General features: G+C 58.3%; 120 protein-coding genes (1 of these 120 running past the window's edge). 56 read left to right on the top strand and 64 right to left on the bottom strand.

The window, feature by feature from the left end:
- Nucleotides 1-306: 306 nt before the first annotated feature.
- The 5 genes from AC2FJ5_RS13160 to AC2FJ5_RS13180 are packed head-to-tail and all read left to right on the top strand — an operon-like array spanning nt 307 to nt 4,081.
- Nucleotides 307-957, top strand: coding sequence for a histidine phosphatase family protein (locus AC2FJ5_RS13160; RefSeq protein ID WP_142640087.1), 651 nt, complete (start codon nt 307-309; stop codon nt 955-957).
- A 21-nt stretch (nt 958-978) separates the two neighbouring features.
- A complete protein-coding gene (locus tag AC2FJ5_RS13165) occupies nt 979-1,593 on the top strand; it encodes a glutathione S-transferase family protein (RefSeq protein WP_496793621.1) in 615 nt (204 codons plus the stop codon).
- 15 nt (nt 1,594-1,608) lie between these two features.
- Complete coding sequence (locus AC2FJ5_RS13170) at nt 1,609-2,655, top strand: saccharopine dehydrogenase (protein ID WP_496793622.1); 1,047 nt, start codon at nt 1,609-1,611, stop codon at nt 2,653-2,655.
- A 12-nt stretch (nt 2,656-2,667) separates the two neighbouring features.
- The gene (locus AC2FJ5_RS13175) at nt 2,668-2,916 is read left to right on the top strand and encodes a SemiSWEET family sugar transporter (protein ID WP_496793623.1); all 249 of its coding nucleotides are present in this window, start codon (nt 2,668-2,670) and stop codon (nt 2,914-2,916) included.
- Between the two features lie 22 nt (nt 2,917-2,938).
- On the top strand, nt 2,939-4,081 hold the full coding sequence (locus AC2FJ5_RS13180) for a saccharopine dehydrogenase family protein (RefSeq protein ID WP_496793625.1): 1,143 nt from the start codon (nt 2,939-2,941) through the stop codon (nt 4,079-4,081).
- A 41-nt stretch (nt 4,082-4,122) separates the two neighbouring features.
- Here the strand turns inward: AC2FJ5_RS13180 and AC2FJ5_RS13185 are convergent, their stop codons facing one another.
- The 3 genes from AC2FJ5_RS13185 to AC2FJ5_RS13195 all read right to left on the bottom strand — a co-directional run bounded on the left by AC2FJ5_RS13185 (nt 4,123) and on the right by AC2FJ5_RS13195 (nt 6,501).
- On the bottom strand, nt 4,123-5,070 hold the full coding sequence (locus tag AC2FJ5_RS13185) for a tetratricopeptide repeat protein (RefSeq protein ID WP_496793626.1): 948 nt from the start codon (nt 5,068-5,070) through the stop codon (nt 4,123-4,125).
- 257 nt (nt 5,071-5,327) lie between these two features.
- On the bottom strand, nt 5,328-5,645 hold the full coding sequence (locus tag AC2FJ5_RS13190) for a DUF3775 domain-containing protein (RefSeq protein WP_142640076.1): 318 nt from the start codon (nt 5,643-5,645) through the stop codon (nt 5,328-5,330).
- Between the two features lie 79 nt (nt 5,646-5,724).
- On the bottom strand, nt 5,725-6,501 hold the full coding sequence (locus AC2FJ5_RS13195; protein WP_496793628.1) for a DUF1365 domain-containing protein: 777 nt from the start codon (nt 6,499-6,501) through the stop codon (nt 5,725-5,727).
- 147 nt (nt 6,502-6,648) lie between these two features.
- Between AC2FJ5_RS13195 and AC2FJ5_RS13200 the strand changes: the two genes are divergently transcribed.
- On the top strand, nt 6,649-7,305 hold the full coding sequence (locus AC2FJ5_RS13200) for a sigma-70 family RNA polymerase sigma factor (RefSeq protein ID WP_496697722.1): 657 nt from the start codon (nt 6,649-6,651) through the stop codon (nt 7,303-7,305).
- A 10-nt stretch (nt 7,306-7,315) separates the two neighbouring features.
- Nucleotides 7,316-7,966: a ChrR family anti-sigma-E factor gene (locus AC2FJ5_RS13205; protein WP_496793629.1), complete on the top strand. Its 651-nt coding sequence runs from the start codon at nt 7,316-7,318 to the stop codon at nt 7,964-7,966.
- A 60-nt stretch (nt 7,967-8,026) separates the two neighbouring features.
- On the opposite strand, the gene AC2FJ5_RS13210 is transcribed toward AC2FJ5_RS13205, so the two are convergent.
- The 6 genes from AC2FJ5_RS13210 to AC2FJ5_RS13235 form a co-directional block, all read right to left on the bottom strand.
- A complete protein-coding gene (locus AC2FJ5_RS13210; RefSeq protein WP_142640068.1) occupies nt 8,027-9,256 on the bottom strand; it encodes a DNA recombination protein RmuC in 1,230 nt (409 codons plus the stop codon).
- Between the two features lie 52 nt (nt 9,257-9,308).
- On the bottom strand, nt 9,309-11,159 hold the full coding sequence (mutL, locus tag AC2FJ5_RS13215; RefSeq protein WP_496793631.1) for a DNA mismatch repair endonuclease MutL: 1,851 nt from the start codon (nt 11,157-11,159) through the stop codon (nt 9,309-9,311).
- 282 nt (nt 11,160-11,441) lie between these two features.
- A complete protein-coding gene (locus tag AC2FJ5_RS13220; RefSeq protein ID WP_496793632.1) occupies nt 11,442-12,371 on the bottom strand; it encodes a metal ABC transporter permease in 930 nt (309 codons plus the stop codon).
- On the bottom strand, nt 12,368-13,573 hold the full coding sequence (locus tag AC2FJ5_RS13225; protein ID WP_142640062.1) for a metal ABC transporter permease: 1,206 nt from the start codon (nt 13,571-13,573) through the stop codon (nt 12,368-12,370). Before AC2FJ5_RS13225 ends, AC2FJ5_RS13220 begins: the two co-directional genes overlap by 4 nt.
- Before the next feature lie 3 nt (nt 13,574-13,576).
- Nucleotides 13,577-14,380, bottom strand: coding sequence for a metal ABC transporter ATP-binding protein (locus tag AC2FJ5_RS13230; protein ID WP_496793633.1), 804 nt, complete (start codon nt 14,378-14,380; stop codon nt 13,577-13,579).
- A gap of 3 nt (nt 14,381-14,383) precedes the next feature.
- Nucleotides 14,384-15,337: a metal ABC transporter solute-binding protein, Zn/Mn family gene (locus AC2FJ5_RS13235; RefSeq protein ID WP_271952144.1), complete on the bottom strand. Its 954-nt coding sequence runs from the start codon at nt 15,335-15,337 to the stop codon at nt 14,384-14,386.
- 198 nt (nt 15,338-15,535) lie between these two features.
- Here AC2FJ5_RS13235 and deoC point away from each other — a divergent pair, with 198 nt between their 5' ends.
- From deoC to AC2FJ5_RS13250, 3 genes are all read left to right on the top strand, one after another.
- A complete protein-coding gene (deoC, locus tag AC2FJ5_RS13240) occupies nt 15,536-16,534 on the top strand; it encodes a deoxyribose-phosphate aldolase (protein ID WP_496787010.1) in 999 nt (332 codons plus the stop codon).
- A gap of 11 nt (nt 16,535-16,545) precedes the next feature.
- Nucleotides 16,546-18,879 carry an aldehyde dehydrogenase family protein gene (locus tag AC2FJ5_RS13245; RefSeq protein ID WP_496793635.1) on the top strand — a complete coding sequence of 778 codons (2,334 nt, stop codon included), beginning with the start codon at nt 16,546-16,548 and terminating at the stop codon, nt 18,877-18,879.
- Between the two features lie 176 nt (nt 18,880-19,055).
- Nucleotides 19,056-19,787, top strand: a complete 732-nt coding sequence (locus tag AC2FJ5_RS13250) for a Crp/Fnr family transcriptional regulator (protein WP_281996041.1) — start codon at nt 19,056-19,058, stop codon at nt 19,785-19,787.
- A gap of 3 nt (nt 19,788-19,790) precedes the next feature.
- Here AC2FJ5_RS13250 and AC2FJ5_RS13255 read toward each other — a convergent pair whose 3' ends face one another.
- The 7 genes from AC2FJ5_RS13255 to AC2FJ5_RS13285 form a co-directional block, all read right to left on the bottom strand.
- Nucleotides 19,791-21,095 (bottom strand): M16 family metallopeptidase, encoded by a 1,305-nt coding sequence (locus AC2FJ5_RS13255; protein WP_271952138.1) that lies wholly within the window; start codon nt 21,093-21,095, stop codon nt 19,791-19,793.
- Nucleotides 21,092-22,432, bottom strand: a complete 1,341-nt coding sequence (locus tag AC2FJ5_RS13260; protein WP_142640049.1) for a M16 family metallopeptidase — start codon at nt 22,430-22,432, stop codon at nt 21,092-21,094. Before AC2FJ5_RS13260 ends, AC2FJ5_RS13255 begins: the two co-directional genes overlap by 4 nt.
- A gap of 81 nt (nt 22,433-22,513) precedes the next feature.
- On the bottom strand, nt 22,514-23,032 hold the full coding sequence (locus tag AC2FJ5_RS13265; RefSeq protein ID WP_271952136.1) for a DUF3035 domain-containing protein: 519 nt from the start codon (nt 23,030-23,032) through the stop codon (nt 22,514-22,516).
- Between the two features lie 50 nt (nt 23,033-23,082).
- Nucleotides 23,083-23,553: a signal peptidase II gene (gene lspA / locus AC2FJ5_RS13270; RefSeq protein WP_496729587.1), complete on the bottom strand. Its 471-nt coding sequence runs from the start codon at nt 23,551-23,553 to the stop codon at nt 23,083-23,085.
- Nucleotides 23,553-25,142: a bifunctional phosphoribosylaminoimidazolecarboxamide formyltransferase/IMP cyclohydrolase gene (gene purH, locus AC2FJ5_RS13275; protein WP_496693041.1), complete on the bottom strand. Its 1,590-nt coding sequence runs from the start codon at nt 25,140-25,142 to the stop codon at nt 23,553-23,555. The genes lspA and purH overlap by 1 nt, the downstream gene beginning before the upstream one ends.
- Before the next feature lie 22 nt (nt 25,143-25,164).
- Nucleotides 25,165-26,904 carry a heparinase II/III family protein gene (locus AC2FJ5_RS13280; protein ID WP_496793636.1) on the bottom strand — a complete coding sequence of 580 codons (1,740 nt, stop codon included), beginning with the start codon at nt 26,902-26,904 and terminating at the stop codon, nt 25,165-25,167.
- Nucleotides 26,905-26,994: 90 nt separating this feature from the next.
- Nucleotides 26,995-28,251: an RsmB/NOP family class I SAM-dependent RNA methyltransferase gene (locus AC2FJ5_RS13285; protein ID WP_496793637.1), complete on the bottom strand. Its 1,257-nt coding sequence runs from the start codon at nt 28,249-28,251 to the stop codon at nt 26,995-26,997.
- A gap of 89 nt (nt 28,252-28,340) precedes the next feature.
- Here AC2FJ5_RS13285 and AC2FJ5_RS13290 point away from each other — a divergent pair, with 89 nt between their 5' ends.
- Nucleotides 28,341-28,523, top strand: a complete 183-nt coding sequence (locus AC2FJ5_RS13290) for a DUF1674 domain-containing protein (protein ID WP_271952127.1) — start codon at nt 28,341-28,343, stop codon at nt 28,521-28,523.
- Here AC2FJ5_RS13290 and AC2FJ5_RS13295 read toward each other — a convergent pair whose 3' ends face one another.
- Nucleotides 28,524-29,381, bottom strand: a complete 858-nt coding sequence (locus AC2FJ5_RS13295) for a LysR family transcriptional regulator (protein WP_496793638.1) — start codon at nt 29,379-29,381, stop codon at nt 28,524-28,526.
- A 98-nt stretch (nt 29,382-29,479) separates the two neighbouring features.
- On the opposite strand from AC2FJ5_RS13295, the gene tmpA reads away from it, so the two are divergent.
- From tmpA to AC2FJ5_RS13310, 3 genes are read left to right on the top strand one after another with little or no spacing between them, the layout of a single operon-like run.
- Nucleotides 29,480-30,616, top strand: a complete 1,137-nt coding sequence (gene tmpA, locus AC2FJ5_RS13300; protein ID WP_496793640.1) for a 2-trimethylaminoethylphosphonate dioxygenase — start codon at nt 29,480-29,482, stop codon at nt 30,614-30,616.
- Complete coding sequence (tmpB, locus tag AC2FJ5_RS13305; protein WP_142640030.1) at nt 30,613-31,203, top strand: (R)-1-hydroxy-2-trimethylaminoethylphosphonate oxygenase; 591 nt, start codon at nt 30,613-30,615, stop codon at nt 31,201-31,203. The genes tmpA and tmpB overlap by 4 nt, the downstream gene beginning before the upstream one ends.
- Nucleotides 31,200-31,868, top strand: a complete 669-nt coding sequence (locus AC2FJ5_RS13310; RefSeq protein ID WP_496793641.1) for an ureidoglycolate lyase — start codon at nt 31,200-31,202, stop codon at nt 31,866-31,868. The genes tmpB and AC2FJ5_RS13310 overlap by 4 nt, the downstream gene beginning before the upstream one ends.
- A gap of 25 nt (nt 31,869-31,893) precedes the next feature.
- Here AC2FJ5_RS13310 and dapB read toward each other — a convergent pair whose 3' ends face one another.
- Nucleotides 31,894-32,703, bottom strand: a complete 810-nt coding sequence (gene dapB / locus AC2FJ5_RS13315; RefSeq protein WP_496693047.1) for a 4-hydroxy-tetrahydrodipicolinate reductase — start codon at nt 32,701-32,703, stop codon at nt 31,894-31,896.
- Between the two features lie 91 nt (nt 32,704-32,794).
- On the opposite strand from dapB, the gene rbfA reads away from it, so the two are divergent.
- The 14 genes from rbfA (at nt 32,795) to AC2FJ5_RS13385 (ending at nt 43,442) form a co-directional block, all read left to right on the top strand.
- A complete protein-coding gene (gene rbfA / locus AC2FJ5_RS13320) occupies nt 32,795-33,190 on the top strand; it encodes a 30S ribosome-binding factor RbfA (protein WP_142640024.1) in 396 nt (131 codons plus the stop codon).
- Nucleotides 33,187-33,924, top strand: a complete 738-nt coding sequence (locus AC2FJ5_RS13325; RefSeq protein ID WP_496793642.1) for a phosphodiester glycosidase family protein — start codon at nt 33,187-33,189, stop codon at nt 33,922-33,924. Before rbfA ends, AC2FJ5_RS13325 begins: the two co-directional genes overlap by 4 nt.
- Nucleotides 33,925-33,984: 60 nt before the next feature.
- Nucleotides 33,985-34,890 carry a tRNA pseudouridine(55) synthase TruB gene (truB, locus tag AC2FJ5_RS13330; RefSeq protein ID WP_496693049.1) on the top strand — a complete coding sequence of 302 codons (906 nt, stop codon included), beginning with the start codon at nt 33,985-33,987 and terminating at the stop codon, nt 34,888-34,890.
- Nucleotides 34,891-34,911: 21 nt separating this feature from the next.
- Entirely contained in the window at nt 34,912-35,415 is a 504-nt protein-coding gene (locus tag AC2FJ5_RS13335) for a DUF1643 domain-containing protein (protein WP_496793644.1), read from the top strand.
- Between the two features lie 94 nt (nt 35,416-35,509).
- Nucleotides 35,510-36,523: a calcium-binding protein gene (locus tag AC2FJ5_RS13340; RefSeq protein ID WP_496793646.1), complete on the top strand. Its 1,014-nt coding sequence runs from the start codon at nt 35,510-35,512 to the stop codon at nt 36,521-36,523.
- Nucleotides 36,524-36,668: 145 nt separating this feature from the next.
- Nucleotides 36,669-36,938: a 30S ribosomal protein S15 gene (rpsO, locus tag AC2FJ5_RS13345; protein ID WP_142640015.1), complete on the top strand. Its 270-nt coding sequence runs from the start codon at nt 36,669-36,671 to the stop codon at nt 36,936-36,938.
- 689 nt (nt 36,939-37,627) lie between these two features.
- Nucleotides 37,628-37,837 carry a hypothetical protein gene (locus tag AC2FJ5_RS13350; protein WP_496793647.1) on the top strand — a complete coding sequence of 70 codons (210 nt, stop codon included), beginning with the start codon at nt 37,628-37,630 and terminating at the stop codon, nt 37,835-37,837.
- Between the two features lie 316 nt (nt 37,838-38,153).
- A complete protein-coding gene (locus AC2FJ5_RS13355; protein WP_142640011.1) occupies nt 38,154-38,507 on the top strand; it encodes an ArsR/SmtB family transcription factor in 354 nt (117 codons plus the stop codon).
- A complete protein-coding gene (locus tag AC2FJ5_RS13360; RefSeq protein WP_496793648.1) occupies nt 38,488-38,910 on the top strand; it encodes an SRPBCC family protein in 423 nt (140 codons plus the stop codon). Before AC2FJ5_RS13355 ends, AC2FJ5_RS13360 begins: the two co-directional genes overlap by 20 nt.
- Nucleotides 38,907-39,275 (top strand): DUF1761 family protein, encoded by a 369-nt coding sequence (locus AC2FJ5_RS13365; RefSeq protein WP_496709469.1) that lies wholly within the window; start codon nt 38,907-38,909, stop codon nt 39,273-39,275. Before AC2FJ5_RS13360 ends, AC2FJ5_RS13365 begins: the two co-directional genes overlap by 4 nt.
- A 236-nt stretch (nt 39,276-39,511) precedes the next feature.
- Nucleotides 39,512-41,662, top strand: a complete 2,151-nt coding sequence (pnp, locus tag AC2FJ5_RS13370; RefSeq protein WP_496697763.1) for a polyribonucleotide nucleotidyltransferase — start codon at nt 39,512-39,514, stop codon at nt 41,660-41,662.
- A gap of 173 nt (nt 41,663-41,835) precedes the next feature.
- Nucleotides 41,836-42,108 (top strand): PepSY domain-containing protein, encoded by a 273-nt coding sequence (locus AC2FJ5_RS13375; RefSeq protein ID WP_142640003.1) that lies wholly within the window; start codon nt 41,836-41,838, stop codon nt 42,106-42,108.
- 23 nt (nt 42,109-42,131) lie between these two features.
- Complete coding sequence (locus tag AC2FJ5_RS13380) at nt 42,132-42,662, top strand: helix-turn-helix transcriptional regulator (RefSeq protein WP_496729595.1); 531 nt, start codon at nt 42,132-42,134, stop codon at nt 42,660-42,662.
- Between the two features lie 48 nt (nt 42,663-42,710).
- Nucleotides 42,711-43,442, top strand: coding sequence for a glycosyltransferase family 25 protein (locus tag AC2FJ5_RS13385; protein WP_142640000.1), 732 nt, complete (start codon nt 42,711-42,713; stop codon nt 43,440-43,442).
- Between the two features lie 71 nt (nt 43,443-43,513).
- Here AC2FJ5_RS13385 and AC2FJ5_RS13390 read toward each other — a convergent pair whose 3' ends face one another.
- A complete protein-coding gene (locus AC2FJ5_RS13390) occupies nt 43,514-44,164 on the bottom strand; it encodes a peroxiredoxin (protein ID WP_142639998.1) in 651 nt (216 codons plus the stop codon).
- A 207-nt stretch (nt 44,165-44,371) separates the two neighbouring features.
- Between AC2FJ5_RS13390 and AC2FJ5_RS13395 the strand changes: the two genes are divergently transcribed.
- A complete protein-coding gene (locus AC2FJ5_RS13395; protein ID WP_496793650.1) occupies nt 44,372-45,811 on the top strand; it encodes an aldehyde dehydrogenase family protein in 1,440 nt (479 codons plus the stop codon).
- Between the two features lie 12 nt (nt 45,812-45,823).
- Here the strand turns inward: AC2FJ5_RS13395 and AC2FJ5_RS13400 are convergent, their stop codons facing one another.
- The 3 genes from AC2FJ5_RS13400 to AC2FJ5_RS13410 form a co-directional block, all read right to left on the bottom strand.
- Complete coding sequence (locus tag AC2FJ5_RS13400; RefSeq protein ID WP_496793651.1) at nt 45,824-46,723, bottom strand: cation diffusion facilitator family transporter; 900 nt, start codon at nt 46,721-46,723, stop codon at nt 45,824-45,826.
- A 76-nt stretch (nt 46,724-46,799) separates the two neighbouring features.
- On the bottom strand, nt 46,800-47,651 hold the full coding sequence (locus AC2FJ5_RS13405) for a bifunctional helix-turn-helix domain-containing protein/methylated-DNA--[protein]-cysteine S-methyltransferase (protein ID WP_281973788.1): 852 nt from the start codon (nt 47,649-47,651) through the stop codon (nt 46,800-46,802).
- A 77-nt stretch (nt 47,652-47,728) separates the two neighbouring features.
- Nucleotides 47,729-48,772: a heme-binding protein gene (locus AC2FJ5_RS13410; RefSeq protein WP_496793653.1), complete on the bottom strand. Its 1,044-nt coding sequence runs from the start codon at nt 48,770-48,772 to the stop codon at nt 47,729-47,731.
- A 210-nt stretch (nt 48,773-48,982) separates the two neighbouring features.
- On the opposite strand from AC2FJ5_RS13410, the gene nth reads away from it, so the two are divergent.
- Nucleotides 48,983-49,627: an endonuclease III gene (nth, locus tag AC2FJ5_RS13415; RefSeq protein ID WP_271952085.1), complete on the top strand. Its 645-nt coding sequence runs from the start codon at nt 48,983-48,985 to the stop codon at nt 49,625-49,627.
- Nucleotides 49,624-50,613, top strand: a complete 990-nt coding sequence (locus AC2FJ5_RS13420; RefSeq protein ID WP_496709465.1) for an adenosine kinase — start codon at nt 49,624-49,626, stop codon at nt 50,611-50,613. Before nth ends, AC2FJ5_RS13420 begins: the two co-directional genes overlap by 4 nt.
- A 55-nt stretch (nt 50,614-50,668) precedes the next feature.
- Here the strand turns inward: AC2FJ5_RS13420 and trhA are convergent, their stop codons facing one another.
- Both trhA and AC2FJ5_RS13430 read right to left on the bottom strand, forming a co-directional pair.
- A complete protein-coding gene (trhA, locus tag AC2FJ5_RS13425; RefSeq protein ID WP_496697780.1) occupies nt 50,669-51,316 on the bottom strand; it encodes a PAQR family membrane homeostasis protein TrhA in 648 nt (215 codons plus the stop codon).
- 1 nt (nt 51,317) lies between these two features.
- Nucleotides 51,318-51,803, bottom strand: coding sequence for an RNA pyrophosphohydrolase (locus tag AC2FJ5_RS13430; protein ID WP_496709464.1), 486 nt, complete (start codon nt 51,801-51,803; stop codon nt 51,318-51,320).
- Between the two features lie 138 nt (nt 51,804-51,941).
- On the opposite strand from AC2FJ5_RS13430, the gene AC2FJ5_RS13435 reads away from it, so the two are divergent.
- On the top strand, nt 51,942-53,969 hold the full coding sequence (locus AC2FJ5_RS13435; protein ID WP_496793654.1) for an FAD-dependent oxidoreductase: 2,028 nt from the start codon (nt 51,942-51,944) through the stop codon (nt 53,967-53,969).
- Nucleotides 53,970-54,020: 51 nt separating this feature from the next.
- Here the strand turns inward: AC2FJ5_RS13435 and AC2FJ5_RS13440 are convergent, their stop codons facing one another.
- Together AC2FJ5_RS13440 and AC2FJ5_RS13445 are read right to left on the bottom strand one after the other, a co-directional pair.
- Nucleotides 54,021-54,629, bottom strand: a complete 609-nt coding sequence (locus AC2FJ5_RS13440) for a LysE family translocator (protein ID WP_496697784.1) — start codon at nt 54,627-54,629, stop codon at nt 54,021-54,023.
- Between the two features lie 127 nt (nt 54,630-54,756).
- Entirely contained in the window at nt 54,757-55,197 is a 441-nt protein-coding gene (locus AC2FJ5_RS13445; protein WP_281973795.1) for a DUF4399 domain-containing protein, read from the bottom strand.
- A 228-nt stretch (nt 55,198-55,425) separates the two neighbouring features.
- Between AC2FJ5_RS13445 and AC2FJ5_RS13450 the strand changes: the two genes are divergently transcribed.
- Nucleotides 55,426-56,331, top strand: coding sequence for a LysR family transcriptional regulator (locus tag AC2FJ5_RS13450; protein ID WP_271952071.1), 906 nt, complete (start codon nt 55,426-55,428; stop codon nt 56,329-56,331).
- Between the two features lie 57 nt (nt 56,332-56,388).
- Here AC2FJ5_RS13450 and AC2FJ5_RS13455 read toward each other — a convergent pair whose 3' ends face one another.
- Complete coding sequence (locus tag AC2FJ5_RS13455) at nt 56,389-57,306, bottom strand: hydrogen peroxide-inducible genes activator (RefSeq protein WP_496679081.1); 918 nt, start codon at nt 57,304-57,306, stop codon at nt 56,389-56,391.
- 96 nt (nt 57,307-57,402) lie between these two features.
- Between AC2FJ5_RS13455 and AC2FJ5_RS13460 the strand changes: the two genes are divergently transcribed.
- Complete coding sequence (locus AC2FJ5_RS13460; RefSeq protein ID WP_496679078.1) at nt 57,403-58,365, top strand: sodium-dependent bicarbonate transport family permease; 963 nt, start codon at nt 57,403-57,405, stop codon at nt 58,363-58,365.
- A gap of 3 nt (nt 58,366-58,368) precedes the next feature.
- Here the strand turns inward: AC2FJ5_RS13460 and AC2FJ5_RS13465 are convergent, their stop codons facing one another.
- Genes AC2FJ5_RS13465 through AC2FJ5_RS13480 form a run of 4 tightly spaced genes read right to left on the bottom strand, consistent with a single transcriptional unit; the run spans nt 58,369 to nt 61,284 of the window.
- Complete coding sequence (locus AC2FJ5_RS13465) at nt 58,369-59,271, bottom strand: OmpA family protein (protein WP_496793655.1); 903 nt, start codon at nt 59,269-59,271, stop codon at nt 58,369-58,371.
- Nucleotides 59,268-59,840 (bottom strand): peroxidase-related enzyme, encoded by a 573-nt coding sequence (locus AC2FJ5_RS13470; RefSeq protein WP_496709462.1) that lies wholly within the window; start codon nt 59,838-59,840, stop codon nt 59,268-59,270. The genes AC2FJ5_RS13465 and AC2FJ5_RS13470 overlap by 4 nt, the downstream gene beginning before the upstream one ends.
- On the bottom strand, nt 59,837-60,565 hold the full coding sequence (locus AC2FJ5_RS13475; protein ID WP_496709461.1) for a GNAT family N-acetyltransferase: 729 nt from the start codon (nt 60,563-60,565) through the stop codon (nt 59,837-59,839). The genes AC2FJ5_RS13470 and AC2FJ5_RS13475 overlap by 4 nt, the downstream gene beginning before the upstream one ends.
- Nucleotides 60,562-61,284, bottom strand: coding sequence for a competence/damage-inducible protein A (locus AC2FJ5_RS13480; protein WP_496793657.1), 723 nt, complete (start codon nt 61,282-61,284; stop codon nt 60,562-60,564). Before AC2FJ5_RS13480 ends, AC2FJ5_RS13475 begins: the two co-directional genes overlap by 4 nt.
- A gap of 49 nt (nt 61,285-61,333) precedes the next feature.
- Between AC2FJ5_RS13480 and sfsA the strand changes: the two genes are divergently transcribed.
- The gene (sfsA, locus tag AC2FJ5_RS13485) at nt 61,334-62,050 is read left to right on the top strand and encodes a DNA/RNA nuclease SfsA (RefSeq protein WP_496707023.1); all 717 of its coding nucleotides are present in this window, start codon (nt 61,334-61,336) and stop codon (nt 62,048-62,050) included.
- Between the two features lie 291 nt (nt 62,051-62,341).
- On the opposite strand, the gene AC2FJ5_RS13490 is transcribed toward sfsA, so the two are convergent.
- Genes AC2FJ5_RS13490 through AC2FJ5_RS13500 form a run of 3 tightly spaced genes read right to left on the bottom strand, consistent with a single transcriptional unit; the run spans nt 62,342 to nt 63,839 of the window.
- Nucleotides 62,342-62,878: a GNAT family N-acetyltransferase gene (locus tag AC2FJ5_RS13490; protein ID WP_496793658.1), complete on the bottom strand. Its 537-nt coding sequence runs from the start codon at nt 62,876-62,878 to the stop codon at nt 62,342-62,344.
- Nucleotides 62,875-63,282 carry a DUF6632 domain-containing protein gene (locus tag AC2FJ5_RS13495; protein ID WP_496793659.1) on the bottom strand — a complete coding sequence of 136 codons (408 nt, stop codon included), beginning with the start codon at nt 63,280-63,282 and terminating at the stop codon, nt 62,875-62,877. The genes AC2FJ5_RS13490 and AC2FJ5_RS13495 overlap by 4 nt, the downstream gene beginning before the upstream one ends.
- The gene (locus AC2FJ5_RS13500) at nt 63,279-63,839 is read right to left on the bottom strand and encodes a carboxymuconolactone decarboxylase family protein (RefSeq protein ID WP_496793660.1); all 561 of its coding nucleotides are present in this window, start codon (nt 63,837-63,839) and stop codon (nt 63,279-63,281) included. Before AC2FJ5_RS13500 ends, AC2FJ5_RS13495 begins: the two co-directional genes overlap by 4 nt.
- Nucleotides 63,840-63,984: 145 nt before the next feature.
- On the opposite strand from AC2FJ5_RS13500, the gene AC2FJ5_RS13505 reads away from it, so the two are divergent.
- On the top strand, nt 63,985-64,686 hold the full coding sequence (locus AC2FJ5_RS13505; protein WP_496703513.1) for a winged helix-turn-helix transcriptional regulator: 702 nt from the start codon (nt 63,985-63,987) through the stop codon (nt 64,684-64,686).
- Here the strand turns inward: AC2FJ5_RS13505 and AC2FJ5_RS13510 are convergent.
- The 4 genes from AC2FJ5_RS13510 to AC2FJ5_RS13525 form a co-directional block, all read right to left on the bottom strand.
- On the bottom strand, nt 64,683-65,690 hold the full coding sequence (locus AC2FJ5_RS13510) for an NAD(P)H-dependent flavin oxidoreductase (RefSeq protein ID WP_496789827.1): 1,008 nt from the start codon (nt 65,688-65,690) through the stop codon (nt 64,683-64,685). The genes AC2FJ5_RS13505 and AC2FJ5_RS13510 overlap by 4 nt on opposite strands.
- 12 nt (nt 65,691-65,702) lie before the next feature.
- Nucleotides 65,703-66,938, bottom strand: coding sequence for an NAD(P)-binding domain-containing protein (locus tag AC2FJ5_RS13515; RefSeq protein ID WP_496793661.1), 1,236 nt, complete (start codon nt 66,936-66,938; stop codon nt 65,703-65,705).
- A gap of 27 nt (nt 66,939-66,965) precedes the next feature.
- Nucleotides 66,966-67,532, bottom strand: coding sequence for an OsmC family protein (locus tag AC2FJ5_RS13520; protein ID WP_496793662.1), 567 nt, complete (start codon nt 67,530-67,532; stop codon nt 66,966-66,968).
- A 946-nt stretch (nt 67,533-68,478) separates the two neighbouring features.
- Nucleotides 68,479-69,411, bottom strand: coding sequence for a tetratricopeptide repeat protein (locus AC2FJ5_RS13525; RefSeq protein WP_496793663.1), 933 nt, complete (start codon nt 69,409-69,411; stop codon nt 68,479-68,481).
- Nucleotides 69,412-69,435: 24 nt separating this feature from the next.
- Between AC2FJ5_RS13525 and AC2FJ5_RS13530 the strand changes: the two genes are divergently transcribed.
- Nucleotides 69,436-69,585 carry a hypothetical protein gene (locus tag AC2FJ5_RS13530; RefSeq protein ID WP_496793664.1) on the top strand — a complete coding sequence of 50 codons (150 nt, stop codon included), beginning with the start codon at nt 69,436-69,438 and terminating at the stop codon, nt 69,583-69,585.
- Nucleotides 69,586-70,103: 518 nt separating this feature from the next.
- Nucleotides 70,104-70,916 (top strand): type I methionyl aminopeptidase, encoded by an 813-nt coding sequence (map, locus tag AC2FJ5_RS13535; protein WP_496793666.1) that lies wholly within the window; start codon nt 70,104-70,106, stop codon nt 70,914-70,916.
- Here map and AC2FJ5_RS13540 read toward each other — a convergent pair.
- The 4 genes from AC2FJ5_RS13540 to AC2FJ5_RS13555 are packed head-to-tail and all read right to left on the bottom strand — an operon-like array spanning nt 70,904 to nt 73,504.
- On the bottom strand, nt 70,904-71,083 hold the full coding sequence (locus tag AC2FJ5_RS13540; RefSeq protein WP_496793667.1) for a hypothetical protein: 180 nt from the start codon (nt 71,081-71,083) through the stop codon (nt 70,904-70,906). The two genes, map and AC2FJ5_RS13540, sit on opposite strands and share 13 nt — an antisense overlap.
- A 24-nt stretch (nt 71,084-71,107) precedes the next feature.
- A complete protein-coding gene (locus AC2FJ5_RS13545; protein WP_496793668.1) occupies nt 71,108-71,755 on the bottom strand; it encodes an HAD family hydrolase in 648 nt (215 codons plus the stop codon).
- Entirely contained in the window at nt 71,736-72,296 is a 561-nt protein-coding gene (gene rsmD / locus AC2FJ5_RS13550) for a 16S rRNA (guanine(966)-N(2))-methyltransferase RsmD (protein WP_496793669.1), read from the bottom strand. Before rsmD ends, AC2FJ5_RS13545 begins: the two co-directional genes overlap by 20 nt.
- Nucleotides 72,293-73,504: an NAD(P)/FAD-dependent oxidoreductase gene (locus AC2FJ5_RS13555; protein WP_496793671.1), complete on the bottom strand. Its 1,212-nt coding sequence runs from the start codon at nt 73,502-73,504 to the stop codon at nt 72,293-72,295. Before AC2FJ5_RS13555 ends, rsmD begins: the two co-directional genes overlap by 4 nt.
- Before the next feature lie 99 nt (nt 73,505-73,603).
- On the opposite strand from AC2FJ5_RS13555, the gene AC2FJ5_RS13560 reads away from it, so the two are divergent.
- The 4 genes from AC2FJ5_RS13560 (at nt 73,604) to AC2FJ5_RS13575 (ending at nt 75,138) form a co-directional block, all read left to right on the top strand.
- On the top strand, nt 73,604-74,089 hold the full coding sequence (locus tag AC2FJ5_RS13560) for a peroxiredoxin (RefSeq protein WP_142638675.1): 486 nt from the start codon (nt 73,604-73,606) through the stop codon (nt 74,087-74,089).
- A gap of 102 nt (nt 74,090-74,191) precedes the next feature.
- A complete protein-coding gene (locus AC2FJ5_RS13565; RefSeq protein WP_271952399.1) occupies nt 74,192-74,437 on the top strand; it encodes a glycine zipper 2TM domain-containing protein in 246 nt (81 codons plus the stop codon).
- A gap of 11 nt (nt 74,438-74,448) precedes the next feature.
- Nucleotides 74,449-74,793 carry an EF-hand domain-containing protein gene (locus AC2FJ5_RS13570; RefSeq protein WP_142638671.1) on the top strand — a complete coding sequence of 115 codons (345 nt, stop codon included), beginning with the start codon at nt 74,449-74,451 and terminating at the stop codon, nt 74,791-74,793.
- Nucleotides 74,794-74,826: 33 nt separating this feature from the next.
- Complete coding sequence (locus AC2FJ5_RS13575) at nt 74,827-75,138, top strand: hypothetical protein (RefSeq protein ID WP_281973287.1); 312 nt, start codon at nt 74,827-74,829, stop codon at nt 75,136-75,138.
- On the opposite strand, the gene AC2FJ5_RS13580 is transcribed toward AC2FJ5_RS13575, so the two are convergent.
- From AC2FJ5_RS13580 to AC2FJ5_RS13595, 4 genes are read right to left on the bottom strand one after another with little or no spacing between them, the layout of a single operon-like run.
- On the bottom strand, nt 75,135-75,428 hold the full coding sequence (locus AC2FJ5_RS13580; RefSeq protein WP_142638667.1) for a 4a-hydroxytetrahydrobiopterin dehydratase: 294 nt from the start codon (nt 75,426-75,428) through the stop codon (nt 75,135-75,137). The two genes, AC2FJ5_RS13575 and AC2FJ5_RS13580, sit on opposite strands and share 4 nt — an antisense overlap.
- Nucleotides 75,425-76,612, bottom strand: coding sequence for a GNAT family N-acetyltransferase (locus AC2FJ5_RS13585; RefSeq protein ID WP_496793672.1), 1,188 nt, complete (start codon nt 76,610-76,612; stop codon nt 75,425-75,427). The genes AC2FJ5_RS13580 and AC2FJ5_RS13585 overlap by 4 nt, the downstream gene beginning before the upstream one ends.
- 45 nt (nt 76,613-76,657) lie before the next feature.
- Nucleotides 76,658-77,425, bottom strand: coding sequence for a glycerophosphodiester phosphodiesterase family protein (locus AC2FJ5_RS13590; protein WP_496793673.1), 768 nt, complete (start codon nt 77,423-77,425; stop codon nt 76,658-76,660).
- Nucleotides 77,422-77,877, bottom strand: a complete 456-nt coding sequence (locus AC2FJ5_RS13595; RefSeq protein WP_496793674.1) for a RidA family protein — start codon at nt 77,875-77,877, stop codon at nt 77,422-77,424. Before AC2FJ5_RS13595 ends, AC2FJ5_RS13590 begins: the two co-directional genes overlap by 4 nt.
- Before the next feature lie 345 nt (nt 77,878-78,222).
- Here AC2FJ5_RS13595 and AC2FJ5_RS13600 point away from each other — a divergent pair, with 345 nt between their 5' ends.
- Both AC2FJ5_RS13600 and AC2FJ5_RS13605 read left to right on the top strand, forming a co-directional pair.
- The gene (locus AC2FJ5_RS13600; protein ID WP_142638706.1) at nt 78,223-78,993 is read left to right on the top strand and encodes an MlaA family lipoprotein; all 771 of its coding nucleotides are present in this window, start codon (nt 78,223-78,225) and stop codon (nt 78,991-78,993) included.
- Entirely contained in the window at nt 78,983-79,588 is a 606-nt protein-coding gene (locus AC2FJ5_RS13605; RefSeq protein ID WP_496793676.1) for an MlaC/ttg2D family ABC transporter substrate-binding protein, read from the top strand. The genes AC2FJ5_RS13600 and AC2FJ5_RS13605 overlap by 11 nt, the downstream gene beginning before the upstream one ends.
- Nucleotides 79,589-79,643: 55 nt before the next feature.
- On the opposite strand, the gene AC2FJ5_RS13610 is transcribed toward AC2FJ5_RS13605, so the two are convergent.
- From AC2FJ5_RS13610 to AC2FJ5_RS13625, 4 genes are read right to left on the bottom strand one after another with little or no spacing between them, the layout of a single operon-like run.
- Nucleotides 79,644-80,741 (bottom strand): ABC transporter ATP-binding protein, encoded by a 1,098-nt coding sequence (locus AC2FJ5_RS13610; protein WP_496703496.1) that lies wholly within the window; start codon nt 80,739-80,741, stop codon nt 79,644-79,646.
- 4 nt (nt 80,742-80,745) lie between these two features.
- The gene (locus AC2FJ5_RS13615; RefSeq protein ID WP_271952391.1) at nt 80,746-81,645 is read right to left on the bottom strand and encodes a carbohydrate ABC transporter permease; all 900 of its coding nucleotides are present in this window, start codon (nt 81,643-81,645) and stop codon (nt 80,746-80,748) included.
- Nucleotides 81,638-82,510 (bottom strand): carbohydrate ABC transporter permease, encoded by an 873-nt coding sequence (locus AC2FJ5_RS13620; protein ID WP_142638652.1) that lies wholly within the window; start codon nt 82,508-82,510, stop codon nt 81,638-81,640. Before AC2FJ5_RS13620 ends, AC2FJ5_RS13615 begins: the two co-directional genes overlap by 8 nt.
- A 57-nt stretch (nt 82,511-82,567) precedes the next feature.
- Nucleotides 82,568-83,812 (bottom strand): ABC transporter substrate-binding protein, encoded by a 1,245-nt coding sequence (locus AC2FJ5_RS13625; RefSeq protein WP_282022100.1) that lies wholly within the window; start codon nt 83,810-83,812, stop codon nt 82,568-82,570.
- Between the two features lie 214 nt (nt 83,813-84,026).
- Between AC2FJ5_RS13625 and AC2FJ5_RS13630 the strand changes: the two genes are divergently transcribed.
- Complete coding sequence (locus tag AC2FJ5_RS13630; RefSeq protein ID WP_496692768.1) at nt 84,027-84,764, top strand: response regulator transcription factor; 738 nt, start codon at nt 84,027-84,029, stop codon at nt 84,762-84,764.
- Nucleotides 84,761-86,212 (top strand): sensor histidine kinase, encoded by a 1,452-nt coding sequence (locus AC2FJ5_RS13635; protein ID WP_496793678.1) that lies wholly within the window; start codon nt 84,761-84,763, stop codon nt 86,210-86,212. Before AC2FJ5_RS13630 ends, AC2FJ5_RS13635 begins: the two co-directional genes overlap by 4 nt.
- Before the next feature lie 4 nt (nt 86,213-86,216).
- Here AC2FJ5_RS13635 and fliP read toward each other — a convergent pair whose 3' ends face one another.
- Genes fliP through fliF form a run of 4 tightly spaced genes read right to left on the bottom strand, consistent with a single transcriptional unit; the run spans nt 86,217 to nt 89,407 of the window.
- Nucleotides 86,217-86,945, bottom strand: a complete 729-nt coding sequence (fliP, locus tag AC2FJ5_RS13640) for a flagellar type III secretion system pore protein FliP (protein WP_496793679.1) — start codon at nt 86,943-86,945, stop codon at nt 86,217-86,219.
- On the bottom strand, nt 86,945-87,232 hold the full coding sequence (locus tag AC2FJ5_RS13645) for a FliM/FliN family flagellar motor switch protein (protein WP_271952383.1): 288 nt from the start codon (nt 87,230-87,232) through the stop codon (nt 86,945-86,947). Before AC2FJ5_RS13645 ends, fliP begins: the two co-directional genes overlap by 1 nt.
- Entirely contained in the window at nt 87,225-87,821 is a 597-nt protein-coding gene (locus AC2FJ5_RS13650; RefSeq protein ID WP_496692771.1) for a FliH/SctL family protein, read from the bottom strand. Before AC2FJ5_RS13650 ends, AC2FJ5_RS13645 begins: the two co-directional genes overlap by 8 nt.
- Entirely contained in the window at nt 87,821-89,407 is a 1,587-nt protein-coding gene (gene fliF, locus AC2FJ5_RS13655; RefSeq protein WP_496793680.1) for a flagellar basal-body MS-ring/collar protein FliF, read from the bottom strand. Before fliF ends, AC2FJ5_RS13650 begins: the two co-directional genes overlap by 1 nt.
- Nucleotides 89,408-89,526: 119 nt before the next feature.
- On the opposite strand from fliF, the gene AC2FJ5_RS13660 reads away from it, so the two are divergent.
- The 5 genes from AC2FJ5_RS13660 to AC2FJ5_RS13680 are packed head-to-tail and all read left to right on the top strand — an operon-like array spanning nt 89,527 to nt 94,160.
- The gene (locus AC2FJ5_RS13660) at nt 89,527-90,024 is read left to right on the top strand and encodes a flagellar basal body-associated FliL family protein (protein WP_496793681.1); all 498 of its coding nucleotides are present in this window, start codon (nt 89,527-89,529) and stop codon (nt 90,022-90,024) included.
- A gap of 9 nt (nt 90,025-90,033) precedes the next feature.
- Nucleotides 90,034-90,540 carry a hypothetical protein gene (locus tag AC2FJ5_RS13665; RefSeq protein WP_496793683.1) on the top strand — a complete coding sequence of 169 codons (507 nt, stop codon included), beginning with the start codon at nt 90,034-90,036 and terminating at the stop codon, nt 90,538-90,540.
- Nucleotides 90,537-91,112: a MotE family protein gene (locus AC2FJ5_RS13670; RefSeq protein WP_271952374.1), complete on the top strand. Its 576-nt coding sequence runs from the start codon at nt 90,537-90,539 to the stop codon at nt 91,110-91,112. The genes AC2FJ5_RS13665 and AC2FJ5_RS13670 overlap by 4 nt, the downstream gene beginning before the upstream one ends.
- A 46-nt stretch (nt 91,113-91,158) precedes the next feature.
- The gene (gene motA, locus AC2FJ5_RS13675) at nt 91,159-92,028 is read left to right on the top strand and encodes a flagellar motor stator protein MotA (protein WP_496678419.1); all 870 of its coding nucleotides are present in this window, start codon (nt 91,159-91,161) and stop codon (nt 92,026-92,028) included.
- Entirely contained in the window at nt 92,025-94,160 is a 2,136-nt protein-coding gene (locus AC2FJ5_RS13680) for a hypothetical protein (protein WP_496793684.1), read from the top strand. Before motA ends, AC2FJ5_RS13680 begins: the two co-directional genes overlap by 4 nt.
- Before the next feature lie 122 nt (nt 94,161-94,282).
- On the opposite strand, the gene betB is transcribed toward AC2FJ5_RS13680, so the two are convergent.
- Complete coding sequence (betB, locus tag AC2FJ5_RS13685; protein ID WP_496793685.1) at nt 94,283-95,737, bottom strand: betaine-aldehyde dehydrogenase; 1,455 nt, start codon at nt 95,735-95,737, stop codon at nt 94,283-94,285.
- 166 nt (nt 95,738-95,903) lie between these two features.
- On the opposite strand from betB, the gene AC2FJ5_RS13690 reads away from it, so the two are divergent.
- Nucleotides 95,904-96,233, top strand: coding sequence for a hypothetical protein (locus AC2FJ5_RS13690; protein WP_142638625.1), 330 nt, complete (start codon nt 95,904-95,906; stop codon nt 96,231-96,233).
- Between the two features lie 13 nt (nt 96,234-96,246).
- Here AC2FJ5_RS13690 and AC2FJ5_RS13695 read toward each other — a convergent pair whose 3' ends face one another.
- Both AC2FJ5_RS13695 and trhO read right to left on the bottom strand, forming a co-directional pair.
- Entirely contained in the window at nt 96,247-96,750 is a 504-nt protein-coding gene (locus AC2FJ5_RS13695) for a potassium channel family protein (protein WP_281973307.1), read from the bottom strand.
- Between the two features lie 73 nt (nt 96,751-96,823).
- A complete protein-coding gene (trhO, locus tag AC2FJ5_RS13700) occupies nt 96,824-97,729 on the bottom strand; it encodes an oxygen-dependent tRNA uridine(34) hydroxylase TrhO (protein ID WP_496793686.1) in 906 nt (301 codons plus the stop codon).
- A gap of 96 nt (nt 97,730-97,825) precedes the next feature.
- Here trhO and pncA point away from each other — a divergent pair, with 96 nt between their 5' ends.
- Nucleotides 97,826-98,419, top strand: a complete 594-nt coding sequence (gene pncA, locus AC2FJ5_RS13705; protein ID WP_496793688.1) for a bifunctional nicotinamidase/pyrazinamidase — start codon at nt 97,826-97,828, stop codon at nt 98,417-98,419.
- On the opposite strand, the gene AC2FJ5_RS13710 is transcribed toward pncA, so the two are convergent.
- On the bottom strand, nt 98,416-98,949 hold the full coding sequence (locus tag AC2FJ5_RS13710) for a hypothetical protein (RefSeq protein WP_496692779.1): 534 nt from the start codon (nt 98,947-98,949) through the stop codon (nt 98,416-98,418). The genes pncA and AC2FJ5_RS13710 overlap by 4 nt on opposite strands.
- Nucleotides 98,950-99,114: 165 nt before the next feature.
- Between AC2FJ5_RS13710 and pncB the strand changes: the two genes are divergently transcribed.
- Entirely contained in the window at nt 99,115-100,407 is a 1,293-nt protein-coding gene (pncB, locus tag AC2FJ5_RS13715) for a nicotinate phosphoribosyltransferase (protein ID WP_496793690.1), read from the top strand.
- 3 nt (nt 100,408-100,410) lie between these two features.
- On the opposite strand, the gene AC2FJ5_RS13720 is transcribed toward pncB, so the two are convergent.
- From AC2FJ5_RS13720 to AC2FJ5_RS13745, 6 genes are read right to left on the bottom strand one after another with little or no spacing between them, the layout of a single operon-like run.
- On the bottom strand, nt 100,411-101,862 hold the full coding sequence (locus AC2FJ5_RS13720; protein WP_496793692.1) for an aldehyde dehydrogenase family protein: 1,452 nt from the start codon (nt 101,860-101,862) through the stop codon (nt 100,411-100,413).
- A gap of 32 nt (nt 101,863-101,894) precedes the next feature.
- Complete coding sequence (locus AC2FJ5_RS13725; RefSeq protein WP_496793693.1) at nt 101,895-103,493, bottom strand: ABC transporter ATP-binding protein; 1,599 nt, start codon at nt 103,491-103,493, stop codon at nt 101,895-101,897.
- Nucleotides 103,490-104,305, bottom strand: coding sequence for an ABC transporter permease (locus tag AC2FJ5_RS13730; protein WP_496793694.1), 816 nt, complete (start codon nt 104,303-104,305; stop codon nt 103,490-103,492). The genes AC2FJ5_RS13725 and AC2FJ5_RS13730 overlap by 4 nt, the downstream gene beginning before the upstream one ends.
- Entirely contained in the window at nt 104,302-105,249 is a 948-nt protein-coding gene (locus AC2FJ5_RS13735; RefSeq protein WP_496793695.1) for an ABC transporter permease, read from the bottom strand. The genes AC2FJ5_RS13730 and AC2FJ5_RS13735 overlap by 4 nt, the downstream gene beginning before the upstream one ends.
- 40 nt (nt 105,250-105,289) lie before the next feature.
- Nucleotides 105,290-106,309 carry a hypothetical protein gene (locus tag AC2FJ5_RS13740; RefSeq protein WP_496793697.1) on the bottom strand — a complete coding sequence of 340 codons (1,020 nt, stop codon included), beginning with the start codon at nt 106,307-106,309 and terminating at the stop codon, nt 105,290-105,292.
- A gap of 27 nt (nt 106,310-106,336) precedes the next feature.
- Nucleotides 106,337-107,824, bottom strand: coding sequence for an ABC transporter substrate-binding protein (locus tag AC2FJ5_RS13745; protein ID WP_281995708.1), 1,488 nt, complete (start codon nt 107,822-107,824; stop codon nt 106,337-106,339).
- A 170-nt stretch (nt 107,825-107,994) separates the two neighbouring features.
- Between AC2FJ5_RS13745 and panB the strand changes: the two genes are divergently transcribed.
- Together panB and panC are read left to right on the top strand one after the other, a co-directional pair.
- The gene (panB, locus tag AC2FJ5_RS13750) at nt 107,995-108,834 is read left to right on the top strand and encodes a 3-methyl-2-oxobutanoate hydroxymethyltransferase (protein ID WP_496793698.1); all 840 of its coding nucleotides are present in this window, start codon (nt 107,995-107,997) and stop codon (nt 108,832-108,834) included.
- Nucleotides 108,831-109,343: the 5' portion of a pantoate--beta-alanine ligase gene (gene panC, locus AC2FJ5_RS13755; protein WP_496793699.1), read on the top strand. It continues 330 nt past the right edge of the window; the window shows 513 of its 843 coding nt (coding positions 1-513); the start codon lies at nt 108,831-108,833; the stop codon falls past the right edge of the window. The genes panB and panC overlap by 4 nt, the downstream gene beginning before the upstream one ends.

The raw sequence follows: 109,343 nt of genomic DNA on the forward strand, positions 1-109,343 counted from the left end.
CAGCCCGCAAAATCAACCAACTTCCCACCCAACTCAACATGCAAACCATGCAAAGGCGTGCGCTTAATATCCGTCATAAATAAACCCTTTCCCAAGCCAGTTTTCCGAGGTCATCGAATAGCTTGCAACGATGAATTTGCAGGACAGTCTGATATCACCAAGGTTCCTGTGGACGGTCTTGCGAGTCAACAACAATACCGCCCGGCCAGATTCGGGGGTGAGCGAGAATAATTTCCAAACCGCAACGAACAGCTCTGGCCCCGGACCTAGACCTGTCCTAAGACTTGCCACGCAAGAGGGACCGACATGTCACATATCACACTGGTGCGTCACGGGCAGGCCAACACTACCGCGCGCGACGAAAAGAACTATGACAAGCTCAGCGATCTGGGGCATCAGCAGGCCCGCTGGCTGGGGGCGCATCTGCAGGACACACGCAGCCATTTTCCCCGAGTCTATTGCGGCACCCTGATCCGCCACGCCGAGACCACCGCCAGCATGGGGCTGACTGATCCGATCCGCGATCCGCGGCTGAACGAGATCGAGTATTTCACCATCGCGCAGCTGTTCGAGGAACAGCACGGAGTGAAAGTGCCCACTGATCGCGAAGGTTTTGTCGAGCATCTGCCCCGCACCTTTGCCGCCTGGGCCGATGGCGCCATCAAAAACACACCGGAAACCTTCGAGGAATTCGAAACCCGGGTGCGCGACGCGCTGACCGATATCGGAACCGAAGGCGGCCCTGCCATTGTTGTGACCTCGGGCGGGTTGATTTCGATGGTTGTCCGCCAGGCGATGGGCCTGGATATCCCGGCCATGGCGCGGGTGGCTCTTGCCATCATGAACACGTCAATGCACCGTTTATACCCGATAGGTACTCAGCTCAGCCCGGTTCTGTTCAATGCCGTTCCGCATCTGGAAGCACCAGACCGGCAGTTTGCACAGACCCACCTGTAACCCCAAACCAGAGGCTTTGTGATGCAACTTTACTATGCCCCTCGCACGATTTCGGTCGCCGTTGCGATTGCACTGGAAGAGGCCGGGCTGGACTATGAAGCGATCCAACTGGACTTTGCCGGTGGAGAGCAAACCAAATCCGCCTACAAGCAGATCAACCCAAAAGGCCGGGTTCCGGCGTTGGTGGTAGACGGTGGGATTTTGACCGAAACCGGGGCACTTTTGGAGTTCATCGCAGCAATGGCTCCGAAGGCCGGGCTGGTGCCTGCGGACCCGATCATGGCCGCCCGGATGCGCGAGGTGATGTATTACCTTGCCTCGACCATGCATGTGAACCACGCCCATAAGCTGCGCGGCGCACGGTGGGCCGACAAGAAATCCAGCTGGAAGGATATGACGGCAAAAGTCGCGCAGACCATGGCAGCGTCCTGCCACTATATCTGTTCGAACGGTCTGCGTGGACCGTTTGTGCTGGGCGAGGCGTTCTCGCTGGCCGATGCCTATTTGTATGTGGTTTGCAGTTGGTTGGAAGGCGACGGCGTCGACGTTGCAACCTATCCCAAGATCGTCGCCTTTCGTGAGGCGGCAGAGGCGCGCGCTTCGCTGAAAGCCGTGCGTGCCGCCGGAATGCTCTGATAAAGGGGACAAAATATGACGCATCTATGGGTCCGGGCCGAACAGCGCCCGAACGAAGAACGGGTCGGGCTGACCCCTGAAGGCGCTTTGGCTCTGATCGCTGCTGGCATCCGCGTAACGGTCGAGGAAAGCCATGTTCGCGCCATCCCCATCGACGGTTACAAGGCTGCTGGCTGCGAGATCGCGCCCGAGAATTCCTGGCCAGATGCACCTAAGGACGCGATCATCTTCGGCCTCAAGGAACTGCCCGAGGATGGCACGCCCCTGCCCCACCGCCACATCATGTTCGGCCATGCCTATAAGGGTCAGCATTCCGGCCGGGCGCTGCTAGAACGGTTCAAGGCCGGGGGCGGAACGCTGTATGATCTGGAATATCTTGTCGACGAAAACGGCCGCCGAGTCGCCGCCTTTGGCTATTGGGCCGGCTATGCCGGGGCTGCGATGACACTCAAGACTTGGGCCGCGCAGCAGCGGGGCGCGGAATGCCCTCCGGTTGGTGTCTATCCCAGCAAGGACGCTTTGAATTCCGAGCTTCTGGCTGAACTAGATGCCATCGAGGCCAATAGACCAAGGGCCATCGTCATCGGTGCTCTTGGCCGCGTGGGTACCGGCGCCAGCGACCTTTGCACGGCGATGGGTGTCAGTGTCACCAAGTGGGACATGGCCGAAACCGCCAGCGGCGGGCCGTTCCCTGAAATCCTCGACCACGACCTGTTCCTGAACTGTATCTTCGCGCGCCCAGGTACGCCGATTTTTGTCCCGCATAAGGCACTGGCCGCTGACCGCAAGCTGACCGCCATCGGCGATGTCGCCTGTGACCCTGACAGCGATTATAACCCTGTTCCGGTTTATGACCGAGCAACCACTTGGGACGCACCTGCCCTGCGCGTGGCGACCAATCCGGTTCTTGATGTAGTTGCAATCGACAATCTGCCGTCGATGCTACCGGTCGAAAGCTCGGAAGATTATGCAGCACAGCTTCTGCCTTCTCTGTTGACCCTGACCGACTTGGACAGCGGCGTCTGGGGCCGGGCCCGTGATACGTTCGACAACCATGTCTAGGAGTAGCCACGCATGGAACACCTGATCGGGGGCGCGGCTGCGGTGCTGGGCACTGTATGTTGGCTTCCTCAAACCCTAAAGACCTGGCGCTCCCGCGAGACCAAGGATCTGTCTATGCCGGCGAACCTGTTGATTCTGGCCACGTTGACCCTGTGGCTGATTTACGGAGTGATGATTGCGGCATGGCCGCTGATATTGGGTAATGTGATATCGATCCTGCTTGTCAGCGCGATCGTGATTGCAAAACTGAGGTTTGGCTGAACAGCCGTAAAGGAGTTTTCACATGACGATTCACTGGTGTGGCACCGGCCTGTCGGCCATTCCCGGCTTACGCCGCCTGATCGAAGGCGGGCAAAAGGTCACAGTCTGGAACCGGACAATCGAAAAGGCCAAGGCCGAAGTTGGCGATCTGACCAGCGATATCCGCGTTTTTGATATCGACGCCTTGGCGGCGGTGCTGGAACAGGGCGATGTCATCGTTTCGATGTTGCCCGGCGATTGGCACGTGCCCTTGGCCGAGCTTGCAATCGCGAAACAGGCGAATTTCGTCTCATCCTCCTATATCGCCCCCGAGATGCGCGCGTTGGACGGCGCGGCCCGCGAAGCCGGGGTGGCGCTGGTCAACGAGGTCGGGCTGGACCCGGGCATCGATCACCTGATGGCTCATGCACTGATCGACGACTATCGCGCTTCAGACGTGTTCGACCCGCAGAACCACCTGAGTTTCATCTCTTATTGCGGTGGTATCCCCAAGTATCCGAACCCGTTCCGGTACAAGTTCAGCTGGTCACCGCTGGGTGTGCTCAAGGCGTTGCGTTCACCATCGAAATCAATTCGCAATTATGCTCCGCTGGACGTGGCGCGCCCATGGGATGCGATTACCAGCTATATCGCACCCCTGCCCACACCCGAAAGCTTTGAGGTCTACCCGAACCGCGACTCGATCCCGTTCATGGCGCAGTACCATTTCGAGGATCACTGGCCAGTCAAGGAATTCGTCCGCGGTACGCTGCGTCTGAATGGCTGGGCCGATGCGTGGTCGGATGTGTTTGCCGAAATCGAAACCCTGTCCGGGCCCGAAGGCGATGCACGCCTGAAGGAGATGTCGGACCAGTTCTGGGCCGAAAACGCCTATGACGAGGGCGAGCCGGACCGTGTGGTTCTGTGTGTGGGCCTGAAGGCGGAAAAAGACGGCGTTCCGGTCTGGCACAAAACCTATGTGATGGATGCCTGGGGCGACGACCGCGGCACGGCAATGGCGCGGCTGGTCTCGGTCCCCGTTTCACTGGCTGTCGAAGCCGTCTTGAACCGCGCTATCCCGGCAGGCGTTCATGCGGCCCCCAATGATCCAAAGCTGGTGCAGAGTTGGATGGCTGAAATTGACCGGCTGGCGCAGCATCTGCAGGTGGTGGATCACGCGGGCTGAAAACTAAGCCCGCACCAACCTGGATTGGCCGGGTTGGTACATCAATTCAGATGCGTATACGCGAGATCGACAAGGTTTCTACGCAATTCCGGTCCAAACAAGTGTTCAGCTGCATAGCGGTGTTCTTCGGAGCCCTTATCCGAGCCCGAAAAGTAATATTCGCCACCCGAAACACACTCAAACATGGCGCTGTCTACTATCAACCTATTTGCATATTCTTTTGACGCAGTCTGCTCGAATCCGATTGCTGTGCCGAGGTAAACAACCTGCACCAGGACCTTTGCACGCCAATCACCTTGGTCGATCAGGTCATACGGCGTATCAAAACCAGCTCCGCTGTGAAAACCTGGATATTGCTCTGCAAACTGCAATGCAATGTCTTCGCAGCTAAGCTCAGCATAGCTCGCGCGTTTTTCAGGAAACAGAGGCGGGCAATCTGGGCCAGCAAGTCGGCAGGCCTCAAGGAACTTGCGGCGATCATATGCATTGTGTGGATCGGCATGTAACGCTTCGGAAAAGGCCAAAGCCGAGGGTCTATACTCCTTTGCCCGCAATCTGAAATAGCCAGCATAGCTCCAGGCCCACGGGCCCACTTTATGGTTGGCTATGGCGTCTTCAACCAGAGGCTCAACCTCTGACAACCGATCCATCCGGCGCAAGAGTTTGGCTTTTGTCTCTAGCGAATAGTCATTACCCGGGGCAATCTCCAGCGCTGCCTCAATTGCCTCCATCGCCGCTGGGTATTCTTCGGCGCGGGCGTGGGCCAGCGCCTTCCACTGCCACGGCACGCGGCTTTCAGGGTCTTCTGCAATAGCCAGATCAGCCTCGCTTTGGGCAGCCTCCCAGTCTCTATTCCACATATGTGCCCGCATCTTGTGTCGATGGATCAGCGACCGGGTTGACGGGTTATATGCCGCCCATATCAACAACGTATCACAGGCGGCCAACTTGTCTTCCAAGTCAGCCTTACTAAAGTTGCAGGTAGCCATCAGCTTTTTACGTTCTTGGCCTAGCACCAAAACCCCAGCGATTGCGATCAAGACAATACCCGTTAGAACACGGGCGAGCTTCGATTTTCTGTGTCGCAAAGAAGCTGGGGTATCGGATGTCATTCATTCAACCAAAAGTAGTTCACCCGAACCTAAATCAAACCTGGCTGAAATTGTCCACGACCATCCCTTTATCCGATTAAACCGCCAGACAAGAAGGTGTGGAAAACTCTGTCCTCGATCGGTTGCGCAATCGCCTACATCAGATCGTTTTCCACATCTTCCGCCGATACCCCCAGCGCATCCAAACCATTTTCCAGATGATCTGACATGTGCGGCGTGCCGATCAGGTAATCAGCGCAGGGGGTTGAGGCTTCGGCCCTTGCGGTGGCGATGGCTTCGACCAGATCCTCGGCGAAGAAGCTTTCACGCCCGATCCACATGATAGCCACCAGTTCGGCCTGTTCGTCCTCGCTCATGTGATCAATGAACGCGCGCAACTCGCCCTCGGCCCGATTCAGCTCGCGCCCCATCAGCGCAACCTGAGCAACTTTTCTTGCTGAAATTTCCAACATGACCCGACTCCTGTGTTCGCGGCTTTCGAATGAAACAACCACTAGGCAGAGCCCGAGTCTTTGATCTTGAACAAACGCGTTAGCGCAGGCGCACACGCGAAACCGGCTGATCCGGCACCGGTGCGGTTCTGAACGGGCGAAAGGTGGCTTTTTTCACCCAAAGTTTAAGTGCCTGCCAGATGATCAGCGCAAAGGTCCGCCGCGCACCAAATGGGCGGCGCAGCAGCGACCACAGGATCACCCGGTTGGTCAGCGGACGGCGTGTCCCGGTTAACGTCGCGATCAAACCGCCCTCGGGGCGGGTATAGTCGATCCACACGCCGACACGCTCGGGGCGGTAATCGAACCGGAAGGTGTAACTTCCTTCGATCTTCTGGAAGGGCGAGACATGCAGCAGTTTGTCAGCCACCATCCTGTCGGTTGCCTTGATGGGTGAAAAGCCGGGATTGTGGCACAGATAGCTGTGGCGCGTGCCATAGGTATTGGTCACCTCGGCCACAACCGCATAGAGCGCACCCTGCCCATCGAAACAGAACCAGAAGCTGACCGGGTTGAAGACATGACCCAAAACCCGGGGCTGGGTCAGCAACATCAGGCGCGCCGGTTGCGCCACCTGCATCTGATCGAACTGGGTGCGCAGCCATACGGCAGCGCCGCCTTGGCCCGGCGCCCCCCCGTGGTCCTGCGACCGCCAGTTGGCAAGATTGGCCCGGTTCACCGAAAATAGCGCCGGAGTGGTCAGATCGCTTTCAGGGTTCAGAAGAATGTAGTCGACCGAATAGCGGAAGGCGTTTTCGATCGCCCCCTTTCGCCCGTGAAAGGTATGGCCCGCAACATGATCAACGGTCTGTGTCATTCGATATGGTCCGACCCGCTTGTAACCGCCCGGAGGGGCGTGGTTTTCTGAAGGTTTCTGTTACTTAGAATACGGCATCCAGCCAGGATTGGATCAAAAATATCGCTTCAGAGTGATCCGGCTTGGGACACCAACCGTATTGTGGTTATGTTTACCGAGATAGACACCGTGACCTTGGACGAGCCGGCGGCTACACCCGCCGTGCTCAAGCCATGGCGCGCAAGAAAACGCATCAAGGGTAAACAGGTGAACGGAACACAAAGCAGTTGCGACACCAGGATTGAGTGGGTGGACCATGTCAGGCGCATTCGGGATGCGCAGGATCAGGCGGCTTTTGCCGAGCTGTTCCAGCATTTTGCGCCGCGGATCAAGGCGTTCCTGATGAAGTCGGGCTCGGACGCGACCATGTCTGAGGAATGTGCGCAAGAGGTGATGGCAACCTTGTGGCACAAGGCCCATCTGTTCGATCCGACCCGGGCAACGGTGGCCACATGGGTGTTCACCATCGCACGGAACAAACGCATCGACGCCCTGCGCAAGCAACGGCGCCCCGAACCGGAAGAACTGGGCTGGGGCCCCGAGTCCGAACCTGATCAGGACGACGTGATCGTCTTGCAACAAGAAACCGCGCAGCTGCGCACTGCCTTGAAGGCGTTGCCTGACGCGCAAAGAGACTTGATCGAAAAGGCCTATTTCGGAGACCTGAGTCACCGGGAAATTGCATCTCAGACTGGGTTGCCTCTGGGAACGATCAAATCAAGAATTAGGCTGGCGCTGGATCGCCTGCGCCACGCAATGAACTGAGACAGAGACGATGAGCAAACAGATTAAGCATCACCTGACGGAAGATCTGCTGATGGCATATGCCGCCGGCAGCCTGCCCGAAGCGTTCGATCTGATGGTCGCGACCCATCTGTCGCTGTGTGACCATTGCCGCGCGCAGGCTGAAAGCTTTGATGCGGTGGGCGGACAGATACTGGACACGCTGCCCTATCCTGCCCAAATGAGCGACAGCGCGCTGGCTGCGACTATGGCGCTGATCGCCCAAGGCGCACCGACCCCCAAGCCCGTGAACAAGGGCTGCGCCGTCCTACCTGCCCCCCTGCAGGACTACGTCGGTGGCACTGTCAATGACATCCGATGGCGGCCCATCGGAATGGGCGTCAGACAAGCTATCTTGCCGACGAGCGGCGACGCTTCGGCACGTCTGCTGTTCATTCCGGCCGGAACCGCAGTTCCGGATCACAGCCATAACGGTATGGAATTGACCATGGTTCTGCAGGGTGCGTTCTCGGATGAGGTTGATCACTTTGCACGCGGCGATGTCGAGATTGCCGATGAAGATCTGCATCACACCCCGACCGCAGACATTACCGCAGATTGCATCTGTCTGGCCGTTACCGACGCGCCGCTGAAATTCACCAAGCTCATGCCCCGCTTGTTCCAGCCCTTCCTGCGTATCTGATCTCTGGGACCTGACGCGGTGCGCTGGCCAATTCCGGCCAATGTCGCATCGAACGGCTTGTCAGATTTCGTGCCGCGCCAGCGGTACAACGCCCGGTGTGTCGTCAGGTGCGATCTCTTCGAAATCGAAATTGTCCAGCCGCTGCGCCCGGCGCCCTGCCTTTTCAGCGCTGATCTTGATTTCCGAGATATCCTTGGCCGCCTGCCCGAAATGACGGTCCAGATTGGAAACCCGATCGCCCAGGCGATCTACATCCTTGTGCAGCAGACCCAGCTCTTTGCGGATAGCACCCGCCTGTTCCCGCATCCTTGCGTCCTTCAGGATCGCGCGCATCGTGTTCAGCGTTGCCATGCAGGTGGTGGGCGAGACGATCCAAACGCGTTTGGTAAAGCTCTCCTGCACCAATTCGGGAAACTTGGCGTGCAACTCGGCATAAACCGCTTCGGAAGGTAGGAACATCAACGCGCCATCGGCGGTTTCCCCGTCCAGAATGTACTTCTCGGAGATGTCGTTGATATGCTTGCGCACAGTTGTTCGGAACATCTGCACCGCCGCTTTCAGCTCCGTATCATTGGTCGACCCGATCAGCGCCTCATACGCTTCCAACGGGAATTTGCTGTCGATCACAATGGGGCCAGGTGGGTTGGGCAGGTGGATCAAGCAATCCGCCCGACGCCCGTTCGACAAGGTCGCCTGCAGCTTGAAACTGTCCGAGGGCAACGCCTTGGAGACGATATCGTTCAACTGAATCTCTCCGAACGCACCGCGCGTCTGTTTGTTCGACAGAATATCCTGAAGCGACAGCACATCGCCCGACAGTTTGGTGATGTTATCCTGCGCCTTGTCGATGGCCGCCAGGCGCTCCTGCAACTGGGTCAGTGACGTCGCCGTCTGTTTCGACGAGCCGTGCAGCGATTCCTTCATCCGCTCCTGCATCTCGGCCAGCGCACGTGCGGATTTCATCGCATTATCTGCCAGCCGATCGTTCATCTGCTGCTGCACCGAAGACAGGCGGGATTCAACCGTCTGGATCACCTGCAGCTGCGCATTGGCCTGCGTGTCCGAGACATGCTGCAGACCACCGCGCAGCTGCTCTTGTCCTTGTCCCAACTGCTGAACATGCTGACCCAGATGCGCCATTTGCCGCGACAGTGGCTCGGCCATCCTGGCTGACCGGTTGGCCGCTCGCAAAGACAGGAACAGCAGCAACAGGATCAATGCCACCACCCCGCCAACGATCAGAATCACGGGGTCGTTCAATGCAAATTGGGTTCCTGCAATCTCGATCATATCGCCTCGGGTGTTCTTGTTTTATTCTTCATAGCCCGCGCACCCCGCGGGATCAACTGCGTCCGAACAATCGTTCGATATCGGCCAGTTTCAGTTCCACGTAGGTTGGCCGCCCGTGGTTGCACTGGCCGGAATGGGGTGTCGCCTCCATCTCGCGCAGCAGGGCGTTCATCTCTTCGGCCCGCATTCGGCGGCCCGAGCGGATCGAACCGTGACAGGCGACACGGCTGAGGATCGCCTCAATCCGCGCCTGCACCATCTGGCTTTCACCCTGATCGGACAGCTCATCCAGAATATCCAGAATCATTGCGCGGGCGTTGACCTCACCCAGAATGGCCGGGGTTTCACGCACGGCAACCGCACCGCCGCCGAAGGGCTCGAGCGTCAGGCCAAAGCGCGAAAGGTCATCTGCCACCGCCATAAGTCGCGCGCAGTCGCCTTCAGACAACTCTACGATCTCGGGGATCAGCAGCGCCTGCGCCGCCACGCCGTTCGCCGCCATCTGGGTTTTGAGCTTTTCATAGACCAACCGCTCATGCGCGGCGTGCTGATCGACGATCACCATGCCATCAGCGGTCTGGGCGATGATGTAGTTTTCATGCACCTGCCCGCGCGCGGCTCCCAAAGGCAGGTCTTCGGTCGGCGCCTCGGAAGCGGGCTCCGCGACCGGCTCGACCACGCTGCCGCTGTAATCGCGGGTCAGTTCAGCAAAGCCCGGCGCCTGCGCCTGATAAGCCATCTGGCGCGCGGCGGGTGAGGGGCGATCCATCTGATACACCCGCGCCGGGGTGGAGTGAGACGGCTCGGGTCGCATCGCGCCAAGCGTCGCGTTTGCGACGGTCGAGGACGCCCGGTGCCCCGCTTCGGCCAGTGCGTGCCGCAGGGCCGAGACGATCAGCCCGCGTGCGACGCCGGGATCGCAGAACCGGACCTCGGATTTCGCGGGGTGCACGTTCACATCCACCAGCGTCGGATCACAGTCGATGAACAGAGCCGCCGCCGGATGCCGATCACGGCTGAGAAAGTCGAAATAGGCCGCCCGCAATGCACCGGTCAGCATCTTGTCACGCACAGGCCGTCCATTGACGAACAGGTACTGCGCCACCGCTGCGCCCCGAGAATAGGTCGGCAGAGCGGCATAGCCATACAGCCGGATACCCTCACGCGTGGCGTCAATTTGCAACGCGTTCTCGGCAAACTCGCGCCCGATCACGCGGGCCAGTCGGGCATGCAACGCGTTAAACAGATCACCATTCTCGCGGTCAGCACGGAAGGTTACGCGCCCCTCGCCGCCGCCCGAGACATCGCGCAGGGAAAAGGTGACCGAGGGCTCGGCCATGGCCAGACGTTTGACCGTATCGGCGATGGCCTGTGTCTCGGCGCGGTCGGTACGCATGAATTTCAGACGCGCAGGCGTGGCAAAGAACAGATCGCGCAACTCGACCACGGTACCCGCGCGCAGAGCCGCGGGTTTCACCGCGGACATTGTGCCACCAGCGACCTGAATCTGCGCCGCATCCGCCCCCGGAACACGACTGGTTATGGTCAAACGCCCGACCGCGCCCAGCGACGGCAACGCCTCACCGCGAAAGCCGAAAGTATGAATGTTCAGCAGATCCGACCCGTCGATTTTCGAGGTTGCGTGGCGGGACAAAGCCAACGGCAAGTCCGTCGCCGCAATACCACAGCCGTCATCGGTGACGCGAATCAGCGTCTTGCCCCCATCGGCGATCTCTATCGCAACCCGCGTGGCACCTGCATCAATGGCGTTCTCGATCAATTCCTTGACCGCAGAGGCCGGTCGCTCGACCACTTCGCCGGCTGCGATCCGGTTGATTGCAGCATCGTCCAACTGCCGAATTACCGGTCGAAACTCGCTGATATTGGGGTTTGCCTGCTCCATACCCCTAGACCTAGCACATGCGCACACGATTCTGCCACCGCTATGGTATTCAGATTTTGTGCAAGAGGGGGGCGTTCGGACAATCGCGCCATGTCGGCCTGCAAGGCGACGACCTTGATCACGATTGCCCGAACAAGCCGGGGTGAGTGGTGGTCAGTTGCTTAACAATACAACAATTTTAGCACGATCTGCAGATTAAGGCTCATTAACTCTGACCGAGCTGTTCGCGTTGGCAAAGTTCAGCCGAAATACGGCATCAGCCAACAGCAGGAATTTGCCGGATCAAACAGTGCCTGGAGCGCCCGCGCGGGTCCGGCAGAGGCCGAAAACAGCTGCAAGCGCCAGAATCACACCAGATACCGTTGCGATCATTCCGGCGGCACTCACGGCATCGCGGGCACCCAGCCATAATGGGCCATAGCCCGCCAGAACATAGCCCATCACCGCTGAAACCACGGCAAATACAACGCTCCATGCGATTTGAGTTTCCAATCGGTTGGTCATCAACCGCGCCGCAGCCGGGGGGCAGATGAACATGGCGATCACGATGATCGAGCCAACCGCGTCGAAGGCTGCGACGGCAGCTATCGCCGCTGTGATCACCAGCGCAAACCCCAAAGGACCGGTCCGAATACCAATCGTGCTGGCAAAACCTTCGTCAAAGGTCGAAACCTTCAATGGTCGCCAGAATATCCAGGTAAACAGGGAAACCCCTGCAAGTGTCAGCGCGATACGCGGCAATTCCGGGGGCAACCCTGCAAGCGCTGCCGGGTCCCGCAGCGAGGCCCATCCCGTTGCGTCCAGCCAGATCAGACTTTCGAGATTGCCATACAGCGCGTGTTCCACATCCAGATGCACGGTCGAGGTGTCCGTCTGCTCCAACAAAAGAACACCCGCCGCAAATAGGGTAGTAAAGACCACGCCCATTGCCGCACCGGGTTCGATCTGACCCAGCCTGCGGATCGCCTCGATCATCACAACGGCAACCACGGCAGCACCCGCCGCGCCCAGCATCATCGGCCAGGTCGAGATCGCGCCGGTCAGCAGAAAGGCCACCACGATGCCTGGCAACACTACATGGCTGATCGCATCCCCGATCAGCGCCTGTTTGCGCAGAACCAGAAAGTTTCCCGGAAGGGCGCAGGCAATGGCCGCAAATGTCCCGATCAGCAGCGGTGTCAGAGACAGTGGAACGAATTCTTCGCCGCTCATGTTGCTACCCCCTGCGGGCCACCGATCTGCCGGTCGATTTCGGTAATCTGGTCGCGGGTCAGCACGGTTTCGATATCGCGCAGCCCGTCATAAAGCGCCGCCGTTGCTTCGTGGGCCTGGTCCGTGCGAACAACCTCCCACCGCTTTTCGTCGCGCAGGGCTTTGGCGGCGCGGGCCTTGCCAGCCTCGGTTGCCACGCCGTCGGGGCGGGCCAACCCGGCCCGGCGTAACAAACGCAGGGTCAGCGGCTCATAGATTTTCTGCCCTTGTGCCAACGCAAGCAAGCCCTGCCGGATATGAACCCGACGCTGGAATTGCAGGTGCCGCAAAACCGCCGCCAGAACACCGCGAACCGGCGCCAACAGCAACGACAGGACAAACACGGCAAAACTGACAAGAACGATAAGCGGACCCGTCGGCAGATTGGGAGCCGCCGCCGACAGCGCCGCACCGATATAACCCGAGACGCCCCCGATCAGACCCGCCAGCAACACTACTCTTTCGGACCGCTCAGTCCAAAACCGGGCTGTCACCGGCGGAATGATCAAAAGCGCAACGATCAGGATCAACCCGACAACTTTCAGGCCAACCACTGTGACGGCCATAACCAGACCCATCATTGCAAGGTCGATGCGATGCACCGGCAGGCCCCTGGCTGCGGCAAATTCAGGATCAAAAGCCACGATCGTCATTGGACGGCGGATAATCATGACAAGCGCCAGCGTTGCCGCGCCTCCGATCGCAATGATCATCGCATCTGTCCAAAGCATTCCTGCGGTCGAGCCCAGCAGAAACCCTTCGAGCCCCGCCTGTCGGCCCACACCCATGGTCTGGATCACCGTCAGCAGCACAATGCCGAAACCAAAGAATACAGATAGGACCGCTCCAATCGCGGCATCCTCGGCCAGCCGCGTGTGCCGCGTCAGCCAGTTCATACATAAAAGGCCGATCCAAGCGGATATTGCCGACCCGACGAGCAGGCCGATCAGGTTTCTACCGTCCCCACCGAGGGCCACAAGCACCATAAAGGCCAGACACACACCCGGCAATGTCGCATGGCTGATCGCATCGCTGACCAGTGCACGTTTGCGCAAGAACAGAAATGTGCCGGTCACCCCGGCGGAAATGCCCAGCAGGCTTGCGCCGATTGCGACAAGCGTGGCGTTATAGCCAAGCTGAAGGGTCAGAGCATCCCAATGCATGACTCACCCCAGCGCGCGTGAGATCTGGTCGATCTGCGCAGTAGCCAGACGGCCGCCATAGGCAGATTGCAATGTCTTGGCCGTAAATGCCTCGGCCACGGGCCCCTCGGCGACTTTGCGCGTGTTGATCAGGAAAACATGGTCGAAATAGTCGGTGACGGTCGCCAGGTCATGATGCACCGCAACCACGGTCTTGCCCGCCTCTTTCAGCGATTTCAGGACCGAAATGATGGCCTTTTCCGTTGCCGCATCAACCCCGGCAAAAGGTTCGTCCAGCAGATACAGATCGGCGGCCTGCGCCAAGGCGCGCGCCAGAAAGACCCTCTGCTGCTGGCCGCCCGACAACTGGCCGATCTGCCGGTCGGCAAAGTCACGCATCCCTACACGGTGCAGGCAATCCATCGCCTGCGCCTTATGCCGGGCGCGCACCCGTCCCAACAGCCCCAGTTCGCGCGACAAGCCCATCAGAACCACGTCAATCACGCGCGTCGGGAAGTCCCAGTCCACGCTGGCCCGCTGCGGCACATATGCGATCCGGGACCGCTGTCGATCCAGCCGATCGCCAAACACCGTCACCTGACCGGACAGGGGTGAGACAATCCCCAAAGCCGCCTTCAACAGGGTCGATTTACCAGCACCGTTTGGCCCGATGATCGCTGTCATGGCACCCGGTTGCACGGTCATATCAACCGAGAAAACCGCCGGCTTCTGCCCGTACGAGACGGTCAGGCCACGAATGGCCAGCGGACTTTCTCTAATGTCGTTTTCCGGAAGGGGGATGCCCTGATGTGCCGCCAGTTCCAGCATCTCTTAAAACCCCGCCGACAGATTGCCGCTCATGCCGGTTTTGGGAATATCAGCCCCCAGAGCGCCTGCGATTACTGTGATATTGTGATCCAACATCCCGATGTAGGTACCCTCATAGGTGCCGGGCTCGCCCATCGCGTCCGAATAAAGCTGTCCACCGACTTCGACCTGATGTCCCCTGGCCGCTGCGCCCTCGATCAGCGCACGCATCGACCGATCCGAGACCGAGCTTTCCACGAAAACTGCCGTCAGTTGCCGGTCAACCAGCGTATCGACCAATTCGCTAATCCGGTTCAATCCCGCCTCGGATTGGGTTGAAATGCCCTGAATTCCAAGCACATCGTACCCGTATTCAGCACCGAAATACCCAAAGGCATCATGTGCCGTCACCAGAACACGGTTGTTTTCCGGGACCGCTGCAAGCACTTGCTTGCCATAAGTCTCCAGTTCCGCGATCTGCGCAAGAAAGGCCTCTGCGTTTGCCGCAAAGGTGTCCGCGGCCTCGGGGCGCGCTTGTGTCAGGGCTTTTTGCACCTCGACCACGACATCGCGCCACAGGGCCGGGCTCATCCAAAGATGGGGATCGTATTTGTCAGCATAATTGTCATGCGCGTGCAGCTTTGACTTATCAACGCCTTCGGCTACCGCAACGACCATGCGTTTACGCCCTAGGTCATGGAAGAACTCTTCCATCTGCGCCTCAAGATACAGACCATGCCACAGGATCAGATCGGACCTGGTCATAGCGACGATATCACTGCGGGTCTGACGATAGGCATGCGGGTCGACGCCGGGGCCCATAAGGCCCTTCACCTCGACCTGATCACCTCCGACCTGACGGGCGGCATCGGCAATCATACCGGTCGTGGCCACCACTTTCAGCGGCGCATCGGCCCAGGCCGAGAATGGGAATACAGCGGCGAATGCCAGCGCTGCAAGGAAACTACGACGAATCATATCAGACCCCGGAAATGGTATCTTGCTAAGATGAATATGAGAACCGCTCGCAACTAAGTCAATGCTATTGAGAATTATTCGCAAGAAAACGCCTATTTTGTCCATTTGGTCAAAAAATTTACCCTTCCAATGCCGGATGGCCTTCCATTTGCATCTTACCCGTGCGAATTTGATACAAACCTCCCAAAGGATGTGAAAATGGAAACGCAGAGCTCAGAAAGCCCCGTGCGCACCGCGCATCTGCCGCAAGTGACCGAGCCCCGGAACCCTGGAATGGAGCTTGATCTGGATTGGGTGCGGGCCGTACAGGTCAACACCTCGGCCGTTGAGCGCCGCGCAGCCACCCTGCCGGGTCGGCGCTCGGTGAAAAAGGACTACCAGGCGGCGTGGCTGCTCAAGGCGATCACCCTGATCGACCTGACCACCCTATCGGGAGACGATACCGTCGGCCGTGTCCGGCGCCTGTGCGCCAAAGCGCGGCAACCCGTGGCTTCTGCAACACTTCAGGCGTTGGACATGCCACCGATCACCACCGGCGCGGTCTGTGTCTATCACGACATGATCGAAACCGCTGTGGATGCGCTGAGGGGCACCGGGATTCCGGTGGCCGCCGTATCGACCGGATTCCCTGCAGGCTTGTCCCCGTTCCACCTGCGCGTGGCCGAGATCGAAGAAAGCGTCAAAGCCGGAGCCGAGGAAATCGACATCGTAATCTCTCGGCGTCATGTGCTGTCGGGCGACTGGAAGGCCTTGTATGACGAGATGAAAGCGTTCCGCGTGGCTTGTGGCGACGCGCATGTCAAAGCCATCCTTGCAACCGGCGAACTGGGCAGCCTACGCAACGTGGCGCGTGCCTCGCTGGTCTGCATGATGGCGGGGGCGGATTTCATCAAGACTTCGACCGGTAAGGAAAGCGTCAACGCCACCCTGCCCGTGTCACTGGTGATGATCCGTGCGATCCGCGACTATTATGACCGCACCGGGTATCGTGTCGGATATAAACCTGCAGGCGGGATTTCCAAAGCCAAGGACGCACTAGTTTACCTGTCGCTGATCAAGGATGAGTTGGGCGACCGTTGGCTGGAGCCGGACCTGTTTCGCTTTGGCGCGTCGTCGCTGTTGGGCGATATCGAACGGCAGCTAGAACATTTCGTAACGGGTGCTTATTCCGCCGGTTACAGGCACTCGATGGGCTGAGGACGAAAACAATGACAGTCAAAGAGATTTTCGAGACCATGGATTACGGCCCTGCCCCCGAAAGCTCAGCCGAAGCGCTGGCCTGGCTGGTCGATCAGGGTGACAAATTTGGTCACTATATCGACGGGACCTTCACCAAACCGGGCAAGGGGTTCGACAGCCGCAACCCGGCGACCGGAGAGGTTTTGGCCAAGCTGACCCAAGCCAAGCAAGCCGATGTCGACGCCGCCGTATCCGCCGCCCGTAAGGCGCAGCCAAAATGGGAGAAGATGGGCGGTGCGGGTCGTGCGCGCTACCTCTATGCCATCGCGCGCCTGCTGCAAAAGCACTCGCGTTTGTTTGCAGTGCTGGAAAGCTTGGATAACGGCAAGCCGATCCGTGAATCGCGCGACATCGACATCCCTCTGGTACAGCGCCATTTTTACTACCACGCCGGCATGGCGCAGTTGATGGAAAGCGAACTACCCAACGCCGAAGCGCTGGGAGTGTGTGGACAAATCGTTCCTTGGAACTTCCCGCTGCTGATGCTGGCTTGGAAGATTGCTCCGGCGCTGGCCATGGGTAACACGGTCGTTCTGAAACCTGCCGAATATACCTCTCTGACCGCGCTGCTGTTTGCCGATATCTGCTCACAAGCCGGGCTGCCCAAGGGTGTGGTCAACATCGTCACGGGCGATGGCGCGGTGGGTGAGATGATCGTGGCCTCGGACGTGGACAAGATCGCCTTTACCGGCTCAACCGCAGTGGGTCGGCGCATCCGTGAGGCGACCGCCGGTTCGGGTAAGGCGCTGACTTTGGAGCTGGGCGGCAAGTCCGCCTATATCGTCTTTGACGACGCCGATATCGATTCCGCCATCGAAGGGCTGGTCGACGCGATCTGGTTCAATCAGGGTCAGGTTTGTTGCGCAGGTTCGCGTCTGTTGGTTCAGGAAGGCATCGCCGATCGGTTCCACGAGAAACTGCGCGCCCGAATGGACACTCTGCGCATCGGTGATCCATTGGACAAATGCATCGACGTGGGTGCTGTGGTCGACCCGGTCCAGTTGCAGACCATCAAGAGCATGGTCGACAGCAACACCGCGGGTCACGTTTATCAGGCGGCTGGCGCGCTGCCCGAAAATGGCTGTTTCTACCCGCCAACGCTGATCTCGGGCCTCGAAACCTCCGATCAACTGATGCAGGAGGAAATTTTCGGTCCGGTGCTGGTGTCCTCGACCTTCCGTACTCCGGAAGAGGCGGTTGAGCTGGCCAACAACACCCGTTACGGGCTGGCGGCGACGGTATGGACCGAGAACGTGAACCTTGCACTGGATATCGCACCGAAGCTGGTCGCGGGCGTTGTCTGGGTGAATGCCACCAATCTGTTCGATGCCGCAGCCGGGTTCGGCGGTGTGCGCGAAAGCGGCTTTGGCCGCGAAGGTGGCTGGGAAGGTCTGACCGCTTACACCAAGCCCAAAGGCAAAGGCAAACCATTGGCCAAGGCCGAGGCCGCGATGGGCGAAGGTGCCCCGGTCGATCCGATTGACCGTACTGCTAAAATGTATGTAGGCGGCAAACAGGCCCGTCCTGACAGCGGATATTCGAAACCCGTCTGGGGCAAGTCTGGACTGCTGGGCCATGTGGGTCTGGCCAACCGCAAAGACGTCCGCAACGCGGTCGAGGCCGCAGCGGGGGCCAAGGGTTGGTCCAAGACCACCGGCCATCTGCGGGCACAGATCCTGTATTACATCGGCGAAAACCTCTCGGCCCGCGCGGGTGAATTCGCTGCGCGCCTTGATGCCATGACCGGAAGGAAAGACGGTGCGAAAGAGGTCGAAGCCGCGATCCAGCGCCTGTTCACCGCCGCTGCCTGGGCCGACAAGTATGACGGCCAGGTGCACGGCGTTCCGATCCGGGGCGTGGCCATTGCCATGAAAGAACCTGTCGGCGTGATCGGCGCGCTCTGTGCTGACGAGGCGCCGCTGCTGGGTCTGGTCTCGGCCATGGCGCCTGCGGTTGCGATGGGCAACCGGGTGGTTCTTGCGGCAAGCGAGCCTTACCCGCTGGCGGCGACGGATTTCTACCAAATCCTCGAAACCTCGGACGTGCCCGCTGGCGTGGTCAACATCCTGACTGGCAGCCACACGGAACTGGCGAAGCCGCTGGCTTCGCATCTGAATGTGGATGCGATCTGGTCATTCTCGTCTACCGATCTGTCGGCCGAGATCGAGCGGGCTTCGGCCGGGAACCTGAAACGGAGTTGGGTTAATAACGCCATGGCAACCGACTGGCACGAGGATCAGACTCGCCGCTTCCTGCAGGCTGCGACCGAGGTTAAAAACATCTGGGTGCCCTACGGCGAGTAGGGCCCCAGCCCTGGAAAACCCAGGGTGCAAACAGTTTGTTCGGGTACAGATGGCGCGCTGCTGCACAGAGTGATCATTGAATGAACATAACGATGATTAACATGTGACATTGTTCATATACAGCGCCGCCACTATCCCTCAGCTTGGACCCAGTCTTAACAAGGTTGGATCGGTCCATGCTGAGTTTTCCATACGAGTTTCCTGAACTGGTACAGGTCGCCACGATGATCGGCGTCTTTGGCGCGGGCCTCTACATCACCAGCTACTTTCTGCTGCAGATGGGGATCATCCGGGGCAACGGCAGCCTCTACCCCCTGCTTGTGATCGCCGCAGCCGGATGTGTTCTATTCAGCATGTCGGAAGAGTTCAATCTGGCGGGCTCGATCATTCAGCTGGCCTATATCTCGATCTCGATCCTGGGCCTGCTGCGCGGGTTTCTGTCCCGGCATCTGCTTCGGTTTTCAGATGACGAACGTCAGTTCATTGCCCTGCACCTTGAATCGCTGAAACCCCACCAAGCCCGGAAACTGTTGAACACCGCCGCCGTCAAGACCTATGAAAACGGTGACATCCTGATCGAAGAAGGCAAGACAACCGACTTTTTGGGCTTTGTCTTAAAGGGGCGGACCACGATCCTGAAAAACGGCCGGGTCATCAACCAATGTGGAGAAGATGAGATTTTGGGAGAGCTGACCTTTGGCCTTGGGCTGCCTGCCACAGCCACGGTAATAGCCACCGAACCCACCAAATGCCTGGTCTTCGACAATATCAGCCTGATGCGCTTGCTGCGGCGGAGCCGCCATATCGACGATGCATTGAAAGCAGCGCATTTCCGACATACACGGCAAAAGCTGTTGAACAGCAACAAGCACACGCTGCAGGCCCAGAGAAGACCTGCAGCGGCCTAAGGGTCAGCCGTCCAGACCTTCGGGTTTGCCAACGATGGTAAAGTGTAAACCATCTGGGTCCAGCAGTTCGGAGGCCACCCGGTTCACATCCTCAAGCGTCACTGCATTCACCTTGTCATTGCGTGTGGCGATATAGTCGATAGGCAAATCCTCCATCTGCATACCCACCATGATCCCAGCGATCTGGCTGTTGCCATCAAAGCGCAGCGGATAGGCACCGGTCAGATAGGTCTTGGCGTCGTCCAACTCCTTCTGAGTGACCCCTTCGGATGCGGCGCGCGCCCATTCGTTGCGGATCACATCAACGGCTTCGGCGATACGGTCATTGGCCGAGGACACCGACCCAAGATACACAGAGGCCAGATCCTTTGGCACCAGATAGGTCGCCACGCCATAGGTCAGACCGCGTTTTTCGCGCACTTCCTGCATCAGGCGGCTTTCGAACCCCCCGCCGCCAAGAATGTGGTTCAACAGATAGGCGGAAAAGAAATCCGGGTCGTCACGGTCGATCCCGGCATGGCCGAACAGAGCCACCGATTGCGGCGTATCGAACTCGATTACGCTCACTCCGCCAGTGATCGTCACATCGGCCCGCTTGGGGATCGGTTTGCCGGTATCCGGCAGATCAAGCAAGAGCTCGTCCAGCACCGCGCCCAGTTCCTCTGGGGTGATATCGCCGACCGCGCCTACATACAGACGATCCTTGGTAAACACGTTCTCATATGCCGTGACCACATCATCGCGGGTCAAGGCGCTGACACTCTCGATCGTGCCCTTGCCTTCGGAACCGTAGGGGTGATCGCCATAGGCCATTTCCGCGAAGCTGCGCCCGGCAATGTCACTGGGGCTGGTCTGATCTGACCGCAGACCCGACAGAACCTGAGCGCGAACACGGTCTACGGCATCCTGATCGAAACGCGGTTCGTGAATCGTGGTCCGCAGCAGGTCAATCACCTCATCCCTGTTTTCGGTCAGAAACTGTGCCGAGATCGACACTGAATCGTCCGAGGCGCTATACCCGAACGACGCGGCCAGAGATTCCAGCTCGCGCGCATAGGTGCGGGCATCCATCTCGCCTGCGCCTTCTTCGATCAGGCCGCTCATCAGATACACCGCGCCGCGCTTTGTCGGGTCGTCCAGCGACGTGCCACCGCGGAACCGCAGCTCCAGGGCGGTGAAGGGGATCGAGTGATCCTCGACCAGCCATGCGGTGATGCCACCCGGCGAGGTGACTTCTTCAATCTCGATCTCGGCCCATGCAGGAACTGCGATGACCAAAGCAATCAGAGTTACAAATATCCGCTTCATTGCGTTACCTCATCGTCTCGCATCAGCCAGCCCGTGACCGAGGTTTCAGGCTGCAGCACTTCGCGCGCGGCGGCGATGATCTGATCACCGGTCACCGCCTGCAGGACATCAGGCCAAGCCTGTACATCTTCGACCGTCAGCCCGCTGGTCAGGGCACGGCCATAGCGATTGCCGATCCCGTCCACATTGTCACGCGCATAGGTCTGCGCGGCGCGCAGCTGCATTTTGATCCGATCCAGATCCTCTTCGTTCACACCTTCGGCGATGAAATCGGTCACGGCCTGATCCATCGCATCCTCGGCCTCTTGCAGCGACACGCCTTCGGCCGGAACAACCAGCAGATCAAATGTGGTATCGTCAAGCGACACGCCACGGTAGAACGCGCCGGTATAGACGACCTTTTGCTGCTCGAACTGCAGTTTTTCATTCAGGTACGACGTCGTGCTGCCCCCCAGTAGTTCAGCCAGAAGGAACAGGGCGGCGGCTTTTTCCTGCGCACCTGCGTCCCGTTCGGGTGCAAGATAGCTGCGCTGAACATAGGGCTGCGATACGCGCGCATCCTTAAAGGTCAGACGGCGTTCAGCGGTTTGTGGCGGCTCCTGTGATCGCACCCGTTCGGGCAGGTCCGGGTTTGCCGGGATTACCCCGTAATATTGCTCGGCCAGGGATTTGACCTCGTCTGGCTCAACATCGCCGGTCACCACCAGGATGGCGTTATTTGGCGAATAGTGGATCTGATAGAAGGACAGTGCATCGTCCAGGTCCAGCGTTTCCATCTCATGTTTCCAACCGATAACGGGGACACCATAGCGGTGGTTGAGATATTGCGCCGCGCTGACCTGTTCACCGAACAGGGCGCGCGGGTTGTTTTCGGTACGCTGGTTACGTTCTTCCAGGATCACGTCGCGCTCGGTGGCGATGTCATCATCGGACAGGCGGATATTGCGCATCCTGTCTGACTCCATCCGCATCATCAGCTCAAGCCGGTCGGCAGCAACACGCTGAAAATAGGCGGTGTAATCATACGAGGTGAACGCGTTGTCATTGCCGCCATTGGCCGCGACGGTGGCAGAAAACTCGCCCGCCTCCAGCGTGTCGGTGGCCTTGAACAACAGGTGTTCCAGAAAATGCGCCACACCGGACGAACCAACCGGCTCATCCGCCGATCCGGCGCGATACCAGACCATGTGCTGCACGACTGGGGCGCGGTGATCCTCGATCACGACAACGTCCATACCGTTATCCAGAGTAAAGGTGGTGACCGCCTCGTGCCCATCTTCGGCAAAAACCGGGGTGGCGGCGATCAGAGCAGCCGACAGTGCCAGAGCCCGAACCATGGGGCATCCTCCGTTTCGTTTCTGGTGTTCAAACTACGGTGGTGCCGCGCGGGTTCAACCCCGATGACGGAAAGTTAAGAATTATTCATTGACCGGCGGCGCTGATGGCGTTTCGATCCCAGCGTTCCGCGCAGCCTGGGTTTGCTTGTTCGGATCTATAGCCCAGCGACGGTAAACCTGCGAATATCGGTCTACGTTGAACAGCCGCAGACGGGTCCAACGCCCCTGACGCTTGCGGAAATCCGCATCTTCTTGGTTGACGACTTGCCGTGTATTTGACGGAACGCCATATCGGCTGGAGGCCGTGACAAGCGCGCCATCAGAGGCAGGCACAGCGGTATTTGGATTCGAAGCAGCCGGATTCCCGCCCAGCGCGGCAATAGCATCCCCTGTGGGATTGGCATCGGTCAGGTTGGTGCCACCCGGTGTCGGTGCGGGCAAAGAGTTGTAGTTCTCGGGCTGGGTCAGAGGTTTGACCGGCAAAATCGCAAACTCGTCCGGGCCCGGGCCCGGCGGCTCGAGGTGGCGCAGACCGATATCCGAACATCCCGCAACCGCAAGACTCATAGTCACAACAAATATGGAACGCGGCAACCGCATGAAAGTCTCCAGCCTGTTTCAGGCGCTTTTATCGTATTTCCAAACCCGCGTCACGAGGGCTTTTTCCTATCAAACAGCACCAACCCGAACGCACCTGCGAATATGAATACATCGGCCATATTGAACACATAGGGGTTGTCGAAACCACAGCAGGACATGTTCAGAAAATCCAGCACATATCCGTACAACACGCGGTCCACCACATTGCCAATCGCACCGCCGATCAGCAGGCCGCCACAGACCAACATGAACTTTGAGGGGGCCGTGCGCATCAACCAAATCAACACGCCCACTGAAATCACCAGTGAAACTCCGATCAGAGCCCAGCGCGCGGCGTCGCCATTGCCCTGAAACAGGCCGAAATTGATGCCGCGATTCTCGCCATATCTGAACACCAGAAAGGGCGGCAGAACGCTGATCGGCCCTTCGGCCACGCGCATCACATGAACGACCAGGTACTTGCTGATCTGGTCGATCAGAAACGCGGTCAGCGCCGCCCAGAGGAGCAATCGGGCACGCATCAGTGACGGAAATGCCGCATGCCGGTAAAGACCATGGCCAGACCGGCCTCATCTGCGGCGGCGATCACGTCGTCATCTCGCATCGAGCCGCCAGGCTGAATCACGCAGGTGGCCCCGGCCTCTGCGGCCTCCATCAAACCGTCGGGAAAGGGGAAGAACGCGTCCGACGCCACCGCTGAGCCGATGGTCAGCGGCTGTGGCAGGCCTAAAACATCGGCCATGCGCTCGGCCTTCTTGGCCGCGATCAGGGCCGAATCCACGCGGCTCATCTGGCCAGCGCCGACACCCACGGTCGCGCCGTCCTTAACATAGACGATGGCGTTGGATTTCACGTGCTTTGCCACCTTCCAGGCAAACAGAAGGTCGCGCATCTGTTCATCCGTCGGGGCCTTTTTGGTGACAACCGTCAGGTCATCCATGCCGACGAATCCGTTATCCTTGTCTTGCACCAACAAACCGCCCGCGACCTGACGCACGGTTTTGCCACCAGCGGTCACATCCGGCAGGCCTTCGGTCGTCAGAAGGCGCAGGTTTTTCTTGGCGGCAAAGATCGCCTTGGCCTCATCCGAGGCGCCAGGTGCGATCACAACCTCGGTGAAAATCCCTGTGATCTCCTGCGCGGTTTCAGCGTCCAGCGGCTGATTCAGGGCCACGATCCCGCCAAAGGCCGAGGTACGGTCACAGTCGAACGCGGCCTTATAGGCGTCCAGAAGCGTGCCTCCTGTCGCAACGCCACACGGGTTGGCATGTTTGATGATGGCACAGGCCGCACCCTTGACGGGATCGAATTCCGCAACCAGCTCAAACGCCGCATCAGTGTCGTTGATGTTGTTATAGCTCAGTTCCTTGCCCTGATGCTGAAGGGCGGTCGCCACACCGGGTCGGTTGGTACCGTCGGTATAAAATGCAGCGGTCTGATGGCTGTTCTCGCCATAGCGCAGTGTCTGTTTCAACTCGCCCGCAAAAGCGCGGCGTTTGGGGGCCTCAAGCTGCAGCGCATCAGCCATCCAGTTCGACACGGCGGTATCGTAAGCAGCGGTGCGGGCATAGGCCTTTTGGGCCAACCACTGACGGAAACCATATGCGGTCTTGCCGTAATTCTCGTCCAGCTGATCCAACAGCGACGAGTAATCCTCGACATCGACCACGACATTGACGAACGCGTGGTTCTTGGACGCGGCACGGATCATCGCTGGGCCGCCGATGTCGATATTCTCGATACATTCGTCATAGCCAGCGCCTTTAGCCACGGTCGCCTCGAACGGATAGAGGTTCACTACCAGCAGGTCGATCGCGTCGATGCCGTGTTCGTTCATCGCGGCGATATGGGTGTCATTGTCACGCAAGGCCAGCAAGCCGCCATGGACCATCGGGTGCAGCGTTTTGACCCGGCCATCCATCATCTCGGGGAAACCGGTGATCTCGCTGACATCCTTCACCTCCAACCCCGCATCGCGCAACGCTTTTGCTGTGCCGCCGGTCGACAACAGCTCGACCCCGCGGTCGGCCAGCGCCTTACCCAGCTCGATCAGCCCGGTCTTGTCGGATACGGAAAGCAACGCGCGGCGCACGGGGTGAAGATCGGTCATGGGTCCAAAGGTCCTTTTGGCGTCAGTCAAACTCGGGCTCGTCCCGGTGCAGGTCACGCACGGCAAAGGCTGTATCCTGCGCCTTGCTCAACGTCCACCGGATGCGCGTCGCATACTCCATTGCGCGGCCAGATAGAACGATCTGTTTTGTCGCGCGTGGCTTCAAACGGCCCTTTTCAAGATAAACACTTGGCTCGATTGACAATTTCCCCACGCCATCATGGCGGAACACCCAAATCTCACCGCTTTTGAGCGCCATTGACACCGCCGCACCGCCCAAATCTATCGCCGCATCCACGTCCGGATGTAGATGAAACCGGATGTCAAAGCCGATACCAGTCAGGTTTGACGCGTCCAAAGCCTTGTCAAATTGCCGCTTGGCCTTGTCGCTGGTGGTCAGCAGAATATCCTCGCCGGTCAGTTCCCGCCCGTCAAAGCGCAGCTCGAACGTTCGGGCATGGGTCAGGCCGAACACTTTGGTATAGCCATCATGCCCGGCCATGAACCGGGTTCCCTCGAACGCGTCTTCGAACTCGACCGGAACATCCTTTGGCGCGTCGACCAGCCCTTCACGTTCCGTACCAGGAACAGCTGAGGTCAGACGCGCACTTGAAAAGCCGTCAAGACAAAGTGTCGAATGCGACGGCGTGGCGCGCCCGGCCCGACGCCATTCCAGCCCAAAGGTTTCCCCAGACCCACAATTCACAATCAGAGGTCGGCGGCCCGAGGTCAGCTCGAACGCCAGGGTCGACGCATGTGCGTTATATGACGCATCCCCTTTGGGCGGCGAACTGGCATCAATAATCACACTGGTCCGTGCCGCATAGAGACGGGCAAATCCCATGGACAGGCCGTTCTCGCTCTGCGGTCTGACGCCGCTTTGCGCCAGAGCCTGATCCAGACGCCCCTCGACCCCGCGCCCGCCCCCGTGGAAACGGGCCAGTGCACCATCCGAATGACGCAGATTGCGCATGGTCGGGGCCATCCGTTTAATCGCATTCGCCTGCGCCCCAGGTGTACCCCGCCCCAAATCGCTAAGTGCCGCCGATGTCCAGGCGAGCAGCGTGAAGACTTCCAGCAGCTCCTCGGGGTTACGCGTGGAGATACCACCTTTTTGATCTATCTGACTGTCACATTCCCGCGCCAGAGCGCGCAGGGCGGGCTCTGCCATCTGCTCAAGCCCTTCCAAAGCCAAACCGGCCTGCACCAGACCGGCTAGCGCCTCGAACCGGGGCAGGCCAGGCGTCGCAGCATGCCAGCGTTTCGACAGGAACCAGGCCTGCTGAGATAGCGAACTGAAAAAGACCTTGCTTTGTTGCTCATCCACACCGCGCAGCAAAAAGATCGCGTGATTGATCCAACGCATCACTCGCCGGCCTGTCAGATCAGGTGCCCAACCGGGCCCGTGCCCGCGCCCATGTGCTTCGATCCAGCCCCAGACCCAGCGTTGCGCCTTTTCGCGCGCCCGGATGTCGCCAACAGCCGCCAGATCATCCAGCCAGGCAAAACCGTGGCGTTCATCATCGAATCCGGTGCTGGGCGCGGTGACATCCCATAAGCCTGTATCCTGCGCCTCAACCAGATAGCCCGAGAACAGCAGGTTCCCAGCCACCAACTGACGCCCGCGCGCAAATGATCCAACCGTGCGTGGTTCCGGATCGCCCACAAATCCGGTAACGGCCTTGCGCCGCTGACTGAGCCGCGCATAAAGCCGGTTCTGAAACCGCGACCATCGGTTTGCCATGGTGTCCGAATTTGACATGACGCTCGTTACTCTGCCCCTTGCGCTCTGCTGGCGCCTGAGACCCAACGATAGACCGGAGCAATCGTCAAGTCATCGAAAAGCGTGCCTTCAGGTTGATTTCGTCAGGCAGGCGATATAGAAGCCGTCCATGCCGCCTGTCCCCGGCCAATAGTCAGGCCGCAGACGCAAACCGCCCTCTTCGGTGATCCAGCCGGCTTCGACCCCCGCGACCTGCAAAGCGGCCCGGTCCGCTTGCATATCAGGATACATCTGTAGCGCCTCTTCAACCTGCACCTCGCCTTCATCGGGCAGTAACGAGCAGGTGCAGTACACCAACCGCCCGCCCGGTTTCAGAAGGGTCCAGGCATGGGCAAGCATCTGTGTTTGCAGCTCGATCAGCGCGCCGAATTCCGACCCGTCCTTGGCAAAGGGCAGATCAGGATGGCGGCGGATCGTGCCGGTGGCGGAACAGGGCGCATCCAGCAGGATGGCGTCATACTGACCCTGGTGTTCCAGCGCGTCAGCCGCGATGACCGTAGCCATCAGGCCCGTCCGCGCCAGGTTCTCGCGGACTCGTTCCAGCCGCGATTCCGAGATATCCAGCGCAGTCACATCGGCCCCCGCAGCCGCCAGCTGCAACGACTTGCCACCGGGCGCAGCGCAAAGGTCCAGAATTTTCTCTCCGGCCTTGGGCGCCAGGACTCGGACAGGCAGTGCGGCGGCGGCATCCTGAACCCACCAGTCACCGCGATCATATCCCGGCAGAGCGGACACCTGCCCCGCATCCCGAACCCGCATCGAACCGGTCGGAAGCATCTCACCCGGCGCGGTTGCCCCTGGCTTGATCGAAAGATCCAGCGGCGCGCCCTCGAAATGCGCCAGCTCCATGCCGGTCACGGCCTCGGCACCCCAGGCCATGATCAACGGATCGCGCAGCCACTCGGGCAGGCGCGGCACACGCATTTTCGGCCAAGCCTCTGGCCCTTCCGCCGCGACCTTGCGCAGAACCGCGTTCACCAACCCCTTGAGCCGTCCATGCTTGCGCGAGCGACCGACAATCTCAACCATGGAATTTACGACGCCATGCGCTGCCTCGCCATGGCACAGCTCAACCGCTCCCAGACGCAGGGCATTATGCACGGTCAGGGCGGGGGTGCGGTTCAGGTGATTGTCCAACAGACGGTCGGCGCGTTCGAGCCCACGCAGCGTTTGCAACGCCAGCCGCTGTGCCCGCGCCCGGTCTTCTGGTGCCAATCGCTCCAACGCACCTGCAGCCAGACATTCTGACATCAGCCGCCCCTCACCCAAGATCTGATCCAGAAGGTAGATTGCGCTGCGTCGCGCGGCCGTTGCGTTATCGGACATTGAATCGCCTTTGATGTGACCCTCGTCCGCATTGCCAAGGGCGGACGGGGGCGTATATCAAGCCAATGCACTGAAAGGAACCCGATGTCATGAATGACGAGCCCAAAGACCTGCCGCCTGCCGCCCAACGCGCGCTGGCCGAGGCGGAGGACCGCCGCCGCAAGGCCGAAGCCGACGCAAAAGCGCAACCCAAAGAGCTGGGCGGACGCGACGGCCCCGATCCTGCACGTTATGGCGATTGGGAAAAGAAAGGCATCGCGATAGATTTCTGATCAGTCCCCGCACAGGGCCTGCAGAAAATCCGCGATGAGCGCCCGTTGCTTATTGGATTTCGCACGCTCTTCGGGCCAAGTCAGCCAATAGCCATCTTTTGCGTTCAATTCGGGCAAATCCAGTCGACGCAACCGTCCCGCTCGCAAGTCCGATTGCGCCAAGGGCATGGATCCCAACACAACGCCCAAACCCTGCCGGGCCGCGGAAATCGCGTGTTCCATCGAATCAAAGCTGATTTTCGAAGGCGGCAGGTCGGTCTGAGTGGTGTTTTTCGCCCAATCACGCCAGCCGGGCCTTTCACCGCGCAGATCAATCAAGGGCACGGACCAATCCACACCCGGCGCTGCCATCGGCACTAGCACTTCGGCCGCAATCAGTTCGGCATCGCGCCCGGGCCACGCCCCACGCCCATAGCGGATTTGAAGCCAAGTCCTCTCTTCATCCAGCGAAGACCGTCGCGCTACAGAATCTGTCAGCACCCGCACTTTGGGGCGCAGGACGTGAAAACGTGCAAGAGCGGGTATGACGAGGGCCTTAATATGGGAAGACAGGCCAGCCACCCGCAATTCGCGCGGGGATTTTCCGAAAAGGTCTTCGGTATTGCGCTCGAGCGCTTGCAAGCTGTCCTGGACCAGCGGCAGATAGCTTTCGCCCTCGACGGTCAGAGATACACCGCGCGCCTCGCGCACAAACAGCGTGCGGCCCAACCAGGCCTCAAGGTTGCCGATGCGCTGACTGACAGCAGCCTGCGTTAGACCGAACTCGCGCGCCGCTGCCGAGAATCCACCCAACCGCCCCGCCGCTTCGAATACGCGCAACCAGTCCAGAGGGGGCAAGCCAATCTTCTTTTTATCCATAAGTTTTTCCAGGCCTCAGCAGCAACAAGGATTAATTGTCGTAATGCCACAGGGGGCGTATATCCTCAAGCAAAGCCCGCGCGAACAGGAGAAACCCCATGCTGCGCTCTGCCACCCATACTCCGTCAATCGTCACCGTGGAATTCGATACAGGCCCAAGTACCCGCTTTCACGCCATCTGGCTACGCGACAACGCGCTTGATCCTGACACACGGGCACCGGGCAACGGACAGCGCCTGATCACCATTGGCGATATCCCCGCCGATACCATGGTCAGCGCTGCCTCAGTGGCCAACGGCGACCTCACCGTCACATTTCAACCCGAAAACAAGACTGTCACTTTCCCCGCTGATTGGCTGGCTGCGCATAGCTATGACCAAGAGGACAGCCGCACCTTTGGCCGCACCGCGCCCGGGATCACCACCTGGGAGCAAGGGCTCGACGCGCCCAGCGCCGACTGGAGCGACGTCCACGCCAAACCCGCAGCCAAGCGCGGCTGGCTGGCAATGGTCGCCGAATACGGGTTTGCCAAACTGACCAGTGGCCCGACCGAACCGGAATCCCTGTTGAAGGTGGCTGATCTGTTCGGATACGTCCGTCAGACCAACTATGGCCCCTATTTCGAGGTTCGAACCGAGGTGAACCCGACCAACCTGGCCTTTACAGGGCTTGGCCTGCAGGCGCACACGGACAACCCTTATCGCGACCCGGTACCGACATTGCAGATCCTGTACTGCCTGGAGAACAGCGCCGAGGGTGGCGATTCCATTGTTGTGGACGGGTTCCGGGCGGCGGAAAAACTGCGCGATCAGAACCCCGATGGATTTGCGCTGTTGGCAGGTTTCCCGGCGCGGTTCGAATACAAGGGCTCGGACGGGGTCTACCTGCGGTCGCGCCGCCCAATGATTGAGCTATCGCCCGATGGCGAGTTGATCGGTATCCGCTTTAACAACCGCTCGTCGGCTCCGTTTGTGGACATCCCTTTCGATCTGATGGAGGCCTATTACGCCGCCTATCGCCAGTTGGGTGAGATAATCGACGATCCGGCCATGGGCGTGTCGTTCAAGCTGGAGCCGGGTGAAAGCTTCATCGTTGACAACACCCGCGTCCTGCACGCGCGTCTGGGCTATTCCGGCGCCGGATCGCGGTGGTTGCAAGGCTGCTACGCCGACAAGGACGGCTTACTGTCAACCCTGGCGGCGATGGAACTGGCGACACTGGAGGCGGCGGAATGAAACCTGATTTCTCGACCCTGACCCCCGACAATATCGTGGCCTTCATCGGGGATATCTTTGACCGCCGCGGCGGCGAGGAATATCTGGGCGAACCCGTCACCATGGCAGAACACATGCTGCAGGGCGCGACCATTGCCGAACAGAACGGCATGCCCGAAGAGATCATCGTAGGGGCATTGCTGCATGATATCGGTCATTTCACATCCGAATTCGGCACGTACCACCCCGACGACACCGAAGACCGCCATCACGAAGATGCAGGCGCCGAGGTGCTGGAACAGTTCTTTCCGTCAGTTATCACCGATTGCTGCCGCTATCACGTGGCGGCCAAACGGTATCTTTGCGCTACCAAGCCCGAATATTTCAACCGCCTGTCCACGGCTTCGGTTCATACACTGGAACTGCAAGGCGGGCCGATGAGTGCCAGAGAAGTTGCCGAATTCGAGCAGAACCCGAACCTGAAAGAGATCATTCAGGTGCGTTATCTGGACGAAGCAGGTAAACGTGCAGACATGGAAACCCCCGATTTCAACCATTTTGCGCCGATGGTGCAGCGAATGGTCGAAAAATATCAGGAGCTCACATGAACGCCCCAGAATACATTTTTGAGGCCAACACCAAACCCTCCCTGCCTTGGCACGAGGTCCCCTTGATCCGTGCTACAGACCAGACGGTCAAGGACTATGGCTGTCTGGTCGACGACCCCGAAGAATTCGAAATTGAAATCGTCCGTTGGCCGCAACAGGGTTGGCGGTCCATCGACGAAGGTACCGGCGATGAGGCCGGTTGGGTCGAAGGCACATTTCATGGTGAGTGGAAAGGGGACGTCCTTTACGGCGAGAACGAAGCGGTCAACGGCCACTATGTCCTCGGCTGGTCCACTGATCCGCAACAGGCCAACGCCAACCGGCAAACTGCTCCGCGCGATCAGGTTCTGCTTTGGCACATGAACTATCACCCCGATGGCGGACAGATGTTCTGGCCGATCGACAACAAGCCTTTCATCATCCCTGCCGCATTGCCGGGCGACAATCTGACACCGGATAAGGTGGTGGCCTTTTGGTGTGATGGGTCACGCGGGCTGTATATCCATCCTGGCATCTGGCACGAGGGGATATTCCCGGTCGAGGACAATCAGCGTTTTCTGGATCGGCAGGGCAAGGTTCACGCGCGGGTCAGTGCGGATATCGGCAAAGAATTCGGCGTCTATCTCGCCTGCCCTTTGCGCGCAGATAAGATCCGAGAGTTGTAGTCGGTCTGTCGGCTCCCGGGTGGTGTCAAAGCCCCAGAACATCCACCATGTCATATTGGCCGGGGGATTTGCCCTGCCCCCACAGTGCCGCCTTCAGCGCCCCACGGGCAAAGATCGCCCGGTCGGTGGCCAGATGGCGCAGCACGATGCGTTCGCCCGGTGCTGCGAATAGCACGTCGTGTTCGCCCACAATGTCACCACCCCTAATGGCATGGAACCCGATATCGCCCCGCTTGCGCGCGCCGGTCATACCATCGCGGCCCCGATCGGACACCTCAGCCAGATCTACACCACGCCCTTCGGCAGCGGCCTCGCCCAGCATCAGCGCGGTGCCCGAGGGCGCATCGACCTTGTGGTGGTGATGCCCTTCGATCACCTCGATATCGAAATCTTCATCCAACGCGGCAGCGACCTTTTTGGTCAGCTGTACCAGCAGGTTCACACCCAGGCTCATATTTCCCGCCCGCACGATCACCGCATGACGTGAGGCCGGCTCCAGAGCGGCAATCTGCTCGTCACTCATCCCGGTAGTGCCGATCACATGCACACAGCGCGCCTGGGCCGCCAACGCGGCGAATTCCAGCGTCGCCTCGGGTGCGGTGAAATCAATCACGGCCTGCGCCTGGGCAAAGGCCTCCAGCGGATCGTCGGTCACCGTGACGCCCAGCGCTGCACCGCCCATGGCCACGCCCACATCCTGCCCAACCCAATCATGACCCGTGCGCTCGACCACGCCGACCAGACGGGCCTGATCACTGTCGGTCACGGTCCTGATCAACATCTGACCCATACGGCCCGAAGCCCCTGTGATGACGATCCCCGGAATATGGGTCATTGCGCTGGTCCTTTCGCATTGATTGGCTCAAAGCCTCCTACCCGGTTCGCACCCGCTTGGCAAAGCCCCGCTTTGCGCTTAGATCGGGGATATGGCTAAGAACAAATTCCACGATGGCCCCGGCCCGTCCCAACGACAGCTGCGTGTCGGCGAACTGATCCGCCGCACCCTGTCCGAGGTTCTGGCGCGCGGAGATGTCCACGATCCCGACCTGAATCGCATGTCAATCACCGTGGGTGAGGTGCGCACCTCACCCGATCTGAAGATCGCCACCGCCTTTGTGCTGCCCCTGGGCGGCAAAGGGCAGGAGGATGTAATCGAACTGCTGGCCCGCAACAAACACGAGCTGCGGCGCATGGTTGGTAAAAAGGTCGGGCTGAAATTCTCCCCCGATCTGCGATTCCGGCTGGATGACACATTCGACCGTTTGGATGACACCCGCCGCATGTTCGATCAGGACGCGGTGCGCCGCGATCTCGACGAGTGATCCGGGCATTTGTCACTTTGGGCGCTTTCCTGTGGGCGGCACAAACCGGGGCAGTGACATGCGAAAAGGTCACGCATAGTGACAAACGCTACACTGTCTGCGAGGTGGATGCCGCGAATGAGGACATGCGCTTGTTCCTCAATGACGAGAATGGCGACCTGCTAGGGCATTTCTCGGCGGTGAATGAGGCGCTGGAGCCCGTTGGCAAGCGTCTGGCCTTTGCGATGAACGCAGGCATGTATCACGACGACCGCTCGCCCGTCGGCCATTATGTCGAGGACGGGCAGGAGCAGATGCGTGTGATCCCGAACCCCGGCCCCGGAAATTTCGGCCTTCTGCCCAACGGGGTGTTCTGCATCCGCGAGGGCCGCGCCGACGTGTTCGAGACGCTGGACTTTATAGATCAAGCCCTCGAATGTCGCTTTGCCAGCCAATCCGGCCCGATGCTTGTCATCGACGGAGAGCTGCACCCAAGGTTCCTGCCTGATTCGACGTCTGTTTATGTGCGCAATGGCGTGGGCACCAGCGCCGATGGCACCCGCGCGGTGTTCGCCATTTCCGAGGATTACGTCACCTTCCACCAATTCGGCAGCCTGTTCCGCGATGTGCTGGAAACGCCGAATGCGCTGTTCTTCGACGGCAATATCTCTCGCATGTATGACCGGGCGAACAGCAGATCCGATGTCGGGTTCTCGCTGGGGCCGATTGTCGGTGTGGTTGAAGACACGCCCTGAAATTGACAGGGCCAGACCGATCCGCTAACTCGCGCGCCTCGGCATAGAACAAGGTGCACAATGGGACGCAAACGCAAGGGTCGCGACATTTCCGGTTGGCTGGTGGTGGACAAGCCCGCGGGCATGACCTCGACCGCCGTGGTCAACAAGGTGCGCTGGGCAATGGACGCAAAGAAGGCGGGCCATGCGGGCACGCTGGACCCCGAGGCCACCGGCGTTCTGGCCGTGGCTTTGGGTGAGGCGACCAAGACCGTTCCCTATATCACCGACGCACTCAAGGCCTATACCTTCACCGTGCGACTGGGTCAGGCCACCAATACCGATGACGCCGAGGGCGAGGTGATCGCAAGCAGCGATGCGCGCCCTTCGGATGATGACATCAAAGAGGCCCTCGCGCCCTTTATCGGTGAAATCATGCAAGTCCCGCCGAAATTCTCGGCGGTGAAGATCGACGGGCAGCGTGCCTATAAACTGGCCCGCGATGGCGAGGATGTGGAATTGGCCGCCCGCCCCTTGTGGGTCGAGGAACTGGTTCTGGTTGATCGCCCAGATGCCGACCACGTCATGCTGGAAATGACCTGCGGCAAGGGTGGTTATGTCCGATCGATCGCGCGTGATCTGGGCGCGGCGCTGGGATGCTACGGCCATGTCCGCGAGCTGCGCCGTATCTGGTCCGGCCCGTTCGAGACCAAAGACGGACTGAGCATTGAACAGATCGACGAGATGGCCAAAACCACCGCGCTGGATGATTACCTGCACCCGCTGGAAACTGGCCTATCGGACCTGCCCGAACTGAAATGCACCCCCGAAGGTGCGACCCGTCTGCGTAACGGCAACCCTGGTATGGTTCTGGCGTCCGATGTGGAATACGGGGATGAGGCCTGGGCCTCGCTGGATGGTCAGGCGGTGGCGGTCGGCATCTATAAATCCGGCGAATTGCATCCCAGCCGGGTGTTCGTCACGTAATCTGCGTGCTAGTCGAAACCCATGATCACGCGCACACATACCAAGGGCGACGCGCCCTCGACCGCTGTTTATTCGGATTGCGAGAGATACCGCTATAGCCTGACGCGCATCTGGGATCCGTCCGGGCGCAAGGCGCTGTTTGTGATGCTAAACCCCTCAACAGCGACCGAGGTGCAAAACGATCCAACGGTTGAACGCTGCGAACGCCGGGCACGGGCGCTGGGGTTCGGGGCGTTTCAGGTCACAAATATCTTTGCCTGGCGCGATACTGACCCGCGCAAGATGCGCGCCGCCGCCGATCCGGTGGGGCCAGAGAATGACACGGCCATTCTGGAAGGCGTAAATTGGGCCGATCAGGTCATAGCTGCCTGGGGTACCCATGGCGCGCATTTGGATCGAGGCACCGCCGTCGAAACCCTGCTGCGCGACACCGGTCAGCCGATGTACCACCTTGGGCTTACCAAGGACGGCCACCCCAAGCATCCGCTCTATATCGCTTACACGCAAAACCCCGAACCCTGGTGACAAAGGGTTAACCACAAGCTCAGCTAGGCTTTGACCAAAGCCCTGATTGCATGAGACATTTCACCCTCGAAGCAATGCGTTCAAGGAGGTTGTCATGTTTCTGATCGGATTGCTGAGTCTGGCAGCTGTCGGCGGGGCCGCCTATGCCATCGGCGATGTCTTTGACATAGATGAAGATCCCGGTGAGGACGATGTCGCCGACGACCAGCCTCCTGCGGTCGAAACCGGCGAATTCCTTGACGTCGGTGAGAATGTCGAGGAACCCGAAGCGCCCGAGATTTCGACCGGGACGATCATATCCGAAATCGAGGGCGACATGATCATCGCGGGTACCGAGGATCTGGACATCCTGACCGGCCAGGACGGCGACGATCAGATCAATGGATATGCGGGGGATGACACGATTTATGGTGGCGAAGGCGATGACACCCTGCATGGGGGAACAGGTGCAGATTCGATCTTTGGCGACACTGGCCAGGATGTCATTCACGGCGAAGCGGGCGATGATCAAATCTCGGGCGGTGAGGGGGATGATGCTCTTTTCGGGCATTTCGGCGCAGATCACCTGGAGGGTGGGATGGGCGAGGATGAGCTGTATGGCGGGCAAGATGACGACATTCTGACCGGCGGTGAAGGCGATGACGCACTGCATGGCGGGTTTGGTGATGACCGGTTGAGCGGTGGCGAAGGCGAGGACGTGCTGTTCGGCGGTGATGGCGACGATATTCTGGACGGTCAGGATGGAGGGCACCCCGACGCGGTGGATTTCCTGAACGGTGGCGCCGGGGATGATACGATCATTGCTGAAAGCGGGGATATCGTAACCGGAGGCGAAGGCGATGATGACATCGCTGTTTCGCCCGAACCGGATGACGACGCCGTAACCGTCATGGATTTTCAGCCCGGTCAAGACAAGCTGCTGATCTCATGGGAAGGTCAGGAAAACCCGGACATTCAGATCAAGACAGACACCGAAGACGAGAACCTGACCCATGTTATTGTCGACGGGCAGAACGTGGTGCAACTGATCGGGGCAGACGGAGTCAGCGCCGATGACATTCAACTGATATCCTCAGGCGATCTGGCGCAGCTCAGCGCGCTGGGCTGAATTTCCAGAATCCCTTTGCCATTGACCGCAAATGCGCCTATATGCGCGCATCCGTGTCGGAATCGATGCGGTTTTCTCCATGGGCCTGCGCTGGACGACATCCCGGCCTGTGCCATCAACCCTAACCTTTTCAAAGGAGACCCCGATGTCGATTACTGCCGCTGAAAAAGATCGCGTCATGAAAGAATTCGCAACCAAGGACGGCGACACCGGTTCGCCAGAAGTCCAGGTTGCCATCCTGACCTCGCGCATCACCACCCTGACCGAGCACTTCAAGACCCACAAGAAAGACAACCACGGTCGCCGTGGTCTTCTGAAGATGGTTGCCCAGCGCCGTAAGCTGCTGGACTATCTGAAAGGCAAAGAAGAAGCACGGTACCAGGACCTGATCAAAAAGCTGGGCATCCGCCGCTAAGCGCGCGCTGCTGTTTTTGATACAGACGCTGAAAAGCCAATAGATCATGATACGCTCGCCATTCGGCGGGCGTATTTGGTTTTGGGGTTCTCTACGACCTTGAAGCAAAGCCTTTCGCTGCCTTATCGATGACCGATCACGACAACATCTCGGACGATGGAAACTTTTTTCGCGCCGTGTGATCCACTTCACCGACAAGCTGCTCAAATCGCTGCAGTCTAGGAACTGTAGTGAGTAGGCGCTTATTTTTTTTCGAGCGTTAGGTTTTTCATAGTCCTCCCTTTTCAGGGCGCGCCCACAATGGGCGCGCCCGTTTTTATTGGGAGCCACGGTTCCGCCTGCTTACACGATAGAATCGCCCCTAAAGGCGGCCGCTTTTTTGCCTTCAGGACCGTTGAATTTGCCCGTGATGAACAGGTGTCAAATTGTGACGTTGCGTCGCAGAATCTCAGCGCTGGTTTAGAAAGTTGACGTAAACGTAAGCAACGTCGTGTTTTTTTATCAGAGAGTCAAAAAATGACGCGAAAGGCCAATATCTTCCCCCTTTGCACAGGATCGGTCGGTTCCTAAATGCCGCCTGTCGCTGCGGGTACACACTCACGGCAAACGGTCTTTGAGCCCTCCCACCCTCGTGGTTCGGACTGGCCCGCAGCGACAGTGTCTGACGACTATTTTACTGGAGTTTAACAATGCCTCTAAAATCAGTTTTGAACCGCGTTTTTGCAGCTAATCTTTCCCAGGCTCCTAAATCAGAAAAAAAGTCAACAATGGTCTCTGGCACAGATGGCATCGTAAAAAAAATGTCCGAGGTGGAAACTGCCGCAATCCTCCGCGGTATACTGAAAGAAGAAGAACTGGGGTTTCCCCAACCGCGTAGCAAAGAAGATTCGTTGCAATAGGCCCAGACCCGCTTTGATCCCGGATATATGAAAACCGCTTTCTGCACGATCATAATAGAATGGATCTTCTTCTTTAAGCTGGAGGCCGGGGCCAATACGGTCCGATCTCACCCGTAATCAGTGGCTCCACCAACATCGGTAGCCACACATGTCCGCCCCAAAGTTTACCTGATTCAGACTGTATTCGGCCACATCGGTACCGATCATGGCCAAACCCTTATCCAAAGGGTGCATTTGGCGACTGGTCAATCAGGGTTTCAACATGTTATTCACCCAAATGGTTGACTGAAGCAGAATAAGGTTGTAATTCATCCAAATGGTTGAACGAGAGAGTCGATATGACCTCAATGCAATATTGAAGGCCGCGTCCGACCCGACCCGCCGCGCTATTCTAACAATGCTTGCGCAGCAGGGACCTTTGCGGGTGACGGACATAGCGCGGCAATTCGATATGAGCCTCAACTCGGTCTCCAAGCACATCAAGGTGCTGGAAAACGCCGAGCTGGTGCAGCGCCGGACCGAATGGCGCGAACATCTGATCGAGGTTCAGATGGCTCCTTTATCAGCCGTTGATTCTTGGTTTGCCGGGTTGCGTTCGATTTGGGCGCTTCGGCTGGACGCCTTGGAAACTGCTTTGGAGGACCCAGAAGATGACGGACCTGTCACTTGAAATAACGCGCGCCATTCCACATCCACCCGAAAAGGTGTTTGATGCTTGGCTCAACCCCGAGATGCTGGCAAAATTCATGCTGCCGGCACCGGGCATGACCGTGCCCGAAGCGCATTCCGACGCCAAGGTCGGCGGCCGGTTCAAAATCATCATGCGCGCGCCAGAGGCTGGCGATCTGCCGCATGAGGGCGAATACAAGGTCATCGACCGCCCCAACCGTCTGCAATTCACCTGGAATTCGCCCTACAGCCAAGACGATTCCACGGTCACACTGGATTTCACACTCACCGAAAAGGGCACCGAGCTGCGGCTGCACCACATCCGCTTTCCGTCGCAGGAAAGCCGGGACAATCACGAGGGCGGCTGGACCGCTATCCTTGCGGCGCTGGAGACGGCACTATGATCAACTGGCTGGCCCTCGGTGCAGGGGTGGTCGCTGCCTTTTTGTTGGGCTGGCTGGTCTACGGCCCTATGGGCTTTCAGAAACGCTGGGCCGAAGGCACCCGCATCGACCCGACGCCGCCCGAAACCCCGCCACTGGGCGCGATGGCCACACAGATCGTGTTCCTGATCCTGCTGGCTGCGGTAATCGCGGTGACCGAGACTACCAATAGCCTGGGCGTCGCCCTGCTTGCGATCCTGGCCGTCGCGGCGCAAGCGGCATGTGTCGGGACATGGGCGCAGAAAAGCGGCTTCGCCATTGCGGTCGACACCGGCTATGCGCTGGGCTGTGGTATCGTCATGATCCTGGCCCACGCGATCCTGTAGGATCGCAGCGCATGCCCGATCCTCGATGGATCGGGCATGCGCCCTTTATACCCTTACTCTTCCTCGGAACTCCTGCCTTTCCAAAGCCCCCAAACTGCTGTATGGGCGGTCCATCTGAGACGTTGTGCTCTGACTCCGGCACTCGAATGGAAGATAAAGTGGGGTCGGCGGCAATGGGGCCGCCACGCAAACGGGAGACCCGCAGGGGCGGGAGTGCTCCCTTCTAGGATACGCAAATGTTTGATGTAACAAAGAAATCAATTCAGTGGGGCGAAGAGACGCTGACACTGGAAACCGGCAAGGTTGCCCGTCAGGCGGACGGCAGTGTGATTGCCACGCTGGGCGAGACCAGCGTGATGGCAAACGTGACCTTTGCGCGGAAGCAAAAACCCGGTCAGGACTTTTTCCCGCTGACCGTCCACTACCAAGAGAAATATTATGCCGCCGGTAAAGTTCCGGGTGGCTTTTTCAAGCGCGAGGCGCGCCCGACTGAAAAAGAGACGCTGACCGCGCGTCTGATCGACCGGCCGATCCGCCCGCTGTTTGTTGACGGCTTCAAAAACGAAGTTCTGGTGATGTGCACCGTCCTCAGCCACGATCTGGTCAACGACCCCGACATGGTTGCGATGATCGCAGCCTCTGCCGCGCTGACCATTTCCGGCGCACCGTTCAGAGGCCCGATTGCTGGGTGCCGCGTTGGTTTCGAGGATGGCGATTACATCCTGAACCCGACCGTAGACGACATGCAGGACCTGCGCCTGAACCCTGAACAGCGTCTAGATCTGGTTGTTGCCGGTACCAAAGACGCCGTGATGATGGTTGAATCCGAAGCTTACGAGCTGTCCGAGGCCGAGATGCTGGGTGCGGTCAAATTTGCACATGAACAGATCCAGCCGGTGATCGACCTGATCATTTCGCTGGCCGAAGACGCGGCAAAAGAGCCGTTTGATTTCCAGGCGCCCGATTATTCTGAGCTGTCCGCTGCCGTTAAGGCCGCCGGTGAAGAGCAGATGCGCGCCGCCTTCGCGATCACCGACAAGCAAGAGCGCACCGCCGCTGTTTCCGCTGCCCGTGACGCGATCAAGGAAGCCCTGACCGAGGAACAGCTGGAAGACGCGAACCTTGGCTCGGCGATGAAAAAGCTGGAAGCAGGCATCCTGCGCGGCGACGTCGTCAAAGGCGGTAAGCGGATCGACGGTCGCTCGACCACCGATATCCGCTCGATCGTTGCAGAAACCTCGATGCTGCCGCGGACACACGGCTCGGCCCTGTTCACCCGTGGTGAAACACAGGCGCTGGCAGTGACCACGCTGGGCACCGGTGATGATGAACAGTTCATCGACGCCCTGCACGGCAACTTCAAATCGAACTTCCTGCTGCATTATAACTTCCCTCCGTATTCGGTTGGTGAAGCGGGTCGCGTGGGCCCTCCGGGTCGTCGTGAGATTGGTCACGGCAAACTGGCATGGCGCGCGTTGCAGGCGGTTCTGCCTGCGGCAACCGACTTCCCCTACACGATCCGCATCGTGTCCGAGATCACCGAATCCAACGGCTCCAGCTCGATGGCGTCGGTCTGCGGCGGTTCGCTGTCGATGATGGATGCGGGCGTTCCGCTGAAAGCACCGGTTGCCGGTGTTGCCATGGGTCTGATCCTGGAAGATGACGGCGATTACGCGATCCTGTCGGACATTCTGGGTGACGAAGACCACCTGGGCGACATGGACTTCAAGGTTGCGGGTACCGAAAACGGCATCACCTCTCTGCAGATGGACATCAAGGTTGCGGGCATCACGCCCGAGATCATGGAGAAAGCCCTGGCGCAAGCCAAGGACGGCCGGATGCACATCCTGGGCGAGATGGGCAAAGCCCTGTCCGAGACCAATGATTTCTCGGTCCACGCACCGCGCATCGAGACCATGAACATCCCCACCGACAAGATCCGTGAAGTGATCGGTTCCGGCGGCAAAGTCATCCGCGAAATCGTCGAAGTCTCGGGTGCCAAGGTCGACATCAACGACGATGGCGTGATCAAGATCGCCTCGCCCGATGGGGAATCGATCAAGAAGGCCTATGAGATGATCCATTCGATCGTTGCCGAACCCGAAGAAGGCCAGATCTACACCGGTAAAGTGGTCAAGATCGTCGACTTTGGTGCTTTCGTGAACTTCTTTGGCAAGCGCGACGGTCTGGTCCATGTGTCCCAGATCGAAAACCGTCGCCTGAACCATCCATCGGATGTTCTGAAGGAAGGCCAGGAAGTGAAGGTCAAGCTGCTGGGCTTTGACGACCGCGGCAAGGTGCGCCTGTCGATGAAAATCGTCGATCAGGAAACCGGCGAAGAGATCGCACCTGAGAAGAAAGAAAAGAAAGAGGAAGGCGCAGAATAATCTGCTCGCCCCTCTGATTTCTCGAAAGACCCCGGCTTTGTCCGGGGTCTTTTTTTGTTCAGTCAGCATAAACCTTGGACCAATTCCGCCCAATTCAACCGAAATCCAATCGCACCACCGGCAAGGCGAACCCACGTCTTCTACATCGACGCAACAAATCTAGGAGATGCGAAATGGAGACCTTCAAAATGCTGACTCTGACCGGACTGATCGCGACCGCCCCGGTGCTGGCTTTTGCCAACGTGACAGTCGGGGACAAGCTGGGCACCACCGAGACCGATATCCGCACCACTCTCGAGGCGCAGGGATACCAGATCGAAGAGATCGAATTCGAAGATGGCGAGATCGAGGTTGAACTCGTCAAAGATGGCGTGGAAACTGAACTGGTCCTGAACAAGACCGATGGCGTTGTCACCGCGATCGAGCTTGAAGAGGACGACGACTGACCAGACAGTCTTAAAGGAGCGCTATGAAGATTTCACAGACGTCTATACTCTGGCTCCTTCTGGTGGTGCAGGCTGTCTGCGCCACCTTTTTCCTGACCGATGCGGCGCTAGATTGGTTTGGCGGCGAAACTGCCGGGTTTCGGCATTTGCACCAGTTCGAATTGTTCCTGTCCCTGGCTCTGATCGGTGGTTTGGTGGCGACAATCACCCTGATCCGGGCTCAGAGCTTGCGCGTGCAGGACATGCAGCGTCAACTGGGCGTGGCGCAGGGCGCGTTTTCGCAGGTCATCGAAAATCAATTCACGCAGTGGCAGCTCAGCAATGCGGAACGCGATGTCGCAATCTTGTCTATCAAAGGTCTGTCGATCGCAGAAATCGCCGAGCTGAGACAGACGAAAGAAGGGACTATCAAGGCACAAAGCGCTGCGATTTACCGCAAGGCGGGTGTCTCGGGACGGCTTCAACTGCTCAGCTTTTTTGTCGAAGAGCTTTTGTCCGAACCCCTAGTCAACACGTCCTCATCGTCAGAACCCGCCGACCAGAGCCAGGCTTAATCCACGGTTGCTCTTTCCCCGCCTGACGCGGTGTTCTATGCACGGGGCATGCGATCCTTTGTCATCCATATGTCCTCGAGCACCGCGCGCCGTCCCAATGCTGATCAGCTCTGCGCGGCCCTGCCCAATGCTGAACTGTTTGAGGCCGTAAATGGCCGCGACCCTGACCAGATTTCCGGTGTCGAACTGCATTCCGGAAATCTGCACCGCCCGCATTACCCATTCCCCTTGCGACCCGCAGAAATCGGCGTGTTCGAAAGCCATCGACGCATCTGGCGCAAGCTGGTCGAGGACGATATCGACCTGGCCATCATCACCGAGGATGACCTGCGCATAGATCGGGCGCGAATGGAACAGGCGCTTGGGTTGCTGGCCTCAATCGCCACCCCCGATCACTATATCCGCATCCCCGTAAAACAGCGCGAAGTACCGGCACAGGTCCTGGCAGAACAAGATGGCCTGCGGCTGATCCTACCCAAGGTGATCGGCCTGCAATGCGTATGTCAGATGGTGGGGAAAAACGCCGCCGAACGCCTTTTGGCGACCACCGACCAAATCGACCGCCCTGTCGATACCTTCTTGCAGATGCACTGGCTGACAGACCAGCCGGTTCACGCCTTGCAAGGCAGCGGAAATCAGGAAGTGGCACAGGAAATCGGCGGCTCGACCATTCAGACAAAACCGCCCCTGTCAGACAAATTAACCCGAGAGTTCAAGCGCGCAGCCTACCGCGCCAAGCTGCACCTGCACCCGCAGCGCCCGCCTGCTTCATCTGGCTGAAAATACCTTCCGGGGGGAATCGCGCCACGAGGCGCGATGGGGGGCAGACAGCCCCCCTGACCTGGGCCGTCTTACGACGGCGCCTTGGTCTTGCGCAGATAGGGGAAGATGGTCTCGAACTCGCCAAACTTTGCTTTGGCGTCGTCGTTTGAGACAGCAGGCGGAATGATTACGTCTTCGCCAGGCACCCAGTTCGCCGGGGTAGCCACGCCTTTCGACGACATCTGCAACCCGTCCAGTGCACGCAGAATCTCGGCAAAGTTACGTCCCACAGTCATAGGATAGGTCATCGACAGCTTCAGTTGCTTATCCGGCCCGATGATAAAGACCGACCGCACGGTCGCGCTGTCGGCCGGGGTACGCCCGTCCGGCAAATAGGCCTCGGCGGGCAGCATGTCGAAGGCCTTTGAAACGGCCAGACCATCATCGGCAATGATTGGAAAACCGGGATGCGCGTTGCCATAGGCCTCGATATCCTTTTTCCACTTCTTGTGATCTTCGACGCCGTCAACCGAAACGCCCAGGACCTTGGTGTTGCGCGCGGCCCACTCATCGCTTAGCTGCGCGACGGCCGAAAACTCGGTGGTGCAGACAGGAGTGAAATCCTTGGGGTGCGAGAACAGAATGGCCCAGCTATCCCCAATCCAGTCGTGGAACTGAATGGTGCCCTGATCCGTTTCTGCAGTGAAATTGGGAACGGTGTCGTTGATGCGCAAACCCATGAAGCATCTCCTTTGCTAATTACAAAACCGAGTCGGTTGTCCAGAACCTAATCACTTTGCGCCGATGTTAAACAGTCAGCAAGTCACTTTAGCCCTAGGCCAGACCTCAAAATTCCATTTGATCAAATCGCGCTTGCCGGTTTCCTGAAGGCCTGACACAGTGGCGCCGAACCAAGAATCCCCGTCGCATGGTCAGGAGGATGCACCATGATCGAGAAACGCAATTTTTACATCAACGGTCAGTGGGTTGCCCCATCGGTTACGCATGATTTTCAGGTCATCAACCCCTCGACCGAAGAACCATGTGCCGTGATTTCGCTGGGCGATCAGGCCGATACGGACGCGGCTGTTGCAGCGGCCAAGGCGGCGTTGCCCGGCTGGATGGAAACCCCGGCGGAAACCCGCATCGCGATGGTCGAAAAGCTGATCGCGCTTTATGCCGAACGGTCCGAGGATCTAGCCCAGGCAATGTCGTTGGAGATGGGCGCCCCGATCGACATGGCGCGTAGCCAGCAAGTCGGAGCAGGAAGTTGGCACCTGGCAAATTTCATCCGCGCTACCAAAGCGTTTCCTTTCGAGCGGCCGCTGGGCGATCACGCTCCCAACGACCAGATCATCTATGAGGCCGTCGGTGTCGCCGCCCTGATCACACCGTGGAATTGGCCAATGAACCAGGTCACGCTGAAGGTCGGTGCGGCTGCGATTGCGGGCTGCACAATGGTTCTGAAACCCTCGGAGCAAAGCCCGCTGAACGCGATGATCTTTGCTGAGCTGATGGATGAGGCCGGATTCCCGCCCGGTGTCTTCAACCTTGTCAACGGTGACGGGGTTGGCGTCGGGTCTCAGCTGTCCACGCACCCCGATGTGGATATGGTCAGCTTTACGGGATCCACCCGCGCGGGCACGGCGATTTCCAAAGCCGCAGCCGATACGCTGAAGAAGGTGCATTTGGAACTGGGTGGCAAGGGTGCAAACGTGGTCTTTGCCGATGCGGATGAAAAGGCCGTCAAACGTGGCGTGCTGCACATGATGAACAACACCGGTCAAAGCTGTAACGCCCCTAGCCGGATGCTGGTTCAGCGTCCCATCTATGACGCGGCGGTGGAAACCGCAGCTGAGGTTGCCAAAGGTGTCACCGTTGGCCCGGCGATGGAAGAAGGCCGCCATATCGGCCCGGTTGTGAATGAGCTGCAATGGGGCAAGATTCAGGACCTGATCCAAAAGGGTATCGACGAAGGCGCGCGCCTTGTCGCTGGTGGCACTGGCAGGCCCGAAGGGCTGAACAAGGGCTATTACGTGCGGCCCACGGTCTTTGCCGACGTCAACAACCAGATGACCGTCGCCCGCGAAGAGATCTTTGGACCGGTTCTGACCATGATCCCTTTCGATACCGAGGAAGAGGCCATCGAAATCGCCAATGACACACCTTATGGGCTGACCAACTATGTCCAGACGCAGGATAACGTCCGTGCCAACCGCATGGCCCGCGCTTTGCGGTCGGGTATGGTCGAGATGAATGGCAAATCCCGCAGCGCGGGTTCCCCGTTCGGCGGCATGAAACAATCCGGCAACGGGCGCGAAGGCGGCGTCTGGGGGCTGGAGGATTTCCTTGAGGTCAAGGCCGTCGGCGGCTGGGCTGCCGAGTAACCCACCTGCCGTCTAACCTGTTTTCGGGGCCCGTGCGCTATCTGCGCCGGGCCCTTTAGACTCTGAATCCGGCTCGAGATGAATCACAAAAACCGATCCGGGGAACTGATCGGTCAAAGCGTCTTCGATATCGTCACAGATATCATGGGCCGTCGCCACGCTCATGCCACCGTCAACGACCAGATGGAACTCGACAAAGATCATGCTGGCGGATCGACGGCCCCGCAGGTCGTGATATTCCAGCGCCCGGCCCAGATTTGCATCGATGATGCTCCGCACCTCATCCAGTTCGGGATCAGTAAGGGACACGTCCATCAGACCGTCAATCGACTTGCGAATGACCTTCCATCCCTCCCACAGAATGTTCAGGGCGACCAGAATGGCCAGGATCGGGTCCAGGATCAGCCAGCCGGTGGCAAGGGCCAACACCAATCCGATGACAACGCCCACCGAAGTGAACACATCGGTAAAGATATGCTTTGCGCTGGCCTCAAGCGCCGGAGAGGCGTGCTGCCGCGCGACCCGCAGCAACATATAGGCCCAGGCACCGTTGAAAGCGGTTGCCAGCACATTGATTGCCACCCCGGTCAGCGGGGCCTGGTCCAGATGCGACGATGACAGCGCGGCAACGGCCTCTCGCAGGATTAGAAGTGCCGCCAGCACGATCAGCACACCTTCGACAACAGCAGACAGGTATTCGGCTTTCTTGTGCCCAAAGGGGTGATTATCGTCAGGAGGTTTGCCGCCGATCGAAACCGCAAAGAACGCCAGCAAGGCCGCGACCACATTGACCACGGATTCCATCGCATCGGACAACAAGGCGACTGATCCCGTCAACCACCAGGCCAAGAGTTTCAAGGCCAGAACCGCGATGGAAATCGGGATCGACCACAGGGCAAATTTCTGGATCATCGCATTGGTGTCCTGCAACCTTGGGACAGGTCTATCACTTTGTTCGATGATCCCTATGGCTTTTTCTGATCAGAAATCAAGCGTCTGCTTGTGCCGCCTCATAGGCCAGCATGGCGCGTTTCACCGGCAGGCCCCAATGATACCCACCCAGCCCCCCGGATTTTCGCAGCGCGCGGTGGCAAGGGATCAGCCAACTGACCGGGTTTCGACCCACGGCCGTCCCGACGGCGCGCACAGCTTGCGGTGATCCCACCCGTTGCGCGATCTCGGAATAGGTTGTGACCTGGCCCGAAGGGATATGCATCAGCGCTTCCCACACTTTGATCTGCAGGGGCGAGCCTATCAGATACAGAGGCGTTGGTTCCAATCGGTCGCTCACCGCGCCAAATGCACTGAGCGCCCAGGGCCGCAGGCGCATCGGGTCCTCGACGAAATTGGCATTGGGCCAACGCGACAACATATCCGCCATGGCATTTTCTTCGCCGGTTTCGGCCCCAAAGGCCATTCCGCAGATGCCCTTGTCGGTGCCCATCACCAAAGCAGGACCAAAAGGACATTCAAACCATCCCCAATAGATGGTCAAACCGGCACCCCTACGGGCATATTCGCCGGGGCTCATGGATTCCCATTTCAGGAACAGATCATGCAGGCGACCGCTGCCGGACAGGCCAACATTCAGAGCGGTTTCCAGTGTCGTGAACCGCTCGCGCAGCAACGCCTTGGCATGGCCCAGCGTCAGATATTGCTGATACCGCTTGGGCGATACCCCGGTCCAACGTGAGAACAGGCGCTGGAAATGCGCGGGGCTCATATCCATCTGCTGTGCCAGTTCCTCAAGACTCAGGGCCTCTCCACCCTGATCAATCAGGTCAATCGCCCGGCGCATGACATTATAATGATAGCCGCTTTCTGGGGTCTGGACATTCATGGTCGCACTCCTTCGATAGACAGAAGATGGCCTGTTAACGACCAGAGTGCGACCCGATTCTTGCGCTATCTGCGCCCTCAGACTTGCGGGATAACGGTATAAGGTGCCGCCTCTTCCGGAGGTGCAACCTTTTCCATGAAGTTGATGCTGACATGCGGCCAGCGGATCAGACCGGGCTTCCCGTCAAAGCGTGGGAAGAAATCCAGACCAACATTCTGCAGATACATCATCAGCAGCTTGGGTTCACCGCCAATTCCCGGCTCGTCCAACTCCATGATCCAAAAGATCGAATCCATCACCGCCGCGTTGGCTTGTTTGACAACAAACGGAATGTTGACGATCCCGGCATCCTCAAGCGCGGTGTTGAACGGCAATATCGTGGTTTTTTTCACATTGTTCGGTATTCCAGCTGCCAGCAACAGATGCGGGTGCACAGGGTCGAAGCCTGGAAACCCCGGGGCGGTCACAACGCCGTTGAACGGATTATCGTGATAATGTTTGTAGGGCGAAAGATATCCGCTGTTCAGGTCCTTTGTGGCCCCTTCGGGCAGCCCGTCCACCACCGGAATCGTTGGCGGTCCATCGATCTCGCTCGCTTCTCCAAGACCTAACAGCGAGTCGCCATGTGGCACCGTTCCCAAACGTGCAACGTTCAGATTGTTTGTGGTCAGATTGGTCATATGCAGGAACAGACCGGGCTCGTGATGGATGGCCAGATCGGCAGGTCCCGCCAGTCCGCTGTCGGGGCGATCTTCAGCCGAGAGCTGCGCGATGGACTGCTGATAATCCAGCGTAACCACAAACTGATCGGTGTTAATGGTCGGGTCTCCTGAGGCCGGGTTCGGACGCTCAATCCCGCGGTTTGGAACCGCTTTGTCAACGGTCGTGAATTGAAGCGTTTCCTCGAATTGATTAACCAGCAGACGATAGTTGAGACGGCTGCCAGGCTCGGTCGCAAACGGAAGCGCGATCATGTTCCAGCCACGTCCGCGCGTGCTGTCGCCGTTCTTCCAAACTCCGGGCAGTAATTTCAGGGGGCCGAGGTCTTCGTCGCCTTGATGGGCCAGCTCAACAGACCGATAACGGGACTGCATTTTTGCGGCAAGATCTGGGTTCGCCATGGATCAACCTTTCAATAATTAAATAAAATATCCGCCAATGCGGGAAAAATGCGCTGAAATAAGAATTGGCTGCGCATCGCGAGAATAACACGAATCAGGCTTACCCTACGTAATCCAAAACCCACAGCTATCCGCTAAGCAGATTCTTGCTTGTGTGGTTACCCGAGCCATCGGCTTGCCCTGCGCCGCAATACGTGCATACGTCGCCGCATGGCCAAGCAACTTGATTACCACACGATCCGAGAGATTTTTACCCGCTTTCAGCAGGCTGACCCGGAACCTGAGGGTGAGCTAGAGCATGTGAATGTCTATACTCTGGTCGTAGCGGTGGCGCTGTCTGCACAGGCCACCGATGTCGGCGTCAACAAGGCTACGCGCGCCCTTTTCAAAACCGCCGACACCCCGCAAAAGATGCTGGACCTGGGCGAAGATGGCCTGATCGAGCATATCAAAACCATCGGTCTATTCCGCCAAAAGGCAAAGAACGTCATCAAGCTCAGCCGTATTCTGGTCGAAGAGTATGACGGCGAAGTTCCCAATTCCCGCGCCGCGTTGCAATCGCTGCCAGGCGTCGGGCGTAAGACCGCAAATGTGGTGTTGAACATGTGGTGGCGCTATCCGGCGCAGGCCGTGGATACGCATATTTTCCGTGTCGGAAACCGAACAGGCATCTGCCCGGGAAAACATGTGGATGCGGTTGAACGCGCAATCGAAGATAACATCCCGACCGATTTCCAACTGCACGCACATCACTGGCTTATCTTGCATGGCCGGTATCACTGCAAAGCACGCAAACCTATGTGCGGAACCTGTATCATCCGCGATCTCTGCCAATTCGAGGACAAGAACCTATGAAAACCTACCAGCTCACCGGTATTGGAAACGCCGTTGTGGACGTGATCTCTCAGGCCGATGACAGTTTTCTGGAACTGATGGGCATCGAGAAGGGCATCATGCAGCTGATAGAACAGGAGCGGGGTGAACTTCTTTACGCCGCTATGGAAGGCCGCGTGCAAACGCCGGGCGGATCCGTTGCGAACACGATTGCCGGTGCCGGCGCACTGGGACTGAGCGCAGCCTTTATCGGACGCGTACATGATGATGCGTTGGGACGATTCTACGCAGAGGCGATGCACGAGGACGGTGTGGATTTCGTGAACCCGCCGGTACCGGGTGGAGAGCTTCCGACTTCGCGCTCGATGATTTTTGTCTCACCCGACGGCGAACGGTCGATGAACACCTATCTGGGGATTTCCTCGGAGCTTTCCTCGGCGGATGTATCAGCCGAGGTCGCGGGTAACAGCCAGATCATGTTCCTTGAAGGCTATTTGTTCGACAAGGAAAAAGGCAAAGCTGCGTTCCTTCAGGCCGCACGGGATTGCCACAAGGGCGGCGGCAAGGCCGGGATCGCCATTTCTGACCCGTTCTGTGTTGAACGGCACCGGGTCGATTTCCTACTGCTGATCGAAAATGAACTGGATTTTGTGATCGGCAACGAGGCCGAGATCAAATCCCTGTTCGAAACCGACGATCTTGAGGATGCACTGGCGAAAACCGCCGATATCTGCCCTCTGGTGGTCTGCACCCGGTCAGGCGACGGGGTAACTGTGCTGAATGAAGGTCAGCGCTTTGACATTCCGGTGGAAAAAATCGTTCCCGTCGACGCCACCGGCGCAGGCGACCAATTCGCAGCCGGGTTCCTGTTTGGCATGGCCACTGGGCGGGACTATGAGACTTGCGCCAAGATGGGCAATGTCTGCGCCCGTGAGGTGATCAGCCATATCGGCCCGCGCCCCAAGGCGGATATGATCGATTTGCTCAAGCAGGGCGGCTTGCTTTAATCGGATCAGGACTGGCCTATAATTTGTGGGAGGGGCAGAGCCCCTCCCCTCACGGTTATCCCTGCACGAATAGGGCGATCCAGATGCCTACGAACATGAATATGCCGCCAAGATTGACCCAAGCGTGCCAAATCGCATAGCGGAAAGGCAGTGTCTTGCGGGCATAAAAGACTGTGCCGATCACGTAGCTTGCCGCCCCGGCCAGAATGCACCACAGGACTGAAACGGGGACATCTTTCAGATCGGGTATGGCGCACAGCCCCAGCGCGCCCAGACCCAGATAGGATGCTGTTGACCATCGGGACTTGACCGTCTTGTTGGCGATCTTGTTCCAGATGGCCACCACAGTCAGCCCCCAGCACAACCAGAGCAAAGTCATGGTCCAGCCGGTACCGGCCAGCAGGAAAAAGGGTGTGAAGGTGCCGCAGATACTGGAATAGATTGCGGCATGGTCTATGCGTCGTAGCAGCTGCCGACGCTGGTGCCAGCGGGAAAAGTGATAAAAACACGAGGCCAGATTAGAGCCCAACGCACAGGCTACATAAACCAGAACCGCAAGAATAAGCCCGCTGTCGAGCATCAGGTACGATTTGCGGATCAGCGCTCCGCCAGCGGTCAAAATCAACGCCAGACCGATAAGATGCACGACCAGATCGGCGCGGCGGTGGCATGGGTCCGGACTGGGATAGGTCTGTGGGATCATGTCAGTTCAGGTGATCCGAAAACGCTGCAACCACGTGTTCATACACGTCGCGTTTGAACGGCACGATTTCGGCAACCAGCTGTTCCGGTTCCTGCCATTTCCAGCGGGTGAATTCGGGATGCTCAGTCTGAATGTTGATCTGATCGTCGCGGCCAGAGAACCGCATCAGATACCATTTCTGCTCTTGACCCCGATACCGACCTTTCCAGATCTTCGGCACGATGTCATGCGGCAGATCATAGGGCAACCACCCCTCGGTCTCGGCGATGATCTCGACCAGATCTGCCGTGACGCCGGTTTCTTCCCACAGCTCGCGCAGCGCCGCATCGCGCGGGTCTTCACCCTGGTCCACACCACCCTGAGGCATCTGCCAGGCGTCCTTGTGGCGGTCGTTGCGCTGGCCGACGAATATCTTACCCTCGGCATTCATCAACATCAGCCCGACGCAGGGGCGGTAGGGCAGTTTGGCAATCTCTTCGGGGGTCATACGCGGCCTCGTGAACATGCTTTGGAGCGTCTGTAACAAGCAGCGGGCCCAAGGCAAAGGGTATGACGTTAGGTTTTGCGTGACAAAGATGACGCGAAGGTCAATCTGGCAGCCAAATTCTATAAGGGAGAGTTCTGGATGACTGCATACCCAAACATGCTGGCCCCGCTGGATCTGGGCTTTACCACGCTGAAGAACCGCGTGCTGATGGGCTCGATGCATACCGGGCTTGAGGAGACTGGCGATTGGAATCGGGTGGCCGAGTTCTATGCCGACCGCGCGCGCGGTGGCGTGGCGCTGATGGTGACTGGTGGGATCGGACCAAATCTTGAAGGTTCGGTACTGCCGGGGGCATCAATGATGACCAACGACAAAGAAGTGGCAAACCATTCCATCGTCACCCAGCGGGTGCATGAGGCCGGTGGCAAGATCGCGATGCAGATCCTGCATGCGGGGCGCTATGCCTACGGGCCGAAATGTGTCGCACCCAGCCCGGTGAAATCTCCGATCTCTCCTTTCCCGCCGACCGAGTTGGACGAAGAGGGTATCGAGAAACAGATCAGCGATATCGTGAACGCCGCGGTCCTGGCCCAGAAAGCGGGCTATGACGGGGTCGAGATCATGGGATCCGAAGGGTATTTCCTCAACCAATTTCTGGTGACTCACACCAACAAGCGCGAGGACCGTTGGGGCGGCTCTTATGAGAACCGGATGCGCCTGCCGATCGAAGTTGTCCGCCGCACGCGCGAGGCCGTCGGCACGGAATTCATCATCATCTACCGCTTGTCGATGATTGACCTGGTTCCCAACGGATCTACTCATGATGAGGTTGTGGAACTGGCGCAGCGGATCGAACAGGCCGGCGCCACGATCATCAACACCGGCATCGGCTGGCACGAGGCGCGGATTCCCACCATTGCCACCAGCGTTCCGCGCGCGGCCTTTGCTTGGGTGACCAAAAAGCTGATGGGCAAGGTCTCGATCCCAGTCATTACGTCAAACCGGATTAACACGCCGGAGGTCGCCGAAGAAGTTCTTGCCACGGGGTGCGCCGACATGGTCTCGCTGGCCCGCCCGATGCTGGCAGATGCGGATTTCGTTAACAAAGCCATCGCTGCTGAGGCGGCGACGATTGCACCCTGCATCGCTTGCAACCAGGCCTGTCTGGATCACACATTCCAGGGCAAACTGACCTCGTGCCTGGTAAACCCGCGCGCTTGTCACGAAACCGAACTGGTGATCACACAGGCCGACAGCGTGAAGAAAATCGCCATCGTAGGGGCGGGCCCGGCAGGCCTGTCCACCGCAATGACCGCCGCGCAGCGTGGCCATGACGTGACCATTTTTGACCGTGCCCGTGAGATCGGCGGCCAGTTGAACATGGCCAAGCAGGTTCCGGGCAAAGAGGAATTCTGGGGTCTGGTCGAATGGTACCGCACCATGATTGCCGATTTGGGCATTAAGGTAGTGCTTGAGCGCGAAGTGGGCGCCGACGATCTGACTGGTTATGACGAGGTGGTAATTGCCACCGGTGTCGTTCCGCGTGATCCGAAAATCCCTGGTCAGGACCGAGACAATGTCGTCGATTATATCGACGTCCTGCGCCACAAGACCCCGGTTGGCAAATCAGTGGCCGTGATCGGAGCAGGTGGGATTGGCTTTGACGTGTCCGAATTCCTGCTGGAAGAAGGCAACAGCATCACCACCGACTTGCCTGCCTGGATGAAGGAATGGGGCGTTACCGACCCGGCCGAGCATCGCTCGGGGCTGGCACCTGAAGGGCCACAACCTGCCGTCCCCGCGCGCCAGGTGACTTTGCTGCAGCGCAAGGCGCAAGCCCATGGCAAGGGGTTGGGCAAGACCACCGGCTGGATTCATCGCGCAACGCTGAAGATGAAAAACGTCAATTTCGTCGGTGGCGTGAATTATGAGCGGATCGACGATGACGGGCTGCATGTGAGTTTCGGCGAAGCACGCGAGAACCCGACAGTAATTGCGGTGGATACGATTGTTCTGTGCTCGGGCCAGATCTCGGACCGCAGCCTGGCCGATACGTTGATCGAACGTGGCATCACCCCACATGTGATCGGCGGCGCGGATGTTGCAGCCGAATTGGACGCCAAACGGGCCATCAATCAGGGCACGCGGCTGGCAACCACTTTCTGATTTGCCTTGGCCCGGTCCAGAACCGGGCCAATCGCTCTGCTGGTATTGGGGTCAGTCGGCCAGCGCCAGCTTTGCACCCAATGCCCCAAAGGCCCCGGCGAAACAGCGCCTGACCCAAGCCATGACAGTGGGCCGCTGGATCACATAGTCGCGTGCCACCGCAGCGAAAGCGCCATAGCCAACAAATACGACAAAGGTCATGGCCATGAAGGACAAGGCCAACTTGATCAGCTCTGCTTCGGCGGCACCTGTACCGGCAGGAATGAATTGCGGCAGAAAGGCCAGAAAGAACAAAGATAGCTTGGGGTTCAACACATTGATCAAGGTGCCCGTGATTGCAATCTTCACATACCCTTTTGCGGGTTTCTGGCTCTGTACATCCAATGCTCCGCCTTGCCGGACGATCCCCCAGGCCATGTAAAACAGATACAGCACCCCAAGGTATTTTAGCACCAGAAAGGCCAGCGCGCTGGTATGCAACAGGGCCGCAAGACCGACGATACTGGCCAGCGCAGCAGGTATGATCCCTATGGTACAGCCAATCGCCGCCGCAAAACTGGCCCAAAAGCCACGCCCCAACCCAACCGCAAGCGTATAGATCACGCCGGTGCCCGGTAAAAGCACAACGATCAGAGACGTCAGTAGGAACTCTGTCGACATCCTAGCCCTCCCTTTCCTAGCACGCAGAATTTCCGGTTCGAAAGGAAAAGTAAACGCCATACATCACCGTGGCCCGGCGGCATTCCTGAAAGCCCGCCGGATACCAACAGCAGAAGTCTCTTATCGCTTATTCAACGGTTATCGTAATCACCTCGGACACGATGGGCGTGGAATGCGGTACATGACCTGCATCGCCCAGCACTAGCTGAAGCGTATGTTCGCCTGCAGCCATTTCCAGCGTCACCTCGGTCTGACCGCCGCCAAAATGGATATGATTGTCATCCGCGGGCAGACCATAAGACAACTCATCCGCACCGTCCTCTCCCTGCCCCAAAGGCGGTCGGTCGATCAGCAGATGATGATGCCCGGTGTTTTCCTTTTCAGTACCCGCCGGCGCGACCCCCATGCCGCTGAGGCCAAAGACCACGGTGACCGGAGATTGGACAACGTCGCCGTCAGACAATTTCACAAAATAGACCTGCGCTTCGGGGTTTGATGGTGTTTCACCCCCGGCCAGAGCAAATGTCGCCGACAGGCAGGTTGCGGCAATAGCTAAAACAGCTTTCACAATCTTCTCCGTTGTCACAAATTTGCCATCCTCATGGTAGCATGTTTCGGCCCGAAATCGAGGATACCCGTTGTCAAAAGGCTTGTGGCCCATATGGAAACCACTGTTTCAGAGTTTCCCAAGCGCAAACGATCCGATTCAAATCCCTGATATTATCCCATGTCCGCCCTGTTTCCGCCCAGATTTGACGTAAAGATCAGTTAAAGAACCTACACCTGGGGAACAAGAATGGACCGACTGACCGAAATGGAAGCCTTCGCCAACGTGGTGGACCAAGGCGGTTTCACCGACGCGGCCAAGAAAATGGGCATCTCAAAATCGGCTGTGTCCAAGCACGTTTCCAGCCTGGAAGCACGCCTGGGCGCAAGACTGCTGAACCGCACGACGCGCCGCGTGTCACCAACCGAAATCGGGCTGGCCTATTATGACCGGGCCCGCCGCGTTCTGAATGACGCGGGCGAGGCTGATGCGCTGGTCACCTCGATGCAATCTGCCCCCTCTGGTCTGCTGCGGATCAGTGTGGCGACAGATTTCGGCGTGAATCACCTTTCTCCGGTTCTGTCAGGATTTCTAGCTGCCTATCCCGACATCACGGTGAATATGGTGCTGAACAATCGCTATGTTGAGCTGATCTCGGAAGGGTTCGACGTTGCTGTGCGGATTGGTGAGCTGGAAGACAGTACATTGCGCGCCCGCAAGCTGACCGAAACCGTCAAGCGGATGGTCGCCGCGCCCACCTATATCGAGAAATTCGGGCGTCCGCAAAAGATCGACGACCTGAACGAACACAAGCTGTTACATTATTCCAGCCAGTCTTCGGGCAATGTGTGGAAACTGACCGCACCTTCGGGTGAAAAACGTCAGGTCCGCACCGCCGGGTGGCTCAGCGTGAATGATGGGCAATCCTTGTTGAACGCTGCGGTCTCGGGGCTTGGGATCGCGCATCTGCCCAGCTATCTCTATGCCGAGGCGCTGAAGTCGGGCGAAGTTGTCGACGCAATGCCGTCGCTGCCCGATGAAGTGCAAGGCGTTTATGCCGTCTACCCGCCCGGCCGCTTTACGCAGCCCAAGGTGCGGGCATTCATTGATTTCCTCGTCGATGCCTTCAACGAAAAAGGCCCGATGGACTGGTAATTCTAATTTCTCCCGGTGGAAACTGAACGGCCCGCACATGTTGTGTGGGCCATTTTTTTAGTCGCTTAACACGGCCAGCCCCATACTCTGCGCGACCGTACGCAAGGATTGGATCAGGATATTCTGTCCGGGCAGATCAGCTTCTTTTCTGCGGGAAAGAAGCGCGATATCGCGGTTGGCATTTGTTATGGTCAACGGGCGCAAATGGACTTCATCGCGGTAAATCCCCTGACGTCTTGCATACAGGTCCGGCAACACCGCAACCCCAACCCCCGAGGCTGCCATCAGCACGATGGAATCAAGCGTGGTGCCCTCGTATTCATCCGACACCACCCCGCCGCATTCCGCCGCAAGCGCATAGACGATCCGGGACAGACGGTGGCTTTGGTCCAGGGTCAGGATCAGCCGGTCGCGCAAATCCTGGGCGGTGACACCCTGGGTATCACCCGCCAGCACATCATCCACAGCGACCCCGATCCACAGGGATTCGTTGAACAGGCGCTGCTGGATTGTGTTCGGATGGTCCTCGGGCGTGGACAGGATCAGATCGAACCGACCGGATTTCAGCCCTTGTTCCAGATCACGCGTGTTTTCCTCGCGCACGACAATGCGCAGACCGGGGCGGTCTTGATGGACCTTTTTGATGACCTGAGGCAGCAGGTAGGGCCCGATTGAGGGCAACACGCCCAGCCTTAGCCGTCCTGAGACCGGTGTCTCGCTGCTCATCGCGTGGCGCAGATCCCGGACATCGGCAAGGATCTTCTGGGCGCGCTCGATGAACTCTTGGCCTTTGGCAGTCACCTGAACACCACCCCGGTTACGATCAAAGATGCGCAGGCCAAGTTCTTGTTCTACAGAGGCAATTTGCGCCGAGAGGCTGGGCTGGCTGACATTCAGAACCTCAGCTGCCAATCCAAATCGACCCAGTCGGCTGACCGTAACGATATATTCCAGTTGCCTTAGTGTTGGGCGCATTTCATAGCTTTAAACTATCCAAAATTTAGAAAGATAATATTTGGATAACAAATATAGGCAAGGCACTTAGCCCGTGAAATCGGGACAGGAGCCAAAATGCCCAGCGTAATCGAAACCCTTTCCAGCAACTTGCTGGTCCCAACCATCCTTTTCTTCGTCCTCGGGCTGCTAGCGGCTTTTGCCCGCAGCGATCTGTCGATCCCCGCTGGGGCGGCCAAGTTCATGTCGCTGTATCTGCTGCTGGCCATCGGCTTCAAAGGCGGCAGCAGCCTGGCCGAGCACGGCATCCATATAGTCCTGTTCCTGACATTGCTGGGCGGTGTGGCGCTGTCATTTGTCATCCCCCTTGTGGCATTCGGCCTGCTCCGGGTCATGACACGGCTGGACGCGTTGAATGCGGCGGCTGTTGCCGGGCATTATGGGTCAATCTCAATCGTGACTTTCGTCACCGCAATCAGCCTGCTGGATCTGGTGGGGCTCAGCCATGATGGGTTCATGGTCGCTGTTGCCGCCGCAATGGAGGTTCCGGCCATCCTGTCGGCCCTGTGGTTGGCGCATAAAACCAGCAGTAATGGCGTCAAGGACAAGGGGCTGTGGCGTGATCTTTTGGCAAACGGGTCGATTGTCCTGCTGACCGGGGCTTTCCTGATCGGCGCGGTCACGGGTGGCGAAGGGATGCAGATGATTGCGCCCTTCATCGTCACACCCTTCACCGGCATCCTGTGCCTTTTCCTGCTGGATATGGGCATTTCCGCGGGGCGCAGCCTGATCAAGAACCGCGACAAGCTCTCGCTGGGTCTGTTTGCCTTTGGAATGCTGATGCCCCTGATCGGCGCTGCGATGGCCTGGGTGGTCGGGGCGGTGATCGGCCTGCCCGAAGGCAGCCTGTTCCTGTTCATGGTCCTGTCTGCATCCGCCTCGTATATCGCTGTGCCCGCGGCGATGAAGATCGCGCTGCCAAAGGCCGAGGCCGGGATCTATCTGACCCTGTCGCTGGGTGTGTCCTTCCCGTTCAACATCACGATCGGGCTGCCGCTGTACCTGTGGTGGGTGATGTAGGGATCAGTTGATCAGCAGAACCGCCTCGACCCGGCGGTTCAAATCGCGACCTTCGGCCGTTGCATTCGAGGTGATCGGAGCCAGATAGCCGATCCCCCGCGCCTCGACCCGGTCGGAGGCCACGCCGTATTTCTCGATCAACCGGGCGCGCACGGTCTGCGCCCGGCCGGTGCTGACCGATATGTTGGCCTCGAGTGCGCCAGTATCATCCGTGTGCCCGACCAGAGCCAGCCGCGTTCCGGGATTGTCCGACAGATACTGCGCAATCTCATTCAGAGAGCCGAAAGGCCCGTCACCCAGGGTTATCTCGCCCGTGCGAAAATGCAGATCACCCAGAATCACATGGCCCTCCTGTGCAAGCTCTGCCAACAGCCCCTGTGCCTGATCGACCGCTTCTTCGATCACCAACGGAGGCGCGGCTTCGGCCCCTTCAGGTGACACGCGGATCATCTGCACATAGCCATCGGGCGGGTTTCGGCTGACCAACAGGCTCAGAACTTCGTCGCCCTTGGCAGCGGACAAAAAGCGATAGTCCTGGATGGCCACATACATGTCAGGCGTGGGGACAACTTCGGTTCCAAAGCGAAAATCGAAGCCGCCGCAACTGCGGGCGTCGCAGTCAAAGAGAACCTCATACCCCTGGGCTTTGATCTGTTCCCGCAACGGGGCTAGCAGCTGCAAAGTGGTGCTGGACCCGGCCTGCAGCCGCCAGGTATAGCGCTCGACCCGCCCTTCGACCCGGCGCGCCGGGACTGCTCCGTCGGTATAGGGGCCAGTGGGCAGGTCATAGCTGTCCAACGGGCTCGTGCGGTCGCTGACCAATCGCGTACCCGAAGGAAGCGTCAGCTCCTGCCCGACAACAGGCGATGCCATGAGCAACAGGAATATAACGAGACGGCGGATCATCTTGATTGGGCGTGATACTCGGGGTTGGGGGACATCGCGGTCGCGCTTGCAACACGGTTCGACATGTTGAAAAAGCCGGTCACGTTGGCAATGTCCCAGATATCGCGGTCGCTAAACCCGGCATCCCGCAGGACCTGTCGGTCGGGCTCTTCGATCTTGGTGCTTTCGGTGGTCATTTTGGCCGCGAAATCCAGCATGGCACGCTGCCGCTGATCCAAAGGCGCAACCCGGTAGTTCATGACCAGCATTTCGCCCAGTTGCGGATCACCCGACAACTGCCTGACAGCCGCCCCATGTGCGACAAGGCAATAGAAACACTTGTTTATTGCCGACACGACCACTGCGATCATCTCGCGTTCAAGCTTGGACAACCCACTATCCGCCAGCATCAGATCATTATACATCGCGGTGAACGCGTTCAGCTTGTCGATGTCAAAGGCATAGGCTCGCAGGACGTTGGGCACAAAACCCAGCTTTTCGACGCAAATGTCGAAATACTTCTGTGTCTCCGGCGGTAGCGGATCCACCATCGGAAGGTTCAGCGCGGTGGGTGGGGTAAGATCGGTCACTTTGGGTTCTCTCCTTCAGCCAGCTGACGGTAGTGGTATTCTCCGGCAAGCTCCATCCCAAGCGCGCGATAAAGGCCATTGGCACCCGCATTCGCCTTGGTGCAAATCACGCTCAGCGTCCCGGCGCCCTGATCCTGTGCCCAGAGCGCAGCCGCGCGCATCGCCCATTGGCCCAGGCCCTGACGGCGATGAGCGGGCAAAATCTCAAGTGCGTGGACCATGGCCACGTCCCCGTGCATCGCAACAAACCCGGTACCAGCAGGTTGGTCACTATGGCGAAGCAGCAGGCCAGTCTTTGGACCCGGGGCTCGCTCCATCACGGCCAGCCGCTCTGGTCCAATCCCGCCCTCGGCCCAGATCTCACGCATGATTGCCAGCGGCTCCCATATCGAGAACACCGTTACGCGGGGGAGCGGAAGATCAGTCAGATGCTCAACCGGGCAGGTGTAAATATTGACCGGATCCAACACGGAATAGCCCCGGCCTTCAAGCTGCGCATCCAGCGCCTCGTCCCCTGGCCACAGGCAAAAGATGCGCTTTTGCCCCAGTGCCTGCATCGCGACCTCGGCCGCCGCGATATCGTCATCCAAGACCGGCCCCAGCGCATTGGCTGCACTCACCCGCGATCCGCCGCCCAGACCCTGACGCACCCAAAACGGCCCCTTCCTGTCGCGATGCGCAGATGGCCAAGTGCCATCGACGACATCAGGCCAGACAACGCTCACAGACCAAGCTCTTTCGCCAACCGGGTTGAGGCCGCATCAATCTGGGCGCCATCAGTTCCGCGGATGACAACGTTGGCACCGAACACACCATTGATCTGAAACGGATAACACCCGATGGACAGATCCTGAAAATCCGCTGCGAGTGCCGCAAGGGGGGCGGCGATATCGCCTTCGCCTCGATCCACCCGCAAGGTTTGGGACAGCAGAGGAACACCGCCGGTCAGACCCGGCAATACACTCGCCACCATCGCCTGAAAGACCGAGGGCACCCCAGCCATCACATGAACATTGCCGATGGTAAAGCCTGGCGCAGTCGACACCGGATTGTCGATCAGCGTGGCACCATCGGGGATGCGCGCCATGCGCAAACGGGCAGCGTTCAGTTCCAGCCCGGATTTCTCGTAATGCGCTTCAAGCAAAGCGCGGGCATCGTCGCGGATGTCGATATGCGCGCCAAAGGCACGGGCGATGCAATCGGCGGTGATATCATCATGGGTCGGTCCAATCCCACCGCTGGTGAAGACATGATCAAAATTTGCCGACAACGCCTGAACGGCGGCTTCGATTGCAGCGGCGTCATCGCTGACCACACGGACCTCTTTCAGGTCGATCCCCTGCTTGGTCAGCTCCTGCGCGAGATAATGCATGTTTGCGTCGCGGGTGCGACCCGACAGGATTTCATCCCCGATCACCAGCATGGCTGCGGTTGGATTTTGCATGGCCTGCGCCCCCTTGATCGACCCTTTCCGCAGGTATAGGCCCTGAAGCATGCGATTTGAAACCCCTCTTGTCCCCGCCCACCTGATCCGCCGCTATAAACGCTTTCTAGCCGATTGCAGGCTTGAGGACGGGCGCGAGGTGACAGCGCATTGCGCCAATCCCGGCTCGATGATGGGACTGGCCGAACCGGGCGAGAAAATATGGTTGGAGCCCAATGACGACCCGAAGAAAAAGCTGAAATATGGCTGGCGGCTGGTCGATCACGAAAACGGGCATTTCACCGGCGTGGATACATCCGTCCCGAACCGGGCGTTGCGCGCGGCATTGATCGCGCGGGAGATCCCCGAACTGGCAATGTATGAAACTGTACGCCCCGAGGTGAAATACGGCGAGAACAGCCGCGTTGATTTCCTGCTGACCCAGCCGGGCCTTCAGGACGCTTATGTCGAGGTCAAATGCGTGACCCTGTCTCGCGAACCCGGTCTGGCCGAATTCCCCGACAGCGTTACAGCGCGCGGAACCAAACATCTAGGGGAACTGACGGCTATGGTGGATCAGGGGCATCGCGCAATCCTGCTGTATCTGGTCCAGCGCACTGATTGTGAACGAATTGCATTGGCCGCAGATATCGACCCGACCTATGCAGCGGCGTTCGAGGCGGCGCAAGCTAGGGGTGTCGAGAAATTGGTCTATGGCACACGGATATCGCCTGAAGGGGTTTGGGTAAACGTGACCGAAAGCCAATCGTTCATGCAGAAGCGTTGAAAAGGCCCTTTGATCCCATCCTGTGAATTCGACCTTCTAGCAACGTGGGATTCTCTGCGTGAGCAAGAAAACCGGGGCGCTGGCCCATCCTGATCTAAACACCCATTGTCTGCCGTAAGAAGTGGGATTGCGGCGAATGCGCTGGCTGTTTGCCGCTGGCACATCCGGCAATGACAACAATGTACGATCATTGGGTCAGCAGTCACGACCAGGCAGATATCTTCCATGAGTATCTGAGGAATGCGTCATTACACGCAGTGCTGTCATAATCAGTCCACAACCTTGATCCAGTCATTGTGGGTCGAGTTGCAGGACCATGAAGGTTAGCCAATCCGCCATTTCCTCGCTGACATCATAATAGGGTTTGATCGGCTTAAAACCGAGCTTTTGATACAATCCTCGTGCCTCGATTTGCTCTGGGCCTGTATCAAGATACATTCTTGAGTACCCAAATTCGCGGGCTCGGAGGGTAAGATGCGTTGCAAGAGCCTGACCTACGCCTTGCCCGTGAAATTTCGGAACGACGAACATGCGCTTCATTTCGCAATATTCTGTATCGAGTGCGCGCAGACCGACACACCCAACGAATTCCTTATCAATGGTTGCGATTAACAACGTTCCTGTGGGCGCTCCATATATGCGATGCAGGTCTGAGAGCTCTCGTTCAAATTCAACCGGGTCGAAATAGCGGGCGACAAGATTGCGATAGGCGTGATGGCGCAAGAACAACCAATCAACCAAGGCGCGCATCATGTTTTGTATGGCGGCGATTTCAGCGGGTGTCTGGGCGGTCTTGACGGCCACGCGCTGCAGAGCTGCGGTTTTCATTTGGGTGTTCCTTCGCTGGTTCTGGGTGTCTCTGATCGGCGTGGCGACAGATACCAAAGCACCGCAGCCATAATGATCAGGGCTGGGATATCGCCCACCAAATGACCGATCTCCATATGGTCCCGGCTGACTTGAGCGGTCATAATCGCTGCGTGGACGATACTGGACCAGATGGTAAAACCGATCAGGCTCTTGTGGTTCTGCGGGGCTGAGGATCCCCTGATCAGGAACCATCCCAGAACCGCGTAAATACCGCAGATCATCTGGAAATAGTGCTGACCTCCGCCACCATGCCAGACCCACCCCGAAGGCCAGATAACGGCCAGTGGATAGATCAGAAAACAGATGGTCCCAAACAGGGCCAAGGCGATCTTTAATCCCTTCGCGCGGCTTTCGGGGCTCATGCTGCGTCTGCCTTAGGAGTCCATGCATAGGGCGCAAATTCCGCGTCTAGCGGCAGGTCCAGTAAGTTGGCGGTCATGTTGCTTAGCGTCTTGTTTGCAACGCCTATGATTACCTCCAGCGCCTGCTCTGGGTGATAACCTGCCGCTAAAAATCCCGCGTATTCTTCGGTGCAGTCACAACCACGGTCTGTTGTGAGTTTCCGGGCAAACCGTGCCAGAGCACCAAGACGATCGTCTTCAGGGTCGCCCCCCGCACGCATCGCTCGAACATGGCTGTCACTCAGTTCGGCATCAGCAGCAAAAGCTGTGTGACCTGCGACGCAGTAGCGGCACTTGTTGGCCACGCTAACCGCAAGTTGGATCACCTCGCGTTCGGCGGGCGACAGGCTGCTGTTCCCAAAGGCGCCGGTCAGCCCGGCAAACCCGTTCATCGCATCAGGAAGACCGCCATAGACGGCATAAACGTTAGGAACAAAGCCACGTGCCTGCGTGATCGCGTTGAATATCGGACGTGATTGTGGGGCCGCTGTCTGGGGCGTGTGTATGGATAGGGACATAAGCACTCTCTGTTTTGCAGATCCGCAGTTGGGCTGCTTGATGTCATGAGATCTATCTGACGGCGTCCCTACGCGATGCTTTACAGATTGGAGCAAAGCACTATACCGATTGGAGTGCCTTACTACACTTTCTGGAGTAACTTTGATGTCGCACAGCTATGGCCAATGGTGCCCCATCGCCAAATCAACTGAAATCTTGGGCGAAAAATGGACCATGCTGATTGTACGCGAACTGTTGATGGGCAGCACACGTTTTTCAGAGCTCCAGCGTGGGTTGGGCGCGATCTCTCCCACGCTTTTGACGCGCAGATTGGTCACGCTCGAGGAATATGACCTTGTCTATAAGCGTCGTATTCAAGGCGGTCGGGGGCACGAATACCTACCAACCGCAAGCTGCCGGCAGCTGCAGCCAATCCTACTGGCACTTGGAAGTTGGGGCATGGAATGGTCAAAGGCGTTTATGAGCGACGCGGATTACGACGTCGAGCTTTTGATGCTTTATCTTCAACGAAGTATTGTTCCCGAGAACCTGCCCGGCAGCAGAACGGTCGTGTTGTTCCAGTTTACGGATTTCGCTGAGCAACCTAAATGGTGGATCACGGTTGAAGGTGGCAATGTTGATGTCTGCACAACCGACCCCGGTCTGGACGTGGACGTATTCATCACAACCAAGGTGCGCGCGATGGCGGATGCATGGTTGGGTCACACGACCTATAAGGCTGCCAAAGCCTCTGGCGCGATGGAGATCATCGGACCGGCGGCTCTGACACGTAATATATCAAGCTGGCTTTCCGATTGCATTTTCGCAAGCTTGCCGAATGCCGAAGAGATTTTGGCGGCACGTTAGGACAATCTTAGCGCAGCGCCGGCCTGTGCCGTAATACTGTCGATAATCGTTCCAGCGGGTTCAGTGCTGTTCACCAGGCCAACGCTTTGACCTGCCCACATCGATAACGCTTCAATCTCACCGGTCATCGAATGATGGGGTGTCGTGGATTGATAGGCCTTGATTGGTGCGATGCCTCGCATTGCAACCGTTTCACCGGACCGGTGACGTGCCCGATTGCCGGGGCGACCCTCTGCTAGCCAACGATCCGCTATGGCGTTACGCAGCACGCGATGTGCAGCATTTGACCATCCAACATTATAAAGATCGGTCTCATGGACTGTGTCTGAATGCTGGGCCGCTAAAAGCTGTGCGATGTATTCGGAATGCGCCGCACTTTCTGGGGTTGCCAGAAAACGAGTTCCCATGACAACGCCGCTGGCCCCCAAACAGAGGACCGCAGCCAACCCGCGCCCGTCCGAGATACCTCCGGCCGCCAGAACTGGCACCGATCCTGCCACATCCACGACGGCCGGAATCAGCGGCAGGGTCGCAACGGTCCCACGAACATGCCCTCCTGCTTCCCAACCCTGCGCGACCAATACATCAACGCCCGCATCAACGGCGCGTTTTGCCTCATTCGCAGACGAGACGGTTTGGATTACCAATGCCCCGCTGGCATGCACTTGTTTTACGAAGGGCGCTGCATCCCCCCAGAAGAAATGCACAGCATGAGGGCGATGCGATAGGCAAAGCTCTAATCGGGCTTCTTGCGGCATGTCGAGGCAAAGGTTTACGGCAAATGGCGCACCGGTCTTTGCCCGCAGGTTTGTAAGTTCAGCCTCAATAGTCTCTCTGCTGCTCCACGAGAAGGGCATGATCGGATAGCCGCCTGCATTGCCAACAGCAGCAGCCAAGTCGCTTTCCACGGCGCCGGCCATGGGGGCCAGCGCGATGGGGTGATCAACCGCAACCAGATCTGTAAACGCCGTCGAAATTGCGCGGGTTTTGATCGCCTTGTTCATGATTGAACTCCTTCAAGCCGCGTGGCGGTTTCGATTGGCAATAAGGTGATCGGAAAGGGCCTGCGCATCACCGCCCACGCCATCAATCAGCGCCGACTTCCGACGCCGCATGAAGGGCAATCCCAGGACGTATAGACCGGGTGCAACGATGCCCTGATCGTGGACCAAAATGCTTTTCCGGTCGAACACAGGAAGCTTCAGCCAACTGAATTCGGGGGAATAACCCGTTGCCCAGATGATGGTGCAGATCGCTCCGTTTCTCAGATTGGACATGAGGTGTGGCGGGTTGGACAATAACGTCGGGGGCAACAGCTGCGCCTCGGGAAGGCCTGTAATGTTCACGCGTTCGGCCCAGTCGTCGAAATGCTTAAGAAGGCGGCCGATCTTCAAGTCCGACATGGCACAGTGATTGGCAACTGAGCCGGAAAACTGCGCCATACCGTTTTGAATGCCGACCAGTCGACCCGTTACTGCAACCCCCATCGCCTGAAGCGTATTCAGGTCAATGGAGCCTATTCCAGAATCACCCATCAGTTGGAACGAGGGCACGCGGCGGGCTCGTTCGATATCGTCCACATCCTTGACGCGGACGTCCAGAATGCCGCTACGATCCATCCACCATTGAATATCCCGCCCACGATAACGCCGCGGCGCACGGATATGCGCCCCAACGGCAAGGGTCACAGCATGCCCCGCTTTGCAGAGTTCAGCGGCAATCTGCACGCCGCTGGCTGACCCTCCAACCACCAACACACCGCCCTTTGCAACTTGATCAGGCGATTTATACGTTCCGAGCGACAGCTGCGTGACGCCTTCCGGAACAGCGCCCGCCAACTGAGGCAGTTTAGGCCGTGCGCAAGCCCCACTGGCGACAACGACATGGTCGCAGATCCAATCGCCCTTGTTGGTGCGAACCAAATAGTTGTTCCCATGAAAGGTCACAGAATGAACAGCTGTGTGCTCTTCGACCGGGGCATCGATCGCATGGGCATAGTCACGCAGATAACCAGTGATCTGGGGCATGTTCATATACCCGTCCGGATCAGGTCCTTTATACCCATACCCCGGCAACCTTGACTGCCAATTTGGAGTAAGCAGCCGCAGGCTGTCCCACCTGTCTTTCATCCAGGACTGCGCCACCTCGCCCCGCTCCACCACAACATGCGCAACGGAACGGTCCGAAAGACACTTGCTCATTGCGAGCCCGGCTTGCCCGGCGCCAATGATGACAGTCGAAATATGTCGCATGACGCTCGCTCCTGTAGCAATCGCGGCCTAGGCGACGACCACATGTACGTTGGTCGGATTGGTCATAAGATCAAAAACAGTGGATCGTTTTTGTGACTGTGCGACCAAAGCGCGAATGTCATCGTCGCTTGCGTCAGCATCGATATCAAAGGTCACACGGACTCCACTGAAGCCGTTGCGAATGTCGGGGTCCATGCCCAATATCCCGCGCATATCCATATCACCCTCGACAACGCATTGTACGTCATGCAGTTGGATGCCCCGATGTTGCGCAACTGCAGCGATGCCACCGGTTAGGCAGCTCGCCAATGCGGACAATGCAATTTCCGGGGGGGTCGGCGCGCTGTCACGAGCAGCGAAAACTTCTGGATGGTCCGAGCAAATTGAAAAAGTTTCTTTGCGTGTGTGTTCTTCACCCAGGCCAAAATAGCCATTGATGGTGTTGCGGCTTTCACTGCCGTCGACCCAGTCGCAAGTGCTGCGGAATGTGAAGGACGCAGCTTTTGGCATCTCGGCAAATGCGCCCCGTGCCCCGATCAGGGCCTCGGTATTTACGCCATTTGAAACGGGCTTGTCTTGGGGTTGCGTGGTCATTGTGTTGTTCCTTTAGAAGTGTGTTGAGCTGTCGGTGCGGCTCGATACGACGACTTCTAGGGAACACGCGCTCTGCGAGAAACTTCACGGTCGAAAGCAATCCACTACATATTTGATAGTAAGAAAAAGAAGCTAACGCCGCTAGCATTGCGAAGGATGGATTTGGCGAAATTGGCTATTTGCCTAAGCCGATTTGTTCTGTGCCTTTTTGCCTGTTTTGGTAGGCCGCTCCCCATGTTGTCCGGCAGTACCGTTGAGCGCTTGATGCCAAGCAGGCTTCTTGACAGGGTTTGCACCCGGGCGCCTCGCCTTGGGCTTTTTGGATTTAGGCATTGGGTGTCCTCTCTTGGTTGCAGGCAGGCATATTAGGTTTGCAACCGGATTGATACCACCGAGTTCAGGCTTGGACATGATGTTAGGCAACTGGAATCAAATCAATCCGATCATACCCTTAAGTAGAAACGCATCAGGGATTGGTTTGCCCCAACAACAAAACTGATCCTTTGTGAATGCTGCGCCATGTATCAACGGTGGCAATGGCGGGCTGCGACGCAGCATGACAGGGCCGGATCGAGTGGCTGCTCTAGGCCGTCCTCATCCAAGTAAATGTGACTGAACCCCGAATTTCCTTCTGCCTCCGAGGTCTGGTCCAGCCCTACAAAGTCGAAAGCAATTTCTATACTTAACTTCAACTGGGCAAACCGGCTGCGCGTAGGCCAGCAGCAAGGTGTTCGAAATCATCTGGTTGCCGCCACATCGTCTGAAACCCATGAGTGAGAGTAGAAACGGTTTCTTCATTCACTCGGATACCTCGGCTCATGAGTTCGTCGCGACGTTCGGCTGTAAAAATCAACGAGGGCTGCTTCGGCCTCTGCCTGACGATCAAGCTTTGCGTAGGAGGCCGCCACGAATGCCGTCGCCAAGGAATTGAGCCGAGCCTCTCCCATCAACAAACCGAGTGCCGCTTAGAAGTCTTCGCAGAAGAATTGTATCTGTCCCATAATCCAATCGATGGCCGGGGGGGGAGCAAAGGATCCAACTGCATTGCCTCAGATACGACGTCACGCGCCTTCTCATGCCTCCCGAGCAAAAGAAAGGCGTATCCGCACCAAGCCATGGACTCTGCCTCGTTTTCGATCAAAGACAGCGTTTGTTCAAACTGGGTTTCAGCCTCTTGCCAAAGGCCTGCGCACAAATAGGCGAAACCGAGTTGGTCCTGGATGTAGACATCCCGGTTGTCCAGTGCCGCCCTCTTTCGAGAAATGTGCAATACATGGTTGGTCGCTTCGGTACCCGCTAACCCTAGCCAAATATCAATGGCATAGGTATCTGAAAGGTACATGAACGATCGCGCGATTGTCGGGTCGAGGGCTACCGCCCGTTCTAGCAGGGCCCGTGCCTTTGTCGTATCTCGGGCATTCAGGCCCTCGCGAAGGGCTTTGCCCTTTAGCATTAGCTCGTAAGCCTTCATTTCATTTTCTGGCTTTCGGGTCGAACGATCGTCAACATCGTGCTGAACCCGCCCGGGGAGGACCGCCACGATGCTTCGTGTCACATCGTCTTGAACCTCCAAAATATCCTCTAATTCACGATCATTTCGATCCGACCACAACTGCGATCCCGAAATTGAGTCGGAGAGCTGCACCGAAACTCTGACCCGGCTCCCTGCTTTTCGCACACTACCTTCGACAAGATAATCCGCGCCCAAAGTCGCCGCAATTTTAGCTGGATCAGCTTGCTTGCGTCTGAAGCGAAAAGAGGCGTTCCTTGAGACCAACTGAAGCGTGCGAAAGCGCGGCAATCCCGTGATGACGTCTTCTGTAATACCATCACTGAAAAAAAACTGTTCTGGATCATCGCTCAGGTTGTGGAATGGCAAAACGGCGATTGTGGGCGAATTGCCATGGCCGCAGATATCGACCCGACCTATGCAGCGGCGTTCGAGGCGGCGCAGCTAGGGGTGTCGAGAAACTGGTCTACGGTACGCGGATATCGCCTGAGGGCGATTTGGGTGAACTTAGCCGAAAAACTATCGTTCATGCAGAAGCGTTGAAGGGATAGTTTGAGCCCAAACTTACTTCCTACCACCGAACCACCAGTTCGATAGCCCAACAACGGGTCCCAGCAAATAGAGCATCAAAAACAGCCAGCCCCAGACCAAAACGTTTGAAGCGATAGCAAGGTGATTTGGGAAAAGAGAGACAGCGGTTTTCCATAACAGTATGAAAACGAACTGCGTTGCCAGTAAAAAGGCAATTGCCCTCACTGGGTGTCGCTTCAGTTCTCCATCGAAATCAAACAGTAACTTTTTCAATGTTCCGGCTCCGGCCTCTCAACCCACTCTGCACATCCCAGAACAAACGGCAACTTTGTCCCGCCAAGCCGACGTTAGCACCCCCTCTGACTGGGCAATGTGCTCAGAAAAAGCACGCGCCCAACAAAGGCGATCCGATCAATCCTTGAAGCCACGGCATTGATCCCCATCTTAACCCGCGACCGTGCGCCCTCTGGTACTTTCTGCACAAGCAGCGTAAAAAGGGTGCTGCGCGAAATATTTGGAGCCTCGCATCGATGAAAGAACATCGTGGCCGTCTGACCAAGGACGGTATCCGTATCTATGAACAGGGTGACTTTGCCGGCATGCAGGCGGCAGGGGCTTTGGCTGCGCGGATATTGGATGATATTGCCGATCATGTGTTCGTCGGCCAGACCACTGGCGCGATTGACGGGCTCATCACGCAGCTGGTCGAGGATGCAGGCGCAACTTCGGCCACGATTGGATATAAGGGCTATCAGCATGCCAGCTGTATCAGCGTCAATCATGTGGTCTGCCACGGCATTCCCGGCGACAAAAAGCTGAAGGATGGCGATATCCTGAATATCGACGTGACCGTTATTGTCGACGGCTGGTTCGGGGATACCTCGCGCATGTATGTAGCCGGCAAGCTGCCGCGCAAAGCCGAACGGTTGATCCAGATCACTCATGATGCCCTGTTCAAGGGCATCGAGATGGTCAAACCCGGCAACACGTTCGGCGATATCGGCCACGCGATTCAATCATTTGTCGAGGCACACCGGATGAGCGTAGTCCGCGATTTTTGCGGCCACGGGCTGGGCCGGGTCTTCCATGCACCGCCAAACGTTCTGCACTATGGCCGTCCGGGCACTGGTGCGGTTCTGGAAGAGGGCATGTTCTTTACCATCGAACCGATGGTCAATCTGGGCCGCCCCGAGACCAAGACGCTGGCCGATGACTGGACCGCCGTGACGCGCGACAAGTCACTGTCGGCACAGTTTGAACACTCGGTCGGTGTAACGGCAGATGGGGTCGAGATCTTTACCCTGTCGCCAGGCGGTAAGTACCACCCGACTTATTCTTCCTGATCCGCCGCCTGATCCCGTAGCAGCTTTAGCAGCAGGGTTTCCCGCCCCCATGGCGTGACCGCATCATTGATGAAAACCGGCGCGCGCAGAGGCGTGCGCTGGGGATCGGTTGCGGTGTCAGCCTTTTGCGGAGGTGACCAATTCAACGGGGTCAGTGCACGGTCCATGCCCCGCAGGGTAACATGACCGGGTCAAATCCCCAAAAGCGCCGGGACCTGCGCCATGTCTGAAAAGACTTCGCCCCCCGCAGCGGCCAGTTTTCCGCCGCCACCCTGCGGCGCATAGGCCAGACAGCGCATATGCGCGCGGCTTGCCGCGGTCACACCGCTGAGGCTGTCCTCGATCACCACGGGGTTTACGGCGTAGAAACGCTCAGCCGTAGCCAGAAACAATGTCGGGTCCGGCTTGGCCGTTCCCAGAACATGAGCGGAAAAGGCGACATCGCGAAACCGATCCCATAGCCCGTTCTGACCCAAAGTGATCTGCATCTTGTCCGGGCTGCCGTTCGAGGCGACACAGAAGGGCAACCCGTTTGCCTCGAGAACCGCCAGCAGGTCCGCCACGCCGGGCATCAGCTGCACGCCAAGGCGGAGCCGGTCATAGGTTTCCGCATAGACCTCATCAACCCAGCCTGTGGGCAGCTCCGCGCCCAGCGCCCGGGCTTTGTCCCGCACCCCGGTCATGGTGCCCCCAACGAACAGCTTCATACTGTCTTCGATTGTCAGGTTCAGGCCATAACGGGCAAGATTGTCGACCAGTACCTGATTGGACAGCGGCTCACTGTCGACCAGGACTCCGTCGCAATCGAAGATCACCAGATCATGCATCCGGATCGCCATTCCACATCAGGGTGATATGCGTATCGCCATATTTGCGGCTGTCTTGCAGGACGAATCCTTCGGGCGGCTGCATGGGCGCGTTTTCCTCCCAGACCAAAAGGGCACCTTGTGCGAACCAGCCCTCTGACAGGGCAGCAATCGCCTTTTGGCCAAGGGATTTGCCATAGGGCGGGTCTAGGAAGATCAGGTCATAAGGCGTTGCAGGATTGGCCCCCAACCGCGTGGCGTCGCGACGGATCAGCTCGGTACAGTCAGAGCTGCGGGTCAGGTCGATATTCTTGCGGATCAGGCCCTGTGACACGCGGCCATCATCGACAAAGCTCACATGTGCCGCACCGCGCGACAAGGCCTCAAGCCCCAGCGCACCGGTGCCTGCGAACAGGTCCAACACGCGCAGCCCGTCAAAATCAATCTGATGGGCCAGTACGTTGAACAGGCTTTCGCGTACCCGGTCTGTGGTCGGGCGCAGATGCGCGCCGGCGTCCCCCTTGCCGACCGAGGCCAAAGCCCGACCTCGGAAGGCTCCGGCGATGATCCTCACGCTCTGAGCAGCGGTTTCAGGTCCGCATCCGGGTCAGCCACAATAGCAGGATCAGCTGTTTTTCCGCTTTCAATCAGACGCTTACCAACCATATAGGCACGCGGATCGTTCATCGCGTCGACCGCGATCAGCTGATCGCCCTTATAGTACCAGAAGGACACGGTCTGCCCGTCACCATTGCGGGTCACCACCCGGTCATACCCGGTGTTCAAGCCCGCGATCTGCAGTTTGACGTCATACTGATCCGACCAGAACCACGGGGTCGCAGTATAATCCTTTGCCGCGCCCAACATGTTCTGGGCAACAATCTCGGCCTGATCAATCGCGTTTGGCACGCTTTCCAGACGGATACGCCCGCCAGCATGCGGGAATGAGGCGCAATCGCCCGCCGCCCAGATCGACGGATCAGAGGTGCGCCCATGCGCATCGGTCTTGATGCCATTGTCCAGCTCAAGCCCGGCCATCTCGGCCAGTTGGGTTGCAGGAGCGATGCCAACGCCGACAACAACGAAATCGACCGCCAGTTCTGTTCCATCCGTTAGCACCGCGCCAGTGACCTTGCCGTTTTCACCCAGCAGTCGCTCCAACCCGACACCTTCGCGGATATCGGCGCCATATTCGGAATGCAGCGTTCTGAAATAGTCACTGGTTTCGGGGGCGGCGACCCGTTGCAAAATGCGGTCGGCCATTTCGACCAGGGTCACCTTGACCCCGCGCTTGGCGCAAACGGCTGCGGCCTCAAGCCCGATGTATCCCCCACCCACGATCAGCGCACGCGCGCCTTCGGACACATAGGGTTCCATTTCGTCCACATGGGACAGATCACGCACCACATGCACCCCGTCCAAATCGCCGCCAATAGCGGCTGGAAGGCGGCGCGGATCCGATCCAGTGGTCAGGGCCAGCTCATCATAAGAAACAACCTCATCACCCAGCGTCACCGTCTTGGCCTGCGGGTCAATACCGGTCACACGCTGACCAAGGCGCAGGGTGATATTGTTATCGGTATAGAAGTTTTCGGGGCGCAGGAAGAGGCGCTCTAGCCCCATCTCACCCAGAAGATAGGCCTTGGACAAAGGCGGTCTCTGATAGGGCAAATGCGGCTCTGCGCCAATCAGAGTAATCTCGCCGTCGAACCCATCTTTGCGCAGCCGGGCGACAAGCGAAGCACCTGCCTGGCCGGCGCCAATCACGACAATATGGCTCATATTCCCCTCACCCTGTCGAATTCCCGTGGTCACTTTTGTTAGCTCACCTATATTGCGGCTAGGCCCGACTCTGCAAATCCAAATGACAGGAGCGAAAAAATGATTTCAACAGGTGACACTCTGCCCGACGCCACATTGACCCAAATGGGGGCAAATGGCCCGGAAGAGGTCCGCGTTTCGGACAAGACCAAAGGGCGCAAGGTTGTCATTTTCGCCGTGCCCGGCGCCTATACCGGCACGTGCACAACGGCGCATGTTCCAAGCTTTATGCGTACCAAAGACCAGTTCGATGCAAAAGGCGTGGAAGAAATTATCTGCATCTCGGTCAACGACCCCTTTGTCATGAGCGCCTGGGGCGAGTCCACCGGCGCAACTGCGACTGGCCTAACCATGTTGGCCGATGCGGCGTCTGAATTCACCAAAGCCATCGGGATGGATTTCGACGCCCCGCCCGTTGGTCTGATCGGCAGGTCCAAGCGCTATGCGATGCTGGTCGAAGACGGCAAAGTGGTCGCCATGAACCTGGAGGAAAATCCCGGCGTCTGCGAGATTTCCGCAGGTGAAGGGCTGTTAGAGGTTATCTGACCTGATCTGGCCCCAGTGCTGCTGGGGCCATTTTCGCAATTTAACTTGCGGCACTCTCATGATGGGCGAATACTTGGTACATATTCATCAGGGAGTTTGTTTATGAACCTAAAGACATTTACCTTTCTTTTAGGTCTGACCGGCGCACTTGGCGCTTGTGGACCGGCCCCTACCCCGCAGCAACAGGCCGCACGACAGCATGAGATCGCCTGCCTGAGCGGCACAGTGGGTGGTGCCTTGCTGGGCGGCGTCATCGGCAATCAGTTTGGCGGCGGTTCCGGGAAAACCATCCTGACGGCAGCGGGTGCTGCGGTCGGCGGCGTTGAAGGTCAGAGGTTCGCATGTTGAGAGGGATGAAGATGAAAACCGCAATCGTCCTGTCGATGTTGTCCCTGGCGGGTGCCGCTACGGCCGAAACCGTGGCAGAGCTGCATGAGAATGAGCTTAAGGCCATCGACACCAATAATGACGGCTTCCTGTCGAAAGATGAGTTCGACGCCTTTTCCGACTATGCGTTCCAGACGATGGATGAGGACAAGAACGGCACATTGGGCCTGGATGAAGCCAAGCCGTTTCTGGATATAAAGCAATTCCAAAAGGTTGACCGGGACCGGGATAGTAATATTTCAAGAACGGAATACGATCAGCATATGACCGAAGATTTTATTTCTGCTGATCAGAACAGCAACGGTCAACTGGATTAGGCTCTGCGGCCTTGGGCCAGACAGGAGTATGCAATGACCAAATGGAGCGCTCTTTTTGCGTTGGGGTTGCTTGCGGCATGTGATGTGCCGCAGGCCCCTATTGTGACCGGCCCTGATGGCCAACCGAGGATAGAGATCAGTACCAATGGCCTGACCTGCTATGACCGGCGTTGTCTCGACATCAACCCCGCAGCACGGTCCGTGCGCATGATCGGCAACAGAACTACCCGGATACCTGCCGAAATCGACGTTAGTGACAACCTGGTCACCCCAGCCGAGTTCAGGCGGCTGGGTCAGGTTGCCAGCCTTGCCGGTGGTGTCGGATCACGCGGTGACAGCGGCTAGACCAAGCTGTCCATCTTGCGGGCCAGTTTGGCGTCCAGCGCCGAAAGCCCGCCGACATCATGGGTGGACAGCGTCACCTCAACCGTGCGGTAGACATTGAACCATTCGGGATGATGGTTCCATTTCTCGGCAAACATAGACACTTGGGTCATCCAACCAAAGGCGTGGACGAAGTCCTCGAACATAAAGGTCTTGGTGATCGCATCCCGGTCCTTGACCATGGTCCAGCCGCTTTTGAACAGCGGGTCCAGCAAGGGGCCACGGGTCTCGGTCGACAGAAGTTCAGTCATTGGTGTTCCTCCGGGTTCGACTTTCTGAACGGGCCATAATCAGTCAGAATCTCGATTTCTTCTCCCACTGCTTGGGCCTCGGCGTCCAGATATTTTTTGATCGCATCGGCAAAGCTGGGGTCATTGACCCAGTGCAGGCTGTGCGTGCGCGTGGGAAGATAGCCGCGCGCCAGCTTGTGTTCGCCCTGCGCCCCTGCCTCGACCCGAGCCAGGCCTTGGGCAATGGCAAAGTCGATTGCCCTATAATAGCACAGTTCGAAATGAAGGCAGGCATGATGTTCGACGCAGCCCCAGTAACGGCCATAAAGCGTCTCGCGCCCGATAAAGTTCAGCGCGCCCGCAATCCGATACCCGCCGCGCTCGGCCAGAACCAATGCCATGTCATCCGCCATGGTTTCCTGAGCGATATCAAAGAATTGCCGCGTCAGATAGGGCACGCCCCATTTCCGAGCGCCGGTATCCTGATAGAACTCCCAGAACGCATCCCAATGTTCAGGGCGCAGGTCATCACCCGTCAACGCGCGGATTTCACCGCCAAAGGCGCAGGCCTGCGCGCGTTCCTTGCGAATGTTCTTGCGTTTGCGCGAGGACAAAGCGGCCAGAAATCCATCGAAATTCGCATACCCGTCGTTCAGCCAGTGAAATTGCTGGGAATGGCGCAGCATCAGGCCCATCTGCGCGCCCGCCAACGCCTCATCTTCAGTGCAAAAGGTCGCATGGACCGACGATACCTGATTATCCACCGCCAGCTGCACCGCCCCCTGCACCAAGGCGGACATGCCCACCGCCTGATATCCCGGCCGCAGCAGAAAGCGGCGCCCGGTGGCCGGGGTGAACGGCACGGCAATCTGCAGTTTGGGATAATACCGCCCGCCGGCGTTTTCATAGGCATGCGCCCAGTTGTGGTCGAAGATATATTCACCCTGACTATGCGATTTTGCGTACATCGGGGCGGCCCCGATCAACATTCCGTCCAGATAAACCGTCAGGTATTGCGGCTGCCAACCGGTACCCGGCCCGACCGACCCGCTTTCCTCCAAAGCCAAAAGAAAGCGATGAGTGGTAAAGGGATCAAGCGGACGGCCCCCGTCCGCAGCCTCGGGGCAGGCACAGCTGTCCCACTCTGCCGCAATAATCTGCGAGAGCGATCCAAGTACCCGAACCTCGATTTGTGCCTGATCCATGTGCCCTCTGCGTTTGATCTTTATCTGTGACGGAAGGGGCGCGGTTCAACCCGGATGCGCGGCTAAGTACCCTTCGAAAGTCACATTATCGGCAATCTTGCGAGCCTCGGCCTCTTGCGCAGCCGAGCGAACGGTCCAGCACAGGACCGGAACACCCTGCGCCTTCAGCTCGGCAACCCTTGGGCGGGACAAGTCTTCGGCTTCGTGGCTGATGAAACTGGCCCCGACCCTTGCGAAATCCGGGATGTCCCGCAGGTAATCGCACACCGCCGCAGGCAAAAGTTCGACTTTGGGCTGATACGAACAGGTCGTGATCCCCCTGGGCAAATGCGGCGCCAACCGCGCCAGTTCAGCCACCGATTTGGGGTTGAACGACATCAGCGCCACCGGACCTTCATAACCCTCAAGGGCTCGTACAGTATCGCGCTCGAGCGGGCCCACATTCGGGCCCATCACACCGTCCTGATCCTTAAGCTCGATCAGCAGGGGCACCTTGCCCGCCACGATTTCCAGCACATCATCCAGTGTCGGAATACCGTCATCAGCGTGCAACAGCTGTGTCTCGGACGCTACCTGCGCCGAAATCTGCCGAACTGGCCCCGGTCGCCCGGTCAGTCGCCCCAGGTCATAGTCGTGAAAGACCAAAGCCCGGTTGTCGGCGCTCAACTGCAGATCAATCTCAATCCCGTAACCGGCCTTAACAGCGGCACGAACCGCCGCCCGGCTGTTTTCCGGGCGGTTGTCCAATTTGTCGTGCAGGGCCCGATGCGTGATCGGGGCCTGTAGGAACGTAGCGGGCAGTACCGGGGTCATGCGATCTCGAAGATGCCTTCGATCTCAACCGCGACGCCCAACGGCAACGACGCTGCACTCACGGCCGAGCGCGAATGGCGACCAGCCTCGCCCAGCGCCTCGACCAGAAAGTCCGACGCACCATTGATCACCTGCGGCTGGTCGATGAAATCGGCGGTTGAATTCACAAACCCTGTCAGTTTGATTACACGCACCAGCTTTTCTATATCGCCACCGCAAGCAGCCTTGACCTGCGCCAGAAGATTGATCGCGCAGACCTTGGCAGCCGCAGCACCCGCTGCAACATCCATGTTATCACCCAGCTTGCCGGTGATCAGTTCCGCATCCTTGGAAATCTGTCCTGAAACGTAGACGATATTGCCGACCCGCACGAAAGGCACATAATTGGCGGCGGGCGCCGGCCCGTCCGGCAGACTGATTCCCAGGCTTTCCAGTTTTGCTGCGATACTCATCTGTTGATCCTCACCTGATATAGACTCGGCGGGACGCTATCCGGGATCGTTCGGCTGGAAAAGTGTGAAACCAGTAAAACTGCGGTCAGTGGCGTATTAAGCGTAACTTCTCTTATCCCGAGGTGTTGAACTTGTGTCACTTTACCAGATGCAGTCGGCCGGGTTAAACGCGAACTGTTTCAAAATGGGCCCAAAACCTTTATGTGACGACAGATTGAGCCGCAAAATGGCCGCAGGCATTATTGATTGAGCGTCCAGCCCCACTCACAAAACGGCTGGCGCGTTTGGAGTTGAAATACCGTGTTGAGCAAGATCAGATTCAAGCCCCTGATTGTCGTGACCCTGATGACCGTTCTTGGCGCTTGTGCGTCCCAACCCGCCGATCAGGCCGCGCGCGGCGATACTTTCGATCCCTACGAGAATACAAACCGCGGCATTCACAAGTTCAATCTGGGCGTCGACCGGTTCCTGTTCCGTCCGGCCTCGAAGGGCTATGTGAAGATCGTGCCCGATCCGATGGTGACCAGTTTCAACCATTTTGCCGAAAACCTGACTATGCCGGGTCAGGCTCTGGATTATCTGCTGCAGGGCAATCTGAAGCAGTCGGGCAATGCCCTGCTGCGGTTCCTCATCAATACGACCGTTGGTGGCGCGGGTCTGTCTGACCCGGCCAGCGAATTGAACCTGCCGCCCGTGGATACCGATTTCGGTGAAACCCTGCACGTCTGGGGTTTTGGCGAAGGCGCCTATGTGGAATTGCCTTTCTATGGCCCCTCAACATCCAGGGATGCGGTCGGCGTCGTCGTCAACCTGTTTTCGAACCCGATCAACTTCACACCGGTGCGCCCGGTCGAGAATATCGGCGTCTACGCCGAAATCGTAAGGCGGATGGGCGACCGTGGACGGTTCTCGGACACAGTCGATTCCATCCTCTATGAAAGTGCTGACAGCTATAAGCAGGCACAAACAATTTACCTGCAAAATCGACGTTTCGAACTGGCACGCGATGATGAGGACGCCTATCTGGGATTGTATGACGATCCCTATGCAGATATCGGGACCGACCCTGTCAGAGACCCCTACCTTGACCCCTACGAGGATCCATATGCCGAGTAATTATTTGAAGAGAAGAGAGTTTATTGCATCTGGCATCGCCGGCCTGGCGCTAGCCACCCTCCCCTTGCCAGGCTTTGCCCAGACAGAGGCCAGTGCAAAAGCGTTGGTCGTTAGCGTTGTGGATGACATCAACCGCGTCATCAGTTCGGGAAAATCCGAAAAGAGCATGATCCGCGATTTTGAAAAGATCTTCGTGCAATATGCCGACGTTCCGATCATGGCCCGCTATGTGCTGGGGGCCGATGGCCGCTCGGCCAGTGCGTCACAGATAAAGCAGTTCACCGACGCGTTTCAGGGCTATATCTCGAACAAATACGGACGTCGCTTTCGCGAGTTCATTGGCGGCGAGGTGACCGTTCGAAATGCGCGCAAGATCAAAGCCGGATACGAGGTGCGTACCTCGGTCAAGCTGCAGGGCTCCTCGCCTTTTGAGGTGACCTTCCTGGTGTCCGACAAATCCGGCCGCGACAAATTCTTCAACATGTTTATCGAAGGCGTGAACATGCTGCTGACCGAACGTACCGAGATTGGCGCCATGCTGGACGCGCGCGGCGGTGATCTGAACCGTCTGATCAAGGATATGAAGCGGGGCTAAGGCCGCTTTCCCGGTTAGAAATGCGCCGCGTGATTGGGTTCACGCGGCGCATTTATTAGTTCAACCGCTCGCCGGTTTCCTTGGCAAAATAGGACACTTTGCTCATGTCAAAGGCCAGGTTCAGCTCTTGTCCGGCCTGGGCGCTGGTTTCCGCGTGCAGGCGCGCAGTGACCTGTTTGCCGCCCAGTTCGGACACAACATAGGTGTCAGCTCCGGCAGGTTCGACCATGTCGACCATGCAAACCGCTTCCTGCACGCCGTCCCCGGCGCGGAAACCGGCTTCGGCGATATCCTCGGGGCGCAGGCCCAGAATGACATCCTGCGGCAGTGACAGATCACGGGCATCCTTCAGGACTAGCGTTTCACCCGATGACCGCTCGATGGCAATTTCGGTGCCTGTGCCGTTCTTGGTGGCCTTTGCAGGGATCAGGTTCATCGCAGGCGAGCCCATGAAATCGGCGACGAACAGGTTGGCGGGGTTGTTATAGATCTCGGCCGGGCTGCCGATCTGTTGCACGATCCCGCCTTTCAGAACCACAATCTTGGTGGCCAGCGTCATCGCCTCGATCTGGTCGTGGGTGACATAAACGATCGAGGCATCCAGCGTCTGGTGCAGCTTCTTGATCTCGGTCCGCATCTCAACCCGCAGCTTGGCGTCGAGGTTCGACAGCGGCTCGTCAAACAGGAACAGCTTGGGATCACGCACCAGCGCCCGTCCCATCGCCACCCGCTGACGCTGACCGCCGGACAGCTGGCTGGGGCGACGGTTCAGCAGAGGTTCGATCTGCAGCAGGGACGCGACCTCTTTCAGCTTGGCGTCCTGCGTGGGCTGATCCACCCCGCGCACCTTCATGCCAAAGGTGATGTTCTTGGCCACTGACATGGTCGGGTAGAGGGCATAGGACTGGAACACCATGGCAATGTCGCGATCCTTAGGGCTGACATGGGTCATGTCTTTGCCACCAATGGCCAGCGTACCGCCGGTGATCGGTTCCAGCCCGGCAATACAGTTCAGCAGGGTGGATTTACCACAGCCCGATGGGCCGACCAGCACCAGAAAGTCGCCCGGTTCGATCGAGATGTTGATATCCTTCAGGATCTCGGTTGCGCCGTAGTTCTTGTACAGCTTGTTGATATCAAGGATGGGAGCCATCATTCTATCCCTTCACAGAGCCAGCGGTCAGGCCGCGGATGAAATACTTACCGGCAACGACATAGACGAGCAGCGTCGGCAGACCCGCGATGATCGCGGCGGCCATGTCGACATTGTATTCTTTGACGCCGGTGGTGGAGTTTACGATGTTGTTAAGCGCCACGGTCACAGGCTGTGTGCCCGCCTGGCTGAACGACACGCCGAACAAGAAATCATTCCAGATCTGCGTGAATTGCCAGATCACGGTTACAACGATGATCGGCAGTGACAGTGGCAGGAAGATCGACCAGAAAATCCGCAGGAACCCGGCCCCATCGACGCGGGCGGCCTTGGTCAGCTCGGCCGGGATAGAGACATAATAGTTGCGGAAAAACAGCGTGGTAAAGCCAAGCCCGTAGATAACGTGGACAAAGATCAGGCCCGGAATGGTTCCGGCAATGCCCATCATGCCCAGCAGGCGCGCCATCGGCAGCAGCACGACCTGAAACGGGATGAAGCAGCCAAACAGCATCAGCGAAAAGATGATGTTCGCCCCTTTGAACCGCCACTGCGCGACAACATAACCATTCAGCGCGCCCAGCAGGGTCGAGATGGCCACCGCAGGCACCGCAATCAGGACCGAGTTCCAGAAGTAAGGCCGCAGACCTTCGCATTGGATACCCGTGCAGGCGCCCGACCAAGCGGTTTTCCAGGCCTCGAAACTCACCTCACGCGGTAACGATATCAGGCTACCGGTACGGATTTCCTCAAGACTTTTGAGCGATGTCGTCAACATCACAAATAATGGCATCAGGTAATACAGCGCGAACAGGCACAGCACCACGTAAAGCAGCCAGCGCAGGGCGATTTTGCTCATGTTACTTTGGCTGCGGGTTTGGGTGTGGGGCATCGACAGATCAGTCATTTTTAGCCCTCAATTCTGAGTAGAGATAAGGAACCACGATGGCAAAGACGACCAGCATCATGATCATCGCGGAAGATGCCGCCTGGCCGATATCGCCGCGCGAAAAGGCCATCGCATACATGTAGGTGGCGGGCAGATCGGTCGCATAGCCCGGACCGCCTCCGGTCAGGGCGATGACAAGGTCAAAGCTCTTGATTGCCAGATGCGCCAACACGATGAAAGCCGACAAGAAAATCGGGGCCATCGACGGGATGATGATCGCGGTATAAATACGCCATGTTGGAATACCATCGACCTGTGCGGCCTTGATGATCTCGCCATCAACCGAGCGCAGACCGGCCAGAAACAACGCCATCACAAAGCCCGAGCTTTGCCAGAGTGCGGCAATGACGATGGTGTAGATCGCGTAATCGGGATTCACAAGCCAATCGAATTCGAAGTTGGGAAAGCCCCAACCCTGCACCATGGACTCAATCCCCAGACCGGGGTTCAGGATCCACTTCCACGCCGTGCCCGTGACGATCATCGACAGCGCCATGGGGTAGAGATAGATTGTTCGGATCGCTCCTTCGACGCGGATTTTCTGATCCAGCAGGATGGCCAGCAGCAGGCCCAGCAGCATCGCGATCACGATGAATAGGGTGCCAAAGATATACAGGTTGCCAATCGCCGTATCCCAGCGCGGAGAGTCGAACAGGCGCTCATACTGGATGAAGCCATGGATCTCGTATTTCGGCAGCAGTTTCGATCGGGTCAGCGACACCCATGCGGTCCATCCGATAAATCCGTAGACAAAGATCAATACGGCGATGAACGACGGTGCCAGCACCACCTTGGGCAGGTGGTTTTCCAGCCATTCGGACATGTTTTCCTCCGGGGAAAGATGCTCTGCCCCACACCTTGGGGGGCAGAGCGTATTGGATCAGTAGCTGTTGGCCACCGCGTCCGCCAGTTGCTGAACCGCGTCAGCCGAGGACATATCCGAGTTGAAATGCGCGGTCACAACATCTGTGATCGCACCAGCCTGCGACCCGCGCAGCGCCATGCCATGGGCATAAGATGGCAGCAGCGAACCACCTGCCGAGGTCGAGCCCATGTCTTCGGCCGAGATTTGCGCGCAGATGTCAAAGGCATCCAGCGACACATCGGTCCGGGCCGGGATCGAACCCTTGTTCAGGTTGAACACTTCCTGAAAGTTCGGTGCAACAATCAGCTTGGCCAGCAATTCCTGACCGGCGCGATTGTCGTCGCCCTCAACCTCGAACATGGCAAAGCTGTCGACATTGTACAGATATCCATCGCCGGGGGTCGAGGCGCACAGGAAATCCTCACCAGGCTTCTTGCCCGCTGCCAGGAATTCGCCCTTGGCCCAGTCACCCATGATCTGAAAGGCCGCTTCGCCGTTCATCACCATCGCGGTGGCCAGGTTCCAGTCACGGCCCGAGAAGTTCTCGTCCACATAGCCACGCAGGGTGCGCATCTGGTCAAAGACCTGGATCATCATGTCCGAGGTCAGTGCTTCGGGGTCCAGATCGACCAGGGCTTTCTGATAGAACTCGGGTCCGCCAAGACCCAGTGCAACGGCTTCGAAAACCGTGGCGTCCTGCCAGGCCTGACCGCCATGGGCCAGTGGGATCACACCGGCGGCCTGCAGTTTCTCGGCAGCGGCGTTGAACTCATCCCATGTGGTGGGCATTTCGATGCCATTCGCAGCCAGCACATCGGCATTGGCCCAGATCCAGTCGATGCGGTGAACGTTCACAGGCGCCGCGCACCAAGTGCCTTCGCACATCATGTGACCAGCGATCGACGCGGGCAGAACGTCGGCCCAGCCTTCGGCGGCGGCCACGTTCGAGATATCGGCCAGAACGCCCTCTTCATACCATTCCTGAATCGCCGGGCCTTTCAGCTGAACCGCTGTCGGCGCGTTGCCTGCCAGAACCCGCGCCCGCAGCGCCGTCATGGCTGCATCACCGCCGCCGCCTGCGACAGGCATATCGGTCCATGTGCCCCCGTTCGAGGCAAACTCTTCCTGAAGCACGGCCACCGATTTGGCCTCGCCACCGGATGTCCACCAATGCAAGACCTCCGCCTGTGGTTCGGCCACCACAGATGATCCGGCCGCGACGGCCAATGCGGACACAGTCGCAAAAGAAAATCGTTTCATGTTTTCTCCTCCCTGAGAATTCGGTGCCAGTCAAATTGGCAATGCCGCAATACTGTGCCCCTATCTGAGTCTGACAACGCTTAATCCGGGCCAATACCCGGGAAAGGCGCAAATTTTCACCGCTTTTGTTACAGCGTGTTACGTTAGCATTGAATCTGTTTCCGTTCGTTACAATGGACGAAGTTTGGGGCCAGAGAACAGGAGGAAGAACACTGTGAGCATTCCGCGGCTGTTGGTGGTGGATGACGACCCTGAAATGCGGTCGATGATGACCCAGTTCCTGCAACAGAATGGCTTCATTGCGCTGCCCGCCAGTTCCGAAAGCGAAATCCGCGCCCATCTCAAGTCGGGTCGGATCGACCTGATTCTATTGGATGTGATGCTGGGGGATGAAAACGGCGTTGATATCTGTGCCCGCCTGCGGGCCGAACAGGACGTGCCGATCATTCTGGTCTCGGCCTTGTCCGCCGATCATCAACGCATGGCCGGGTATGAGGTAGGCGCCGACGATTACATCGCCAAACCTTTTAATCCGCAACTGATGCTGGCTCGCGTTCGCGCCGTCATGCAACGGGCGCGTCGTACACCTTCGCTTGCCTATCGCCGCCGCACCCGCACCTTTAGGTTTGACGGCTGGCTCTATGACGGCAAACGGGACGAAGTGCATTCGCCGGACGGATATCTGGTATCCCTGTCCCAGCGAGAAACAGCAATGCTCAAGGTTTTTCTGGCCAACCCGCATATTCCCCTGACCCGGGATGAAATCGCCGCGGCCCTGGATGTAACAGGCGCTACTGACAAGAGCGAAGGCCAGGGACGCGCCATCGACATGCTGGTCGGGAGGCTGCGATCCAAGATCGAGGCCAACCCCAAAGACCCGCAAATGCTAAAGACCGAACGCGGTGTGGGCTATATCTTTGCCGCAGAGGTGTCTGTGGACGAAACCGCATGACCGTCCGCGCCACGCGCCTGCGCAGCCTAGGCTGGATCTGGACCTGCGCCGCTTTTACCTCGGGGTTGCTGGCCGCAGGCCTTTGGTTCGCCTCGGCCCGGGCATGGCAGGAATTCCAGACCCGTGCATATGTTGCCGGGTTCGCTGTTTACGAGGATTTGCGCATCGGTAAATCCCCACCGTCAGGCATCTCAATCGTACCATTGCCGCCCAAAGCAGCCAGCCTGGCGGATGCCGGGCAGTTTGAGCAACTTCCCGGGTTTTCGGATCGCAGCTTTGTCACCAACCTGTCGATCCTGACTGACAGCTCGGCACCGGTTTCGGGCCGAGAGTTGACGCTGGCTGTGATGTCAGACCGGCTGGTTTACCCGGTGTCCGACATCCTCTCCGGCATCGACCAGACCGGCCCAGAGAAAATGGGCAACCTGACCCGGCTTTTGGCGACCTATTGCAGCGAACCGATACTGATCGCCCGCTATGGGCGCGGCGCATGGCAACAGGTGGACGGGACAGGTATCTGGGGATGCCGTGCAGCCCCAACCGACTTGCGTCTGCCCACGATTCTGGTCGCCATAGTTGCGCTGGCGGTGATCCTTACCTCGGTGGGCAATGTATCGGACAGTTTCACCCGGTTTTCGACCGCCTTGCGCGACCGCAAAAGGCGGGGCGGGCCGAACAGTTATGAGGCCGATGGCCCGGCCGAACTGCGCGACATCGTCTCTGCCGTGAACGAGCATCTGGACGCAGAGCGCATGCAACTGGAAAAGCGCGCCACTGTTTTATCGGGTGTCAGCCACGATCTGGGCACCCCGGCCACCCGCGTCCGGCTGCGCGCCGCATTGATCCCGGATGCTGAGCTGCGCGAAAAGCTTGAGGCCGATGTCGATCAGATGACCGGCATGATCGAAAGCGTTCTGACCTACACAAGGTCCGAGCTGAGCATTGAGGAACCGCGGCAGATTTCACTGACGTCGCTGGTCGAGGCTCTGGTCGCAGACTATCAGGATATGGGACTGCCGGTGACCCTGAAAAAGCTGGCCCCAGTGGCGGTACAGGGCGGCACGTCAGTTTTCATGTCGCGCCGAGGGCATGGATCACTGCCCGAGACCCGGAGAATGCTGGTCGTCGGCAGGCCAATTTCGCTGAAGCGCGCCCTGACCAACCTGATCGACAATGCGCTGAAATATGGGCGCCATGCCGAAGTTCAGCTGGAAACCGATGCCAAAATAGCAACCATCACCGTCGAGGACAAAGGGGCCGACCTGTCCGTCTCGGATATCGAAGCCCTGATGGCCCCGTTCCGGCGCGGGTCAAACACCGGGTCTTCGGATGGGTTTGGTCTGGGTCTGACAATCGCGGCGACAATCGCAGAACAGCATGGCGGCACCCTCAGCTTCGAAGCCGGAGAGCAAGGCCTGCGCGCACGTCTGCAGATCACCAGGCAGTGACGATTCATGTCATATAGCTACGCACCAGCGCGCTTGCGATCAGCGACCAGCCGTCGGCAATGACAAAGAAGGCTAGTTTGAACGGCAGCGACACTGTTGCAGGCGGAACCATCATCATCCCCATCGACATCAGCACAGCGGCCACCACAAGATCAATGATCAGAAACGGCAGGAAGATCAGAAACCCGATCTGAAAGGCCCGCGCTATCTCAGAGAGCATGAAAGACGGCATCAAGATCGACAAGGGTGCCTCGGCCGACAAGGAAACCGTATCACCCCCGGGTCGCAATGCTGCCATGGCGTGGAAAGTATCCGGATCAAGGCGTCCGGCCATGAAAGCACGAAACGGCTGCAACGCGCGCTCCAACGCTGGTTCGACCTCCATCGTTTCTTCGACCATGGGGCGAATACCTGTGGTCCAGGCCTCCGAAAAGACCGGCTCCATGATGAAATAGGTCAGAAACAGTGCGAGGCTGACGATCAGCATGTTGGGGGGGGATTGCTGCAATCCGATCCCTTGCCGCAAGATGGCCAGAACGGTGATCAGGAACGGGAAACAGGTGATCATGATCGCCAGCCCAGGCGCGAGGCTGAGCACGGTAATCAGCAAAATCAACTGAATGGTGCGCGCGGAAATCGACCCGCCTTCGCCCAGTGACAGCGACACCTCTTGTGCGACGGCCAGAGACGGGGTCAGCGTCAGCAGCACCGCCACCCAAAACAGGAAACGCATTACCCGATCCCGTTCTGCAGATCCGCGATTTCGGTTAGGCGCACGGCCAGTTGCCCGGCTTGATCACCCTCCATCTCTTCCAGCAGACCGCGCGCCACCAGTTGATCGCCAACATATAGGTCCACAGGATCTTCGATCCGTTTGTCCAGGGTGAGAACAGCGTTTTCCCCCATATTCAGCAGATCTCGGATTAGCGGGCGCGCCCGACCGACTGACACGGTTACCTCGATCGGAACGGAATCAAACGGGCTGGCTTTTTCGGGTTTGGGGGATTGCGGGTCACTCATTGTTCAATGCCTCTTTTGCCTCATACACGTAAGCGTCAAATGCTGAACGGATTGTCTCTAGCAAGGCGCTGCTATCCACCTCTCGCTGCGAGGTACCAACCTGCAGACGCGCCTGACCAGGCACCAGAGACGGGTCCTCGACAACCCGTGTCGGGGTGGCCAATTCAGGGGGCAACAGCCCCTCGACCGCATCCGCGAAACCCGAAGGCACAAAGACCTGCATCGGCTGACCAATCTGTTCCCGGGCCATTTCGGTAAGCTGTTCGACCAGCCGCGGGGCCTGCCCCCGATCCAGGGTGTCCGGCAACACCAGATTGACCAGGCTTTGGAACATGGGCTCCAACGACAGTGTCATCCGGCTCGTCGCCTCGTGATAAGTAAAGGACATATCCTCAAGCGCGCGGGCGAGGTTGTCTGATACCTGTCCACGACCCTGTTCTTGGGCCTGAAGGGCATCGTCCCATCCGGCGCGATAGCCGTGTTCGAAGGCTCCAAGCCGCTGTTCTTCCAGCGCCTCTTCGTCCAGTAAATGAACTTTGCCGCCGCCTGCCTGTACGGTGAAATCCTCAAGAAGATGGGCTATCGACATCACGCACGCTCCTCGCTTTCTTCAAGCCAACTGCGCAGGATTTCCACGGTCTCCTCCTGCTTGTCGCCGATCATGGCCCGCAGCCGATCAACCGGATCAGCGCCCGGATTTGCCGCCAGCGCGGGTACATCCCCCGGGGTATGTCCCGGAATAGCGGCGAATTGCCCGTCCTCTTCGGTCGCGATCTCACCGGTCAGAACCGCCTCGGGCTCTGGCGGCGATCCTGCTGGCAAAAGGGCGGGGGCAAGGGCCGGTTTCATCAGGATCGGACGGATCACGAACAATCCCAGCACCAGCATCACAATCGCCAGAACCACCATTTGAACCAGCGACATGGCGTCGAAATGAATCTGCTGCCAGATCGAAGCGGAAACCACAGTTCCACCAGGCTCTACTGCGGGCAGATCCAGCGATTTCAAGGTGATGACATCGCCGCGTTCGGCATCGAACCCAACGGCCGAGGCCACAAGCTCACCCAATGCGTCAAGCTCGGTCTGGGGCAAGGGCGCAAAGCTTTCGGCGCCCGAGGCATCAACCGTCCGCGTTCCATTCACCAGAACCGCAACGGTCAGGCGCTTGATCGCACCGGGTGCGGTATGAACCTCTAGCTCCGTCTCGGATACCTCATAGTTGACCCGCTCCCGCGTCTGTGTGGCATTTGAATTGGTTGCGTCCCCGCCCGCGCCATCCCCATCGGGCAGGTTCGACGCCACCGTGACGTCGGACGATTGGTTCCGGGCGCTGTCAGACCGTTCCTCGACATCGGTGCTGATGGCCACGCGTCCCTTAGGATCAAAGCGCCTTTCGCGGATGGATTCGGTTTTGGTGACCGTATCAACACTGACCTCAACGACTGCATTTCCGGCCCCCACTCGGGCCTCAATCAGACGCAGGACCCGTTCGCGCAGCTGGCGCGACTTGTCATCCGCGGTATCTGCTGCCACCGCAGTCTCTTTTGCGCCAATGACCGCACCATTGGAATCAATCACCGCCACATTCTCGGGTGCGAGGCCACTGACGGCGGAAGAGACCAGAAACCGGATCGCCTTGGCCTGATCCGAAGTGATATCCGCACCCGAGGACACCAGATAGACCGACGCCGTCGGCGCGACGCTGCGCTGAAACGGATTCGTCGACCCGTTGGCAATATGCACGCGCGCCTGGCTTATATGAGGGCTGCCGACAATCGTGCGCGCAAGCTCACCCTCTTTCGCACGCCAATAGGCCGCATCGAACATTTGCGAGGTGGTGCCAAACCCGCTGAGTGAATCCAAAAGCTCATACCCGCGGTTTCCGTTCGCAGGCAGGCCTTCGCTGGCCAGAGTCATGCGCAATTCGTCCCGCTGCGAGCCGGGCACGTAAATCGAACCGCCCCGAATCTCATACTGTACGCCGCGCTGATCCAGTGATCGAACGATATCCCCCGCCGCGCCGCTTTCCAGCCCGGCATAGAGTAGGGTCATCGACGGCGCCGTCGCCAACCGCGACATCGCTAGGACCCCCAAAAACACCAGCACGACTGCACCGGCGACAATGATTTGCTTTCGCCTGTCCAAACTTGCCCAGACAGTTCCGATCTGCTGCACGCTCACCTCCGACTCACCGACATTCTGCCCGGCGCACCCCCTGTTTGGACGATTGCCCTTAACAATCGGTTAGTCCCTGCCGGGTTATGACATCCCCAGACTGAATGAATGAGGACGTCATGACTGACGCGACTGCAGAACAGGCAGAAGCCCCGGAAAAATCGGGGAAAAAAGGATTGGTCATTGGGGTGATTCTGGCCGTTGCCGGGGCTGCGGGCGGGTATTTCCTGACCACTTCGGGGCTACTGCCATTTGGCGGGCAACCAGCCGCGGAAGACGCCAAGGAAAAAGACAAAGGGACCGAGGTTAAAGCCCTGCCTGAGGTTGGTTTTATCGACCTGCCGGCGGTGATCGTCTCGGTCAATGCCGGCGATTCGCGGCACCTGAAATTCCATGCCCAGCTTGAGGTGAACAGCAGCTACGTCTCGGATGTCGAGAAGATGAAGCCTCGAATCATGGATGTTCTGAACGGGTATCTGCGGGCGGTCGAAGTGTCGGACCTCGAGGATTCGCTCGCACTGATGCGTATCCGTGGCCACCTTTTGCGTCGCATTGAAATCGTCGTCGGGGAAGGGCGCGTGCGCGATGTCCTCGTGATGGAATTCGTATTGAATTAGGAGGCCGAGATGGAGCTGATTGCAGATATTTTGCTGGTCGCAGGTGCGCTGGGCGCGGGTCTTTACTGTTTTGTGCTGTCCCGTCGGTTAAAGCGGTTCACTAATCTGGAACAAGGTGTCGGTGGCGCGGTCGCTGTCCTGTCATCCCAGGCGGATGAGCTGAAGAAATCGCTTGATTCAGCACGAACTTCTTCGGACCAGTCGGGCCTTGTACTTGAGGCACTGACACAAAGGGCGGAATCAGTTGCTCAGCGGCTCGAACTGATGATGGCTTCGATGCATGATGTCATTCCGGCCGAAGAACCCGCCAATGACATCAAGGTTGAAGATCCCAAGCCGCAAGAACCCAAGGCCGAGGAACCAACGACGGATCCTGAGCCTGAAGAGGTTCAGGTCGAGGCGGTGGAAAAGCCAGAGGATCCTGCTGCGCCCAAATTTGAGGATACTCAGGAAAAGCGCCCGGGCGGGCTGATGTTTTTCCGCCACGACCGCAATAGCGGAGAGGCCGCGACATGAGCGGACGCGTTGTAGAGAAACGACCAAGAAGCGGTGTGCTGACAGTGATCTCACTGTTGATGCTTGGATCAGCCGCGATTCGGTTGGGGTTTGAGGCTGCACCAGCCCTGGCAAAAGGGGCCGAACAGGCAGAATCAAAACCGAAAGAGACCCAAGCAGAACTGCCCGGTGCCCGAATATTGCTGACCGAATTGCTGCGGCGCGAAGAAGCGTTGAAAAAACGCGAAGCCACAGCCATTGATCGGGAAAAGGCGCTCGCCATTGCCGATGAGGCCATTGAGACCCGCCTGGCCGCCCTGCAGCAGGCCGAAGAGGCGCTGCGTGAGACGCTGGCCATTGCGGAAAAAGCGGCTGAGACAGACCTGACGCGCCTGACGGATGTCTATCAGAACATGAAGCCGAAAGATGCGGCCGCCCTGTTTGAAACGATGGACCCGACCTTTGCCGCCGGATTCCTGTCACGGATGCCGCCCGATGCCGCAGCCGGTGTTTTGGCAGGCCTGAACCCCGAGGCTGCCTATACAATCAGCGTGATTATGGCCGGGCGAAACGCTTCGGCTCCGCAGGAGTAGCCCCCATGATTTTCAACCCTGCATCGGAATTCGCCGGAGACTTCTTATGATCGGAATTGTCGGAATTGTTGTTATTTTCGTCATGGTGTTCGGCGGCTATTTGGCGGCTGGCGGGAAAATGACCATCATCATGAAATCCCTGCCGTTCGAGATGATGATGATCGGTGGCGCCGCGGTCGGCGCATTTATGATCAGCAATGACCTGAGCGCCGTGAAGCACACGATCAAGGATATGGCAAAAGTATTCAAAGGTCCTAAATGGAAACCAGATGACTACCGTGACCTGCTGTGCCTGTTGTTTTCGCTGATCCGTATCGCCAAGGCCAACCCGGTCGAGGTTGAACAGCATATCGAAGACCCCGAAAACTCGCCTCTGTTTTCGACTTATCCGAAAATTCAGGCCGACAAAGAAGCCGTCGATTTGATCTGCGACACGATGCGGGCTGCCTCTTTGAATTATGACGATCCCCACCAGGTCGAAGAGGTGCTGGAAAAGCGGATGGAGGCGAATTTTCACCACGCCATGCACTCTAGCCACGCGCTACAGACTGTTGCTGACGGCCTGCCCGCACTTGGAATTGTTGCGGCAGTTCTGGGCGTTATCAAAACGATGGGCTCGATTGATCAACCCCCAGAAGTGTTGGGAAAGCTGATCGGTGGCGCTCTGGTCGGGACGTTCCTGGGGGTCTTTCTGGCTTATGGGCTGGTCGGCCCATTTGCAGGAAAACTCAAATCCGTGGTGGAGGAAGACAATCATTTCTATCAGTTGATCAAAGAGGTTCTGGTTGCCAACCTGCACAACCACAACCCTGCCATGTGCATCGAAGTCGGGCGGCAGAACACTCCCACCCATAACAGGCCGGGTTTCTCAGAACTTGAAGAGGCCTTGAAAGAGCTAAAGCAGGCAGCGGCATGATCCGATACGCCCTAATGGTTTCAGCGGCGCTTACGGCCGCTGGACAGGCTGGCGCGCGCGACATTTCTGTGCGATCGGGCGAGCATGACGGATATACGCGTCTTGTTGTGCAGGTGCCCCCGGGAACGGAATGGGGTCTGAAGCAAACGAAGAATGGCGCAAGACTCGACATAGCGCTTTTTGATGCCGAATTTCAGACCGGGGCAGTGTTTCAGCGGCTGTCGCAGAACCGTCTGTCTGCGATCTCACAGACCAACCCGGGTGATGCGTTAGAGATGGAATTCGGCTGCGACTGCTTTGCCACCGCATTTCTGCATCAAAACACGATGATCGTTGTGGATATTGCGCCGGGGGCAGCCCTTCCACCGATCAGCAGCGACATTCCACCCCCAACGCTGCCCAAAACGGCAGTGGTAAACGCCCCGCTGCCCGGGCCACAGGCGCTTGATCCTCTGGTATTGCCGCTTTTGAATCTCAATGCGCAGATATCTGAGGACCAGCTATCGACGCGATTGTTGCAGGGCGCTGACCGAGATCTGGTTGATCTTGAACTGTCCCAGATCGGCCCACGAGATTCGAACGACAATCAATCACTGAACATGCCGCCACGCATGGACCTGAACATCGCGGTCACTTCGGTACTGGATGATCTGGATGGCTTGCTGGGACCATCCATTCCACAACTGGAGAAGAAACCGGCCTGCATTTCCAGCGCCGAGCTAGGCTTTGACAGCTGGTCCGATGGGCGCCTGTTCCCCGAACAGGTGGCAGAGCTGCGCACTGGCCTGTTTCAGGAGTTTGATCGCGTTGACAAAGGACGGGCCATGAAGCTTGCCAAGCTCTATGCGTATTTCGGCTTCGGTGCCGAGGCGGTTCGCAGCCTTGGCTGGATTGGTGAAGAGACGCCGGAAACGAACCGGATTTCTGCGATTGCCGCTGTTCTGGACAACCGGCCACTGAAAGGGTCAAATCCATTCCGCGACCTACAGCGTTGCGAAAGTGACGCCGCAATCTGGGCCGCTCTGACCGAGGGTAAGCTCGCCGAAGATGCCCAGATAAGGGTTATGGAACAATCGTTTGCGCGACTACCGGATCATCTGCGCCGGCAAGTCGGACCTATGCTGTCCGACATTTTCGTTGCAGCCCAAAAACTTGAAGCCGCGCGGCGCGTCTTGCGGGCTGTTAATCGCATCGAAACCAAACCCAGCCCCGGCGCGATTCAGGCCAAGGCCGGTGTTGCAAAGGCCGAAGGCGATCAGGAGAAATCCGAAACCTTGCTGAAAGACGTGGTGGGCAGCTCGGAAGCAGGGCTCGAAGCGCCTCTGGCGCTGGCGCGACTGATTGAACAGCGGTGGGCGGAACGCGGGTCAGCCTCCGCCCGGGAGCTCGAACTTGCCGCATCTTACACGGTCGAATTGCGCCGATCTGAGATCGGCCCACTTATGCAACGGACATATGCGCTGGCGCTGAGTTTGGGCCAAGAGTTCGACCAGTCTTTTGATCTGTTAGAAGATATTCCGAATTCAGCTGAAACGCTGGACCGGGCCGTTCAAGTACTGACTGCGCGCGCCGACGACGATACTTTTTTGCGGCGCATCTTCAACCTGCCCGGACCGATGGCACAATCGCTGAAAACCGAAACCGCAATCTCCATTGCCGAAAGGTTGGCATCGCTGGGGTTTGCCCGTCCAACGCTATTTTGGTCCAACCGACCTCAGGACACTATCAGGCGAAAGGACCGAGCCCTTTTGCGCGCGCAGGCGGCATTGTTGTCCGGCCAGCCACACAAAGCCTTGCTGGAGTTAGGGGATGACCCCTCGGACAAGGCCATGTCACTGCGGGCGCAGGCCGATCTGGATATAGGTGAGTTTGAAAATGCAGGGCGGGTATTGTTGCAGTTTGACAGGGTGAACGAAGCAGAAAGATTGTTCTGGCTTTCTGATATGGAAGACGTCCCGCAGCCTGAGGTCGACCAAAAATTCGGACAGGTCAGGCGGGCGACTCTGGCATTGGCAGAACCTGTAACCAGGATTGAAGAACGACCATTGGCGGATGCAACTGCCCTGCTTGAAAACACGGCCAACGCCCGAGAGAACATCGCTCAGCTTCTCGCACTTGTGAGGGCGGACTGAAACGTCTGGGAAAAACTCAGGGTGGCCACTTAGTCAGGGCTGATCTCCTGACGAACCGCGGCATCCAATGCCCTGTTCCCGAGGGAAAACCCCATGAACAGAGCCTGAATTGGTGGATTTAGTCAGTAAGGCGCCTCGACGTCATTCATCGAGACATAGACCGTTTTTATCTCGCTGAAATGATTGATTGCCAATTTCGAGTTTTCCCGCCCGACCCCAGACATTTTTGACCCGCCAAACGGGGCTTCAACCGGTGCGAGGTTGTAGGTGTTGATATAGCAGGTGCCCGCCTCGAACGCGGCCACGATACGATGGGCTCGGGTCAGATCTTTGGTGAACACACCGGCTGCCAGACCGAATTCGGTGTTATTGGCGCGGGCCATCACCTCTTCCTCGGTTTCGAAATCCAACACTGACATAACCGGGCCGAAGATTTCCTCGCGCGCGATGGCCATGTCATCGGTCACATCGGCAAAGACGGCGGGCTGAATGTAGAACCCGTCGCCTTCGATACGCGCACCGCCATAGACCAAACGCGCACCTTCTGCCTTGCCTTTTTCAACATAACCCAGAGCGATATTCATCTGGTTTTCGCTAACCATCGGACCGAAATTAACCTCTTCATCCATCGGGTCACCGATTTTCACATTCGCCAGACGCTGGGACAGGCGATCGAGGAAGGCTTCTTTGATGCCTTTGTGTACAAAAACGCGGGTGCCGTTGGAACAGACCTGACCCGAGGAGTAGAAATTCCCCAAAATGGCGCCAGACACGGCGTTTTCGATATCTGCATCGTCGAACACGATCATGGGGGACTTGCCGCCCAGTTCCATCGTGACATGCTTCATGCCATCGGCTGCTGCGGCATAAACCTTGCGCCCTGTCGGTACCGATCCGGTCAGCGAGACCTTGGCAACACGGGGGTCCGTCACAAGTGATGCGCCCACATCGCCATAACCCTGAATTACGTTATAGACACCCTTTGGTGCCCCGGCCTCGACTAGGATATCGGCCACTTGCAGAGCAGATAAGGGCGTGGTCTCGGAAGGCTTGAATACCATCGTGTTGCCGCAGGCCAAAGCAGGCGCGCCTTTCCAGCAGGCAATCTGGGTTGGATAGTTCCACGCGCCGATTCCGACGCAAACCCCAAGCGCCTCACGGATCGTATAGACGAAATCCCCACCACCCAGCGGGATATGCTCGCCGGTCAGCGAGGCCGCCAAACCTCCGAAATACTCCAACGCATCGGCCCCGCTAGTAGCGTCGGCAACCAAAGTTTCCTGCAGCGGTTTTCCAGTATCGTGGGTTTCGATGATCGACAGATCACGATTGCGTTCGCGCATGATGTCCGCGGCGCGGCGCAGAACACGGCCCCTTTCGGTCCCAGACATCGCGGCCCAGTCTGCCTGTGCCGATTTTGCACTGTTTAGAGCCTGATCTATGATCTGCGGAGTAGCAGAATGCAGCCGTGCGATCACTTCCCCTGTTGCGGGGTAGATCACGTCTATGGGTGCTCCGGTCGTGTCGTCGACATATTCACCGTTGATGAAATGGCTCGCCTTGGGCTGAAATCTCATTGTGGGGATTCCCTGATCAGAAGCTGTTTCCCCCGCGTTTATATTTTATTGACTCAGCAGTCAATAAAACTGATCCAGAGCGATTTCCTGCCAATTCCAACAGGCCACGGCTTGAAATTTTCGGTTAATGTTCTATTTATGTTCTACATAGTCAGAGGATCAACCGATGGCCCATTCATTGCGAAACACCGCCCCGCACGGCCCGACAAACGACTATCACCTGCTGCCCGCCACCGATCGGCAGATACGCTATGCCCGCGCCATCGCGGAGCAAACTGCACTTGAGATTCCGGTCGAGGCGCAGCGCGACCGTCAGTCCATGTCCGCCTGGATTTCCAAACACAAACCTGATGATCCCTCGCCATTTGCAAATTACCCGACCGGCAAGCAGGTTACCTTTGCCGAACGTATCTCGCGCAGCAAACGCCGCCCAATCCCGTCGGAGTGCTTTCGCGACAAACAGATGATGTCGCGTTGGATAGATCAAAACAAATAGGCGAAATCAGAGCCTAATCCGGACTATGATTGCGGGCATACAACGCCACCGCCGCCGCGACGAACAGGCCCAGTAGGATATAGCCGGTCACCGCCTCGGCCACGGCCAGGGCGCGGCACAGCCCGGTTGGGGACATATCGCCGTACCCAACGGTGGTGAATGTAACATAAGAAAAATACAGGATATCAGCGGGCCCTTGCGCCCCGATGACGCAATTATCCTGGTACCCGAATGCGCCATAGGCAGCGGCGAACAGGAACGGAACGACCTGAATAAAGGACACACCCATCAAAAACAGAATGCGGCGCGGTGATTTCACCTGAGTCATATAGAACCAGGATTGAGACACCATCCACACAACCAGCCCCACAGAGGCGATCGTACCGATCGTGTCACCTGCGGTGCCCTCGCTCAGACGGGACAGACCGAACCATGCGAGGAAACTGGCAACCACCATTGCGGCTGCCGCCAGCAGCGTTGATTTCCATTCTTCCAAAGTCGTGGGTTTTCGGGACATGGAACCTCCAACGCGCTGAAATCTCCGGGATTATCCGGTGGACTGTCCTGCGTGGCAACCAGATTTCAGAAAATCAGTCCGTGCCCAGATGTTCCTGTCCCCGCTGACGTGCCAGCAGGATCTGTTTTTGACGTTCCCGGAACCGGGTTTTGTCGACCTCAGAGGTTTCCTCTATGCATTGATGGCAGGACACGCCGTGTTCGTATTCGGCACGTTTCACATCCTCAGGCAGGATCGGGCGACGGCAGCCATGGCACAGGTTGTGCGGCCCTTCGACCAGCCCATGCCCAACGGATACGCGGTTGTCGAACACAAAGCATTCGCCCTGCCAGGTGCTGTTCTCGACGGGCATTTCCTCGAGATACCGCAGGATGCCACCTTTCAGGTGATAGACATCCTCGACCCCCTGACCCAACAGGTAATTGGTGGATTTCTCACACCGGATGCCACCCGTGCAGAACATCGCCACACGCTTATTGTGGAACCGGTCCTTGTTTTCTTCCCACCAGGTGGGGAATTCACGAAAACTGCTTGTTTCAGGGTCTAACGCGCCCTCAAACGTACCGATTGCCACCTCGTAATCATTTCGGGTGTCGATCACCACCACATCATCCGAGCGGATCAGATCATTCCAGTCTTCGGGCTCGACATAATTGCCGACACGGGCGCGCGGATCGATGTCCGGTTGGCCCATGGTCACGATCTCTTTTTTCAGGCGTACCTTGATCTTGCCAAATGGCGGTTGGTCAGACGTGGCCTCTTTCCACTCCAGATCAGCACAGCCGGGCAGCGCACGGATATGGGCCAGAACCGCGCCAATGCCAGCGCGGGGTCCGGCAATAGTGCCATTGATCCCTTCCTGTGCCAGCAAGAGCGTCCCCTTGACCGATTGCGCGCGGCACAGCTCAAGCAAGGGCGCACGAAGGGCTTCGTGGTTGGCGAACCGGGTGAAATGATAGAGAGCAGCGATCGTATACATGCGCGCGGTCTAAACCCGCGCGGACAGAGTCGCAAGAGACCGGATTGACGCCCCTTGTCGCGCCCACTACCGATATTGCAACCGAAGGAGGCCCCGATGACCCATGCCCTGATCGTGATCGACGTCCAGAACGATTTCTGCCCCGGCGGCGCGTTGGCGGTTCCCGGCGGGGATCAGATCGTAGCCCCGATCAACGCGATGATACCCGATTTTGACGCGGTGATCCTGACGCAAGACTGGCACCCTGCGGGGCATTCCTCCTTTGCCAGCAGCCATGCGGGCAAAAACCCCTATGACATGACCGAGATGCCTTATGGGCCTCAGGTTTTGTGGCCAGATCACTGCGTGCAGGGAACAAATGGGGCAGCATTTCATGCGAACCTGCGTACGGATGGCGATCTGATCCTGCGCAAAGGGTTCCGCAGCAACATCGATAGCTATTCGGCGTTCTTTGAGAACGACCAGACCACGCCCACCGGGTTGGAAGGGTATCTGCGCACCCGTGAAATCGAGAGACTGACACTCGTCGGACTGGCCACGGATTTCTGCGTCTACTACTCTGCGGTTGACGCAGCGCGGCTGGGTTTCGACGTGTCAGTTCAGATGAGAGCCTGCCGGGCAATTAACCTGGATGGGTCATTGGCCTCGGCAGAGACCGCGATGAAAGATGCTGGCGTTCGGCTGATCTAAGGGGTTGCCCCCGCAGCCGCCAGATACTTGAGCAGCGCAAAGATAATCACCGCCAACCCCAAAGCAAACCCAACCCGGCCTGGTACAGTTCGGCGATTTGGTCCGGCCGATTCCGCCTGCTGTGGCCTGGGTTTCCACATTGGAACCTCTTTGGGCAACCCGGCGCGCGGCTTGGCGGCTTTTACATCGTTCATGAACTTCAGGAAATCAAACTCGCCGCAATATTCGCCTTTGACTCCCGTCGTCCGGATATTGTGAAACAAGGCTCGCAGAATGCGATCCCTGTCCGCCGTATCCTGTGGACGGTAATATCCATGGGTAATCTCGCTGCGCGTCGAATCCAGACCAAAACCGGCATCATGAAAAATTTTGCGTATTTTGGGTGACGCTGCCCGCAATGCATCGGCTGTTTTCACATTCCGAAACAGCGCACGCACTTTGCGTCCGTTTTGCGCCCCTGACGGGGTCGTCTCCGGATCGTTTTCCCCCGAAGCGATCGTTACAATATCAAAGTCGTACTCGAGAACCATTCACTAACTAAACCTCGACTATCCATCCCCCTCTTTCCACTAACCGGTGAAAAGACCCCACAATATGCTCGCATTGTGACTTGACCTTGTCATTGTCATCAATTTAGCGACTCTTGCCATTCCACGCACCTATTGATCTAACAACGGAAATCGCAGGAGTTCCCAATGGTCGATATTGCGACGCGAGTATACAATCACAAATGGAAGATTGACCCGATTGTCCGGTCTTTAATCGACACAGACTTCTACAAACTGCTGATGTGCCAGTCAGTGTTTCGAAATAAGCCCCAAACGGATGTGGTGTTTTCACTTATTAACCGGTCGAATCACATTCCATTGGCTGAATTGATTGATGAGGGAGAGCTGCGCGAACAACTGGACCACATTCGGTCACTCAGCCTGAGCCGGGGGGAAAGCACTTGGCTGCGCGGCAATACCTTCTATGGCAAACGTCAGATGTTCCGTTCGGATTTCATGGGGTGGTTCGAGAACCTGCGACTGCCGCCCTATCACCTTGAACGCAATGGTGATCAGTACGAATTGACCTTTGAAGGCAAATGGCACGAGGTCATGCTGTGGGAAATTCCCGCATTGGCAGTCCTGATGGAGCTGCGATCCCGCTCGGTGCTGAATGCGATGCGGCGGTTCGAGCTACAAATTCTCTATGCTCGTGCGATGACCCGTGTATGGGAGAAAATCGAACATCTACGAGGGATTCAGGGGCTGGGCATCGCCGATTTCGGCACCAGACGGCGGCATTCCTTTCTATGGCAGGACTGGTGCGTCCAAGCCATGATCGAAGGTCTGGGCCCTGCATTTACCGGCACCTCGAACTGCCTGATCGCCATGCGGCGCGAGGTCGAGGCCATCGGCACCAATGCCCACGAGTTGCCCATGGTTTACTCTGCGCTGGCTGATACTGATGAGAAACTGGCGCAGGCACCCTATGACGTGCTTAGCGATTGGCACGAGGAACATGACGGCAACCTACGGATCATCCTGCCTGACACCTATGGCACCAAGGGTTTTCTGGACGACGCGCCAGATTGGTTGGCGGGATGGACTGGCATCAGAATCGACAGCGGTGATCCGGCAACCGGTGCAGAAACTGCGATCAAATGGTGGCAATCACGCGGTGAGGATCCCAAACAGAAACGCGTGATCTTTTCTGACGGTCTGGATGTCGACAAAATCCGCGAACTGCATAGTCAGTTTGCGGGCCGCACCAAAGTATCCTTCGGCTGGGGCACGCTACTGACCAATGATTTCAGAGGGCTGGTTCCCGATGACGCGCTGGCACCCTTCTCGTTGGTCTGCAAGGCGATTTCGGCCAATGGTCGCCCGACGGTCAAACTGTCGGACAACCCGGAAAAAGCGATGGGTCCGGCGGATCAGATCGAGCGCTACAAACGTGTCTTTGGCGTTGGCGTGCAACAGCCAATCGAGGTCATCGTTTAGGCCCTAACCATGGAACGCGGCTACCGTTTTCACCTGTGAGAATCCGTACAGCGCCTCGAACCCTTTTTCGCGACCATGGCCGGATTTCCCGACACCGCCAAAGGGCAGCTCCACACCTCCGCCAGCGCCGTAATTGTTGATAAACACCTGCCCCGACCGCAACTTCTTTGCCAGCCGCATCTGCCGCGCACCATCGCGTGTCCAAATGCTGGCAACCAGCCCGTAATCGGTGGAGTTGGCGATCTGCAGGGCCTCTTCCTCGGTCTCAAAGGGGATCAGCACTTGGACTGGGCCGAAAATCTCATCCTGTGCCAAAACATGATCAGGGGGTACGTCGGCAAACAGGGTCGGTTGCACATAGGCGCCAGACTCGGGTGCGTGGCCAACAATCGGCCCCTGGCCCACGATATTCAGATCTGCGCCTTTGTCGATAAATCCGGTCACGATGTCCTTCTGACGTGCTGAAATCAGGGGCCCCAGGCGCAAATCTTCGGACGCGGGCCCAACGGTCAACTCGGAATAGGCCGAGGCCATGCGCGATTTGACCTGCTCATACACTCCGCGTTGCACCAGAACGCGGGAGGAGGCCGAACAGGTCTGCCCTGCGTTCTGAACGCCCGCATTCACCAGAAACGGCAGGGCCGCATCCAGATCTGCATCGTCGAACACCAGCTGCGGGGATTTCCCGCCCAGCTCCAGCGTCACGGGCACCACGTTATGCCCAGCGGCCTGTTGCACTAACGCGCCGGTGGCAACGGAGCCGGTGAAGGACACATGCTGAATCCCCGGATGCGCCGACAGCGCCGCCCCGGCCTCGGCCCCCAGCCCCGGAACCACGTTCAAAGCGCCCGCCGGCAACCCGGCCTGCTGCGCCAGATGAGCAAAGGCAAGCGCGGTCAAACAGGCCTCTTCCGCTGGTTTCAGCACACAGGCATTGCCCATCGCCAAAGCCGCCCCGACAGAGCGGCCGATGATCTGCATAGGATAATTCCACGGCACAATGTGGCCCGTCACACCATGCGGTTCACGCAGGGTATAGACGGTATAGCCATCCAGATAAGGGATCGTTTCGCCCATCACCTTATCCGCCGCGCCTCCGTAAAACTCACAATACCGCGCCAGTGCCACCGCATCGGCGCGCGCCTGGGTCAGGGGTTTGCCGACATCCATCGCCTCCAACGCGGCCAGATCATCGACACGCTCCAGCACCATCTGACCCAACCGGGTCAGAATGCGCCCGCGCTCTAACGCGGATTTGCGGCCCCAGTCCCCATCCAGCGCCTTTTGCGCCGCGTTCACCGCAGCATCGATGTCATCAGCATCCCCGCGCGCGATCCGACATAGCTCGGACCCGTCCGACGGGTTGATCAGCGGCAAATCTGCCTGAGACGCAGGCCGCTGCCACGCGCCGCCAATCAGGCACAAGCTGGGATCGAACCACAGGGGATTGGTCATGTCAGGCTCCATTTCGTCTCTAACATTGTAGTTTACGCCACATTCTGACCGATATCCGGCAGGGTCGGTGCGGCGGCGATCAGGGTTTGGGTATAGGGGTGCTGCGGGTCGGAAAAGACCTGTTCCGTCTCGCCCTGCTCGACAATCTGCCCTGCCTGCATCACCAAAACCCGGTCGGTGATCGTACGCACGACGCTTAGATCATGGCTGATGAACAGATAGGTTAGGTCATAAGCAGCGCAGAGCTCGGCCAGCAGATCCAGAATTTGCGCCCGGACAGAAACATCAAGGGCCGAGACCGCCTCATCAAACAAGATCAGTTCGGGCCGGATGATCAGGGCACGGGCGATGGCGATACGCTGCCTCTGCCCGCCCGAGAATTCGTGAATGTACCGACCCGCGTCATCGGGGCTGAGACCTACGGCTGTCAGAATCTCGGCGATCCGATCCTGCTGCTCGGACCCGGTTGGGGGATGTTCGAGCAGGTGAAACGGCTCGGTGATCAGGCGCGTGACCCGGTGTCGGGGGTTGAAGCTGCCATAGGGGTCCTGGAACACAACCTGCATCTTACGCCGGACGGCCAGATTGGGTTTGTGCCCGGTGAATACTGGCTGCCCGTCCAGCAGAATCTGGCCGCTCTGCACCTCTTCCAGCCCCAGGATAGCCCGTGTTAGGGTCGTTTTTCCGCACCCGGACTCTCCGACTAGGCCCAAGCGCTCGCCTTTGTTCAGTGTAAAGCTGACCCCAGCCACAGCCCTGTGGTGTCGCGGCGCATCAAACAAGCCCTTTCGGGGCAAACGGTAATCCCGGACCACCTGTGCAACCTCAAGCAAAGGCTGTGCCTGTTTGGGTTCCGGCAGGTCAACCTGATGGCCCGAGGCCCGGAACAGCATGCGTGTATAGGGATGCTGCATGTTCCGCAGCAAGGGTTCGGTGGCGCCGGCCTCGACGACTTCGCCATAGCGCATGACGATGATCCGGTCGGCCATATCGGCCACAACCGCCAGATCATGGGTGATCATTAGCAATCCCATGTCATATTCGCGCACCAACCCCGTGAGCAGGTCTAAAATCTGCGCCTGCGTAGTGACGTCCAGCGCCGTCGTAGGTTCGTCCGCGATCAGCAACCTTGGGCGCAACGCGATGGCCATGGCGATCACCACGCGCTGACGCTGACCACCGGACAGCTCATGCGGATACCTGGACAGAGGGAACCTTTCGGGCGGAAGGCCGACGCGCGTCAGCACTTCTTCGGCACGGGACCGGGCCTGTGCAGTAGGCATGGCTTTGTGGATCAGGATTGTCTCCATCACCTGATCCCCGATGGTTTTGACCGGGTTGAGTGCGGTCATGGGTTCCTGAAACACCATCCCGACCGAGGCGCCACGCAGGGCGCACATCTCATCCTCGGAACAGTTCAGCAGGTCCAGCCCGTCCAACCGGATCGCGCCCGCGGCATCCGCACCGTTTGGCAGCAGTTGCATCACCGCCAACGCCGTCATGGACTTGCCCGAACCGCTTTCACCGGTGACGGCGACAATCTCACCCGACGCAACAGACAGGCTGACCTGTTTGAGGATGTCCATGCCATGAATCGACAGGTTGAGATTTTCGATTTCCAGCAAGCTCATGCGCGCGCCACCCGTATTCGGGGGTCCAGCCAATCCCGCAAACCGTCGCCCAGCAGGTTCAGCCCCAAAACAGTGACAATGATTGCAAGCCCCGGAATCAGAGCCAAATGCGGGGCAAAACTGACCATCGTCTGCGCATCTGCCAACATCCGGCCCCAGCTGGGCGTGGGCGGCTGCGCGCCCAGTCCAACATAGGACAGGCCAGCCTCGGCCAGGATGCCAAGGCTGAACTGGATGGTGCCTTGCACGATCAGCAGGTTGGCCACATTCGGCAGGATATGTTCGACCGAGATGCGCGCCGCGCCTTTGCCCGAGACTCGGGCGGCGAGGATGAACTCTCGCTCCCATAGGGACAGGGCGGCCCCACGGGTGATGCGGGCGAAAATGGGAATGTTGAAGATGCCGATGGCGATGATCGCGTTGATCGCGCCTGCGCCAAAGACGGCCGTAATCAGGATTGCGATAACAAGAGAGGGGAAGGCAAAGACCAGATCGTTGCCGCGCATGATCACCTCATCCAACCACGCGCCCTTGCGCGCCGCTGCGGCCAAGCCGAGTGGCACGCCCAATGTCATGCCGATCCCCACCGCCACCAAGGCCACAGCGATTGAAGTGCGCGCACCCACCATGATCATTGAGAACATGTCCCGCCCAAAATGATCGGTGCCAAACCAGTGCTGCGCATTGGGCGGTTGCAGCTTGGCGGGAATATTCAGCGCGGCGTGCGCATAGGGCGTCCAGACAAAGGAAAGTGCAGCCGCCAAGACCACCAACGAGGAGAGTACTGCACCAAGGATGAGATTGCGGCTCATGTCCTGCTCCTCAGACGGGGGTCAACGGCGGCATAGGCGAGGTCAACTAGAAAATTCACCGTGATCACTGCAAAAACCAGTAGCATGACCACCGATTCCACCACGATCAGATCGCGGGCAGAAATCGCTTGAAACACCAGCCGCCCGAGGCCGGGCAGGTAAAACACCTGTTCGATAATGATGGACCCGGCCAGAAGAAAGGAAAACTGCAGCCCGATGATAGTCAGCACCGGGATCAGCGCATTGCGCACCCCGTGACGCCACAGCGCCTGTCGGCGGGAGAGGCCCTTGGCCCGTGCGGTGCGCATGAAATCCTCACCCAGAATATCCAACAGGGCCGACCGCATGACCCTTGCAAGAATCGCCGCCTGTGGCAGGGCCAGCGCTATGGCTGGCAGGGTCAGCGAGTGTAGACCGGTCCAAAACCCGTCGTCCCAGCCTGCGAACCCTCCAGCGTTGAACCAGCGCAGATTGATGGCAAAGACCAGCACCAGCATCATGGCGAACCAGAAATTGGGCACGGCGATGCCGAGCTGTGTGGCCCCCATGACCGCCACATCGCCCGGCCGCCCCCGGCGCGCAGCAGCGTAAATCCCTGCGGGAAAGGCGATCAGGGTCGATAGGGTCAGTGCATAAAGCGCCAGCGGCAGCGACACCCAAAGTCGGTCCGCAATCATCTGAGACACCGGCGTGCGATAGGTGTATGAAGTGCCGAAATCCCCGACCAGCATTCCGCTGACCCAGTTGAAATATCGCTGCGGTTTGGACACATCCAACCCCAGCTCGACCCGCAGCGCGGCCAGCGTGTCAGCCTGCACGTTGACGCCAAGCATGAAGGATGCCGGATCGCCCGGCGCGACCTCGATCACTGCAAAAATGACCACCGAGGCGATAGCCAGGCTGATCACCAGTGAAATCAGACGTTTGAGGGCATAGCGTAGCATTACAAACAGGTTACGGGTGCGAGCCGCGCATACGCAACAGCTACTTGTAGGACTGCTGCTCTTGCCGGACCAAATCAGTCGCGCAGGTCGAAAGCTTCGCCGCGGGTGCGCTGTCCACCAGCGTTTCCAGATTTGTCTCGGTCCGGGCCAGTGCCGCCCGACGAAGGACCATCAGGCGCGCGCGAGGACTGTCCAGAAACTGCTCCTGCGGGATGAGCGTTTCCAGCGGGCTGTCGATGCGGATGACCTCGAAATAGCCGCCAAACAGGGCAAGGAAGGCGAAGGCGCAGTTTGGTGCCTCGGCCCCGCATTGGTCAGAACAGAGCTGCGCGATGGGGCGGGTTGACTGGGATGTCATCAACCAGTTTTCCACCGCCGGGCGCCAGCTATTGTCCACAGACAGATCGCCATATCCCAGCCCCAGGGCCAGCAACCCCGCCATGCCCAGCGCCTGATCGGAATTCATGTCAACTGGATCAGGCTGAATGTGGCGCAGCGCGGCCAGACCGTCGCCACGCGGCTCGGGATTGACCGTCAGATAACTCAGGTAAGGTTTGAGGTCCTGCATCAGCTGCCCATCCGCCAACAGATCGCCGCGCATTTCTGGATCGCCATAGAGTGCCACAATTCGCGTCGGGTAGTCCGTAGCTTGATGTTCTCCCAACGCATTGAGCTGTGCAATCAGCTTCGGGTCTGGTGTGGGGCGTTTGGCATCCAACAGCGCTTGGGCAAGCTCATTTCCACCTTTCGCCTCAACCAACAGCCAGGATCGGCCAAAGGCCGTCAGGTCTTTTTGACGAAACAGCTTGCGCGAACCCTTTCGGCCCAGCGATTGGCGGAACGGAGATGGTCCAAGATCGGCGGTTTCAATTCGCCCCAACAGCAGACGAGCCTGCGCGTTGCCATCAGCCGCCAGCTCCGCCAGCAGTGGCAGGGCGCGTTCATCATCGCCCTCCAGCCACAGTGTCACCGCCTGTTCAAGCGGCGTATCCCCTTTGGCGACCGGCGCAATCACGGCTAAAACCGCGATCATCAACGCAACGAGGGTTGATCTTCTCATGCGCCGGTCTCCTCTCTGGAACTGGTCTTATTCCGCCCAACTGATGGCGGTCAGGTCGATGGCCGCTGTGGGTGCGTTTTCCCAAAGGCCCTGAACGCCAGCCTTGGCAACGCCAAGCTTGGCCAGCTGGAACAGATACCCGTTGACGTAATCATTTGCGATCAGACGCTGCGCTTCGCCCAACAGGCGGGTACGCTCATCTGGGTCGGTGGTGGCGTTCAACGTCTCCATCAGCGTCTGAAAGTCGATGCTGTCATACTGGAAATAATAGTCGGGTCGCGCATAGATGCCGATATCCATCGGCTCGGTATGGCTGACGATAGTCAAACCAAAATCCTTGCCCTTGAACACCGATTCCAGCCACTGCGCCCATTCGACATTGATGATTTCAGCCTCAATCCCGACCTCGGCCAGTTGCGCGGCGATGATCTCGCCTCCGCGGCGAGCGTAAGAAGGCGGCGGCAGGTGCAGAGTGGTCTTGAACCCTTCGGCATAGCCCGCATCGGCCAGCAACTGCGCGGCCTTCTTGGGGTCATACGCCGAATTGCCGGTCAGATCGACATAGGCCGGGTTGTGCGGGGCAAAATGCGTTCCGATGGGCGTGCCATAGCCGAACATCGCGCCGTCAATAATTGCCTGACGGTCGATGGCATGGGCCAGCGCCTGCCGCACCCGGATGTCGTCAAAGGGCGGCTGCTTGTTGTTGGTGGACAGAATCGTCTCACCCTCGGTCGAGCCGACAAGCACTTGAAAGCGCGGATCAGCCTCGAACTGCGGCATGTTCTCAGGCGCCGGGAAAATGTCGAACACATCCACATCCTCGGCCATCATGGCGGCAAAGGCGGCGGTCGGGTCCGAGATGAACTTGAATGTAGCAGACTCTAACGCGGGCTGATCACCCCAATAGTCGGGGTTTCGCGTCAGCGTGATGCTGTCCCCCTGCACCCAGTCCCCAAAGGCAAACGCGCCGGTGCCGACCGGGTTGGTCTTGATCGCCTCTATGCTTTCGGGGGCGACAATCACCGCATCCCCCCAGGCCATATTGAACAGGAAATTCCCGTTTGGTCCTGACAGGGTGACCCTGACGGTCAACGGATCCACGACCTCAACGCTTTCGATCCCGGCAAACAGGGCCTTTTGTGCATTGGCGCTGTCTTCAGCGCGGGCCCGGTCAAGGCTGAATTTGACGTCCTCGGCATCCATGGTGGTGCCATCGTGGAAGGTCACACCATCGCGCAGCTTAAAGGTATAGACGGTGCCGTCGTCTGATATCTCCCAGCTTTCCGCCAACCCGGGCACGACCGATCCGTCGCCCATGAACCGGGTCAGACCTTCGAAGATATTGGTATAGACAACCGAATCGATGGCCTGTGCCGCAGCGCTGGTCGGGTCCAGATGCGGCGGCTCAAGCTGCATTGCGATGGTGATGTCGGATTTGGCCAGGGCTTGGGTGGCTATCAAACTGGCTCCAATCGCCAGCGCCGATGCAAAAGACCGAAACATCTGCTTTGTCATATCGTTGTCTCCCCACTGAAACTGCGTGGTCCTGCATGTCGCGGACCGGTCTGCGGACCAATGTCCCTTTAAACCCTAGGTCAATCAAGGAAATGTTCGCGCAACCGGGCTATCTTTGGCCCGGTCCAATCTGCTATGCCGCACCGCAACATGAACCGCGAGGAGCGAGCATGAGCGCCACCGCCCGCAAAAGAGCCCCGAATGCCGTGGATATTCGCGCCCGAAAAGGTGGCGAGCCACTGGTCAGTCTGACCGCATATACAACTCCGATGGCCCGACTGATGGATGATCATTGCGACTTTGTTCTGGTCGGTGACAGTGTCGGCATGGTGCTACACGGGTTGGAATCCACACTTGGCGTGACGATGGAGATGATGATCCTGCATGGTCAGGCTGTTGCTCGCGGGCTGGACAAGGCGATGATGGTCATCGACATGCCCTTTGCCAGTTACGAGGAAAGCCCCGCACAGGCGTTCCGCAATGCTGCCCGCCTGATGGCGGAAACCGGTGCCGGTGCCGTCAAGCTTGAGGGCGGTGTCGAAATGGCCGAGACCATCCGCTTTCTGGTCAAGCGCGGCATCCCGGTGATGGCGCATATCGGCCTGACCCCACAGTCGATCAACACGCTGGGTGGATACAAGGTGCAGGGCCGTGATGATCAGGCACAGACGGTACTGGCCGATGCCCATGCCGTGGCTGAAGCAGGCGCCTTTTCCCTTGTGTTAGAGAAGGTTCCGCAGGGTCTAGCCGACCAAATCACTGCCGAGGTCGCTATCCCTACTATCGGCATTGGCGCGTCCGCCGAATGTGACGGGCAAATACTTGTGGTGGACGACATGGTCGGCTTTTTCACCGCTTTCAAACCGAAATTCGTCAAACGATATGCCGAGCTGGGGCCACTGGCCGAGGCCGCCATCGCCGAGTACGCCGCCGAAGTGCGCGCACGCGCTTTCCCCGCCGATGAACATGTCTTTGCCGATCAGGCTCCGTCACAGGGCTCAGCTAAATGACCGCTCCGATCCTGCGTCGCCTCTCCGATCTGCACGCCTTGACCGCCAACTGGCGCAAGAAAGGTGAGGCAATCGGCGTCGTCCCAACTATGGGCGCGTTGCATCCGGGGCATCTGTCTCTGGTTGAGGCGGCCAAAAATGGCACCGACAGAGTTATCGTGACGATTTTCGTGAACCCAAAGCAGTTTAACAACCCCGAGGATCTGGCCAATTATCCGCGCACCGAAATCGAAGATGCTCAGAAACTGGCGCCCTATGGCGTTGATGCGATTTATGTGCCGGACCCGGACGAGATCTACCCGCAAGGCTTTGCCACCACCGTATCTGTAACTGGCCTGACCAATGTGATGGAGGGCGAATTCCGCCCCGGCCATTTCGATGGCGTCGCCACTGTGGTCGCCAAACTGTTCCTGCAAACCCAGGCAGACAGAGCCTATTTTGGGGAAAAAGACTATCAACAGCTGCTGGTCGTGCGCCGCATGGCGCGCGATCTGGATATCCCGATCGAA

Source organism: Ruegeria sp. CDSA221 (assembly GCF_059611825.1).

Bases quoted from the DNA above. Each gene is read 5' to 3' on its own strand.
- AC2FJ5_RS13160 (WP_142640087.1), top strand. From the start codon at position 307: ATGTCACATATCACACTGGTGCGTCACGGGCAGGCCAACACTACCGCG.
- AC2FJ5_RS13165 (WP_496793621.1), top strand. From the start codon at position 979: ATGCAACTTTACTATGCCCCTCGCACGATTTCGGTCGCCGTTGCGATT.
- AC2FJ5_RS13170 (WP_496793622.1), top strand. From the start codon at position 1,609: ATGACGCATCTATGGGTCCGGGCCGAACAGCGCCCGAACGAAGAACGG.
- AC2FJ5_RS13175 (WP_496793623.1), top strand. From the start codon at position 2,668: ATGGAACACCTGATCGGGGGCGCGGCTGCGGTGCTGGGCACTGTATGT.
- AC2FJ5_RS13180 (WP_496793625.1), top strand. From the start codon at position 2,939: ATGACGATTCACTGGTGTGGCACCGGCCTGTCGGCCATTCCCGGCTTA.
- AC2FJ5_RS13185 (WP_496793626.1), bottom strand. From the start codon at position 5,070: ATGGCTACCTGCAACTTTAGTAAGGCTGACTTGGAAGACAAGTTGGCC.
- AC2FJ5_RS13190 (WP_142640076.1), bottom strand. From the start codon at position 5,645: ATGTTGGAAATTTCAGCAAGAAAAGTTGCTCAGGTTGCGCTGATGGGG.
- AC2FJ5_RS13195 (WP_496793628.1), bottom strand. From the start codon at position 6,501: ATGACACAGACCGTTGATCATGTTGCGGGCCATACCTTTCACGGGCGA.
- AC2FJ5_RS13200 (WP_496697722.1), top strand. From the start codon at position 6,649: ATGTTTACCGAGATAGACACCGTGACCTTGGACGAGCCGGCGGCTACA.
- AC2FJ5_RS13205 (WP_496793629.1), top strand. From the start codon at position 7,316: ATGAGCAAACAGATTAAGCATCACCTGACGGAAGATCTGCTGATGGCA.
- AC2FJ5_RS13210 (WP_142640068.1), bottom strand. From the start codon at position 9,256: ATGATCGAGATTGCAGGAACCCAATTTGCATTGAACGACCCCGTGATT.
- mutL (WP_496793631.1), bottom strand. From the start codon at position 11,159: ATGGAGCAGGCAAACCCCAATATCAGCGAGTTTCGACCGGTAATTCGG.
- AC2FJ5_RS13220 (WP_496793632.1), bottom strand. From the start codon at position 12,371: ATGAGCGGCGAAGAATTCGTTCCACTGTCTCTGACACCGCTGCTGATC.
- AC2FJ5_RS13225 (WP_142640062.1), bottom strand. From the start codon at position 13,573: ATGCATTGGGATGCTCTGACCCTTCAGCTTGGCTATAACGCCACGCTT.
- AC2FJ5_RS13230 (WP_496793633.1), bottom strand. From the start codon at position 14,380: ATGCTGGAACTGGCGGCACATCAGGGCATCCCCCTTCCGGAAAACGAC.
- AC2FJ5_RS13235 (WP_271952144.1), bottom strand. From the start codon at position 15,337: ATGATTCGTCGTAGTTTCCTTGCAGCGCTGGCATTCGCCGCTGTATTC.
- deoC (WP_496787010.1), top strand. From the start codon at position 15,536: ATGGAAACGCAGAGCTCAGAAAGCCCCGTGCGCACCGCGCATCTGCCG.
- AC2FJ5_RS13245 (WP_496793635.1), top strand. From the start codon at position 16,546: ATGACAGTCAAAGAGATTTTCGAGACCATGGATTACGGCCCTGCCCCC.
- AC2FJ5_RS13250 (WP_281996041.1), top strand. From the start codon at position 19,056: ATGCTGAGTTTTCCATACGAGTTTCCTGAACTGGTACAGGTCGCCACG.
- AC2FJ5_RS13255 (WP_271952138.1), bottom strand. From the start codon at position 21,095: ATGAAGCGGATATTTGTAACTCTGATTGCTTTGGTCATCGCAGTTCCT.
- AC2FJ5_RS13260 (WP_142640049.1), bottom strand. From the start codon at position 22,432: ATGGTTCGGGCTCTGGCACTGTCGGCTGCTCTGATCGCCGCCACCCCG.
- AC2FJ5_RS13265 (WP_271952136.1), bottom strand. From the start codon at position 23,032: ATGCGGTTGCCGCGTTCCATATTTGTTGTGACTATGAGTCTTGCGGTT.
- lspA (WP_496729587.1), bottom strand. From the start codon at position 23,553: ATGCGTGCCCGATTGCTCCTCTGGGCGGCGCTGACCGCGTTTCTGATC.
- purH (WP_496693041.1), bottom strand. From the start codon at position 25,142: ATGACCGATCTTCACCCCGTGCGCCGCGCGTTGCTTTCCGTATCCGAC.
- AC2FJ5_RS13280 (WP_496793636.1), bottom strand. From the start codon at position 26,904: ATGTCAAATTCGGACACCATGGCAAACCGATGGTCGCGGTTTCAGAAC.
- AC2FJ5_RS13285 (WP_496793637.1), bottom strand. From the start codon at position 28,251: ATGTCCGATAACGCAACGGCCGCGCGACGCAGCGCAATCTACCTTCTG.
- AC2FJ5_RS13290 (WP_271952127.1), top strand. From the start codon at position 28,341: ATGAATGACGAGCCCAAAGACCTGCCGCCTGCCGCCCAACGCGCGCTG.
- AC2FJ5_RS13295 (WP_496793638.1), bottom strand. From the start codon at position 29,381: ATGGATAAAAAGAAGATTGGCTTGCCCCCTCTGGACTGGTTGCGCGTA.
- tmpA (WP_496793640.1), top strand. From the start codon at position 29,480: ATGCTGCGCTCTGCCACCCATACTCCGTCAATCGTCACCGTGGAATTC.
- tmpB (WP_142640030.1), top strand. From the start codon at position 30,613: ATGAAACCTGATTTCTCGACCCTGACCCCCGACAATATCGTGGCCTTC.
- AC2FJ5_RS13310 (WP_496793641.1), top strand. From the start codon at position 31,200: ATGAACGCCCCAGAATACATTTTTGAGGCCAACACCAAACCCTCCCTG.
- dapB (WP_496693047.1), bottom strand. From the start codon at position 32,703: ATGACCCATATTCCGGGGATCGTCATCACAGGGGCTTCGGGCCGTATG.
- rbfA (WP_142640024.1), top strand. From the start codon at position 32,795: ATGGCTAAGAACAAATTCCACGATGGCCCCGGCCCGTCCCAACGACAG.
- truB (WP_496693049.1), top strand. From the start codon at position 33,985: ATGGGACGCAAACGCAAGGGTCGCGACATTTCCGGTTGGCTGGTGGTG.
- AC2FJ5_RS13335 (WP_496793644.1), top strand. From the start codon at position 34,912: ATGATCACGCGCACACATACCAAGGGCGACGCGCCCTCGACCGCTGTT.
- AC2FJ5_RS13340 (WP_496793646.1), top strand. From the start codon at position 35,510: ATGTTTCTGATCGGATTGCTGAGTCTGGCAGCTGTCGGCGGGGCCGCC.
- rpsO (WP_142640015.1), top strand. From the start codon at position 36,669: ATGTCGATTACTGCCGCTGAAAAAGATCGCGTCATGAAAGAATTCGCA.
- AC2FJ5_RS13350 (WP_496793647.1), top strand. From the start codon at position 37,628: ATGCCTCTAAAATCAGTTTTGAACCGCGTTTTTGCAGCTAATCTTTCC.
- AC2FJ5_RS13355 (WP_142640011.1), top strand. From the start codon at position 38,154: ATGGTTGAACGAGAGAGTCGATATGACCTCAATGCAATATTGAAGGCC.
- AC2FJ5_RS13360 (WP_496793648.1), top strand. From the start codon at position 38,488: ATGACGGACCTGTCACTTGAAATAACGCGCGCCATTCCACATCCACCC.
- AC2FJ5_RS13365 (WP_496709469.1), top strand. From the start codon at position 38,907: ATGATCAACTGGCTGGCCCTCGGTGCAGGGGTGGTCGCTGCCTTTTTG.
- pnp (WP_496697763.1), top strand. From the start codon at position 39,512: ATGTTTGATGTAACAAAGAAATCAATTCAGTGGGGCGAAGAGACGCTG.
- AC2FJ5_RS13375 (WP_142640003.1), top strand. From the start codon at position 41,836: ATGGAGACCTTCAAAATGCTGACTCTGACCGGACTGATCGCGACCGCC.
- AC2FJ5_RS13380 (WP_496729595.1), top strand. From the start codon at position 42,132: ATGAAGATTTCACAGACGTCTATACTCTGGCTCCTTCTGGTGGTGCAG.
- AC2FJ5_RS13385 (WP_142640000.1), top strand. From the start codon at position 42,711: ATGCGATCCTTTGTCATCCATATGTCCTCGAGCACCGCGCGCCGTCCC.
- AC2FJ5_RS13390 (WP_142639998.1), bottom strand. From the start codon at position 44,164: ATGGGTTTGCGCATCAACGACACCGTTCCCAATTTCACTGCAGAAACG.
- AC2FJ5_RS13395 (WP_496793650.1), top strand. From the start codon at position 44,372: ATGATCGAGAAACGCAATTTTTACATCAACGGTCAGTGGGTTGCCCCA.
- AC2FJ5_RS13400 (WP_496793651.1), bottom strand. From the start codon at position 46,723: ATGATCCAGAAATTTGCCCTGTGGTCGATCCCGATTTCCATCGCGGTT.
- AC2FJ5_RS13405 (WP_281973788.1), bottom strand. From the start codon at position 47,651: ATGAATGTCCAGACCCCAGAAAGCGGCTATCATTATAATGTCATGCGC.
- AC2FJ5_RS13410 (WP_496793653.1), bottom strand. From the start codon at position 48,772: ATGGCGAACCCAGATCTTGCCGCAAAAATGCAGTCCCGTTATCGGTCT.
- nth (WP_271952085.1), top strand. From the start codon at position 48,983: ATGGCCAAGCAACTTGATTACCACACGATCCGAGAGATTTTTACCCGC.
- AC2FJ5_RS13420 (WP_496709465.1), top strand. From the start codon at position 49,624: ATGAAAACCTACCAGCTCACCGGTATTGGAAACGCCGTTGTGGACGTG.
- trhA (WP_496697780.1), bottom strand. From the start codon at position 51,316: ATGATCCCACAGACCTATCCCAGTCCGGACCCATGCCACCGCCGCGCC.
- AC2FJ5_RS13430 (WP_496709464.1), bottom strand. From the start codon at position 51,803: ATGACCCCCGAAGAGATTGCCAAACTGCCCTACCGCCCCTGCGTCGGG.
- AC2FJ5_RS13435 (WP_496793654.1), top strand. From the start codon at position 51,942: ATGACTGCATACCCAAACATGCTGGCCCCGCTGGATCTGGGCTTTACC.
- AC2FJ5_RS13440 (WP_496697784.1), bottom strand. From the start codon at position 54,629: ATGTCGACAGAGTTCCTACTGACGTCTCTGATCGTTGTGCTTTTACCG.
- AC2FJ5_RS13450 (WP_271952071.1), top strand. From the start codon at position 55,426: ATGGACCGACTGACCGAAATGGAAGCCTTCGCCAACGTGGTGGACCAA.
- AC2FJ5_RS13455 (WP_496679081.1), bottom strand. From the start codon at position 57,306: ATGCGCCCAACACTAAGGCAACTGGAATATATCGTTACGGTCAGCCGA.
- AC2FJ5_RS13460 (WP_496679078.1), top strand. From the start codon at position 57,403: ATGCCCAGCGTAATCGAAACCCTTTCCAGCAACTTGCTGGTCCCAACC.
- AC2FJ5_RS13465 (WP_496793655.1), bottom strand. From the start codon at position 59,271: ATGATCCGCCGTCTCGTTATATTCCTGTTGCTCATGGCATCGCCTGTT.
- AC2FJ5_RS13480 (WP_496793657.1), bottom strand. From the start codon at position 61,284: ATGCAAAATCCAACCGCAGCCATGCTGGTGATCGGGGATGAAATCCTG.
- sfsA (WP_496707023.1), top strand. From the start codon at position 61,334: ATGCGATTTGAAACCCCTCTTGTCCCCGCCCACCTGATCCGCCGCTAT.
- AC2FJ5_RS13490 (WP_496793658.1), bottom strand. From the start codon at position 62,878: ATGAAAACCGCAGCTCTGCAGCGCGTGGCCGTCAAGACCGCCCAGACA.
- AC2FJ5_RS13495 (WP_496793659.1), bottom strand. From the start codon at position 63,282: ATGAGCCCCGAAAGCCGCGCGAAGGGATTAAAGATCGCCTTGGCCCTG.
- AC2FJ5_RS13500 (WP_496793660.1), bottom strand. From the start codon at position 63,839: ATGTCCCTATCCATACACACGCCCCAGACAGCGGCCCCACAATCACGT.
- AC2FJ5_RS13505 (WP_496703513.1), top strand. From the start codon at position 63,985: ATGTCGCACAGCTATGGCCAATGGTGCCCCATCGCCAAATCAACTGAA.
- AC2FJ5_RS13510 (WP_496789827.1), bottom strand. From the start codon at position 65,690: ATGAACAAGGCGATCAAAACCCGCGCAATTTCGACGGCGTTTACAGAT.
- AC2FJ5_RS13515 (WP_496793661.1), bottom strand. From the start codon at position 66,938: ATGCGACATATTTCGACTGTCATCATTGGCGCCGGGCAAGCCGGGCTC.
- AC2FJ5_RS13520 (WP_496793662.1), bottom strand. From the start codon at position 67,532: ATGACCACGCAACCCCAAGACAAGCCCGTTTCAAATGGCGTAAATACC.
- AC2FJ5_RS13530 (WP_496793664.1), top strand. From the start codon at position 69,436: ATGGCCGCAGATATCGACCCGACCTATGCAGCGGCGTTCGAGGCGGCG.
- map (WP_496793666.1), top strand. From the start codon at position 70,104: ATGAAAGAACATCGTGGCCGTCTGACCAAGGACGGTATCCGTATCTAT.
- AC2FJ5_RS13540 (WP_496793667.1), bottom strand. From the start codon at position 71,083: ATGGACCGTGCACTGACCCCGTTGAATTGGTCACCTCCGCAAAAGGCT.
- AC2FJ5_RS13545 (WP_496793668.1), bottom strand. From the start codon at position 71,755: ATGGCGATCCGGATGCATGATCTGGTGATCTTCGATTGCGACGGAGTC.
- AC2FJ5_RS13555 (WP_496793671.1), bottom strand. From the start codon at position 73,504: ATGAGCCATATTGTCGTGATTGGCGCCGGCCAGGCAGGTGCTTCGCTT.
- AC2FJ5_RS13560 (WP_142638675.1), top strand. From the start codon at position 73,604: ATGATTTCAACAGGTGACACTCTGCCCGACGCCACATTGACCCAAATG.
- AC2FJ5_RS13565 (WP_271952399.1), top strand. From the start codon at position 74,192: ATGAACCTAAAGACATTTACCTTTCTTTTAGGTCTGACCGGCGCACTT.
- AC2FJ5_RS13570 (WP_142638671.1), top strand. From the start codon at position 74,449: ATGAAAACCGCAATCGTCCTGTCGATGTTGTCCCTGGCGGGTGCCGCT.
- AC2FJ5_RS13575 (WP_281973287.1), top strand. From the start codon at position 74,827: ATGACCAAATGGAGCGCTCTTTTTGCGTTGGGGTTGCTTGCGGCATGT.
- AC2FJ5_RS13580 (WP_142638667.1), bottom strand. From the start codon at position 75,428: ATGACTGAACTTCTGTCGACCGAGACCCGTGGCCCCTTGCTGGACCCG.
- AC2FJ5_RS13585 (WP_496793672.1), bottom strand. From the start codon at position 76,612: ATGGATCAGGCACAAATCGAGGTTCGGGTACTTGGATCGCTCTCGCAG.
- AC2FJ5_RS13590 (WP_496793673.1), bottom strand. From the start codon at position 77,425: ATGACCCCGGTACTGCCCGCTACGTTCCTACAGGCCCCGATCACGCAT.
- AC2FJ5_RS13595 (WP_496793674.1), bottom strand. From the start codon at position 77,877: ATGAGTATCGCAGCAAAACTGGAAAGCCTGGGAATCAGTCTGCCGGAC.
- AC2FJ5_RS13600 (WP_142638706.1), top strand. From the start codon at position 78,223: ATGACCGTTCTTGGCGCTTGTGCGTCCCAACCCGCCGATCAGGCCGCG.
- AC2FJ5_RS13605 (WP_496793676.1), top strand. From the start codon at position 78,983: ATGCCGAGTAATTATTTGAAGAGAAGAGAGTTTATTGCATCTGGCATC.
- AC2FJ5_RS13610 (WP_496703496.1), bottom strand. From the start codon at position 80,741: ATGGCTCCCATCCTTGATATCAACAAGCTGTACAAGAACTACGGCGCA.
- AC2FJ5_RS13615 (WP_271952391.1), bottom strand. From the start codon at position 81,645: ATGACTGATCTGTCGATGCCCCACACCCAAACCCGCAGCCAAAGTAAC.
- AC2FJ5_RS13620 (WP_142638652.1), bottom strand. From the start codon at position 82,510: ATGTCCGAATGGCTGGAAAACCACCTGCCCAAGGTGGTGCTGGCACCG.
- AC2FJ5_RS13625 (WP_282022100.1), bottom strand. From the start codon at position 83,812: ATGAAACGATTTTCTTTTGCGACTGTGTCCGCATTGGCCGTCGCGGCC.
- AC2FJ5_RS13635 (WP_496793678.1), top strand. From the start codon at position 84,761: ATGACCGTCCGCGCCACGCGCCTGCGCAGCCTAGGCTGGATCTGGACC.
- fliP (WP_496793679.1), bottom strand. From the start codon at position 86,945: ATGCGTTTCCTGTTTTGGGTGGCGGTGCTGCTGACGCTGACCCCGTCT.
- AC2FJ5_RS13645 (WP_271952383.1), bottom strand. From the start codon at position 87,232: ATGAGTGACCCGCAATCCCCCAAACCCGAAAAAGCCAGCCCGTTTGAT.
- AC2FJ5_RS13650 (WP_496692771.1), bottom strand. From the start codon at position 87,821: ATGTCGATAGCCCATCTTCTTGAGGATTTCACCGTACAGGCAGGCGGC.
- AC2FJ5_RS13660 (WP_496793681.1), top strand. From the start codon at position 89,527: ATGACTGACGCGACTGCAGAACAGGCAGAAGCCCCGGAAAAATCGGGG.
- AC2FJ5_RS13665 (WP_496793683.1), top strand. From the start codon at position 90,034: ATGGAGCTGATTGCAGATATTTTGCTGGTCGCAGGTGCGCTGGGCGCG.
- AC2FJ5_RS13670 (WP_271952374.1), top strand. From the start codon at position 90,537: ATGAGCGGACGCGTTGTAGAGAAACGACCAAGAAGCGGTGTGCTGACA.
- motA (WP_496678419.1), top strand. From the start codon at position 91,159: ATGATCGGAATTGTCGGAATTGTTGTTATTTTCGTCATGGTGTTCGGC.
- AC2FJ5_RS13680 (WP_496793684.1), top strand. From the start codon at position 92,025: ATGATCCGATACGCCCTAATGGTTTCAGCGGCGCTTACGGCCGCTGGA.
- betB (WP_496793685.1), bottom strand. From the start codon at position 95,737: ATGAGATTTCAGCCCAAGGCGAGCCATTTCATCAACGGTGAATATGTC.
- AC2FJ5_RS13690 (WP_142638625.1), top strand. From the start codon at position 95,904: ATGGCCCATTCATTGCGAAACACCGCCCCGCACGGCCCGACAAACGAC.
- AC2FJ5_RS13695 (WP_281973307.1), bottom strand. From the start codon at position 96,750: ATGTCCCGAAAACCCACGACTTTGGAAGAATGGAAATCAACGCTGCTG.
- trhO (WP_496793686.1), bottom strand. From the start codon at position 97,729: ATGTATACGATCGCTGCTCTCTATCATTTCACCCGGTTCGCCAACCAC.
- pncA (WP_496793688.1), top strand. From the start codon at position 97,826: ATGACCCATGCCCTGATCGTGATCGACGTCCAGAACGATTTCTGCCCC.
- AC2FJ5_RS13710 (WP_496692779.1), bottom strand. From the start codon at position 98,949: ATGGTTCTCGAGTACGACTTTGATATTGTAACGATCGCTTCGGGGGAA.
- pncB (WP_496793690.1), top strand. From the start codon at position 99,115: ATGGTCGATATTGCGACGCGAGTATACAATCACAAATGGAAGATTGAC.
- AC2FJ5_RS13720 (WP_496793692.1), bottom strand. From the start codon at position 101,862: ATGACCAATCCCCTGTGGTTCGATCCCAGCTTGTGCCTGATTGGCGGC.
- AC2FJ5_RS13725 (WP_496793693.1), bottom strand. From the start codon at position 103,493: ATGAGCTTGCTGGAAATCGAAAATCTCAACCTGTCGATTCATGGCATG.
- AC2FJ5_RS13730 (WP_496793694.1), bottom strand. From the start codon at position 104,305: ATGAGCCGCAATCTCATCCTTGGTGCAGTACTCTCCTCGTTGGTGGTC.
- AC2FJ5_RS13735 (WP_496793695.1), bottom strand. From the start codon at position 105,249: ATGCTACGCTATGCCCTCAAACGTCTGATTTCACTGGTGATCAGCCTG.
- AC2FJ5_RS13740 (WP_496793697.1), bottom strand. From the start codon at position 106,309: ATGAGAAGATCAACCCTCGTTGCGTTGATGATCGCGGTTTTAGCCGTG.
- AC2FJ5_RS13745 (WP_281995708.1), bottom strand. From the start codon at position 107,824: ATGACAAAGCAGATGTTTCGGTCTTTTGCATCGGCGCTGGCGATTGGA.
- panB (WP_496793698.1), top strand. From the start codon at position 107,995: ATGAGCGCCACCGCCCGCAAAAGAGCCCCGAATGCCGTGGATATTCGC.